Origin of the sequence: Microbulbifer aestuariivivens, assembly GCF_039545115.1 — a bacterium.
GTDB classification, from domain to species: domain Bacteria; phylum Pseudomonadota; class Gammaproteobacteria; order Pseudomonadales; family Cellvibrionaceae; genus Microbulbifer; species Microbulbifer aestuariivivens.
The window spans coordinates 57,672-152,804 of sequence record NZ_BAABRT010000008.1 but is presented as its reverse complement, the minus strand read 5'-3'; the positions used below and the strand labels follow the sequence as shown (position 1 = coordinate 152,804).

At 60.1% G+C, this 95,133-nt stretch carries 76 protein-coding genes (1 of these 76 cut by a window edge); 22 read left to right on the top strand and 54 right to left on the bottom strand.

What is annotated here, in order from left to right:
* Positions 1-393: 393 nt before the first annotated feature.
* Complete coding sequence (locus ABEA58_RS06835) at positions 394-1,752, bottom strand: lipopolysaccharide biosynthesis protein (RefSeq protein WP_345550030.1); 1,359 nt, start codon at positions 1,750-1,752, stop codon at positions 394-396.
* 1,068 nt (positions 1,753-2,820) lie between these two features.
* Between ABEA58_RS06835 and ABEA58_RS06830 the strand changes: the two genes are divergently transcribed.
* The 4 genes from ABEA58_RS06830 to ABEA58_RS06815 all read left to right on the top strand — a co-directional run bounded on the left by ABEA58_RS06830 (position 2,821) and on the right by ABEA58_RS06815 (position 7,434).
* Positions 2,821-3,537, top strand: a complete 717-nt coding sequence (locus tag ABEA58_RS06830; RefSeq protein ID WP_345550029.1) for a transglutaminase-like cysteine peptidase — start codon at positions 2,821-2,823, stop codon at positions 3,535-3,537.
* 111 nt (positions 3,538-3,648) lie between these two features.
* Positions 3,649-4,902: a LapD/MoxY N-terminal periplasmic domain-containing protein gene (locus tag ABEA58_RS06825; protein WP_345550027.1), complete on the top strand. Its 1,254-nt coding sequence runs from the start codon at positions 3,649-3,651 to the stop codon at positions 4,900-4,902.
* Positions 4,903-5,141: 239 nt separating this feature from the next.
* Complete coding sequence (locus ABEA58_RS06820; RefSeq protein WP_345550025.1) at positions 5,142-5,588, top strand: hypothetical protein; 447 nt, start codon at positions 5,142-5,144, stop codon at positions 5,586-5,588.
* Between the two features lie 442 nt (positions 5,589-6,030).
* Entirely contained in the window at positions 6,031-7,434 is a 1,404-nt protein-coding gene (locus ABEA58_RS06815; protein WP_345550023.1) for an O-antigen ligase family protein, read from the top strand.
* Between the two features lie 86 nt (positions 7,435-7,520).
* Here ABEA58_RS06815 and ABEA58_RS06810 read toward each other — a convergent pair whose 3' ends face one another.
* The 6 genes from ABEA58_RS06810 to ABEA58_RS06785 form a co-directional block, all read right to left on the bottom strand.
* A complete protein-coding gene (locus tag ABEA58_RS06810; RefSeq protein WP_345550021.1) occupies positions 7,521-8,939 on the bottom strand; it encodes a mannose-1-phosphate guanylyltransferase/mannose-6-phosphate isomerase in 1,419 nt (472 codons plus the stop codon).
* A 181-nt stretch (positions 8,940-9,120) separates the two neighbouring features.
* Entirely contained in the window at positions 9,121-10,260 is a 1,140-nt protein-coding gene (rfbB, locus tag ABEA58_RS06805) for a dTDP-glucose 4,6-dehydratase (protein WP_345550019.1), read from the bottom strand.
* A gap of 310 nt (positions 10,261-10,570) precedes the next feature.
* The gene (rfbC, locus tag ABEA58_RS06800) at positions 10,571-11,146 is read right to left on the bottom strand and encodes a dTDP-4-dehydrorhamnose 3,5-epimerase (protein WP_345550018.1); all 576 of its coding nucleotides are present in this window, start codon (positions 11,144-11,146) and stop codon (positions 10,571-10,573) included.
* A 743-nt stretch (positions 11,147-11,889) separates the two neighbouring features.
* The gene (locus ABEA58_RS06795; RefSeq protein WP_345550016.1) at positions 11,890-12,108 is read right to left on the bottom strand and encodes a hypothetical protein; all 219 of its coding nucleotides are present in this window, start codon (positions 12,106-12,108) and stop codon (positions 11,890-11,892) included.
* A 90-nt stretch (positions 12,109-12,198) separates the two neighbouring features.
* Entirely contained in the window at positions 12,199-13,398 is a 1,200-nt protein-coding gene (locus ABEA58_RS06790) for a pyridoxal phosphate-dependent aminotransferase (RefSeq protein WP_345550014.1), read from the bottom strand.
* Entirely contained in the window at positions 13,395-14,837 is a 1,443-nt protein-coding gene (locus ABEA58_RS06785; RefSeq protein ID WP_345550013.1) for an amidase, read from the bottom strand. The genes ABEA58_RS06790 and ABEA58_RS06785 overlap by 4 nt, the downstream gene beginning before the upstream one ends.
* A gap of 371 nt (positions 14,838-15,208) precedes the next feature.
* On the opposite strand from ABEA58_RS06785, the gene ABEA58_RS06780 reads away from it, so the two are divergent.
* A complete protein-coding gene (locus ABEA58_RS06780) occupies positions 15,209-15,850 on the top strand; it encodes a DUF2799 domain-containing protein (RefSeq protein ID WP_345550012.1) in 642 nt (213 codons plus the stop codon).
* 522 nt (positions 15,851-16,372) lie between these two features.
* On the opposite strand, the gene ABEA58_RS06775 is transcribed toward ABEA58_RS06780, so the two are convergent.
* Together ABEA58_RS06775 and arfB are read right to left on the bottom strand one after the other, a co-directional pair.
* Complete coding sequence (locus tag ABEA58_RS06775) at positions 16,373-17,437, bottom strand: Ldh family oxidoreductase (protein ID WP_345550010.1); 1,065 nt, start codon at positions 17,435-17,437, stop codon at positions 16,373-16,375.
* 105 nt (positions 17,438-17,542) lie between these two features.
* Entirely contained in the window at positions 17,543-17,959 is a 417-nt protein-coding gene (arfB, locus tag ABEA58_RS06770; RefSeq protein WP_345550008.1) for an alternative ribosome rescue aminoacyl-tRNA hydrolase ArfB, read from the bottom strand.
* A 113-nt stretch (positions 17,960-18,072) separates the two neighbouring features.
* Between arfB and ABEA58_RS06765 the strand changes: the two genes are divergently transcribed.
* Positions 18,073-20,058, top strand: coding sequence for a BCCT family transporter (locus ABEA58_RS06765; protein ID WP_345550006.1), 1,986 nt, complete (start codon positions 18,073-18,075; stop codon positions 20,056-20,058).
* Positions 20,059-20,318: 260 nt separating this feature from the next.
* Here ABEA58_RS06765 and ABEA58_RS06760 read toward each other — a convergent pair whose 3' ends face one another.
* Genes ABEA58_RS06760 through ABEA58_RS06750 form a run of 3 tightly spaced genes read right to left on the bottom strand, consistent with a single transcriptional unit; the run spans position 20,319 to position 23,736 of the window.
* A complete protein-coding gene (locus ABEA58_RS06760; RefSeq protein WP_345550004.1) occupies positions 20,319-22,025 on the bottom strand; it encodes a sodium:solute symporter family protein in 1,707 nt (568 codons plus the stop codon).
* Between the two features lie 9 nt (positions 22,026-22,034).
* On the bottom strand, positions 22,035-22,352 hold the full coding sequence (locus ABEA58_RS06755) for a DUF4212 domain-containing protein (RefSeq protein WP_345550002.1): 318 nt from the start codon (positions 22,350-22,352) through the stop codon (positions 22,035-22,037).
* A 34-nt stretch (positions 22,353-22,386) separates the two neighbouring features.
* Entirely contained in the window at positions 22,387-23,736 is a 1,350-nt protein-coding gene (locus ABEA58_RS06750; protein WP_345550000.1) for a DcaP family trimeric outer membrane transporter, read from the bottom strand.
* A 370-nt stretch (positions 23,737-24,106) separates the two neighbouring features.
* Here ABEA58_RS06750 and acs point away from each other — a divergent pair, with 370 nt between their 5' ends.
* Together acs and ABEA58_RS06740 are read left to right on the top strand one after the other, a co-directional pair.
* Positions 24,107-26,065 (top strand): acetate--CoA ligase, encoded by a 1,959-nt coding sequence (gene acs, locus ABEA58_RS06745; RefSeq protein WP_345549998.1) that lies wholly within the window; start codon positions 24,107-24,109, stop codon positions 26,063-26,065.
* 142 nt (positions 26,066-26,207) lie between these two features.
* On the top strand, positions 26,208-26,903 hold the full coding sequence (locus tag ABEA58_RS06740; RefSeq protein ID WP_345549996.1) for a LuxR C-terminal-related transcriptional regulator: 696 nt from the start codon (positions 26,208-26,210) through the stop codon (positions 26,901-26,903).
* 63 nt (positions 26,904-26,966) lie between these two features.
* On the opposite strand, the gene ABEA58_RS06735 is transcribed toward ABEA58_RS06740, so the two are convergent.
* Complete coding sequence (locus ABEA58_RS06735; RefSeq protein ID WP_345549994.1) at positions 26,967-30,407, bottom strand: hybrid sensor histidine kinase/response regulator; 3,441 nt, start codon at positions 30,405-30,407, stop codon at positions 26,967-26,969.
* Between the two features lie 254 nt (positions 30,408-30,661).
* Between ABEA58_RS06735 and ABEA58_RS06730 the strand changes: the two genes are divergently transcribed.
* Positions 30,662-30,955: a DUF1540 domain-containing protein gene (locus tag ABEA58_RS06730; protein WP_345549993.1), complete on the top strand. Its 294-nt coding sequence runs from the start codon at positions 30,662-30,664 to the stop codon at positions 30,953-30,955.
* 73 nt (positions 30,956-31,028) lie between these two features.
* Here ABEA58_RS06730 and ABEA58_RS06725 read toward each other — a convergent pair whose 3' ends face one another.
* The 8 genes from ABEA58_RS06725 to ABEA58_RS06690 form a co-directional block, all read right to left on the bottom strand.
* On the bottom strand, positions 31,029-31,427 hold the full coding sequence (locus tag ABEA58_RS06725; protein ID WP_345549992.1) for a GFA family protein: 399 nt from the start codon (positions 31,425-31,427) through the stop codon (positions 31,029-31,031).
* Positions 31,428-31,794: 367 nt separating this feature from the next.
* Positions 31,795-33,531, bottom strand: a complete 1,737-nt coding sequence (locus tag ABEA58_RS06720) for an AMP-binding protein (RefSeq protein WP_345549990.1) — start codon at positions 33,529-33,531, stop codon at positions 31,795-31,797.
* A 287-nt stretch (positions 33,532-33,818) separates the two neighbouring features.
* The gene (locus ABEA58_RS06715) at positions 33,819-35,972 is read right to left on the bottom strand and encodes a prolyl oligopeptidase family serine peptidase (RefSeq protein WP_345549988.1); all 2,154 of its coding nucleotides are present in this window, start codon (positions 35,970-35,972) and stop codon (positions 33,819-33,821) included.
* Between the two features lie 783 nt (positions 35,973-36,755).
* Complete coding sequence (locus ABEA58_RS06710) at positions 36,756-37,871, bottom strand: glycoside hydrolase family 16 protein (RefSeq protein ID WP_345549986.1); 1,116 nt, start codon at positions 37,869-37,871, stop codon at positions 36,756-36,758.
* Between the two features lie 29 nt (positions 37,872-37,900).
* Positions 37,901-39,832: a glycoside hydrolase family 3 protein gene (locus ABEA58_RS06705; RefSeq protein WP_345549985.1), complete on the bottom strand. Its 1,932-nt coding sequence runs from the start codon at positions 39,830-39,832 to the stop codon at positions 37,901-37,903.
* 124 nt (positions 39,833-39,956) lie between these two features.
* Positions 39,957-42,554, bottom strand: a complete 2,598-nt coding sequence (locus ABEA58_RS06700) for a glycoside hydrolase family 3 protein (protein WP_345549983.1) — start codon at positions 42,552-42,554, stop codon at positions 39,957-39,959.
* An 11-nt stretch (positions 42,555-42,565) separates the two neighbouring features.
* Positions 42,566-43,576 (bottom strand): glucokinase, encoded by a 1,011-nt coding sequence (gene glk / locus ABEA58_RS06695; protein WP_345549981.1) that lies wholly within the window; start codon positions 43,574-43,576, stop codon positions 42,566-42,568.
* Positions 43,577-43,831: 255 nt separating this feature from the next.
* The gene (locus ABEA58_RS06690; protein WP_345549979.1) at positions 43,832-45,184 is read right to left on the bottom strand and encodes a sugar MFS transporter; all 1,353 of its coding nucleotides are present in this window, start codon (positions 45,182-45,184) and stop codon (positions 43,832-43,834) included.
* Between the two features lie 561 nt (positions 45,185-45,745).
* Between ABEA58_RS06690 and ABEA58_RS06685 the strand changes: the two genes are divergently transcribed.
* Positions 45,746-46,921: a sensor histidine kinase gene (locus tag ABEA58_RS06685; RefSeq protein WP_345549977.1), complete on the top strand. Its 1,176-nt coding sequence runs from the start codon at positions 45,746-45,748 to the stop codon at positions 46,919-46,921.
* Positions 46,918-47,745 (top strand): LytR/AlgR family response regulator transcription factor, encoded by an 828-nt coding sequence (locus ABEA58_RS06680; protein WP_345549976.1) that lies wholly within the window; start codon positions 46,918-46,920, stop codon positions 47,743-47,745. Before ABEA58_RS06685 ends, ABEA58_RS06680 begins: the two co-directional genes overlap by 4 nt.
* 205 nt (positions 47,746-47,950) lie before the next feature.
* Here the strand turns inward: ABEA58_RS06680 and ABEA58_RS06675 are convergent, their stop codons facing one another.
* From ABEA58_RS06675 to ABEA58_RS06585, 19 genes are all read right to left on the bottom strand, one after another.
* Positions 47,951-49,225: a sugar MFS transporter gene (locus ABEA58_RS06675; RefSeq protein ID WP_345549975.1), complete on the bottom strand. Its 1,275-nt coding sequence runs from the start codon at positions 49,223-49,225 to the stop codon at positions 47,951-47,953.
* Between the two features lie 241 nt (positions 49,226-49,466).
* Positions 49,467-50,957 (bottom strand): tryptophan halogenase family protein, encoded by a 1,491-nt coding sequence (locus ABEA58_RS06670; protein ID WP_345549973.1) that lies wholly within the window; start codon positions 50,955-50,957, stop codon positions 49,467-49,469.
* A 59-nt stretch (positions 50,958-51,016) separates the two neighbouring features.
* Complete coding sequence (locus ABEA58_RS06665; RefSeq protein ID WP_345549971.1) at positions 51,017-52,036, bottom strand: cupin-like domain-containing protein; 1,020 nt, start codon at positions 52,034-52,036, stop codon at positions 51,017-51,019.
* Between the two features lie 17 nt (positions 52,037-52,053).
* Positions 52,054-52,782 (bottom strand): SapC family protein, encoded by a 729-nt coding sequence (locus ABEA58_RS06660; protein ID WP_345549969.1) that lies wholly within the window; start codon positions 52,780-52,782, stop codon positions 52,054-52,056.
* A gap of 37 nt (positions 52,783-52,819) precedes the next feature.
* Positions 52,820-54,412 carry a tryptophan halogenase family protein gene (locus ABEA58_RS06655; RefSeq protein WP_345549967.1) on the bottom strand — a complete coding sequence of 531 codons (1,593 nt, stop codon included), beginning with the start codon at positions 54,410-54,412 and terminating at the stop codon, positions 52,820-52,822.
* Between the two features lie 115 nt (positions 54,413-54,527).
* The gene (locus tag ABEA58_RS06650; RefSeq protein WP_345549965.1) at positions 54,528-57,503 is read right to left on the bottom strand and encodes a TonB-dependent receptor; all 2,976 of its coding nucleotides are present in this window, start codon (positions 57,501-57,503) and stop codon (positions 54,528-54,530) included.
* 552 nt (positions 57,504-58,055) lie between these two features.
* Positions 58,056-59,054, bottom strand: coding sequence for a lipoyl synthase (lipA, locus tag ABEA58_RS06645; protein ID WP_345549964.1), 999 nt, complete (start codon positions 59,052-59,054; stop codon positions 58,056-58,058).
* On the bottom strand, positions 59,047-59,751 hold the full coding sequence (gene lipB / locus ABEA58_RS06640; protein ID WP_345549962.1) for a lipoyl(octanoyl) transferase LipB: 705 nt from the start codon (positions 59,749-59,751) through the stop codon (positions 59,047-59,049). The genes lipA and lipB overlap by 8 nt, the downstream gene beginning before the upstream one ends.
* Positions 59,752-60,033, bottom strand: coding sequence for an HP0495 family protein (locus tag ABEA58_RS06635; protein ID WP_345549960.1), 282 nt, complete (start codon positions 60,031-60,033; stop codon positions 59,752-59,754).
* 209 nt (positions 60,034-60,242) lie between these two features.
* Positions 60,243-61,391 carry a D-alanyl-D-alanine carboxypeptidase family protein gene (locus ABEA58_RS06630; RefSeq protein ID WP_345549958.1) on the bottom strand — a complete coding sequence of 383 codons (1,149 nt, stop codon included), beginning with the start codon at positions 61,389-61,391 and terminating at the stop codon, positions 60,243-60,245.
* 85 nt (positions 61,392-61,476) lie between these two features.
* The gene (locus ABEA58_RS06625) at positions 61,477-62,337 is read right to left on the bottom strand and encodes a septal ring lytic transglycosylase RlpA family protein (RefSeq protein WP_345549957.1); all 861 of its coding nucleotides are present in this window, start codon (positions 62,335-62,337) and stop codon (positions 61,477-61,479) included.
* Positions 62,338-62,488: 151 nt separating this feature from the next.
* Complete coding sequence (gene mltB / locus ABEA58_RS06620; RefSeq protein WP_345549956.1) at positions 62,489-63,487, bottom strand: lytic murein transglycosylase B; 999 nt, start codon at positions 63,485-63,487, stop codon at positions 62,489-62,491.
* A 153-nt stretch (positions 63,488-63,640) separates the two neighbouring features.
* A complete protein-coding gene (rodA, locus tag ABEA58_RS06615) occupies positions 63,641-64,786 on the bottom strand; it encodes a rod shape-determining protein RodA (RefSeq protein ID WP_345549955.1) in 1,146 nt (381 codons plus the stop codon).
* Complete coding sequence (gene mrdA, locus ABEA58_RS06610) at positions 64,779-66,677, bottom strand: penicillin-binding protein 2 (RefSeq protein ID WP_345549954.1); 1,899 nt, start codon at positions 66,675-66,677, stop codon at positions 64,779-64,781. Before mrdA ends, rodA begins: the two co-directional genes overlap by 8 nt.
* 242 nt (positions 66,678-66,919) lie before the next feature.
* Positions 66,920-67,396: a 23S rRNA (pseudouridine(1915)-N(3))-methyltransferase RlmH gene (rlmH, locus tag ABEA58_RS06605; RefSeq protein ID WP_345549952.1), complete on the bottom strand. Its 477-nt coding sequence runs from the start codon at positions 67,394-67,396 to the stop codon at positions 66,920-66,922.
* A 47-nt stretch (positions 67,397-67,443) separates the two neighbouring features.
* Entirely contained in the window at positions 67,444-67,788 is a 345-nt protein-coding gene (rsfS, locus tag ABEA58_RS06600) for a ribosome silencing factor (RefSeq protein ID WP_345549951.1), read from the bottom strand.
* Positions 67,789-67,799: 11 nt separating this feature from the next.
* Positions 67,800-68,465 carry a nicotinate-nucleotide adenylyltransferase gene (gene nadD / locus ABEA58_RS06595; RefSeq protein WP_345549949.1) on the bottom strand — a complete coding sequence of 222 codons (666 nt, stop codon included), beginning with the start codon at positions 68,463-68,465 and terminating at the stop codon, positions 67,800-67,802.
* 44 nt (positions 68,466-68,509) lie between these two features.
* Positions 68,510-69,796, bottom strand: a complete 1,287-nt coding sequence (locus ABEA58_RS06590; protein ID WP_345550032.1) for a glutamate-5-semialdehyde dehydrogenase — start codon at positions 69,794-69,796, stop codon at positions 68,510-68,512.
* Positions 69,797-70,125: 329 nt separating this feature from the next.
* On the bottom strand, positions 70,126-70,701 hold the full coding sequence (locus ABEA58_RS06585) for an LON peptidase substrate-binding domain-containing protein (protein ID WP_345549947.1): 576 nt from the start codon (positions 70,699-70,701) through the stop codon (positions 70,126-70,128).
* Between the two features lie 651 nt (positions 70,702-71,352).
* On the opposite strand from ABEA58_RS06585, the gene ABEA58_RS06580 reads away from it, so the two are divergent.
* A complete protein-coding gene (locus ABEA58_RS06580; protein WP_345549946.1) occupies positions 71,353-71,634 on the top strand; it encodes a peptidylprolyl isomerase in 282 nt (93 codons plus the stop codon).
* Positions 71,635-72,011: 377 nt separating this feature from the next.
* On the opposite strand, the gene ABEA58_RS06575 is transcribed toward ABEA58_RS06580, so the two are convergent.
* The 4 genes from ABEA58_RS06575 to mpl all read right to left on the bottom strand — a co-directional run bounded on the left by ABEA58_RS06575 (position 72,012) and on the right by mpl (position 77,164).
* Positions 72,012-74,645 carry an efflux RND transporter permease subunit gene (locus ABEA58_RS06575; protein WP_345549945.1) on the bottom strand — a complete coding sequence of 878 codons (2,634 nt, stop codon included), beginning with the start codon at positions 74,643-74,645 and terminating at the stop codon, positions 72,012-72,014.
* 110 nt (positions 74,646-74,755) lie between these two features.
* Entirely contained in the window at positions 74,756-75,031 is a 276-nt protein-coding gene (locus ABEA58_RS06570; RefSeq protein WP_345549943.1) for an Rdx family protein, read from the bottom strand.
* Positions 75,028-75,675 (bottom strand): flavin prenyltransferase UbiX, encoded by a 648-nt coding sequence (locus ABEA58_RS06565; protein WP_345549941.1) that lies wholly within the window; start codon positions 75,673-75,675, stop codon positions 75,028-75,030. Before ABEA58_RS06565 ends, ABEA58_RS06570 begins: the two co-directional genes overlap by 4 nt.
* Positions 75,676-75,772: 97 nt before the next feature.
* Complete coding sequence (gene mpl, locus ABEA58_RS06560; protein WP_345549939.1) at positions 75,773-77,164, bottom strand: UDP-N-acetylmuramate:L-alanyl-gamma-D-glutamyl-meso-diaminopimelate ligase; 1,392 nt, start codon at positions 77,162-77,164, stop codon at positions 75,773-75,775.
* Positions 77,165-77,440: 276 nt separating this feature from the next.
* Here mpl and ABEA58_RS06555 point away from each other — a divergent pair, with 276 nt between their 5' ends.
* Positions 77,441-78,703, top strand: a complete 1,263-nt coding sequence (locus ABEA58_RS06555; RefSeq protein ID WP_345549938.1) for a 6-phosphofructokinase — start codon at positions 77,441-77,443, stop codon at positions 78,701-78,703.
* A 324-nt stretch (positions 78,704-79,027) separates the two neighbouring features.
* On the opposite strand, the gene ABEA58_RS06550 is transcribed toward ABEA58_RS06555, so the two are convergent.
* From ABEA58_RS06550 to ABEA58_RS06525, 6 genes are all read right to left on the bottom strand, one after another.
* The gene (locus ABEA58_RS06550; protein ID WP_345549936.1) at positions 79,028-80,038 is read right to left on the bottom strand and encodes an LLM class flavin-dependent oxidoreductase; all 1,011 of its coding nucleotides are present in this window, start codon (positions 80,036-80,038) and stop codon (positions 79,028-79,030) included.
* A 293-nt stretch (positions 80,039-80,331) separates the two neighbouring features.
* The gene (locus ABEA58_RS06545; RefSeq protein WP_345549934.1) at positions 80,332-80,673 is read right to left on the bottom strand and encodes a hypothetical protein; all 342 of its coding nucleotides are present in this window, start codon (positions 80,671-80,673) and stop codon (positions 80,332-80,334) included.
* Positions 80,674-80,709: 36 nt separating this feature from the next.
* Complete coding sequence (msrA, locus tag ABEA58_RS06540) at positions 80,710-81,405, bottom strand: peptide-methionine (S)-S-oxide reductase MsrA (protein WP_345549932.1); 696 nt, start codon at positions 81,403-81,405, stop codon at positions 80,710-80,712.
* 50 nt (positions 81,406-81,455) lie between these two features.
* Complete coding sequence (locus ABEA58_RS06535; RefSeq protein WP_345549931.1) at positions 81,456-82,631, bottom strand: iron-containing alcohol dehydrogenase; 1,176 nt, start codon at positions 82,629-82,631, stop codon at positions 81,456-81,458.
* A 13-nt stretch (positions 82,632-82,644) separates the two neighbouring features.
* Positions 82,645-84,033, bottom strand: a complete 1,389-nt coding sequence (locus tag ABEA58_RS06530) for an aldehyde dehydrogenase family protein (protein ID WP_345549929.1) — start codon at positions 84,031-84,033, stop codon at positions 82,645-82,647.
* A gap of 20 nt (positions 84,034-84,053) precedes the next feature.
* Positions 84,054-85,427, bottom strand: coding sequence for a glutamine synthetase family protein (locus ABEA58_RS06525; protein WP_345549928.1), 1,374 nt, complete (start codon positions 85,425-85,427; stop codon positions 84,054-84,056).
* Between the two features lie 245 nt (positions 85,428-85,672).
* Here ABEA58_RS06525 and ppa point away from each other — a divergent pair, with 245 nt between their 5' ends.
* Positions 85,673-86,209 (top strand): inorganic diphosphatase, encoded by a 537-nt coding sequence (gene ppa / locus ABEA58_RS06520; protein ID WP_345549926.1) that lies wholly within the window; start codon positions 85,673-85,675, stop codon positions 86,207-86,209.
* Between the two features lie 79 nt (positions 86,210-86,288).
* On the opposite strand, the gene ABEA58_RS06515 is transcribed toward ppa, so the two are convergent.
* The 3 genes from ABEA58_RS06515 to ABEA58_RS06505 form a co-directional block, all read right to left on the bottom strand.
* Complete coding sequence (locus ABEA58_RS06515; protein WP_345549924.1) at positions 86,289-86,879, bottom strand: hypothetical protein; 591 nt, start codon at positions 86,877-86,879, stop codon at positions 86,289-86,291.
* Positions 86,880-87,066: 187 nt separating this feature from the next.
* On the bottom strand, positions 87,067-87,852 hold the full coding sequence (gene cysE, locus ABEA58_RS06510) for a serine O-acetyltransferase (RefSeq protein ID WP_345549922.1): 786 nt from the start codon (positions 87,850-87,852) through the stop codon (positions 87,067-87,069).
* A 72-nt stretch (positions 87,853-87,924) separates the two neighbouring features.
* Positions 87,925-88,635, bottom strand: a complete 711-nt coding sequence (locus tag ABEA58_RS06505; protein ID WP_345549920.1) for a M15 family metallopeptidase — start codon at positions 88,633-88,635, stop codon at positions 87,925-87,927.
* A 270-nt stretch (positions 88,636-88,905) separates the two neighbouring features.
* Between ABEA58_RS06505 and ABEA58_RS06500 the strand changes: the two genes are divergently transcribed.
* The 4 genes from ABEA58_RS06500 (at position 88,906) to ABEA58_RS06485 (ending at position 91,838) form a co-directional block, all read left to right on the top strand.
* Entirely contained in the window at positions 88,906-89,220 is a 315-nt protein-coding gene (locus tag ABEA58_RS06500) for a TfoX/Sxy family protein (protein WP_345549918.1), read from the top strand.
* A 106-nt stretch (positions 89,221-89,326) separates the two neighbouring features.
* Positions 89,327-90,211, top strand: coding sequence for a protease HtpX (gene htpX, locus ABEA58_RS06495; protein WP_345549916.1), 885 nt, complete (start codon positions 89,327-89,329; stop codon positions 90,209-90,211).
* A gap of 149 nt (positions 90,212-90,360) precedes the next feature.
* Positions 90,361-91,431, top strand: coding sequence for a S1C family serine protease (locus tag ABEA58_RS06490; RefSeq protein WP_425563520.1), 1,071 nt, complete (start codon positions 90,361-90,363; stop codon positions 91,429-91,431).
* A 62-nt stretch (positions 91,432-91,493) separates the two neighbouring features.
* Positions 91,494-91,838 (top strand): Rieske (2Fe-2S) protein, encoded by a 345-nt coding sequence (locus ABEA58_RS06485; protein WP_345549913.1) that lies wholly within the window; start codon positions 91,494-91,496, stop codon positions 91,836-91,838.
* Between the two features lie 17 nt (positions 91,839-91,855).
* On the opposite strand, the gene sfsA is transcribed toward ABEA58_RS06485, so the two are convergent.
* Entirely contained in the window at positions 91,856-92,563 is a 708-nt protein-coding gene (gene sfsA, locus ABEA58_RS06480; RefSeq protein ID WP_345549911.1) for a DNA/RNA nuclease SfsA, read from the bottom strand.
* Positions 92,564-92,852: 289 nt separating this feature from the next.
* On the opposite strand from sfsA, the gene dksA reads away from it, so the two are divergent.
* From dksA to ABEA58_RS06460, 4 genes are all read left to right on the top strand, one after another.
* Complete coding sequence (gene dksA, locus ABEA58_RS06475) at positions 92,853-93,290, top strand: RNA polymerase-binding protein DksA (protein ID WP_345549909.1); 438 nt, start codon at positions 92,853-92,855, stop codon at positions 93,288-93,290.
* 84 nt (positions 93,291-93,374) lie between these two features.
* Complete coding sequence (gene gluQRS / locus ABEA58_RS06470) at positions 93,375-94,262, top strand: tRNA glutamyl-Q(34) synthetase GluQRS (RefSeq protein WP_345549907.1); 888 nt, start codon at positions 93,375-93,377, stop codon at positions 94,260-94,262.
* Positions 94,263-94,384: 122 nt separating this feature from the next.
* Positions 94,385-94,561, top strand: coding sequence for a hypothetical protein (locus ABEA58_RS06465; RefSeq protein ID WP_345549905.1), 177 nt, complete (start codon positions 94,385-94,387; stop codon positions 94,559-94,561).
* Positions 94,551-95,133, top strand: the 5' end (the start) of a protein-coding gene (locus ABEA58_RS06460; RefSeq protein WP_345549904.1) for an ATP-binding protein. It continues 2,381 nt past the right edge of the window; only the first 583 of its 2,964 coding nucleotides appear in the window; the start codon lies at positions 94,551-94,553; its stop codon lies beyond the right edge, outside the window. Before ABEA58_RS06465 ends, ABEA58_RS06460 begins: the two co-directional genes overlap by 11 nt.

Below are 95,133 nucleotides of genomic sequence, written 5' to 3'. Positions count from 1 at the left end.
GAAATTTTTCCCGCCGGGTTTTTCGTTTCTTGCCTGCATATTCAGCTTCAGCGAAGGTCAGCTGGGTCATTTTCTAGGTTCCCGGTTGGAAAACTGTATTTTGCCAGAAATGGGCTATTTTTCAGAGATGCCCTAAAACTATTTTGGCTTTCTTTCAGTACTGACTTGATACGCCTAAAAGCAGTGAAAAATGACCTTGAGCTGGTCTTTTTTTAGCCGCGCCACGGTCTAATCTCCCGCGACTTCGCACAACTTACAATCAAAGCTTCACTAAATATATTACCTTTTAAATCGTTCACTACGAAAACAATTGCTGCTTACGTTACTCTTACACGCTAACTTGGTTAACTCTCACCCTAACAATAAACAACACATAATCACATGGGCCATTATTTATGAAACATTCAACCGATCGCTAACATTCCTCCTCTGCCCAAGAGAGTCCATGACTTGGTTTGACATTTTCCACGATACAACTAACACCATAATCTCACTTAACAGCAATCCAATTCCTGCTGAAATTACACCTATAATGGGCATTAAGGTTGCAGCAATAATTACTGATAGTATAGATGTTAGAATGTAATATATTGCGAACTTTGCGTGATTGTTTGTTGCCATTAATACTATCCAACTAGACTGAGCTGATGCGCTCATTATTGCAACAAAAAGCATCAATCCGTATAGAGCGCCATCTAATTCAAACTCTCCCAGCCACATAGAGAAAATTTCTTCACTGAAGATTGATAAAAACAAGGACGCCAAGCTGCTCGATACCGCCACGAAAAATAAGCTGTTTTTCCATAGTCCTCTTAACAGCTCTTGGTTATTTTGCTGAAATGCTACAGTTATTTCAGGCCACAAAGAATGATTAACAATTGAACCAATTTGCACGAGCACCCTAGTAAGGGTTCTTATCGCGTTAAACTGAGCCACAGCAGCCGCCCCAAGTATCGAACCAACTACTAAAGTCATTCCTTGTATACTTATTGCCAGACCCATAGGGAAAATTATAAATGCGCCGCCGAGTTTCAAAAGTGATAAGGCAGACTGAAAAGCAGAAAGCGAGGGATAAAGATAGTATGTCTGGGTCAGCCAAAACAATCGAATGCTCATAATTGAATAGATCAAAACTCTACCAGAGAAGCCTGCCAGTGCAACCGATACAATGTCGCCGTACAAAATCAGGGCTGCTAAAGACAAAAACACCTCAAATAACCGAGCCGTGTGCACAAATACCATACCTTCAGCATAGCGCCGACACACGGTATACACAGCAGATTTAAGATTTGTAAACATTCCCACTATAACTTGCAACAATAGGAATACTATCGCTATAACGACATCATTCTCATCAAAAGAATCTCCCGCTAAAAACTCTTTTGCTACATCAGTGCTTATGACGACTATCACACTTACCAACAACAAACAGCTAAGTAGGCCGGTGAATATCGCGGCTGCATTATAAACTTTTCTTGACTCACACTCCTCATTATTCGCTGCATGCATAACCATTTTATTTTTAGCAACTGTTCCCACCCCAAAGTCGCTCAACATCAAGTAGGCCGGAATGGTGCTAATTATCAACCACTGCCCATATATCTCCACCCCCCAATTGGACAAGAAAATGGGTACACTTATCAATTGAGTCAATAAGGTCACCAATTGCCCATATGTATTAGCGCCGACACCCGACAAAATCTTGAGAACATATCTATTGGAGGTTAATTGCAGAATTCGATTAGTCGACATACTCAAAAATCAGGAGGCGGTTACCCCCCCTCATTATAATTTGCTTTCAAATTTACATGGACCTGCTTCCTGCAATATACATAATCAAGGCTATGCAAAATCAGGATTTTCCAATACCGAATAGTATATTTACAAACAGTGAGTTAGTATGCACTAGTTGGATTGAAAATTTTTCAGCTCCCTCTAGCCACAATTCGCTTTAGGCGAGTGTGACGATAACTGACTCGACCGCCAGTGACTCGTAGAGGTAGTCACTATTTTATCTAACTTGCGCATACTTTTTTATAGGTCATTGATTTTCATTTTGGAAATATTGAGGATCACAGGTAAGATTTACGAATGGAGGCCCAAGGCAGGCAGAAAAATTCAACCGGGCACTGGAAATGCCATCTCAAAAAAGCTTAGTGTGGCAAACCGAGCCCGTATATACTAGCTGTAATGGTTGGCAGCTAGTATATAAGTGTAAACTCACTGCCTTTGCCTTAGCTCACGAACAATGCATACCGCTTTTATATACTTCCGCTACGACAGCCAGATTGCTCTAATTTCTGAACACAACCACCTACCTATTAACCTACGCGGCGCCTAAAGAGGTCGAGATAGCCTTCATCTTCAAAGCCAGCAGCGTTCTTTAATTTTCAGGTTGCGCGAAAATATTCACATTTTAAAGGCTTCTACTCTAGCAAAAACCGGGCGGGATTCAAGTTAAAATCCGCCTGCCTCATCGGTCAACTCAGGTCACGCTGCCTCAGATGATTGGATGACGATGAGCGCACTTACTGAGTTGCCTTACTCACTCTGCCCTCAAGCAACCTGTATTACCCCCCCCCTCTACTTTTACTGCCCAAATAACGTATTTAGCTAACTTGCGGCCGCCTGCTCTTTGGTCATACTCTTTGACTGCTCCCCACCAGGTTCCACAGATAAAATTGTTTCGCCCTCCATATACCATCTGAAAGGCGCTTGTTTTCACTCACATCGATCCCTCCCCAACCCTTCTATTTTTTCACCTGCCAAACTTAGGTTGTTTGTCATATTGGCCGGGACCTACCGGCCTGGGCGCGATGAATGAGTGGTTCCTATCTTGAGGTTGACTTGCCATTCAGTGGCCAGCGCTTCTTTGCGGGCTGGCGGATTGGGCTTTGGGCACTGGTTGCGCTCGGCCTGCTCTTCGCGTCCAGTGCCCTGCCCCAGCAAATGCAGCTGGTCTCACCCAGGGTGCTTGCACAGATGAATGCACGTTTTGGGCCAGAGGCTGTAGTCCGCTTACGCGACTGGCAGGTTTTTGTCGGTCAGCAAACAAGCGCCGATCTGCCCCAGCAATTACAGGCGGTTAACCGCTTCCTCAACCGTGTGCCATTTGTGGGGGATGCGGCCCACTGGGGCGCGGAGGATTATTGGGCGACACCGGCTGAGTTTATCGCATCTCATGGTGGGGATTGTGAAGATTTCGCCATCGCCAAGCTGGTCACCTTGCAGCTGACGCGGATACCCGGCGCGCAACTGCGCTTGATGTATGTGAATGCCCTGGAGCTGAATCAGGCGCACATGGTGCTGCTTTACACCCCCCAGCCTGGCGCTGTGCCGCTGGTGCTTGACAACCTGACCAATGCTGTAGTGTCAGCCGACCTGCGCAAAGACCTGCAGCCCGTCTATAGTTTCAATTCCGACGGGCTGTGGCTGCAGCCTCTATCTACCAACCCTCGCAAGGTCCGCAACTTCAGTGGTTCGATGCTCTGGGAAGATCTCAGGCGGCGCTTGCGCGCGCAGGGCCTCAATATTTAACCGCCACAGCGCTTCACCAAAAACTCGTGACTCATGCTTCACGGTCCACAACAGGCAGCTTCCCTATATAGCCATATAAAAGGAAGAAGGAATAAACAAAGGAGGGTTGTCATGGAACGACCGATCGCTCCGGCGCGCCTTGCCCGTTTACACCCTCTGGCATTGGCGGTGGTCCTGCTGCTGGCTCTTGGCGGGGGCCTGTGGTTATCGATGGCGACAACCCGCGATTACCTGCAGACAGAATTGCAGGGTACGGCGCGAGACAGCGCCAACACCCTGGCGCTCGCCCTCAGGCCCTACCTGATAGAGGGCGACTCCCTAAGCCTTGATACGGCAGTGACCGCACTGGTGCAGAGCGGCCACTACCGCGCCATCTCCATACAAAATACCCAGGGTGGCATTCTGGTCAAACGGGAAAGCCCCACCCTGCATTTACCGGTACCCGACTGGTTTATCCGCAGGATCAATCTCCATGCCCCTGCCGCCACTGCCAACATCGACTATGACTGGCGGGTGATCGCCGAGGTTACCGCTGAAATCCACCCGGCACCCGCGCAACAGCAACTCTGGCGATTAGCCATCGGTTACTGCGGGCTGTTTATTGCCAGTGCGGCACTGACGTTGCTGTTCACCCTGCGTGTGCAAGCGCGAACCGTACAGTCATCAGCAAGCGAAACCAACCATTTCATGCCGCTGGGTAACCGCCAGGAGTTTGAAGCGCAGCTACGCAGATCACGCCGCACCCGCGATACTCGTGAGGAGTACTGGCTATTGGTGGATACCGGCAGCAACCGTGCCCCCCCACCGAATGAAGCAAACCCTGCTGAAGCGGGTAATACACTGCCAGAGTTGTTGCGCGCCCACCTTGAAAACTGGCCCTCTGCGCTGGCGTTGTATCATCTGGGCGGGCACCAATACGCCATCTACCTGCACGAAGGGCACCAGGCCGCCGCCTGCGGACTGGCAGGCTGGCTGTGTGCGGTGATTGGCGCAAGCCAACCCGCACACTGGCAGACGATGAGCGCTGCCACCACATCTCGTTCAAGCGCAAACCTGAACCCAATACCGAATGCCAGCCGCGGCCTGCGCGTTGTGGTGATGCCGCTCTCTGTTTCCGTCAGCCAGCGTGCTGCGATAGAGCACTTTAAATGGGCTTTAACGCAAGCGCGGCGACTAAGACCCTTCCAGTGGGGTGTTTACCAGCAGCACAGTGCCCAGCAGAAACAGCCAGAGCAGCCAAAAGGCGTGCGGCAGCCGATGAAAACGCAAACCGTTTCTCAGCGAGTAGCAACCGCCGGCAACCAAACCCAGACCGGTGAATCGGCCAGTGCAGCAGACAAATCGGATAATTACCAGAAGGTGTAACCAGCGCCCTCCACTCCAACTCCCTTCCCGTACTTTACAGGTGGCCTCCACCCGCCGCCCTCTGGCGCCAAATGCCATCGCGGCTCGCTTGGTTTTTTTCCGCTGCGCATTATTCGACCGGGCAAGCTCAAACAGGGGTGAGAAACTGTTGGCTGTATTGGCGTGAACTCTTCCCATTTACTGCGGGGTCGGTACAATTGCTGCATCTTTGGGGAAAACAAAACACACAAGGAGCCATCATGAAGAAGGCAATTTTGGGGGTAGCTCTGGGCGCTAGTCTGCTCAGCGGTATAGCCACAGCCGGCATCGCCGAAAATATCGAAGCGGGTTACACCATACAACAGGTCATTGCCAATGCGGTGGCGGAAGGTACTTCCGTTGAGGATGCCGTAGCCCAGGCACTGGCGGCGGCTCCGGCTGAAGCCGACGCCATTATCGCTGTAGCGATTGCTCTTCGCCCGGACAAAGCCCAGGCAATCATTAATGCCGCCGCAGCACAAGGCATGGACCCTCAGGATGCACTGGCGGCAGCCATTGCCGGTGGTGCTGACCCCACTAAGGTTACCGCACCTCCGGCTGCTGGTGGCTTGGGCTTCGCGCCGGGGGCTGGCGGCCCCAACCCCTTCTCCCCGCCCGGGGTTAATGGTGCTGGCGGCTGCGATGGGGTGTGTCCGTCAAAGAACTGACAATACGCCGTAGCAGTGAAAGGCCCGCAAGGGCCTTTCTTCGTTATGGCTTTGTTCTTTTTAAGCTGCTGCGAATTGGTGGCTGAATTTTTGCTGGCTTTCTGGACTTGTGACGGGTCAATGCTCCGCATTCGCTGCCCCGCTACGATCACAATGAATAGCCGGCACGACTGGAAATAGGGTCTGGAATTAACCGCAGCGATTCCACTTGATGACCCGCTTTTTACCTTCTTAACCTCAACTCCCGACAGCGTGATAGCGGGATAGCGCAAAACCCTGTAACCAGTCTCTCTAACTCAGCAACCATATCGCCCAACACACGGCTAAAGACACCGCTAACAAGCCTTTTTAGAATACTGGCTAACGAAAGTTCATAGCGACCACCTGCAGCGACAAACCCCAGCGACAAACCCCAGCGACAAACCCCAGCGATACTACGCCCATGATCGAAGCCAGTCCCCGCATTGCGCGCCTTGAGCGCGGCCTGTTTTATACCTTTCTGGTATTGCTGTTCTGGCTGCCGATTCCGCTGGGTTCACACCGCCCCTGGGCCTGGGCATTACTGGAGGTATGGAGTTTCTGCCTGCTGGGTGGCTGGCTGCTGGTGAACACCTACTCTCCGCGCCTGCACACGCTTAAGCCATTTGCGCCCTTGCTGGCCTTGTTTGCCCTGTTCCAGTTCTGGGTCGGCCTGCAGGTTTTGCCGCTGCCCATTGGCCTGCTGGAAATGCTTTCCCCCGAGCGGGCGGGGCATTTTCTGTCTGCCAACCCGGAGGCTATTTCGGGCACCCTGTCACTGGACCCCAACCAGACCCGCGTCGGCCTGCTGAAGGGGCTCAGCTACTGGTGCCTGCTGTTTCTGGCTGTTGCCCTGGTGAATACACCGCAGCGCCTGAAGCAGGCGGCACTGGTGATAGTGATTACCGGCACCTTTCAGGCTTTTTATGGGGTGCTGCTGGCGCTCTCTGGCTCCGAGACCACCTGGATACTGGGTTTCCCCAATAACACCATTGCCACCGGTGGCTTCCTCTACAAGAACCACTTCGGCAATTTTCTGGTGTTGTGCCTGTGTTTTGGCATCGGCCTGTTGATCGCCAGCCTGTCCCGCAGGCAAGCGGGTTCGGTCAGGGAATTCCTGCGCGGCACTCTGGCCACACTCATGAACGGCAAGGCGGTGGTGCGCCTGTGTCTGGCAATGATGGTGATCGGCCTGGTGATGTCCCATTCGCGCATGGCCAACACCGCCTTCTTTGCCAGCCTCTCCATCACCGGCGTACTCGGACTACTGCTGATCCGCAAAAAAAGCCGCAGCCTGACGGTACTGCTGGCGAGCCTGCTGGTGATCGACCTGTTTATTGTCGGCAGCTGGTTCGGGGTGGAGAAGCTGAAAAACCGGCTGGAAAATACCAGCTTCAGCGGGGAAACCCGCGACGAGGTTGTCCGCGACGGGTTAAGGTTGCTTGAACAGTACCCTCTCGCCGGCACTGGCGGCGGCAGCTTCTACTCTTCGTTCCCCGCTGTAAAAGGGGCGGACATCCAGAGCTTTTACGACCAGGCGCATAATGACTACCTGCAGTTCGCCATCGAGTTCGGCCTACCGGCGACGCTGCTGTTGGGGGTTGCGGTCTTATGGAGCTTGTTTCATGCATTCAACGCGCTGCGCCAGCGCCGCGACAGCCTGATGCAGGGCATGGCCTTTGCGGCCGTGATGGCGATTATTGCCGAGCTGATTATGCTGCTGACGGATTTCCACCTGCAGGCACCGGCCACTGCGGTTTATTTTCTGCTGTGTCTGGCACTGGCCTGGCAGGCGCGGTTTATGCCCGCCGAGAAACGGGCTGGGTAGGCGTGGGCAGATGCCGACCTGCGCCGGCTTCTGGCTTCTGGCTTCTGGCTTCTGAGCAAAATACACAATGATGGAAGTGCGGACGCTTACACGCGCGCGTACTGATCCTCAAAGCGCACGATATCGTCTTCACCGAGATAAGAGCCGGACTGCACCTCGATCAGCTCCAGCGGTATAGAGCCGGGGTTTTCCAGCCGGTGGGTCACGCCAAGGGGGATATAGGTGGACTGGTTCTCGGTCACCAGCAGCTCTTTATCGCCATTGGTGACCAGGGCAGTGCCACTGACCACAATCCAGTGCTCGGCGCGGTGGTGGTGCATCTGCAGGCTGAGCTTGGCGCCGGGGTTGACCACAATATGCTTCACCTGGAAACGATCACCGGCATCGACGGAATCGTAAAAGCCCCAGGGGCGATAGACTTTGCGGTGCACTCGGGCCTCGGAGCGATCCTCGGCTTTCAGCCTGTTCACCACCTCCTTGATGTCCTGTACCCGATCCTTGGCGGCGACGAGAATCGCGTCATCGCTCTCCACTACCACGATGTCTTCCAGACCCACGGTGGCGATCAGCTTGCTGTCGCTCTGCACATAGCAGCCTTTGGAATCCTGCAGGATGACATCGCCGCGGGCGGTGTTGCCCTGTTCGTCCTTTTCTGACACTTCCCACAGGGCAGACCAGGAGCCCACATCGCTCCAGCCACAGTCCATGGGCACCACGACCGCATCCTGGGTCTTTTCCATTACCGCGTAGTCGATAGAGTCGTCCGGACAGGCGAGGAAGCTTTCCCTGGCGGGGCGCACGAAATCGATATCGATGGCGGCGGCGGACATGGCCTGTTCACAGGCGGCGAGGATATCCGGGCGATGCGCTTTCAGTTCTTCCAGGTAACGGCTGGCACGGAACAGGAACATGCCGCTGTTCCAGTAAAAGTCACCACTGCCTACATATTGCTCGGCGGTGGCGCGGTCGGGCTTCTCAACAAACTCCTGCACGGCGAAAGCGCTCGCACCGCTGTCAGCGCAGGCGGCGTTGCGGCGGATATAGCCGTAGCCGGTCTCGGGGCCGGTGGGCACGATACCGAAAGTCACCAGTTTGCCCTGCTCGGCATAGGGGACCGCTGTATTGACGGCGCTCTGGAACGCGGCCACGTCGCGAATCACATGATCAGCCGCCAGCACCAGTAGCAGCGGGTCGCCCTCGCTGCCTGATGTCGCGCGCAGCGCAGCCAGTGCTACCGCCGGCGCGGTATTGCGACCCGCCGGTTCCAGTACGATGCCGCTGTGGCCCTGTTTATTTTCCCGCAGCTGCTCCGCCACGGTGAAGCGGTGGTCGTCTCCGCAAATCAGCAGCGGCGGCTGATGATCCAGGCCGACCAGACGCGCACAGGTCTCCTGCAGCATGGTGCTCTCCCCGGTGAGGGGCAGAAATTGCTTGGGAAAAAGCTGGCGCGACAGGGGCCACAGACGGGAGCCGGAACCACCGGCCATGATTACGGGCAGGATCATGCACTTACCTTTTGTAAATTCTCTAGCGAGCGGATTGCCACGCCCACAGCCAGTGGGTTTATGAGCAAAGGGGCAACCGGCGAATCAGGTGGCCTAGTTTACCCATCATCGCGGGGAATGCACGTACAGGTAAGCGGTTACTTCGGGGCGGCCGATGGGATGACATGGCACCGGTAAGTGCTCACGGCGCCTGCGTCAGCTCAGCCGCGCCGGCCTGAGAATGGCAGCCCTCAGATGCCCCTTGCCGGTAACTGCCATCCAGGATGGCTCGCCACCACTGATCATTGGCCAGATACCAATCGATGGTTTTGCGGATGCCGGACTCGAAACTCTCCTGCGGCCTGTAGCCCAGCTCCCGATTAGATTTCTCCGGGGCAATGGCGTAGCGCCGGTCATGCCCCTTGCGGTCCTCCACATATTGGATCAGCGTTTCCGCCTGACCGGCAATGGCACTGCAGGCTGCCGGATAGCGCTGGCGGAGGGCTGGCTGGCCGGCAAAGCGCTGGTTCATCAGGCTGCAGATCAGCGTGACAATATTGATGTTGGTCCACTCGTTATTGCCGCCGATATTGTAGGACTCACCCAGCCGCCCCCGCTTGATCACCCGCTCGATACCCCGCACGTGATCCTCCACATACAGCCAGTCGCGGATCTGCTGGCCGTCACCGTACACCGGTAGAGGCTTGTCCTGCAGGATGTTGGTGATCACCAGCGGAATCAATTTCTCGGGGAAGTGGTACGGGCCGTAGTTATTGGAACAATTACTGGTGGTGACATTCAGGCCATAGGTATGGTGGTAGGCCCTGACGAGGTGGTCCGATGCCGCCTTGCTGGCGGAATAAGGACTGTTTGGCGCGTAAGCCGTGGCCTCGCTGAACGGCGGATCAGCGGGACCGAGAGAGCCATAGACTTCATCGGTAGACACATGGTGAAAGCGGTGCGTCTGCCGCTGCTGCCCCTCTTCCAGCCAGACCTGTTTGGCGGCTTTAAGCAGGCTGTGCGTACCGATGATATTGGTTTCGATAAAGGCATCCGGGCCGATGATGGAGCGGTCCACGTGGCTCTCGGCGGCAAAGTGCACCAGCGTGTCTATCTCATGCTCTCTAAGCAACCTCTCCACCAGTGCGGTATCGCAAATATTGCCGTGGCAGAACACAAAGTTTGGGTTGCACTCAACAGGGTTAAGGTTTGCCCGATTGCCGGCATAAGTCAGCGCATCCAGTGCAACCACCCTGTCACCGGAATAAGTTTGCAGCCAGTAGTGCACGAAATTTGCGCCGATAAAACCGGCGGCACCGGTCACAAGCAGGTTGCTCATCAATAATCACCATTGGTTATTTGGGGCTGGCGGCTGCCCTTTGGCCAGTCTTACAGAGTGCATCCATTCAGAGTGCATCCATTCAGTGTGCATCCATTGACTAAACCGAGTAAACGATAAGCCGAGAAGCCATACACAGGCATAAGCCCTCTGAGAACAGGATTGCACTGGCCATGCACTTCACCCGGATCAGGGCAACGGGGCCGGGGAATGGCTTGGGCGTAGGCAGCTATTTTCAAATAAAATTAACAGCGAATGATACGAGCTAGGGAAACCCCGCACGGAGCAGCCCAGCGCCCACACCAGATCCCGGTCAGGCCATGTAACCGTCTGCCAATGATCGCTCAAACACTTCCGCCTCTTTAAAGTACTTACCCTCGGCGTCCTTTTTGGAGAGCTTGGGCTTCTCACCCGGCATGATCGGCCAGCGGATATTAAGATCCGGATCATCCCAGCGGATAGAGTGCTCATGTTGTGGAGCATAGTAGTTGGTGCATTTGTAGACGAATTCCGCGGTATCCGAGGTGACATAAAAACCATGGGCGAATCCTTCCGGCACCCACAGCTGGCGCTTATTTTCAGCGGACAGCAACACACCCACCCACTCCCCAAACGTGGCTGAGTCCCTACGCAGATCAACGGCCACATCATAAACCTGCCCCTGGGTTACGCGGACCAGTTTTCCCTGGGGGTTCGCCGTCTGATAGTGCAAACCCCGCAGTATGCCCCTGCCGGATTTGCTGTGGTTGTCCTGCACGAACGAGCGTTCTGCACACAGGCGATTGAATATATCCTGACGAAAGGATTCAAAGAAAAACCCCCGTTCATCGCCAAAAATTCCTGGCTCAATGAGCTTTACGTCAGGGATTTCGGTTTCGATAACCTTCATAGCTTTGCACCACTTAGTTATGAGATCACTCTTCAACCAAGATGATCTATAGCTCGATACAAATTGTCGTTCATGCTGCTTACAGCAAGCTGTTGAAAGTAAAAAAACTCACATAAAAAGCAGCTAGGCTTGTAAAAATTGACTTCCACACCGCTTAAATTCTGCACCGGACCTACTCACGACCTTGAGTTTCCTGCTGGCTTGCCAAATGCCGCGCCCAGCCCCTAGATACTGAGCCGACTTGGCACCGCATGTCGGCATAGACAGTCAAAACTTGTAACGGCGCCATATCCGGATACGTCGATTACAGGTGCGGCGCTACACATTGAGAGTGACAAGTTCTTGAGCGCCACCGACAGGAAAAACAGCTTGAGCGGTCAGCTACCAACCTACTTTAGGCCAAACCTAGGCGAGAGAGGAGAGGGGCGATGAGCAAGAGGAAGATATTGGCGATGAAGGCATCACCTGCGGGGTAACGGATGTCAGCCAGAACACTCGCTCAATCGATTGCACTGACGTTTTCTTCATCAGCCACTGACAAAGAATCAAAACCTCAAGCCCGCCATGGGCAAACCATAATCAAATACTTTGGCGGAATATGACTGCTTCACGAGGATGGGCTACTACAGCCACCGCCACCGCCACCGCCACCGCCACTTAAAATACCAAACTGAGCGGAAATCACTAATGCCACCCGCTACGAATCCACATTAAAGCATTCATTAACCATTACGTGGAAAATTTCAGCGCCTACCAACCCCTAAGAGCTTATTAAATAACTTAAATAAAATAGGAAACACGATGATATATCCACCAATCAACAACCAATGCACAACATCCTGCTTCCCTGTATCAAAAAGTTTTGCGACAACTGGCGAACCTTCCAACCAAAGAACCATAACGATAAACCCAGAAACAAAACCGGATATCGCACATTTTACAAGATCAAGAAGTCGATTCATGTTAACTACTGCTATCTAAAGCACGTCACACAATATTACTCCGACCACAGCTTTGCAGATTCTCCGCTCCTGAGCAGCCCCCCAGAACAGTCAGCCAAAATCCTGCTTTTCCATCCACGGAATGATCCGTTCAAAAGCTTCCTCGATATTCTCGATGGAGGTTGCATAGCTGATGCGCAGGGCATTGCGGCAGGACTCTCCGAAGGTGTCGCCGGCGATGGTGCAGACACCGGTTTCGCGCAACATGCGCAGGGCGACGTTGTTGCCGTTGACGCCCTCGGGGAGTGCGGGGAACAAATAAAAAGCGCCCTCGGGGACATAACCCTCCAGGTAGGGTGTCCGGTTGACCAGTTCAACCAGTCGGTCGCGACGCTTGCGGTAGGTCTCGACGGTGTTGGCCACGTAGGATCGGTCACCGCGCAGTGCCGCCACGCCGGCCCACTGGCAGGGGGTGTTGGCGACGGTGGTGGTGAACATATGGTAGCGGCGCAGTTTGCGGATGGCGCCCTGGCTGGCAATCAACCAGCCGATGCGCATACCGGCCATGCTGAAGGTTTTGGAAAAACTGCTCATGATCATCACATGATCGAGATCGGAGCAGCACGACAGCACACTGGCGTAGTCGAGGTTGTCATAGATCAGGTGATCGTAAACTTCATCACTCAATACATAGATGCCGCGATAGGCGGCTTCCTGCACGATGGCTTCCACGGTTTCTCTTGGGTAGACGGTGCCGGTGGGATTGCTGGGGGAATTGAGAATGATCGCATGAGTATTGCTGTCGATGGCATCAATGACTTCCTGCGGATCCAGCTGGTGATTGTTCTCCGCCCGCGTGGGGATGTATTTCACTTCGCCGCCATTCATGCGGATCAATGGCGCATAGAGCATAAATGACGGATCCGGCACGATGAACTCGCGCCCCGGGGCGGAGACGGCGGTAAGCGCCAGGTAAATCGCCTCGGTGGCGCCGGTGGTGACGAGAATATTTTCCGGGCTGACGGGGCGACCGTAACGCTCGGTATTGTATTCCGCCAGCGCCTCCAGTAACTCCGGCAGCCCGGCATCCATGGTGTAACCGGTCTGCCCCGCCTGCAGTGCGTCGATGGTGGCCTGAATCACATGGGGTGGTGTGGGTGCGTCCGGCTGGCCGATGGACAGGTGAATCACGTCGTCCATGGTGGCCGCGAGGTTGACCATCTTGCGGATACCCGGTACCGGGATCGTCAGCAGAGCCGGGTTCCAGACCGGGTCTTCCGATTCGTAGAAATCAAAATCCAGCCGGTTCACGCCTGCGCCCCCCGTGCGGTTTTTTCATGGAACAGCTGCGGGCGCCTGTCGGTAAGCGGTGCCGCCAGCTGGTAGGCCTGGCCGGCGCGCAGCACGGTGGCATCCTCGAACCGGCGCCCGACAATCTGCAGGCCGATGGGCAGGCCATCAGTGGAAAAACCACAGGGAACCGACAGCGCTGGCTGACCGGTGAGGTTGAAGGGATAAGTAAACGGCGTCCACGAGGGCCAGCGGGTACTGGGCCAGTCTTCCGGCACTTCGCGCCCGGCTTTGAAGGCGGTGATGGGCAGCGTGGGCGTGAGCAGCAGGTCGTACCTGCGATGGAAATTCACCATGCGCTCGCAAAGGGCCATGCGCTCATTGACCGCGCCAAGGTAGTCGAGCATGGAGAGCTGGGCGGCTTTTTCCGATACGGAAACCAATTGCGGGTCCATAAGGGCGCGCTGGCGCTTGCCGATATCGCGCAGGGCGTTGGCGGCACCGCCGTAAAAGAGATGGCCGAAAGCCGCCAGTGGATCGTCGAACCCCGGCGCCACTTCCACCACGTCAGCACCCAGTGCCTGCAACTGCTGCACCGCCGCGCGCACGGTTTGCTCCACTTGCGGCTCCACCTCCACATAGCCCAGGGTGGCACTGAAGGCGATTTTCAGGCCTTTCAGCAGCTGCTGCGGCTCACCATGAATAGCTGCGAGATAATCGATTCCGCGACGGGGGATGGCATTGGTATCGCGCTCATCCATTTCACTGAGCACGTTCATCATCAGTGCGCAGTCGGCCACGGTCCAGGTCATGGGTCCGGCATGGGCCAGGGTGCCAAAGGGGCTGGCGGGCCAGTGGGGCACTTCACCGAAACTCGGCTTGAGGCCAACATGGCCACAGAAACCCGCCGGGATACGGATGGAACCGCCGGCGTCGGTTCCCAGCGCCAGCGGGCCCATGCCCAAGGGCACCGCCGCAGCACTGCCACCGCTGGAGCCGCCGGCGGTCTTCTCCGGGTTCCAGGGGTTGCGGGTGACGCCGTCGATGGGGTTGTCCGTGACGCCTTTCCAGCCGAATTCCGGGGTAGTGGTTTTGCCCAGGGGCACATAGCCATTGCGCTCCAGCGCCGCTACCGCCGGGGCGGACTTGTTTAGTGTTGAAGCGGGATCAATCGTCTTGGAGCCCTTGAGGGTGGGCCACATGGGCGTGAGGAATACATCCTTGATGGCCACCGGCACCCCGTCCAGTTGCCCGCGGACCTCACCGGACTGATAACGCTGCCCGGAGGCGCGGGCAAACTCCAGCGTAGTCTCCGGGTCCACCAGATTGAAGGCATTGACCGCGGGATTGCAGCGCTCGATCTGCTGCAGCTGGGCCTCGGCGACTTCTACCGGAGAAAATGATTTGTCCCGATAGCCTTGCAGTAACTCGAGAGCGGTCATGGCGACGAAATCATTCATCCGCGTGTCCTCCATGCTTATTAGCTGTCTGTCTTGTTTATTCTTTTACCTGCCCCCCTATCCTAGTACTCGCTGGCGCCATTTCGGGCTTTTTGGCGTGTAATCAGGCGCCCCGATTGGCCAACCTAAAGCAACCCGCGCCAGAACTCCCCGTGTGCGCCCTGGATGCGGCCAGTAATACACCTGAAATGGCACTTTTCTAAAACGCTCTAGGTCATCGCGACATATCACGGGACTTCTGAGAAACTGGTCACGCTTATGGGCTTTGCTTCAGCTTGCGGTCAGTTATAGCGCGGTAACTTGCAAGCCCTGTTCTGCACGCTTTACGGGGGAAGGTATCAATGGGCAAGGTATTGATGGGGAAAGTATCGATGGGGACGAGTATCGTGAATACCATCAAAGTCATCGCTGTGCTGGCTGTGGCCGTTTTTTTTCTGAATGGCTGCGCCACCATGAGCGCGGAGGAGTGCGTGACCGCAGACTGGCGCGCCATTGGCTATGAGGACGGCGCCGCCGGCCAGACCGTTGCCATGCTCGGCAAGCGCCGTCAGGCCTGCGCCGATCACGGTGTGCGGCCGGATACCGAGGCCTATCGCGCGGGCCGCGCAGAGGGGCTCACACTCTACTGCACCGAAATGCGCGGGTTTCGTATCGGCCGCGCCGGCGGCACCTACGGAGGCGTGTGCCCGCGGGATCTCGAAGATGACTTCCTGGCCGGCTACGAATCCGGCCGGGAGATTTACCAGGCGCAGCGGGCCGTCAACGACGTGGCCAGCGCCATCCGCAGTGCCCACAATGAGCGTGAGCACCTCCTCGACGACATTACCGAGATGAGCGCCCACCTGGTGAGCGACGAGGCCACCAAGGAAGAGCGCATTGAACTGCTGGCGGATATCGCCCGCCTCAAGACCCGCCACACCGAGCTCGGCTTCGAGATCGAGGACATGGAGTACGAGCTGGCGCTGCGCGAGGCGGCGTTCCATGAGATACAGCTGCGCAGCCCCTACCGGTAATGGCTGCACCCCCGCTCAAACGAAGAGCAGGCAATCAGGAACGTGATTCAGAAGCGCTAGCGGCAAGCAGCAGGCGATAAGCGGTGAGCGGCAAGCGGCAAGCGGCAAGGCACACGAGAGAGACACCAGCACTAGAGAGACGCCAGCGGGACACACACTAGTGAGACACTAGGGAGACACTAGAGAGACCCCAGGGAAAAACGAGGGAAACACAAGCCCAGCGCAACAAGAAAGCGCTGCCCAGCAAAGGCACAACGACAAAAGCACAACGAAAAAGACACAGCGACAAAGACACAACGAAAAAGGCGCGCAGCCACAACTGCGCGCCTTTTTCATGGTTCAGCCCCCGGAACCCCATTCGATTTCTATGCGCACTCTGTGCGAACTCTGTGCGCCCCCTGCGCGTCAGCCTTCGCAGCCGCGCTGTATCCCGAGCCGGCAACAAGAGCTGCATACGGCACTGGCACCGGGGCCAGCATCAGGCAGTCACTGCGCCGGTTTCTCCGTGCAAGGCACGGGCTGTTATCCGTCCAGCGCACGGGGCGCGATCACATCCAGCCTGTCTGCCCAGGGCTCCAGGTCGGCCATGATGGACGGGTACAGCTCCACCCCATCTTTCAGCTGGCGGGCGCGGTCACTCCAGGCGCGCTGGCCCGGCACGCGAACCTGGGCATCGCTGCCCTCGTCCGGGTGACAGGATTGCCACAGGTTGCAAAGTGCGGTGGTCTGACGCAGGAAGTCGTCCGACTTGCCGAAGGCCTGCGGGTCGATAATCTGCACAAAAACCGAATTGGCCTCATCGTCCCGGCTGGACTGTGCATCGCCGCGGCCATAGCCACTGAGTCCCATAGACAGCACCTCGAGCATGGCACTGAGTGCCGCGCCCTTGTAACCGTGATCGGCACCGCCAATCGGCAGGATGCTGCCACCCTCCTCGAGGGCGGCCGGGTCGTTTGAAAGGCGCCCATGGCTGTCCTTCAGGGATTCGCTCGGCAACAGGCGTTTTTCGCGCTTGGCGCGGGATACGTAACCACCTGCGGTCACCGACATGCTGATGTCGAAAAGCAGCGGATACTCCCCCGCCGGCGCGGCAAAGGCGATGGGATTGGCGGAAAACAGCGCATCGCAGCTGCCCTGGGGCGACACGGTGCGCTCCGCCGGCGTGGAGCAGGTGAGAATGCCCACACAGCCCGCTTCGATAATAGGCGGCAGGTAGGCGGCGAGACAGGCGATGTGCTGGCTGCGGCGCAGGGTGGCGGTAACCACACCCCGCTCCTTCACCCGCCGCAGGGCCTCGCCGATGGCCTGCGAGAGTATCCAGGGGCCGGGCAGGAAATCCGCATCCCAGTTGAAGCAGCCGCCCCGGTCGGACAGCACCTGCGGCTCGCCCTCCTTGCGGGTCTCGCCATTAACCAGCCAGTTGAGGTTACTGCAGACCCGGTTGAGTCCATGGGTGGTGAAACCCAGCAGGTCCGCCTGCAGAAAAACATTGGCCATCACCGCGGACCGCTCCTCGGCCAGCCCGGCACGATGAAACAGCTGGGTGACAAACCTGTGCAGGTCTTCGGCTGCGTAACGATTACTCATGGCATCCTCCGGTGGAAAGCTTTTTTTACTGCTGGTGGCGCTCCCGTGTCTGACGGAAGCCGCCGCGACGCGGCACCTGCGGTACAAGACGTTGCGCAGTGCCGATCAGTGATCGCTCACCTTGCCGCGCATGGACTTGATCTGCGCGCGCTGGGTTTTCTGCTTCAGGCGGCGCTCTTTGGCCGCTCGTGAGGGCTTGGTGGCCACGCGCTTTTTGGGTCGCCGCGCGGCGGCGGCAACGATCTCCCGCAATCGCTCCAGCGCATCGGTGCGATTTTTTTCCTGGGTGCGAAAGCGCTGTGCCTTGATCACGATAACACCATCACTGGAAATACGCTGATCCCCCAGCGCCAACAGGCGCGCCTTTATTTCTTCCGGCAGCGACGAGGCGGGAATATCAAAACGCAGGTGGATGGCGCTGGCCACCTTATTCACGTTCTGGCCGCCGGCGCCCTGGGCGCGCACCGCGTGCATTTCGATCTCGTCGAGCGGAATGTCCAGGCTGCTAGAAATTTTTAACATAACTGTTTGGTTTCATATGAGGCTTACTGATAACTGCAGCCATTGTCTATGCTGTTTCCCATAGGCGCAAAACTGCACCTCCCTGCCGAGACATTTTAAATGGTAACCGCGCAATGACCGAAAAGAACTCCCAGAAGCAGGCTCACTTCGATCCCCCGGTTTTCTACAGCGCGACCGGGGTGCTCCTGATGCTGGTGGCCTACGCGGTGTTTTTCCCGGAAAACGCCGACATCCAGTTTCAGGCCCTGCAGAATTGGATTGTCACCAATATGAGCTGGTACTACGTGCTGGTGGTGGCCATTATTCTGCTGAGTGTGATTTTTATTGGTGTGTCGGAACTGGGGCGGGTCAAACTGGGGCCGGAGCATATTCAGCCAGACTACGGGTTCGGCTCCTGGTTCGCAATGCTGTTCTCCGCCGGGATGGGCATAGGCCTGCTGTTTTTTGGCGTGGCTGAACCGGTGATGCACTATCTGGCACCACCGGTTGGAGAAACAGGCACCGTGGAAGCGGCGCGCCAGGCCATGATGCTGACCTTTTTCCACTGGGGATTTCACGCCTGGGCCATTTACGCCATCGTGGCCATGATCCTTGCGTATTTCAGCTATCGCCACAATCTACCCCTGACACTGCGCTCGGCACTCTACCCGATGATCGGTGAGCGGGTACACGGCCCGCTCGGCCACGCCGTGGATGTGTTCGCCATCGTCAGCACCGTCTGCGGTGTGGCAACCACGCTGGGTTATGGCGTGCTGCAAATCAACTCAGGCCTCAATCACCTGTTCGGCCTGCCGGTGGGCAGTGGTGTACAGGTGGGTCTCATTATTATCACCACCATCCTCGCCACCATTTCCGTGGTGATGGGGCTTGATGCCGGCATTAAACGCCTGTCACAACTCAATATGAGTCTCGCCGCCATCCTGCTGCTGATGGTATTGCTGCTGGGCAGCACCGTTTACCTGCTGCAGGCCTTCGTGCAGAACTTCGGCAGCTACCTGTCGGTGCTGATCGGCAAAACCTTCAATCTTTACGCCTACCAACCCACGGACTGGCTCGGTGGCTGGACCATTCTCTACTGGGGATGGTGGATGTCCTGGTCTCCGTTTGTGGGCCTGTTTATCGCGCGTATTTCCCGCGGCCGCACGATTCGCGAGTTTGTGGTCGGCGCCATGCTGGTGCCCGCCGGGGTTACCCTTCTGTGGATGACCTTCTTCGGCAACTCCGCCATTCACATGATCCTGGATGAGGGGCTCACCGAGCTTGGACAGGTAGTGGCCAACGACCAGTCGGTTGCGCTGTTCCAGTTTCTGGAGCAGTTCCCCTTTTCGGGTTTCTTTTCTTTGCTCGCCGTGATTATGGTGATCGTTTTCTTTGTCACCTCCGCAGACTCGGGCGCAATGGTGGTGAATATGCTGTCGTCTCACGGCCGCGATGACACCCCGTTATGGCAGCGCGTGTTCTGGTGCGCGCTGATTGGGGTGGTGGCCATCGCGCTGCTGCTGGCGGGTGGCCTGGGTTCACTGCAAACCGCCGTGATCGCCAGCGCGCTGCCCTTCTCGGTGATTTTGCTGGTGGCCATTTATGGGCTGATATCGGCACTGCGCACCGACACCATGAAAAAAATCGCCCAGAGCACGCCGGTATCGCCCATCAGCGCGCGCAACCCCGTGGTCTGGCAGCGGCGATTAAAAAATGCGCTGCAACTGCCTTCCCTGGCCGAGGTGAAAGATTTTATCCACGAGGTTGGCAAGCCATCCCTTGAGGAGTTCGCCCGGGAAATGGAAAAAAATGGCTATACCGCAAGTGTGACCGCGGGTGAGAACAACTACATTCAGCTGGAGGTCCAGCAGGGCGAGGAAATCAGTTTTATTTATGGCCTGCAGCCCAGGGCAACCCTGAAACCCGAGACAGACAATCCGGACAAGGTGCTCGACGACACCCATGACGATGGTTCCAGCGATGTCTACTTCCGCGCCGAGGTGCATCTGTTTGAAGGCGGTCAGGACTACGATGTGATGGGCTGGACCAAGGACCAGCTGCTCACCGATATGGTGTCCCAGTACGAGCGCCATATGCAGTACCTGCACACACTGCGCTAAAAGCGCACACTGGAACGGCCCATGCGCTGACGGCAATCACCCCCGGCGCACACAAGCTGTACCCAAACCAAAAAACGGTGTGCGGAGGCGAAAGGGAAAGCGCTGCGCGGAGAGCGGAAAGCGGAAAGCGGAAAGCGGAAAGCGGAAAGCGGAAAGCGGAAAGCGGAAAGCGGCCACTGTGACCTAAAAAAAAGGCCCCGCAATGCGGGGCCTGAGCTCTGTTTACTGTTAATGATTACTCTTAATGAGTATCGGCTTGTTTAGTGCCCGCCTGCCTCACCGGCACCTTTCGGGAAGCGGATACTGGCCACCATTTCCTGTACATGCTTGGGCGCATCATCGGTCATGCGCGCCACGGCAATGGCCACCGCAAAGTTGATCAGCATACCCAGGGTACCAATGCCCTCCGGAGAGATACCAAACCACCAGTGGTCAGGCGTATTGGCCGCGGGATTGATGAACTTGAAGTAGATGATGTAGGCCGCGGTAAAGGTAATACCGGTAATCATGCCCGCAATCGCCCCTTCCTTGTTCATGCGCTTGCTGAAGATGCCCATGATAATCGCCGGGAAGAACGACGAGGCCGCGAGCCCGAAGGCGAATGCCACCACCTGCGCCACAAAGCCCGGCGGATTGATACCCAGATAACCGGCGATGCAGATGGCCACCCCCGAGGCTATGCGGGCATAACGCAGCTCCTGCTTGTCGGTGATATTGGGCATCAGGTTGCGTTTCAGCAGGTCGTGTGAAATGGAGGTGGAAATCACCAGCAGCAGACCCGCGGAAGTGGACAGCGCCGCCGCGACACCACCGGCAGCCACCAGAGCGATGACCCAGGCAGGCAGGTTGGCGATTTCCGGGTTGGCCAGCACCATGATGTCGCGGTCGATGTTCATCTCGTTGCGCTCATCGCCGGAGTAGAACATCTTGCCGTCACCGTTCTTGTCTTCCCAGGAGATCAGGCCGGTACCTTCCCAGTTCTTGACCCAGCTCGGCGCTTCTTCATAAGAGGTGCCCTGAGCCTCCGGACCATTGATGGTATCGATCATGTTCACCCGCGCGAAAGTGGCGATGGCCGGCGCGGTGGTGTAGAGCAGAGCGATAAACAGCAGCGCCCATCCGGCTGACTTGCGCGCATCACGCACCTTGGGCACGGTGAAGAAGCGCACGATCACGTGCGGCAGTCCAGCGGTACCCACCATCAGCGCAGCGGTGATAAAGAACACGTCGATGGTGCTCTTGGTCCCCGAGGTGTATTCCGCAAAGCCCAGCTCCGTCGACAGGCCATCGAGCTTGTCCAGCAGGTAGGTGCCAGAACCATCGCTCAATTCACTGCCGAAACCGATCTGCGGAATCACGTGTCCGGTCATCATGATGGAGATAAAGATCGCCGGCACCAGATAGGCACAGATCAGTACGCAGTACTGCGCGACCTGGGTATAGGTGATGCCCTTCATACCGCCGAGCACGGCATAGAAGAACACGATACCCATGCCCACGACCACACCGGTGGTGATGTCCACTTCCAGGAAGCGCGAGAACACCACACCCACACCGCGCATCTGCCCCGCCACATAAGTGAAGCAGACGAATACGGCACAGATCACGGCCACCGTGCGCGCGGTATTCGAGTAGTAGCGATCACCGATAAAGGCCGGCACGGTAAATTTGCCGAACTTGCGCAGGTAGGGTGCCAGGCACAGCGCCAGCAGCACGTAACCGCCGGTCCAGCCCATCAGGTATACGGCGCCATCGTAGCCCATAAAGCTGATCAGGCCCGCCATGGAAATGAAAGACGCTGCCGACATCCAGTCGGCCGCCGTCGCCATGCCGTTGGCAACCGGGTTGACGCCGCCGCCGGCGACGTAAAAGTCGTGAGTGGAGCCGGCCCGCGCCCAGACGGCGATACCGATATACACGGCAAACGTCAGGCCAACGATGATGATTGTTAAAGTTTGAATATCCATGACCCGCTCCTAGTTTGTGAACTCTTCTTCGAGGGCATCTTCGAACTCATCCGGCTCTTCGTGATCCTCGTGCACGTTGTACTTGCGGTCGAGCTTGTTCATCTTGAACACGTACACCACGATCAACGCCAGAAACACATAGATGGACCCCTGTTGCGCAAACCAGAAGCCGAGTTTGAAGCCACCCAAACGAATCGCGTTCAATTCGTCCACAAACAGGATGCCGGCACCAAAGGAAACGGCAAACCAAATACACAGTAAACTCAGCATCATGCGGAGATTTTCTTTCCAGTAATCATCCGCGTGCTTTTCACTTTCAAAGCTCATGGCTTATCTCCCATCACTTTTCAATGCTTTTTGTTCAGAAGGCATATTTGACGGAAAACTGCAGGCGCTGCAAGTCGCCCTCGTCATCGGCCAATGATCCACTGACGTTTTCCACCTGCTTGGTGGCCATAATGTACTCCCCTCCCAGTGTGAGTTTTGGCGTGGGTGAATACAGCAGGTTCAGGTGTGCGCTGCGATACCCTGCCGCGGTGGTGTCGGTCACGGTGTCCGGGTTATCGGCGGAGCTCATGGAAAATACGGCGTTGCTGCGCCAGTGTTCATTCCATGGATGCCTCCAGGCGATAAATCCTCCGGACTGGTCGATCAGCCCGATACCGCCATCCGCTTCGATAATGCCGGCGCGATAACCGTTCAGGCCCATATAGCGGCCCAGGGCATTGCCGTGGCTGTACATAAAGCGGATATCGTCAGCACCCAGCTGGAGTTTTCCGGAAAGGCTGATGGCATAACCGCGCTTCGATGCGCGCAGGTCATCGGTTTCATACGCGAGCTCGCGGCTCATGGAGGCAAGCGAATAACTGAAGGCGCCGGCGCTGTTGTTGTAGCGCAGGATCAGGTCGGGACTGCTGTTGTCGTCGTAGGGATTTTCAGTGCCGTTGTAGAGTGTGGTGGCCGGGTTTTCCGCCGCCAACTGCAGGCTGCCGCTGCCGAATTTCTGGGTATATCGCAGCTGCGGCTGGCGCTCGAAAATCGTGCCCACCGGGCCGACAAAATCCAGCCCATCCGGCAGCGCGCCCACATTAAAAAACGTGGACCAGGTCTGGCCGGCCAGCAGACTGCGGCTGTCATCCATCTGCCAGTCTATATAGGCGTGGCGCAAACGCTGGGCGTAGGAGTTGCTGATGCGCTCGTCACCCTGGCCGCTGGCCATGGCGTCGAGCTCAAGATGTGTATTCACCTGACCCGCGCCCAGAGGCGTGGAAGTTTTTACAAACAGCCGCGTCGACTTGGCGTGAGCGTGGTACTTGGCATCGCCACTTTCGCCCCCCACCGGAATGGTGGAAGGCACCAGGAAATCCTCACCGATGCCCGCGGTGGCGGCGCGGCCATCGGAATAGTCACTGAAAATGGTGTCCAGTTTCACGTAACCGCCGATCTGCAGATTGCTGCCGCCCGCAGAAGCCGACCGCCCGGGTTCCGGGTCCGCCAGTAAATCCATGCGCTGTTCGGCGCGCTTCGCCTGCTCGGCCAGTTGGCCGAGCTGTACCTGCAGTTCCTGAATGCGTGCCTGCAGCTCTTCCGGGCTGGGCTCCCCGCTGGCAGCCTGCTGCGCGCTGAGCGCACTGCTGAAACCGAGGCAGGCCGATGTGATGGCCAGGCCCGCCGATAGACGAGCCAGGAACTTTCTTTTTGTTGTAGTCATACTGCTCTCTCATCGCTGACTGGTGGATTGGTGCAGTAGCGATATAACCGCGTTTAAGCGAGCCGGGGTATTAACCATTGGTCTAATAGGGAGAAAAGTGAGTGCGATGAAAGCTGTGCAGAAAGCGGGTGGATTGACGCGACGGTGAAGCTGCAGAGCTGTTTTGACCAATATCCCTTTTCTGGTAACGCCGCCTGCGAGCCTCGCCGCTGCGCGCATACAGCCAACCGCTGCGGAGAAGGTTTCAGGCAAGGACAAAGGGTTTCGACCTATGTCTAATACGCCCCCACGCGGTACAGAGGCATGATGCTGGTCAATAGCAAAAACACGCCGGATCACCGGTAATGACTGAATCAGCGAGGTCGCCAACGTGAAAGAAACAGCTGTCTATCCCGTCCCAACCCACTATGCCGAACAGTCACTGTTGAACGAAGAGCAATACCTTGAACTCTACCGGCGTTCGGTGGAGGAGCCGGAGGCATTCTGGCGTGAACAGGGCCAGCGCCTGGACTGGATCAAACCCTTCAGCAAGGTCAAAAACACCTCCTTCGACCGCGATGACCTGCATATCCGCTGGTATGAGGACGGCACCTTGAATGTCGCCGCCAACTGTCTCGACCGGCACCTGGCGGAGCATGCCGACAGCACCGCGATTTTATGGGTCGGCGACGAGCCCGGTCAGAGCAGGGAGATCAGTTACCGCGAACTGCACCGCGAAGTGTGCCAGTTTGCCAACGGCCTCAAGTCCCTCGGCGTCAACAAAGGGGATGTGGTGACCATCTACCTGCCGATGATCCCGCAGGCCGCCGTGGCCATGCTGGCCTGTGCCCGCATCGGCGCGATTCACTCGGTGGTCTTCGCCGGCTTTTCCCCGGAGGCGCTGGCCGGACGCATGGACGATGGCCAGTCGCGCATTGTGATTACCGCCAACGCCGGCAAGCGCGGCGGCCGCTCGGTGGTGCTGAAAGAGAACGTCGACCGGGCCATCGAACTCTGCAAGGAGACCACCGTCGAGAAAACCGTGGTGGTGGAATACACCGATGACCAGGTCGATATGGTGCCCGGCCGCGATGTGGACTACGCCTGCCTGCTGGCGGCACAGAGCGACGACTGCCCGGCGCAGGAAATGGGCGCGGAAGACCCGCTGTTTATCCTTTATACCTCCGGCTCCACCGGCAAACCCAAAGGGGTGCTGCATACCGGTGGCGGCTACCTGACCTACGCCAGCCTGACCCACGAGTATGTATTCGACTATCGCCGCGGTGAACGCTTCTGGTGCGCCGCCGATATCGGCTGGGTCACCGGCCACACTTACATCATCTACGGACCGCTGGCCAACGGCGCCACCACGGTGATGTACGAGGGTGTGCCCAACTATCCGGATACAACGCGGGTGGCGCGCATTGTCGACGAACACCAGATCAACGTGCTCTATATTGCGCCCACGGCGATCCGCGCACTGATGGCCGAGGGCGACAAGCCCACGGCGGGTGCCGACCTCTCCTCCCTGCGCCTGCTCGGCACCGTGGGCGAACCCATCAACCCGGAAGCCTGGCGCTGGTACCACGACCACTTTGGCCGCGGCCGCTGCCCGATTGTGGACACCTGGTGGCAGACCGAAACCGGCGCGGCGATGCTGACCCCGCTGCCCGGCGCCACGGCGCTGAAGCCCGGCTCCGCCACCCGACCCTTTTTCGGCATCCGCCCGGCACTGGTGGACAACGAGGGCGAACTGCTCGAAGGCGCCACCGAGGGCAACCTGGTGCTGCTGGACAGCTGGCCCGGGCAGATGCGCACGGTATTCGGCGATCACCAGCGCTTTATCGACACCTACTTCAGCACCTTCCCCGGCAGGTACTTCACCGGCGACGGCGCCCGCCGCGACGAGGATGGCTACTACTGGATCACCGGGCGGGTGGACGATGTGCTGAATGTCTCCGGCCACCGCATGGGCACCGCCGAGCTGGAGAGCGCGCTGGTGGCGCACCCCACCGTCGCCGAGGCCGCCGTGGTGGGTTTCCCCCACGACATCAAGGGCCAGGGCATCTACATCTATGTGACGCTGAACAGCGACCAGGAGTCCGGTGACGACATGCACCGCACCCTGCGCGACTGGCTGCGCAGTGAAATCGGCCCCATCGCCACCCCGGACGTTATCCAGTGGGCGCCGGGCCTGCCGAAGACCCGCTCGGGCAAAATCATGCGCCGAATCCTGCGCAAGATCGCCGCCGGTGAAGTGGATCAGCTGGGGGACATCTCCACCCTGGCCGACCCCGAAGTGGTATCGCGCCTGGTGGCCGACTACCAATCCCTGAGTCAAAACCGCTAGTCAACCTCGGACTCCTCTGAGTCCCACCCCCTTCCGGCCACCGCCTCTGGCGCTGGCCGTTTTTTTTCACTCCGCGCACACCAGGGCGTAAACTACCCAGACCAGCAGTAAACGCCCGCAGAGGCAAGACGATGAGGGAGCCATGACCAATGTGACCGGTCCCGGCACCGGCGGCCGCAAGTTCATCGTGGCCGACGACCACCCGCTGTTTCGCGCAGCCCTTTGCCAGTCGATCCGCGCCACTTTTGCCGATGCCGAGCTGATCGAAGCAAAAGACATGGACAGCCTGCAGCGCTGCGCCACGGAACACGCTGACGCCGACCTGCTGCTGCTCGACCTGCATATGCCCGGTGCCCAGGGCTTCAGCGGCCTGATTTTCCTCAGCGGCCAACACCCCCAACTGCCGGTGATGGTGGTCTCCGCCAATGAAAAACCGGAAGTGATGTGCCGGGCGGTGGATTACGGGGCCTGTGGCTTCCTGCCCAAGTCGGCGCCGGTGGAGACCATCGCGGAGGCATTGCACGCGGTGCTGGCCGGCGATGTGTGGCTGCCGGCGGAAGTGGCCAGCCAGTGCGCGACAGAGAAAAGCGGCCCGAATGAGATTGCCGATGTGGTGGCAACACTGACCCCGCAGCAGTTTCGCGTGGCCACCATGCTGGCGGAGGGGCTGCAGAACAAGCAAATCGCCTATGAACTGAATGTCACCGAGGCGACGGTGAAGGCCCACCTCACCGCCCTGTTCCGCAAGCTGGGGGTCAATTCGCGCACCCAGGCGGTACTGGCGATCAGCAGCCTGGACGTGGAGGCGCCGGGGCAGTTCACACCGCCAGCGAAGTAGCGCCCGCTCAGCGGATACTGACCCGGTGTTTACCCGCCGCCTGCCCCGCCGCCTGCCCTGTTGCTATCTGGCGCTTTTCGCCAGCCGCCGCACCAGGTTGCGCAGTGCCGCCGGCTTGACCGGTTTCGGCAGATAGAAAAGACCGGCGTCCCGCGCACTGTCGCGCACCGCCTCGGAAATATCCGCACTGATCAGGATGCCGGGCACCTCCATACCCCAGGTATCGCTCAGTGCCCGCAATGCCTCAATGCCCGTGGCCCCGCGGTCCAGGTGATAGTCGGCGATCACCAGCTGCGGCGGGGCGCCGTGCCAATGCCGGCGCGCCTCCTCTAAAGAGCGGGCAATCGTCACCTCACAACCCCAGCCCTCAAGCAGGCTCTGCATGCCGCGCACGATGGCCGTCTCGTTGTCGATACACAGCACCCGAACGCCGTTCAACTCGGCACTGGCCACGACCGGCTCGGCGACCGCCGCCGCGCTCGCGGGTTGGGCCGGCACCCCGGCGGGCAGAAGGATGGAAAAACAGGTGCCGCGCCCGGGCACCGAGTGCAGGCTCAGAGGGTGGCCCAGCAGTTCGGCGCTGCGCCGGGCGATGGCGAGCCCCAGCCCCAGCCCCTTTTCACTGGCGCTTTCCGACGACGACAGGCGCACGAACTCCTCAAAAATCTGCGCCTGCGCCTCCTCGGCAATGCCCGGGCCGGTATCCAGCACCTGCACCTCCAGCCCGTCAGCGCGGCGGCGCACACCGATCAGCACCCGCCCCCGGCGCGTGTACTGCAAGGCGTTGCCGAGAAAATTCTGCAGGATACGCCGCAGCAGGTGACGATCGCTGTAGACCCAGGCGCTGCTGCGCGGGTGGTGGAGCTGCAGGCCGCGATCGGTGGCAATGGCCTGAAATTCCGCCACCAGCCCGTCGAGCAGATCGCTCAGGGGGAAGTGCTCCCGCTTCGGCGTCAGCTTGCCGGAATCGAGCCGGCTGATTTCCCGCAGCGCGCCGATCAGGTGTTCGGCGGACTCCAGCGCGCTGTCGATATTGGAGATATCCGCCATGGTTTCCGGCCACTGCTGCCGGGCGGCCCGCTGCTGCGCCGAGGCGATAAACAGCCGCGCCGCGTTGATGGGCTGCAACAGGTCGTGGCTGGTATGGGCGAGGAAGCGGGACTGGGCCGCGTGCAGCGACTGCAACTCCGCGGTGCGCTGTTCAACCCGCTGCTCCAGTGTGCGCTGGTTTTCCTCCAGCGCATCCACCGCCGCGCGGTAGTCGCTGATATCGGTAAAAGTGGTCACGAAGCCGCCGCCGGGCATGGGGGTTCCGCGCACCTCGACAATGACGCCATTGGGCAGGCGCCGCTCGAAACGGTGCGCGCCGCCATGACGCAGCAGCTGCAGCCGTCGCTCCACCTGGGCATCCAGATCCCCGCTGTCGCCGTAAAGCCCGCGCTCTGCGTTGTGGCGGTAGAGCCGCTCCACCGGGCAGCCGATGTACAGCAGCCTCTGCGGATAATCGAACAGCTCGCGGTACTGCTGGTTCCAGGCCACCAGCCGCAACTCCCGGTCGACCACGGAAATCCCCTGGCTGATGGTTTCCACCGTGGTCTGCAAAAGCTCCTGGCTGAAGCGCAACCTCTGCGAGGTGCGGTCCACCAGCCGCGCGATATCCTCCACCTTGAGGGGTTTGTTGCGCCGCAGCAGTTCGACCACCTGCTGGGCGGTGCCGGAGCCGACAATGCCGGCGAGCATCGCTTCCGCCTCCCGCAGCACAAACCGGGGAGCGCGATCATCCGGCAGCAGCCGCTGCCCCACGCGCAGCTCAAACCCCTGCCAGATTTCATCCAGGCGGTCGGCGCCGATAAACGGCTGCATCAGGCTGTGCAGCTGCCCCACCTGCACACTGGTCGGGGCCAGTTCCGCACGGGGGCTCATACTGCGCGCGCCCTCCTCCACAAAGGCGCTGGCCTGGCGCAGGTCGCGGCTGTCATGGCGGCTCCAGACCGACACCAGCACAAACAAGACGACATTCGCCAGCAGGCTCCAGAACACGCCGTGGCTCAGCGGATCGAGGTCGGTGAGCCCAAACAGCGCCTGCGGCCGCAGCCAGGAGATGCCCCCCAGCCCCTCGCTGATCAGCGGCTGTCCGGGAAATACCGCCGGCAGCGCCAGGGTGAAAAACCACAGGGCGTAACCGGCGACAAGGCCGGCCCAGACCCCATAGCGGTGCGCGCCGCGCCAGTAGAGGCCGCCCACCAGCGCCGGCGCCAGCTGCGCTGCGGCGGCAAACGACAGCAAGCCGATCGGCGTCAGGGTCTCCAGCCCGCTGAGGGCGCGGTGCATGCCCCAGCCCATCAGCATCAGCAGCAAAATACTGAGCGCGCGAATCTGGCGCAGGTAGCGCCCGAAGGACACCGCCGACAGCGAGGTGAAACGGCTCAGGAACAGCCAGACCGGCGCCACCAGCTCGTTGGAGATCATCACCGCCAGTGTCACCGCCGCCACAATCACCATCCCGGTGGCCGCGGAAAAGCCGCCCAGATAGGCCAGCGCGGTCAGTTCACTGCTGCCCGCCACCATGGGTATCGACAGCACCAAACTGTCTGGCGAAAGCTGACCGCTGGCGGCAAACGGCTGCCCCGCCATGGCGATGGGCAGTATCAGCATGGCGAACAACAGCAGGTAGAGGGGCAGCAACCAGCGCGCGGTCTGCAGGTCTTTTGGCCCCTGATACTCCACCACCGCCATATGGAACTGCCGTGGCAGGCACAGGATGGCGGCGGCGGCGAGCAGCGTCTGCGTCAGGAAGTTGGCGTCCACAATCAGGGGGTCCCAGCGGCGCGCCGGCAGCTGGCCCGAAGCCAGGGGCTGCATAAACATCAGCCAGCAGGCAAGCCCCGCCACTGCCGCGAATGCCAGCAGCTTGACCAGGCTCTCCAGCGCGATGGCACTCACCATCCCCCGGTTGCGCTCGCGCCCTTCCAGATGGCGGGTGCCGAACAGAATGGCAAAAAGGCCCATCAGCAGCGCGGTCACCAGCGCCGTATCCAGATCCCAGGCCGGTGTGCCGGTATCACCGGAGCCAACGGTATCCCAGGCCATGGTCAAACCGCGCAACTGCAGGGCGATATAGGGCAGCGTGCCGATAATCGCCAGCACCGTGACCGTGGCGGATAACCCGCGGCTCTTGCCGTAGCGGGAGCCGATAAAGTCGGCGATGGAGGTGATTTTCTGCCGCTCCCCCACCGTGACCAGTTTGCCCAGTAGCGACCCACCCAGCAGAAACAGCAGGATGGGGCCGAGGTAGATGGGCAGGTAGCTCCAGGTGCTGGCCACCGCCTGGCCCACCCCGCCGAAAAAGGTCCACGAGCTGCAGTAGACCCCCAGCGCCAGCGCATAGACCCGCGACCGACTGCGCTGGCTCCAGGCGCCGCGGCGCTCCGCCCACCAGGCCACGGCAAACAGCAGGGCCACGTAAACCAGGGCAAAAAAGAGCAGAAAGGGCTTGCCTATCATGGTGCTGTCAGTCCGGCGCTGCTTGCTATTGCTGTTACTGCTGCTGCGAAGATAGCCGATAGCGGCCAGGTGTGGCTATTAGCGAATGGTAGAGCCTGGGCGCATTGAGTGGCGTTCCGACATCAGCCACTCACTCGTTCGCCGTTGACAAGCCGATGGCCTGAACTACTTTCTGCTTATCCCAATCATTGCCCGCTTATCCACTGCTGCGGCCATCGGGCTAGTCAAAAACCCTGTTAAAACGAGCACTTTTTATGATCATCGCCACCGATATGCCCGAGGTTAGCAAATGCGTTATCAGCCAATGTGCCTACAACGCCGATGAGAGCTGCCATGCCCGCGCCATAACCGTGGGGGATGGCGACAATCCCGACTGCGACACCTACTTCCACAACAGCAGCCACACCCACAGTCATCGAACCGCCGGCGTGGGCGCCTGCAAGGTGGCCACCTGCGACCACAATCAGGATTTGGAGTGCTGTGCCGACAGCATCGAGGTGGGTGAGCAGGAAGGGGAAGTGCGGTGCATGACCTGCACCAGCCATTGAGCGCCTGCCGCTGCGCCATGGAGCCGCTGAACGATGATTCCGAAAGCGCGCACAGGCGCTTGGCAAACTGTGACTAGTTGAAAACAGGAATGCTTTCGTCGAGTGTCACCCACCGCGCCTTAAACTCGGTAAAGACCTGAATCTGGGCGGGCATATCGAATTCTGAGGTTATGCCGCCCTTGGCCAGATAAATATGGCCAGGAAATTTATCATCATTGACACAGCTAATCGTCGAGCCACAATTTTTGCAAAAGGACTTGGAGAAGTTTTCTGATGCCTGATAGTGAGCAATGTCGTCCTGCCCGGATCTTATGCTGAATTGAGCCGAAGGGATCACCACCCATGAGCTGTAATCGGCACCGCTTAATGACCGACACATATTGCAGTGACAGTTAAGCGCTATGGTATGCGGCAGCACTGCGGTCCACTCAACAGCGCCACAGTGGCATTTTCCAGATATTGAATTTTTCATTTCACTCTCAGAAAAATTAAACAACAGCAGCAGCCGTTATCGAAAGGCAACAACGGCCTTCCACACCCCTCTGCACATCCCTCTGCACATCTCTTTAAATGCCCATACCTTTTCATTCCCAGGCAGTTAATTTTGCGAAGTTTCATTGCCACTGGCCCGGGATAACCCTGGGCAAGTCATTGGGGGAGAAGGCAGTTTTGGGAGAGATGATTGAGGAAAGATACTTTGGGAAAAATACTTGGGGCAAATTGGGGCAAGGCAATTGGCAGACTAGCGCAGGGGCGGTAAGCCCAGAGTATACAGCACTGGCGCAAAACCTCTGCGCCAGGCTGTTTGGCAGCGCTGCCGTCAACCAATACCTTGCGGTTTATCCGGCATCGGCCTGGGCGGATTCAGGCTTGAACACGCTGCGGTTTTCTGCAGGCGCATTCTTCTTGGAGGGGGATTCCCAGATGATGCCGCCCTGATCCTCCTTGCGCTCGATCCAGGGCCGGTAGCGCTGCTCGAGCACCTTGCGCTTGACCTTCATGGTGGGGGTCAGGAGTTCATTCTGCGGCGTCCACTCATCCACGGTGATGTATATACCGGAGATGCGCTCGTGCTGGGCCAGCTCCTCATTGACCGCCGCCAGGGTTTTCTCCAACTGGCGGCTGACATCCTCTCTGGACATGCTCTGGGCAAGTTCTGACAGGGTTGCCAGCATCACAGGCTGCCGCAAGCCATGGCCCAGTACGCAGACCTGCCCCAGCAGGGCTTCATCGCCGAACAGGCCTTCCAGGCTCGGCGGCTGCACAAACTTGCCTTTGCTGGTTTTGAAGGTGTCGGAAATACGCCCGGTGACATGCAGCAGGCCGCGGTCATCGATAAAGCCGGAATCCCCGGTATGGTAGTAGCCATCGCGCAGTACCTCGGCGGTTTTTTCCGGCTCGAGATAATAGCCTTTCATCAGCGCGCGGCTCTTGAACAGGATTTCGCCCTCGGGGGAGATTTTCACCTCGCAATCCCAGAAGGGTTTACCCACCGTGCCCGGTACCGGGGTGTCCTCCATATGGGTGATACAGCCATAGATGAAGTTCTCGGTCATCCCGTAGCCGTCGGTGACCATCAGGCCCATCTGGTGATACCAGCGCAGCAGGTCCACGGAGATGGGGGAGGCGCCGGTCACCAGCATGCGGGCCTGATCGAGGCCCAGTCCTTTCTGGATTTTGCGCTGCAGCCAGCCGCGCAGGCCGGGCACGCTGAGGAGGAATTTCTGCAGCGCCGGCGGCATCTTCGCGTCGATCCCCTCCTTGAACTTGGTCCACAGGCGCGGGACCGAGAAGAACATGGTTGGGCGCGCCTGGCGGAGGTCGTCGACGAAGGTTTCCAGCGATTCGGGGAAATAGATCGGTGTACCGGAGTACAGGCTGTGAAACTCGATCACGATACGCTCGGCCGCGTGGGCCAGCGGCAGGTAGGAGAAGAAGCGGTCGCTCTCATCGTAGCCAAAACCCCGCACCATATTCGGCACGGCGAAGCTGATGGCAGACCAGGTGTGCATCACGCCCTTCGGGTGCCCGGTGGTGCCGGATGTGTACATGATGGTGAACACATCGTTTTCGTCGAACAGGGGGCTTTCCGCATAGGGGCGGTGGGATTCGAGCAGCTCCTCGAGGGTGCTGTCACAGTCGATTGCACAGCGCTGGATAGCCACGGTGGGCTGCAGGCTTGAAACCTCTGTCAGCGCCTTGTTGTCATCACTGGCGCCACAAAACAGCACCTTGCTTTCTGAGTGCTCCAGCACGTAACGCATGGAGCTGGCAGACTGGCCCGGATAAAGGGGCACGCTGACCATCCCCGCCAGCATGATGCCGATATCGACGATAATCCAGTCGGCACAGTTCTTGGCATGAATGGCGATACGGTCACCGGGCTCGAACCGTTCCACCAGGAAGCTGGCCACCCGCCGTGCACGGTCCATCACATCGCCCCAGGTGTACTCGCGCCACTCGCGGTTCCACATCTGGCGCAGGTAAACCTCTCCTCCCTGCTCGCGCTCTCTCTCGTAGAGTACTTCCAGTGGCTGTTTGCCAGCCACGCTTTTGTACTTTTGCTCTGGGTTCATGGTGCTTGCCTTGCGCTTTCTCTTATTTTTCTGTATCGCATTCCGGGTAACCCGGCAGCGAAACCTAAGCTGATTCCGCCACAGGGTACTCTGTACTTCTCCGGCCAGACCAGATCAACTCGAAGTTTTGGCGAAGTTTTGGCGCAATATTCCCCCAATGAGTCCGAATCCCAGTGACCCAATACACCCATGGAGTCTTGGGCGACAACATCGCGGGGGTTTGCAGGCCCGCGCCCACAAAAAAGCCCGGCGCTGCCGGGCTCAAAATCATGGGGCGGATGCCGGATTTATTCCGGCAGGGAGTCGAAGCCCATGTTGTAGAGGGTAAAGCTGAAGATATCCGCGTACTGCTCGATGCTTTTGGAAACCGGCGTGCCGGCGCCGTGACCGGCTTTGGTTTCGATGCGGATCAGCGTCGGCGCAGGGCCCGCCTGCTTTTCCTGCAGCTGCGCGGCAAACTTGAACGAGTGTGCCGGCACCACGCGATCATCGTGATCGGCGGTGGTCACCAGGGTTGCCGGGTAGCGCACATCGGCTTTGACGTTGTGGACCGGGGAATATCCCATCAGGTACTGGAACATCTCCTCGCTGTCCTCGGCGGTACCGTAGTCATAGGCCCAGCCGGCCCCGGCGGTAAAGGTGTGGTAGCGCAGCATATCCATTACCCCCACGGCGGGGAGCGCCACCTTGAACAGGTCCGGCCGCTGTGTCATGACCGCGCCTACAAGCAGACCGCCATTGGAGCCACCGCGAATGGCCAGGTAATCGCTGGACGTATATTTGTTGTCGATCAGGTATTCGGCTGCGGCAATGAAGTCATCGAATACGTTCTGCTTTTGCAGTTTGGTGCCGGCCTTGTGCCACTCCTTGCCATACTCGCCACCGCCACGGAGGTTCGGCACCGCGTAGATACCGCCGAGCTCCAGCCAGGCGGCGTTGCCGATACTGAACGATGGCGTCAGGCTGATGTTAAAGCCGCCGTAGCCATACAGAATGGTTGGGTTTTTGCCATCCAGCTGCAGGCCTTTTTTGTAGGTGATCATCATCGGCACACGGGTGCCGTCGCGGGAGGTGTAGAACACCTGCTTTGACTCATAGAGATCCGCGTCGAAGTCCGCACCGGACTCGCGGTAGACGGAAGACTCTCCCGCTTTCACGTCGAAAGCGAAAATGGTGGAAGGTGTCTTGTAATTGGTAAAGGAGTAGTAAAGGGTTTCATCCGCTTTTTTGCCGCTGAGGGAGGTCGCGCTGCCCGGTCCCGGCAGGGCAATTTCCCGCACGCGCTTGCCGTCATAGTCGTACTGGTAGACTTTTGACAGCGCATCCACCATGTATTCGGCGAAGAAATAACCACCGCCGATGGAGGCGCTCAGGACGTTGTCCGTTTCCGGGATAAAATCCACCCAGTTTTCCGGCGCCGGGTCGGCTGCGTCAACGGTCACCACTTTCTTGTTGGGCGCCTCGCGGTTGGTGACCAGGTACAGCTTGCTGCCCACGTTGTCGATCACGTAGGTATCCGATTCAAAATCCGTAAGCACCGGAGTCAGCGGCGCGTCCTGCCGGCTGAGATCGCGGATAAACAGATCATTGCCGGAAGTGGAAGTCGCGCCGGAAATCACCAGATAGCGATCGTCCTCGGTCACGTAGCCCTGCACATAACGCCGCTTTTCTTCCGGTGTGCCGCCGAATACCAGCCGGTCTTCCGACTGCGGCTGGCCCAGTTCGTGGTAGTAGAGTTTATGCTGGTCGGTCTTTGCGGACAGCTCGCTGCCCTGGGGTTTGTCGTAACTGGAATAGTAAAAACCTTCGTTGCCTTTCCAGGAGATTCCGGAGAACTTCACATCGACCAGAGGCGCTTCCAGCTCCTTCTTGGTTTCCGCATCGATCACAATGATCTTGCGCCAGTCACTGCCGCCCTCGGAGATGGCGTAGGCGGCAATGGAGCCATCCTTGGAAAAACTCAGTGACGCCAGGGAGGTGGTGCCATCCTCACTGAATTGATTCGGGTCGAGGAAAACTTCCGGCTCGGCGTCGCCTTTCTTGCGCCACACCACCGACTGATCCTGCAGACCATCATTGCGGTAAAAGTAGGTGTACTCGCCCTCGGTGAACGGGCTGCTGACCTTTTCGTAGTTCCACAGGGATTCGAGCCGCTCTTTCAGGGTCTCCCGGTAAGGGATGCCCTCCAGGTAATCAAAAGTGACCTCGTTCTGGGCCTTGACCCAGGCTCCGGTCTCCTCGCTGCGATCATCTTCCAGCCAGCGGTAGGGGTCCGCCACTTCGGTTCCAAAGTAGGTATCCACAACGGCATCCTTGCGGGTTTGCGGGTAGGTAACGCCAGCGGCCGGTATTGCTGCCGCGCCCTGGGTGGCGGTGGGTGGGGTCTCACCCGAGCAGGCGGCCAACAGGCCCACTACAGCGAGGGAAGAAAGTTTTCTCATAAATCGATCCCGTAGGTTTCCTGATCATATCTGCAGGCTGCTGTTTGCGCGCTTCTTATGGCACTGCCTTTTTCGCGCAGCGAGTTCGGCGCAGCACAAATTCAGCGCCTGCCATACGCCTGCAGCAAACCCTGTCTGCGGTCAAAGTTCAAGTGTCGCGCAAACGCCCACAGACGACAGGATTTTCCGCGCCGAAAAAGCCACCCAGCAAAAAATCATCTGGAAAACCGGCCATTAACAGACAAAATACCTGCTCACTTCAGAGGCCAGAATTTAGAGCGGGAGAGAGAGCGGGAGAGAGAGCGGGTGTGAGAGCGGGTGTGAGAGTGAGAGTGAGAGTGAGAGTGAGAGTGAGAGTGAGAGTGAGAGTGAGAGTGAGAGTGAGAGGGACAGAGCGAGAAAGACAAAGGGGCAAAGACACAGAACAGGTGCGAGAAAGCGAATACCACTTTGCATGGCGCCGCATTCCATGCCGAAACCTATGCCGTAACCTAAGCCGCAACCTAAGCCGTAAACAATGCAGCGGGGGCAATGAAGCCCGACCAATAAGCCCCTGAGCAGGTCACAGGGGCTGCCTGTGAAAATGCGGGCAATAAAAACACGGCAAATAAAAAATGCCACCAGCGGTCAATGCCACTGTCTGCAGTGGCGCACTGGCGGCACGCACCCGCGGTGGCCGGATCATCAATCCATTCATGATCGACTCACAACCCGACTCACCGACCGATCCACAAGCCAACCCACAAGCCGAGCCACAAGCCGGCTCACAGGCCCAGTCGGCGGTCAGTTCGGCGGCTGCCTGCCCGGGTTGTGCACAGCAGCCTCGCCGAGGGTGGCACAGCCCCTGCCGGTAGCGGGATCGCGGGTGCACTGGTATACACGCACATAATCCACTTCCATTTGCTGGGGGAAGGCGCTCTCGTCGATACCGGTGGCGTTGACCTTGCCGGCCCAATTGCCGCCCACCGCCAGGTTCAGCAGCAGGTGGAAGCGGCGGTCGAAGGGGGCGTGGGGGCTGTCCGGCGCGGCTCTTGAGTACCAGCCATCGCTGGTCTGGGTGGCGTAATGAGTACCGTCCACATACCAGCGAATCTCGCCCTCTTCCCACTCCAGCGCGTACTCGTGGAAACCGTCGGCGGGGTTGGCAGCGCCCGGCAGGCGGTAGGCCTCGCCACTGTAGACATTCTCCGGCGCCGGGCCACCGTAGTGCAGGGTGCCGTGCACCCGGTCCTCGCCACCCACGTGCAGGTTCACCGCCTCCATGATGTCGATTTCGCCGGAGCTGGCCCACTGGCCGTATTCCCAGTCAGTGGGCAGCATCCACACTGCCGGCCAGGTGCCCTGGCCGCGCGGCAGCTTGGCGCGGATTTCGAAGCGGCCGTATTTCCAGTCGCCCTTGCCCCGGCTGCGCAGGCGCGCGGAGGTATAAGTCCCGCTGCCGCTGCGATCCTGCGCATCGTAGCCGGGGTGATCGTCCATCAGCGCCGGGCCTGTCGCGTCCTTGCGGATCGCCTTCAGGTGCAACCGCCCGTCGGCAACCCAGATATTTTCCCGGTCGTCCACGTAACACTGGGCTTCATCGTTACCGCCGCCCCAGCAATTGCGCTCATAACTCCACTTGCCGATATCCAATGCGGTGCCATTGAAGTCGTCCCGCCACACCAGACAGTAGCCGCTTGCGAGCGGCGCGCCGAGGCAGTTCAGGCCGCCCGCTGACGCCTGTGCCGCTCCGCTCAGGCCGCTAGCGTCACTTTCACCGCTAGCTTCACTTTCACCGCTATCGCGTTCGCCCGGTCCGCTCACCGCACTGCTGCCACTGCAGCCGGCGATGGCAGCCGCGGCCAGGATGACTGCGGTCAGGATCGCGGGTGTCATACGGCGATAAAATCGATTTGCCATTGCCATGGCCACTGCTGCCATTGCCGCCATCACGGTTGGTAGGTGAGGCCAAAGCCATAGGGAAACAGCGGGTCGTACTGGGCGTCACCCACATTGATGGGGATCTGCTGCAGGTTGCGGGGCCAGCTGACCGGCAGCTTGCCGCTCGGCGCGTAATCACCGAAGAGCACATCCGCCACACCATGGCCTTCGCTGCCCGGCAGCCATGCGGCAACGAATGCCTGCCACTGCGGCAGCTGTTCGCTGATCAGCAGCGGGCGCCCGGAAACCAGCACCACCGCAGTGGGCACACCGCTCGCCTGTACTTTCTTCAGCACCGCCAGCTGCTCGTCGCTCAGGGTCAGCGGCTTGCACAGTTCGCACGGCGCCTCGCGGTAGTCCCCCACGCCTTCGGCGTAGGGCTGCTCGCCCAGCACAACGATGGCCACATCGTGGCCTGCAGCGCCTTCGCCATCGGCGCTGTAGGTGACTTCGCCGCTGGCGGCGGCGCGGATGCCTTCGAGAATGGTGGTGCCTTCGGTGATGTCACCGGCCTTGCCCTGCCATTCGATGGTCCAGCCGCCGGACTGCAGGCCGATGTCATCGGCATGGGTGCCGGCAACGAAGACCTTGCTGTTCTTCGCCAGCGGCAGCAGGCCGCCTGTGTTTTTCAGCAGCACCAGAGATTCGCGCACCGCCTGGCGGGCCAGCTCACGGTGTTCCCTGTGGCCCAGCAGCTCGCCGGCTTGCGGGTCGCTGGCCAGTGGCGGCAGCGGGTGCTCGAACAGGCCCGCGGCAAGCTTGACCTTCAGAATGCGGCTTACCGCATCGTCAATGCGCGCCATGGAAACTTCGCCCGCCTCCACCGCGGCGGTGAGGTCGGTGATGAACTGCTGCCATTTTTCCGGCTCCATCACCATATCCACACCGGCGTTCACGGCGCGCACCACACGCTCGCGGTTGGTCTCTGCGGGAATCTCCTTCAGCGCCTCCCAGTCAGAAATGGTGAAGCCGGCAAAGCCCAGCTCGCCTTTCAATACGCCGTTGTTCAGCTCGGCATGCTCGTGCATCTTGGTGCCGTTGACGCTGCTGTAGGAGATCATCACGGTGCCCACGCCGCCATCCAGCGCCGGCTTGTAGGGGGCGATATGCAGCTTGCGCAGCTCCTCGTCAGAGACCTGGGTGTCGCCGCGATCGATGGCATAGTTTTCGTCACCAGTGCCGTAGCTGGTGCCGCCGTCGGCCACCCAGTGCTTGGCGGTGGCGACGATCTTGTCGTTTTTGAGGGTCGCGCCGTCGAGGGGGCCGCCCTGCAGGCCAGCCACCAGCGGCCCGGCAAACTCCGCCACCAGTTCCGGCGATTCGGAGAAGCACTCGTAGGAGCGCCCCCAGCGCTCATCCCGGGTCACACACAAGGTGGGCGCAAAGGTCCAGGACACGCCGGTGGCCGCCACTTCGCGGGCGGTGGCAGCGCCGATCTCCTGCGCCAGCTCGGGGTTACGGGTGGCGCCGAGGCCGATGTTGTGGGGGAAAATAGTGGCTCCCATCACGTTGCTGTGGCCGTGTACCGCGTCGGTGCCATAGATGATGGGAATGCCGAGGCGGGTTGCGCCGGCCGCATCCTGATAGGCGCCGATCATCTGCACCCAGTCCGCACGGGTATTCTTGCCGGGGAAGGAGCCACCGCCGTTCAGGATCGAACCGAGGTGATAGTTCTTCACATCTTCCGGGGTGGCGTGGCGGCGCTCGGCCTGGGTCATCTGGCCGACCTTTTCCGCCAGTGTCATCTGGCTCACCAGTGCCTGCACGCGGCGGTTCAGCTCCGCGCTCTGCGCCCAGTGGGCGTTTTCAGGCGCGGCGCTATCGATCAAGGTGGTGTCGGTCAGGGTGTTGTCGGCCGGCTCGCCGCCGGAGCAGCCCGCCAGGGCCAGCAGCAGCGCCAGGGCGCCGGTGCGCTTGGTGAATGTTGGGTGACTGTGCATATTCTCTCCTCGACGTGCGGGTCAGCGGCACGCGGCCCGCGTTGGTCTCCAGCTTGCAAAAGCACAATGCCCGGGTGGATTCCCGGGCATTGTGGCTGGTCGATACAGGGTTAGCGCGCGGGGCTCAGCCCCCGCAGCGGATCGCGGCCTCGGCGGCGGCGCTGGGCACGTACTTGATATTGGCGACCGCCAGTGACAGCGGCCCGGCGCTGGAAAGCGCCAGCGCGTTGGAAACCCGGCTGAAGTCGGCGCCCTTGTCGGCAAAGCACTGCAGGTCGATGGTCAGCGTCGACCACTGCCCCAGCGGCAGAGCCTGCAGGGCATCCTGCAGCGGCAGCTCCGCCTTGCAGTCGTCGCCACAGGCGATAGCGGCACTGACCGGCTGCCGGGGCTGGCTGTCCACGCGGACATCAAACGACAGCGCGGCGCCCTCTTTCAGGTAGCGGCTCAGGTCCTGGGGCTTCTCCGCCGCCAGCAGCACACTGCCCGCACGCAGGCCCTGCCACTGGATCTGGCGGGCATCCTCCTGGGACTCCATATCGATGGAGGCCACGGTGATATTGCCGTCTTCACCACTGGTGGCGCGGTTGCCGGTCACTGCCACCGGTGCCTGCCCGGCCTCGGCGATCTGCAGCTGCCAGGGCGCGCGCGGGCGCGATACCAGCAGCCAGGCGTCTTCCAGTGCGCCGTCGGTGTAGGTCTCGCCGTCTTCCGTCAGCTGGTTGCCGACCAGCGACTCCTGACCGGCTTTCAGGCCATAGCCGAGCGGGAACAGCGGCGCGTAGTTGTCGTGGTAGGGATTCAGCACCGTCTGGTGCACATATTCCGGCCAGCTGAATGGCAGGGTGCCGGTGAAGTCGTGGCGCACATTGCCGTCGGCATCGGTGAACAGCACATCGGCCACACCGGCACCCTCGGAGCCCGGCAGCCAGGCGGCGACGAAGGCGTCGGACGCATTCAGCTCCTTGTTGACCCACAGCGGGCGGCCGGAGAGGAATACGCTGACCACCGGCACACCCTCGGCGCGCAGCTTTTGCAGCAGCGCCAGATCCGCCTTGGTGCTCTGCTGGTATTCGAGACTGGAGAGGTCGCCGTGCCACTCCGCATAGGGCTCCTCGCCAAATACCACGATGGCGACATCGGGCTTGTTGCCGTTGCTGAAGCTGTCTTCGCTGAAGTCGCCCTGCTCGCTCAGCAGGGCTTCACCGCCGGCGGCATTCACCACCTCGGCGATGCCCTCATAGATAGAAGTCGCGCCGGGGAAGTCGGCGCGGGTGTTGCCGGTACCCTGCCAGGAAATGGTCCAGCCACCGGTCTGCTTCGACAGGTTGTCGGCGCCATCGCCGGCGACGAGGACATTCTGGGCGGGCTGCAGGGGCAGCAGGTTGCCGCTGTTTTTCAGCAGCACCAGCGACTTGCGCACCGCTTCGCGGGCCAGTGCGCGGTGTTCGTCATTGCCGAGAATGCCGTCCTTGCCCGCCAGCGGACGCTCGTGCTCGAACAGCCCCGCACGGATTTTTACCCGCAGAATGCGCCGCACCGCGTCGTCGACACGGGCCATGGGAATTTCACCGCTGCGCGCCTGGGCAAGGGTATTTTTATACAGTTCTTTCCAGTCCGACGGCACCATGAACATATCCAGACCGGCGTTGATCGCCGCGGCACAGCTGTTCACGGTGCAGCCGGGCACGAACTGGTGACCGTTCCAGTCGCCAACCACAAAGCCATCGAAGCCCAGGCGCTGTTTCAGCACATCGGTCAGCAGGTACTTGTGGCCGTGCAGGCGGTCGCCGTTCCAGCTGTTGAAGGAAGCCATCACCGTCTGCACACCGGCGGGCAGCGCGCCGAAATAACCGGCGGCGTGCACTTGCGCCAGTTCCGCCTCCGGCACCAGGTTGTCGCCGCGGTCGATGCCCCTTGTGGTGCCGCCATCGCCGACAAAATGCTTGGCGGTGGCGACGAGGTTTTCACCGCGCAGGAAGTCGTCGTCGGACTTCTCCCCCTGCAGGCCCTTCACCATGGCTTCGGCATAGGCCTGCACCACGGCGGGGTCTTCCGAGTAGCTCTCATAGGTGCGGCCCCAGCGGTCGTCGCGCACCACCGCCACGGTGGGCGCGAAAGTCCAGTCGACCCCGGTCACCGCCACTTCGCGGGCGGTGGCCTCGCCAATGCGGCGAATCAGATCCGCATCGCGCGCGGCGCCCAGGCCGATATTGTGCGGATAGAGGGTGGCCCCAACGATGTTGTTGTGGCCATGCACTGCATCGCTGCCCCAGATAATCGGAATCGCCACACCGCCATCGGAGGTGTCCATGGAGGCGGCGAAAAACGCTTCAGACAGCGCCAGCCAGTCCTGCGGGGTGGCCAGCTTGTTGTTGTCCGGGTAGCTGCCACCGCCGTTCAGTACCGAGCCGAGGTGATAGGTTTTGACATCTTCCGGGGTGACATACTTGATCTCGGCCTGAATCATCTGGCCGATCTTTTCCTCCAGCGACATCTCGGCCATCAGCGCACTGATGCGGGTCTCCAGCCCGGCGTCTGGCGCCAGTGCCGGCTTCAGCTGCGGCCATACGGAGAGATCCCCGCTGGCGGAAGTCACGCCGCTCCGCTCGCCAGCGCTTTGCTTCGACGCGCCCTCAGGCGCCTGCGGCTCACCCTCGCAGCCGGCGATCAATGCACCGCAGAGCAACGCCGCGATCGTGTATTTTTTGCTAAGTGGCATGGGGGTTCTCCTTATCGTTGTCCATCGAGGCGCAGAAACGCCGCGGCACCGCTCAGGGCGGGGAAGGGGTGGCTGACGAGAAATACCGGCAGGTCTGCCAGATAAGCGGACATGACGCCCTTTGAGCGCAAGCGCTGCTCAAAATCACTCTCGCGCAGCAGGGGTTCAATGCGGGGCAGAATACCGCCGCCGAGGTAGACGCCACCGCGGGCTCCGAGGGTTAGAACCACATCGCCGCAAAAGCCGCCGAGCAGGCTGCAGAACATCAACACTGCATCCCGCGCCAGCACGCACTCGCCGCTCAGCGCGGCGGCGCTGATGTCGGCCGGGTTCTGCGCCGTCGCGTCCACACCGCGAAGGCCGGCAAGCCCCTGGTAAATATTCTGCATCCCCCGGCCACTGAGCAGGTCCTCCGCCGACAGGTGCGTGCGGCTGCGCCGCAACCGCTGACACAGGGCGAACTCCTCATCGGTCACCGGCGCGATGGCCCCGTGGCCACCCTCGCCGGGCAGTGCGCGCCAGTTGTTGGCGGCGCGCAGCAGACCACAGACACCGAGGCCGGTACCGGGGCCGATCACGGCGCGCGGCGCGCTCTGGTCCCAGGCGTCCTCGGCGGCACCAAAGCTGTCTACACGGGTGAGATACTGCGGGGCCAGCTGGGCACAGCTGAGGGCGAGCGCGGCAAAATCGTTGATCACTTCAAAACGGCGATAACCGAGCTGCTCGCCGACTCCCGCCTTGGAGAAAGTCCAGGCCAGGTTGGTCACCGAGACCCGGTCACTTTCGGTGGGCCCGGCGATGGCCACACAGGCCTCGCGCACCGAGTTGCGGCGCTCCCCGGGCACCGTGTCCAGATAAGCGCTCAGGGCCGCTTCTATATTGGGGTAGCTGGCGCACTCCAGCGTGCGGATTTCTTCCACCTCGATACGCGCGCCCGCCCCTGCAGACGCCAGACCAAAGCGGGCATTGGTGCCTCCAATATCGGCCACCAGCTGCCACTCTCCCTTTTGCGGGCGCATCATTACCTGCTCCTGCATGCTTTACTCGATTTCACTGAAAAAGACGTTTTCCCGCAGCGCTCTGGCTGCCGGGCAACAGGGTGGGACGGCGCAGTGGCCGACGGGAGTGTATGGAGACACCATTATTCTTGTTGCACCTCACGCAAAACAGAGGGCCATATAAGGTGCACGGATTGACAGGGAGCGACAAGATGAAGTCGCCGGGATGGACTTTATTCTGGTTGAAGCGGCACCAATAGAGGGCGCCGACAGCTGGCCTCAGACTTTACTGCGCAGTAATGGTGAAAAAGCGCCGTAGTAGACGATATAGCAGTAGCACAGCAGCGGAATCAGGAAGGACAACTGGATGCCGGCATAGTCCGCCAGCAAGCCCTGCAGCAGCGGTACCACCGCCCCGCCCACAATCGCCATGCAGAGCACACCGGAGCCCTGGCTGGTATCGCGCCCCAGGCCGCCCAGCGCCAGACTGAAAATCGTCGGGAACATGATGGAATTGCACAGGCCCACGGCGAGAATCGCCCACACCGCCTGCATACCGGAACTGGCCATGGCCACCGCGATAAAAATCGTGGCAAAAAATCCGCACACGGCGAGCATCGCGCCCGCGCGCACATATCTCAGCAGCAGCGCCCCGGCGAAGCGCCCGACCATCGCGCCAGCCCAGTAGTAGGAAACATATCGAGCGGCAACCGCCGCCTCCATACCCGCCACCGATTCCTCGCCAAAAAAGTTCACCAGGAAACTGCCGATCGCCACCTCGGCGCCGACGTAGACGAAGATACCCACGGCACCGAGCGTCAGCCGCGGGTAACGCAGCAGCGAAAATGCGCCGCCGCTGTTATGCGCGCTCTCACCGGCAAGCGGCTGATCGTGAATGGCCGGCAGGCGAATCCAGGAAAAGAAAGCCACCATCAGCAACAGCACGACCGCCAGCCAGAAATACGGCGCCTCCACCAGGGCCGCCTCCTGTGCCCGGAAAGCCGCCAGGCCCGACTCGGTGGAAAGGTCCAGACCGGCAGTGGCGGCGGAAAAGATAATCAGCCCCCCAAAGGCCGGAGCCAGGGTCGTGCCCAGGGAGTTAAACGCCTGGGTCATATTCAAACGGCTGGGTCCGCTCTCACTGCCGCCAAGGGCGATGACGAAGGGGTTGGCGGACACCTGCAGAATCGTGATGCCGGCCGCGAGTACAAACAGGCCGAGCAGGAAAATCTCGTAGATCTGCATGCGGGCGGCGGGGATAAACACCAGACAGCCGGCGCAGGCGATCAACAGCCCCATCACCAGTCCCAGCTGATAGCCCACGCGCTTCAGCAGCGCACCGGCGGGCACCGAGACAATCAGGTAGGCGGCAAAGAAACTGAACTGGACCAGAATCGCCTTGGTATAACTCAGCTCAAAGACGTTCTTGAGGTGGGGAACCAGAATATCGTTGAGGCTGGTAATAAAGCCCCAGATAAAAAACAGGGAAGACAGCAGGATAAGACTGGTGCGCGGGCTGACGACGGGATTGACGGCCGAGGCTTTCGGCTCTCCCGGCTCTCCCGTCATTATGGCCGCATGCGCCGATTCACCAGTAAAGGGCCGGCCCGCCTCGGATACAAACTCTTTCATCAAATATCCGCTGATCCATCTGCGCGCTTCCCGCCCGCGGAGCCAGCCCCCACCCTTTATCAGACAGCGATCAGATATCTCTATCAGATACCTATCGGACATCAGGGCCAAACATTGGCCCTGAACGAAAAATTTTTATTAGTTGGAAGGGAAGCAGCCCGGGCCTAACCCGATCATCGGGTTAGGCCCGGGCCCTTAGAGACGCCCTGTGAGACGTTTTGTTTCACCCTGACCATACCGGAAAACTTTATTCCCGTGAAGCCAATCTATCATGCCGCACTGCGGTCCCGGGAAGCCCCCGATGCACACCGCCGCGACGACAGGGACTGGCGACAGGATGGAACGGATACCCCTATATTTTCAGACCAGTCAGTCACAAGCATTGCTTCAGGCCGCCACAGCAGGCGGCAGGTTAAGGCGGACTAAAACCGCGATAGAGCGGACGCCCGGTCGGCCCCCAAGCTGGAAGGCACTACCCCCAGCGGTTAGTATTTGCGCAGCGCCACGCGGTACAACCGGGGTGGTTGCAGCGATGATGCACCCCTACAAAAACGGCTCCCCATGGCACCCTTTCCCCAGCCACAAACAGGCCAGGTTGCGGCTCTGCATTCGCAGCGCTGGTTCTGGAAGTTACAGCTTGTCAGTTGGCTGGGCATCATCGTGACCACCTTCCTGTCCCTGACATTCTGGCATTCATCGGTTGAATGGCCGCACTTCGAACCCGGCAATACCCTCTTTCAGTGCGCGATCGGCTTTCTGCTCTCTTTACTGCTGAAGCCGATTTTCGATGTCGCCTGGGAAACGCCAATCGCCCTGCGCTCTTTTATCTACCTGCTGGCCATTGGCGTCATCTCCGGAATCTGGACCCTGGTGCGCATGGAAGCCTACATTTACCTGACCGGAGAGCACTCCCTGTGGGCGGAGTTCGGCGGCTGGTATTACGCCTCCCTTTTTGTATTTTTGTTCTGGAGTGCCCTGTACTGCGGCGTAAAATATTCTCTCTTGCTGCAAAAAGAACACGATAAAGTTCTGCAAGTTGCCGCCTTCCACGAGCGCGAACAGATCCGCCGGCTGCATGCGGAAGCCGTGGCCAAGGAGGCGCAGCTCAAGATGCTGCGCTACCAGCTCAACCCGCATTTCCTTTTTAATACCCTCAACTCCATCAACGCGCTTATCCGTTTCGAACAGGCTGCGGAAGCCCGGGATATGGTGGTGCGCCTCAGCCAGTTCCTGCGCCACTCACTCACCGAAGACCCGGTCAACAAAGTGAGCCTGGATCAGGAGATTGGCGCTGTGCTGCTGTATCTGGATATCGAGAAAACCCGCTTTGCCGACCGGCTGAAGGTAAAACTGGACGTCGAGGAGCAGACCCGCAGGGCGCTGGTGCCGAGCATGCTGCTGCAACCGCTGGCGGAAAACGCGGTGAAATACGCAATCGCCCTCAGCGAATCCGGCGGCACCATCAGAATTCGCACACGGCGCAGCGGTGAACAACTGCTGCTGCAGATCTGCGACTCCGGCAGCCCCGAGGACCGCGCCGAGCCGGAAGCCGAGGAGCCAGTGTCCACCGGCGTTGGCCTTTCCAATGTCCGCGACCGCCTCAGCACTTTATACGGCCAAGCGTACAGCATTACCCAGTCGCGCAAGCAGAGCGGCGGGATGCAGATACAAATCCGCCTGCCGTTCGAATCCCGCGAGAGCAATAAAGATAACAATACGATAGAGGTAACCGCATGAGCCATTTGAGAGCCGTTTTGGTGGATGATGAACCGCTGGCACTGCGACTGCTTCAGTCGCTGCTGGAAGAAGTCCCCGGCATCGAGGTCGTAGCGACCTGCCGCAACGGACGCGAGGCGCTCAGTGCGGTGGCCAGACACACGCCGGACATCCTGTTTCTGGACATACAAATGCCCGGGATGAACGGCTTCGAGGTCGTGCGCCGGCTGCAGGGGGACACCATCCCGCTGGTCATCTTCGCCACCGCCTATGACCACTACGCCATCGAAGCCTTTGAGGTCCATGCGGTGGACTATGTGCTCAAGCCGCTGGAAGCAGAGCGCCTGCAAGTGGCGATACAGCGCGCGCGTGAACGGCTGCACCAGCGCAGTGCCGCGAGTGGTACAAGCAGCGAAGAGCACAGCGCGGAAAAAGGCCGGCTGATGGCCTCGCTGGATTCACTGACCCGACCGGCGGAACGACCCAGCAACGAAGGTCCGGGCAAGCTGGCGATCAAGGATCGCGGCCGCATTATCATGCTGAACCAGGCCGATGTGGAATGGATCGACGCGGCGGGGGACTATATGTGCGTGCACGCCGGCGGCAACACCCACATCATGCGCAGCACTATGAAGGAGCTGCAACAACAGCTCTGCGCCACCACCTTCAAGCGGGTACACCGCTCCACCCTGGTCAATCTGGATTATATTGACCAGATCAAGGTACTGACCAAAGGCGAGTACCTGCTGACCCTGGCCAGTGGTGCCGAAGTCAAAGTCAGCCGCAACTACCGCCAACCCATCAAAGACTATCTGGATGCGAGCAAGGGGCCTTCTACACCTTAAAGGCCCCCGCCTTCTATCTCGGGGCAGCAGGCACTATTTCTCCTAGCCAGTTTGCCCGCTCGCCTCTTCTCTGTTCTCTCTGTTCCCCCACTTCCCTGTTCTCCCCCCCGCCCCTTTTTCATTTCGCGGACACAAAAAAACCCGGCAGTATCCTGCCGGGTCAAAACAAGGGAGAAAATCTGAGTCAGCGGCTATCCGCTCTGCATTAGCTCTCTTTTACCCGGTGACCTTTAACACCGTAAAAGAGGATGTAGAGGTAACACAGGATCGGCAGAGCAAACGCCAGCTGAATACCAATCTGGTCCGCCAGCACACCCTGCAGCACCGGTACCAGCGCACCGCCTACAATCGCCAGACACAGCACGCCTGAACCCTGGCTGGTCAAACCGCCCAGACGGGCCAGCGCCAGACTGAAAATAGTCGGGAACATCACCGAGTTGCACAGGCCCACAGACAGCACCGCCCACATGGCCACACTTCCGGAAGTCATCACCGTCACGCCCAGCAGCACACAGGCACCCAGTGAACAGGCCGCCAGCACCCTGCCGGCCGGCACATACTGCATCACCACCGCGCCGATAAAGCGCCCAACCATGGCTCCACCCCAGTAGAGCGACACATAGAAAGCCGCCTGCTTTTCGGTAATGCCGGCGATGCTGTCTTCAGAAAGGAAGTTCACCAGGAAACTGCCGATGGAAACCTCGGCACCCACATAGACGAAAATCGCAATCGCACCCAGCAGCAGATGGGAATGCTGCAGGGCATGACCCTTTGCGCCGCCCGCGGCATCAGCAGAAGCGTCGAGGTGGCTGTCGATGGTCGGCAGCTTCAGCTTGGCAAACACAACCGCCAGCACCGCCAGTGTCGCCGCCAGAATCAGGTAGGGCAGCTCAACCGCAGACGCGTGCTCCGCAGCACTCATCTGCTCACCGGCGACATTCGCCACCGACAGAATCAGGAAGGCACCGAAGAAAGGCGCGACCGTGGTACCCAGCGAGTTAAACGCCTGGGTCATGGTGAGGCGGCTAGCCGCAGTACTCTCGGAACCCAGCGCGGTCACGTAAGGGTTGGCCGATACCTGCAGCACGGTAATACCCGCGGCAAGCACGAACAGCGCGAACAGGAATACACCGTAGACCTGCATGCGGGCCGCCGGAATAAACAGCAGGCAGCCAACCACGGCCACCGACAAGCCAACCACGATGCCACGCTGGTAGCCAATCTTCCCCACCAGCTTGCCCGCCGGCAGAGACACCAGAAAGTAGGCGCCAAAAAAGCAGAACTGCACCAGCATGGCCTGGGCATAGTTCAGGTCAAAAACCCCTTTCAGGTGTGGAATAAGGATGTCATTCAGGCAGGTAATAAAACCCCACATGAAAAACAGAGAGGTCAATGCAACCAGAGCAAAGCGCTGGCCGGCCTCATTGCCGGGGGCGCCATTGGTCGCTGCCGCCCGGGTATTGGTTCCCATCGTCGCCATTTTTCCGTCCTAACACATCGTCTTTATTATCAGGGCCCCTGCCGGCTGAATTACTCACCGCAAACCATCAAAGCCGCAAGGTCTCAGCCTGCCTTTTTAACATAGACCAAGCACCACATCGGGGCATTTTCGATGAGGAGGATCAAAATGGGGGCGGCAGGGAAGTATGGCCAGCTAGATTTTAGGACTCTAATCTGAACGCTGCGGGGAGCACCTCTCCCCGCGATGAGCCATCTCCCACTCAGGCAGAAGGGGATTTACAGTAATGATCAATAAACTGGCGATGATCCGGCATATTCTCCACCTGATGCCGAACATTCCGGCGGATATTGCCCAGAAATTCAGCCAACTCCTTGCCACCCATCAGGTCCACAATCGGATGGTAACGTCGCGGCATCAATCCCTGCCCGAGCATCACCTGTATCCATGAGCTATCACCGAAAAGTTCCTGAGCCTGCTTGAAGATTAAACCACTCTCTTTAAACATTTCGATCCGATGAGCAAGAGAGTCTGGAATCTGCATTGATCGGCAATAGCGCCAAAACTTACTGTCCGCACGATCCGTAACGTGGTAATGCAGGATAATGAAGTCGCGGATATGTTCCATTTCCGCCATCGCCTGATTGTTGAATTCATCGATATTGGCCTGGACAATTCCACCAGAAGGGAACAGTTGCATTAGTCGCACGATATTGCGCTGAATAAGGTGGATACTGGTGGACTCCATCGGCTCAATAAAGCCACTGGACAAGCCCACGGCAATGCAATTCTTATTCCAGTGTTTACGGCGAGTGCCAGTCCGGAACGGAATAATCCTGGGCTCATTCAATAGGCGCCCTTCGATATTCGCCAACAAGAAGGCCTTCGCGCCCTCATCGTCCAGATAACGACTGCAGTACACAAGGCCATTACCGACACGGGTTTGCAGTGGAATTCGCCACTGCCAGCCCGATTCATGGGCGATAGCCCGGGTAAAAGGTATTGCCGGACCGGTGGACTCAGTCTGCACAGCCATCGCGCGATCACAGGGTAACCAGTGCGTCCAGTCATCGTAGCCTGTATGCAACGCCCCCTCGATCAGGAGACTGCTGAACCCGGTGCAATCAACAAACAGGTCACCTTCAATGGTCACGCCATCACTAAGCTTTAACGCTTCGATAAACCCATGCTCAGCGTTTAAGCGCACATCCTCGATTTTACCCTCAACACGCTTGACCCCATAAGATTCGGAAAATTTTCGGAGAAATTTAGCATACAGCGTGGCATCCAGATGGTAAGCATGATTGCGTTCCTGGTCCGGCAGAACCGCGAAACGCTGCTCTCTGGCAGCAAGGTGCTCTCGGCAATAATCGCCAATAGGGTGATCAATATTCTGCTTCAAACCTTTTAGCCAGAAGTGCTGAAAGCCACAGGCCCAGCAGTCTTTACCGAGAAAGCCAAAGGAGTGGAGATAGTCCTCACCTGGCACACGCCAGTTTTCAAAATTAATCCCCAATTTGAAAGTAGCGTTTGTAGCCGCCATCACCTCAGACTCTTTCAAGCCCAAAAGCTGATGAAAAACATGTAGTGTGGGGATAGTCGCCTCACCAACCCCCACCGTCCCGATCGCATCTGACTCAACGAGAGTGATGTCCAGATTTTTACCTATCAGCTTTCCCAATGCTGCGGCAGTCATCCAGCCCGCAGTGCCCCCTCCCGCAATTACCACTCGACGAATTTGTTCGCTCTTCACATAACACCTCTATTTTTCTTTTTGGCCAACCCACTCCTTCCAGAAAGAGATTGCGACCATCAGTTTTTCAAGCGTCGCAGAAGGTCCGCGCGCAACATTTGCGCCGCATCGGCGTCCAGAGGCTCCTGATACAAGCCGCGGGCACTGGCAGGGATATGTGTTGGCCGCCCCTCAACGGGATCAAACACATAGTGATTGAATACTGACTTCCAAGCGGCACGAAGTTCTGGTGACAGTCCACGCAGACTCAACATCGCATGTAAAAGAGCAGTATTCGGCGCACCTAAATAGTCCGGCGAATCATTCCACCAGTGGCTGTACAGTATATTGATAGCATCCAGCCCCTCTACGTGATGCCACCACATTCCAGGCAGAAACAGGGCATCACCAGGATTCAGTTCAGCGACCTGAGCGTTTTCCAAAGCCTGGCGGAAGTTGGGAAACTGCTCAAAGTCGGGCTGGCGGAAATCCACCATGCTTATTTCCTGCCCTCCAGGTGCGAAACCCAGCGGCCCGGGATAAAGGTTGGCAATTTGCTGTGGAGGAAACAACGTAAAGCGCCGTCTTCCTGCAATATTGCAAGCCAGGTTATGGGGGTAATCGTAGTGGGCTGCTACACGCGTTCGGTTGCCGACCCAGAGAAATCCAATCGGAGCGAGATTTTCAAGCCCTGCAGAGTTTTCCTTTGCAAACCCGGGAAACCAGCGAGTGACATCTGTCGAAGCCATATACAGTGTTGGCGGATCTTCAATATCTGAACAATCAAGCATCTGTTGCAATAGACAGCGGAGATCTATCCGCTCATTGCGGAAATTAAAACCGTTAACAGCCTCGTTATAAAAAACTCTGCCTTCAATCTCAGGGGGGCCATAGGAGGCATTTACCGGTAGACCACTATAAAACGCATTTAAGTATGCCGCGGCATCCCTCGAAGACGACGCACAAGCCTGAACAGCAGGAAAATCTCTACAAAAGCCTCGGAGAACAACCGGCTCGTTTGACTGAAGCAGATTCTCTGGGAATACCCCAGGTCGACAATCACTGCGCTCAGTCGCAGGCGGCAGGTCCCAGGTGGCCAAGCAGACTTCCCGTTCCACTACTGAGCCACTCGGCGATTCTTGGCTGTCAGCAGGTGACGCACATTTGACTGAGAAGCGATCGCCATGTAGATGTGTTCCAGGTAGCCGGCCCGGTGTAGTTTATCCAGCTTTACGGAATCCAGCGCCCGGAGTTTCTCCTCATTAATGGTGTAAAACCCGATCAACTGGTGCTTATCACCACTATCAAGCTGCACCTCAAGGGTAAACGCCTCAAGGAGATCACTTTCAACCACCGCGTCAATAAAGCCATCCGCAGCGGTCAAACCCTGATGAATTGCCTCCAGCATATCACCCGCTCTTTCAACGTAAGGGCTAGCGCCACCAAACTCCATAAACAACCGCTCGCCTCGCTCAGTATTGATGCGTGGGTTATCCATATCTATGTGTATAGTGCGCTGCTCCCTCTCAATACCATCTTCAACCACCACCTGCCTTCCAATCAGAAATGGCTGTCGACGAATCGATAGGGGAATGTATGGAGCCTGCCATTTCCCGTCTTCAAGAAATAAATTTTCCCCCTCGCGAAATCCCAGCAGGGCCAGAGCAAAAAAGCGGCCGGTCTCAGGATGTTTCTGGAAAAATACCGGGTAGCAGGACTGCAGTGAGCGAAACTCATTCGGAAAAGTCAGGGCATACCAGACATTATCGCCATATTCTTCAGACCGCTCAGTAATAATCCGCAGATCCTTATGGTCGACACTGTTTAGCGGTATCGCTCTTGTCATTATTCGACTCCTCGCATAAAGCATTTTTTACTATTCTTTATTTTCCGGCAGCGATATATATCTGCCGTAATAATTCTCGGTTACTCGGCAGCATCCTCTGTAGAGCTTCTCGGGCCTGAAAGGTGTCATTGAACTGCTTACGGGCAACCTGCTCCTTTTCAGGGCGCATATTCCACGGCAATGAATGGGTTACAAAGCCCATTCCATACAGAACGTATTGGTAACTTGCTGCAGGAAAAAACTCATCAGCTATTTCACCCTCCTCCAGCCACGGTGACCGAGAACGCCAGAGGAGAAGAGAGTCCAGAAGACGACCAGGAATTCCATCAGTTTCACGATGATCCTTCCAATAAGGACTGTCATTACGCTCTGATAGCACATAGTGAAGCTTGAGAAACTCAATAATTCGCTGCCAGTGATGGGAAAATTTACGATTAAATCTTGTCGAAACTGTCTGCATAATCTCGCGATCGGGCGGCAACTGCTCTGCCAACATTTTTGCTGACTGCTCCACAAGCACTAAGGCTGAAGCTTCCAGAGGCTCAATAAAGCCCGCCGCCATTCCTATTGCCACACAGTTCTTGTGCCAAAATTTCTCCCGATAGCCTGGCGTAAAACTGATCTTGCGGAACTCTGTAACTTCTCCGCCACTCGCCTCTCTATTTACTCCTTGATCAGCTCCGCCATAGCTCCTGTCGAGATATTTACGCAGCACATCTTCAGCCTCATCGTCGGTTGAGTGCGCACTCGAGTAGGTATAACCAACCCCTCTGCGAGTTGGCAGACCGATATCCCATATCCATCCGCTGTTGCGAGCAGATGAGAGTGTGCATGACTCAATCGGCGCATCCACCTCAGCATAAGGAACCTGTATCGCCAATGCCGAATCGTTAAACAACACATCGCGCTGATCAGAGAGACCAATGCCATAGTGTTCGCCAAGCAAAATACTGCGGGCACCACTACAATCTACAAACAGGTCACCTTCAACTACGCCAGCTTTCTCAAGGTGTAACTTCGTTATGTAACCATCGTTATCACTGTCGACCTCAGTCACCCTAGCAGAGAGGTGCTCAACAGAAAGTCGGGTCGTACAATGCTCGCGCAACAAGTCGGCGAATTTCCCGGCATCCAGGTGGTAGCCGTAATTGAGAATGAAGGCGTATTCAGGGGTCGCGAGTTGTTTCGGGGCCAGATGTTTACGACCGATGTAACTTTGAGGGCAGACGGCATCAGCAAACTGGATTTCTTCTCTTAGGCGCTGCCAATATGGTTCTGGATTCTGCTGATAAAATCCGACCGGAGCCGTGAAAGGGTGGCAATACTCGTCGCCGTCAGCGACGCCACCATCACGGCGCCACCCAATAAAACGGGTGCCCTGTTTAAAACTGGCATCGCAGCGAAGTAAAAACTCCTGCTCAGATATACCAATGCGCTTTAATGTTGCACGCATCGATGGCCACGTTCCCTCGCCAACACCGATGGTCGGTACATCTGGTGATTCCACCAAGGTAATCTGCAGCTGAGTGTCACTACCAACCGAATATTCAGCCGCAAGTACTCCAGCTGTCAGCCAACCTGCTGTTCCCCCTCCGACGATCACCACTTTCTTAACTAATGCGTCTGCCATAAGGAGCCCTGGGCGCTAAAAACACACAATAAAAACAAGATATCAGGAACAGAAAAGCCGCTGTCTCCAGCGGCTTCCCTGCTACTCAAACTAGCTAGACATTCGGTCTACGCAATTAGAAAGCGTAGCGCGCGCCCATCTGCCAGCGAGCCCCACCTTGGTACAGGCCCAGAGTTTGCAGCTTTGAGCGACCATATGTGCGGTTATACTCCTCAGTGATATTCAAACCCTCGAGGAAGACCTCTAGACCTTCGATCTGAGGAACTTCGTAACCGATATTCAGATCAATCTGCTCATAGGCCTCAGTGTAAACAGGGTTCGCACCGGTCTCATTGCCACGAGCGTTTAGGAAGTCATCCCGCCAATTGTAAGCAACACGCGCCTGAAAGCCGTTTTTCTCGTAGAAACCAACCAGGTTCGCAGAGTCACTCAGACCAATCATTGCTTCCTGGTCCTGTAGCAGGTAGGGGTCATACTCCACTCCGGCCTCCACGATGGTGTAGTTCGCGATCATACCGAAGCCGCTTTCACCAAACATGTGCTGTATTGAGAACTCCCAGCCATCGATGGTTTCCTTGCGATCTCCATTTTCTGGGATGCTCAGCAGGAAGGTCATTTCCGGATCGGTCTCAGGATTGCCGGTGATTATGATGTTGCCACCGGAGCCTATTTCCACAAACGGACTGTCGGAAAAGTTATCGGCAATATACTGACGAATCTCATTGATATCTGTCAGGCCTGTGTCGCGGGCCGCTTGCACTAACGCACCTTGAGCCGGGTTCGCGATTCCGAACATAGGGGTCTCAACGATTCCGTTAGAAATAAAGTTGGAGATCCTCTTTTTGAAATAGCCGGCCGAGGCATAACTCGATTCGCCGTAGTACCATTCAACGGAAAGATCGAAGTTAGTGGACTCAAGCGGTAACAGTGTCGGGTTACCCGTGGAACCACTACCACCTTCAACGCGTGCCAATGAACCTATTTGCGTTCCACCCTTGATCGCATCATAACTTGGGCGACCGATGGTCTCGCTGGCAGCAGCGCGAACGACGATATCTTCCGCCACGTCCATCTTAAAGTTAACGCTGGGCAGCCAGTACTCGTAGTCAGCTGTTTGGCTCAGGAAACTGGTACCGGAACTCACAAGAACCACTTCGTTAGCAGCAATCCACATGGCACCGTCATAAGTCGGGGATGCCGCCTCAGAATCTACTTCAGTAGTTTCATAGCGCAGCCCCAAGCTCAGATCATATGGCATATCAAGGCCAGCGGCCTGGATTGAAGACTGGAAATTGTACTGAGCAAATGCAGCTGTTGTGGTCTCTGTGGTTGTACGGTCTGTACCCTGATCATAGGCTGTAGACGGGCAGAACTGGGTGCCGCAATCGCCGATGAGACCCGGCCAGATAACATCACCATAAAGCGCTTCTGCAGCGGCACGGACCGCCTCGAAGTCCCAGTCGAAGTAGACGTCCAGCACATCGGAACCACCGATTTCTGAGAAGTCACCAGTAGCTACATCGAACTTGTCCTGGATAGAGTCAGACTCGAACAATGAATCATCCAGATCGCTGGCTGGACCAGCACCGCTCCAAGCATCACGCTGCACAACCGCCACCTGGGAGTGATTGCTCACCTCTTGCATGCTCAGTCCGAAATCGATACTGCTCGATTCATTCAACTCAAAATTACCGCTGAAGCGGAAAGCATCGACATCGGAACGGTCGCGGGAGTTCGTGAAAACGCTGCCGGTAATCAACATGTCAGATGGCTGTACGTCATTACCACCGCCAACTGATAAAGCCGGCAGGTCCTCGGTGAAGTCAGTGGTGGCACTGGTACGAACAAAAGCCGCGGTAGACAACAGGGCATTGGAGCCCCAAGGGCTGTCTGGACGGCGCTCCGCATCCGATGAATGGGCATCAAAAGTCAAGGACAGCTTATCACTTACAGTCCACTCGAGGTTCACACCCAGTGCCTGTCCACGGTAGGCTTCCGCACTAACGCCGGCTCCCATAGAAAGGTCGGCCGGCTCTCCATAGTTCTCTGAGTAGATAATCGGGGTAGCGATGGGCCCATCAGTCCAAATATTTTCAGAGGCACCGAAGTTATACCACGCAGAAATATCATTAAACTGCTTGGAGATATCGTTTGCGTAGTACATGTAGTCCATTGTCGCTGTGATATCGTCGGTAGGCGCCCACTGCAGAACCAATTGGCCATTGGTTCGCTTACGCTGCAGCTCCTCAAACTTATAGCCCGTCGTCTGCGGTACCGAATAAATATCACCTTCGCCCGGTCGGTTTACCTGGTTTTCCTGCGGCACGCCGCCCCATTCTGCCGTTCCGGCGCCCCAGTTCTGATCAACGGTGCCGGCGAAACTGCGCCAGCCGGTACTCACCAGTCCCTGCTGACTTCCACTCTCGCGCTCCTGCACACTGGCTGCGATTACCACGCCAAATTTCCCATCAGCGAAAGTATCGGAATAAAAACCAGAGTACTCGGGAGTAATGTTCGCCTCTTCAGAGGACTCATCCATTACAGCTTTACTGGAGAACTGTAACCGGCGTTCACCAATCTCAAGCGGGCGCGCAAAGAGCATATTGATGGTGGAACCGATGCCACCACTTGGCACCAGAGCATTACTACTCTTGGCAACCTGAACACCCTGAACCATCTCGGATGCGATATTCGCGAAATCGAAAGAGCGACCACCGGTAGTACGAGCAATCTGACGACCGTTTAAGGTCACCAGGTTATAGTCTGGGTTGATACCTCGTACGGTTACACGGCTGCCCTCGCCGTTCTGGCGATCGATAGACACACCGGAAATGCGCTGCATTGACTCGGCAAGGTTGGTATCGGGAAACTTACCGATATCTTCAGCGGAAATGGCATCAACAATACCATCGGCATCGCGTTTGACGTCCATGGATCTGTTTAAACTGGCTCGAATACCAGTAACCTGAACTTCTTCCATGGCCGCGCTGCTTTCCTGCGCCTGCAGAGCAGCTGTGGGCAGCAAGGCAGAACTCATCGCCAGCGAAATCGTCAGCGCCAGCCGATCCTTACGGAATGTTTTCATCTTCATCAACACTTCCCCGAGTCTTTAAGATTATTGTGTCGTCTCTATAGTTCTCTCTTAGCTGCGAAGCTCGGTTGCTGGATCAGGGAAAAACCTCTCCGCCCGCTCACACCCCGGCGTGCTTACCCCTGCCGGGCCAACCATTTCTGCACCATTGCGGTGCAATACGAATACCTTCGCACTGTTATGGCATATTGCCGGCTTGGTGGGTGACTGCAATTGGGCCCCGGGGCAAACAGGATATGGCGGATTAAAAGTGCGGTGACATGGATTCCGTGCGCGCGCACTAACACAGGGCGCGGGGATTGAGTGTGTTAAGGGAAAGCGCAGATAAGAGAGGCCGTGATGGAAACCCGCCGGCAGGAGCCACAAAACGATCTCCATGGCCCATTGTCAATATTGAGCGCACCTCACACACCGCCACAACGAGTGCTCCCTAAAACCAAAAAGGCCTGCATCAATGCAGGCCTTTGCGGGGAAGCTCATTAAGCTTCTGACTTCCTAAATTTCTGACTCTCAGGTTTTCACTGAACTGAGAAACCGCCTCTATCAATAACGCTAACCGACCTTTTCCCCATGCGCTTGCTTGTCGGCGTGGTAGGAGGAGCGCACCAGCGGGCCACAGGCGGCATGCTTGAAGCCGATCTGTTCGGCGTAGCGGCGATACTCCTCGAACTCGTCCGGGTGCACATAACGCTGCACCGGCAGGTGCTCTTTGCTGGGCTGCAGGTACTGGCCGATGGTCAGCATGTCGATATCGTGCGCGCGCATGTCATCCATTACGGCAAAGATCTCTTCTTTTTCTTCGCCGAGCCCCACCATCAGGCCGGACTTGGTCAGCACATCCGGGCGGCGCTTCTTATATTCCTGCAGCAGCTTCAGGGACCACTTGTAGTTGGCGCCGGGGCGGGACTCGCGGTAGAGACGCGGCACCGTTTCCAGGTTGTGGTTGAATACATCCGGGGCCTCGGCCTCGAGGATATCCAGCGCCACTTCCATACGGCCGCGGAAGTCCGGGGTAAGGATTTCCACCTGCAGGTTGGGCGAGTGCTGGCGGGACATGCGGATACAGTCGGCGAAGTGCTGGGCACCGCCGTCGCGCAGGTCATCCCGGTCCACGGAGGTGATCACCACATAGCGCAGCCCCATGGCCGCGATCGCTTCGGCGAGGTGTTGCGGCTCCTGCGGGTCCAGCGGGTTCGGCTTGCCGTGGCCCACATCGCAGAAGGGGCAGCGGCGGGTGCAGATTTCCCCCATGATCATAAAGGTGGCGGTGCCGCCACTGAAGCATTCACCCAGATTGGGGCAACTGGCCTCTTCACAGACGGTGGCAAGTTTCTGCGAGCGCAGAATGCTCTTGATGCGATCGACTTCCTTGGAGGCCGGCACCTTGACGCGGATCCAGTCCGGTTTGCGCAGCACCTGATCGCTGGCGATCACCTTGACCGGGATGCGCTCCACCTTGTCACCATCGCGGAGCTTTTCCCCCTGCTTGAGGCGGCGGGTGCGTTTTACCGGGACGAGGTCGGGCTGGTCCGGCGTGGAATTTTCAGCCATTGCTTGCTTCCTGTTGCTGCTCGGCGCGCGCACGCGCAAAAATTGATTCATCGACGGGGTGCCACTCGGCGCTGTCCAGTGGCAGGGCCTTTAACAGTTCGCCGATATAGACCTCGGCGACCTCGCTCCAGGACGGCACCGGCGCGACCAGCTCCGCCATCTGCACCATCTGCATCCCGGCGTAACCACAGGGGTTGATACGCAGGAATGGCGCCAGGTCCATGTCGATATTGATGGCGATGCCGTGAAAACTGCAGCCGCGGCGCACCCGCAGGCCGATGGAGGCGATCTTGCTGCCGGCGCGGGCCCCATCGGTCAGGTAGACCCCGGGCGCGTCGGCGCGGGGCGCGGCGGCAATGTCGTAACCGGCCAGCATGGCGACAGTGGCCCGCTCCAGGGCGGTCACCAGATCGCGCACCCCCACCTTGGCGCGCTTCAGGTCGAGCAGCGGATAAACCACCAGCTGCCCCGGCCCGTGATAAGTCACCTGACCACCGCGATCCACCTGCACCACCGGGATATCGCCGGTGTCCAGCAGGTGCTCGGCCTTGCCCGCCTGACCCTGGGTAAACACCGGGGCGTGCTCGACGCACCAGATTTCATCGGCGCTGTCGTGGTCGCGACTGTCGGTGTAGTGGGACATGGCCTGCCACACGGTCTGGTAATCGCGCCGGCCGAGATCGCGGATGATGGCCACTCAAAGCACCATATGAATGGATGGATGGGCCTTCAGCTCCTCGAACAGGGCTTTCAGCTGCTCCTCGCCGGTGGCGACAATAAAGAAGGTCACCGAGGTGAAATTGCCGTTGCGGCTGTCCCGCACGGTGATGCGCTCTTCGTCCAGGTCGGGGGCGTGGCGCCGCATCACTTCCAGCACGAACTCATGGGTGGCGTCATCGGCATCGCGAACCACCTTGACCATGTAGTCTTCACAGGGAAATTCGATCTTTGGGGGTTCTTGCTTGGGATCTTGGCTCATACCGCTCTCCAGGACCGCGCAGGTGAGAGTGAACCGGAAACAGTAGACCGGAGGAGAAGGCGCGGCCGCCAGGAATTATACAGTGGTGAGCGAATAGTGGACAGTGACCGCCGGGGGCAATCATTGGCAAATTCGCGCGGGCGGGTGAGCTGGCCCGCCCGGCAGGCCAAGCCTTAGCGGGCGGGCGCTTCCCGAGAGCGGTGGGGGGGTTAGCTGAAGAAGCCCATCACGAAACGCTTGATGCTGTCCCAGAGGCGCTTGAAGAAGCCGGCTTCCTCGACCGCTTCGGTGGTCACCGCGTTCACTTCGGCGACCGTCTCGCCATCGAGGGTGACGACCACTTTGCCCACCGGCTGGCCTTTCTGCAACGGTGCTTCCAGCTCGCCATCGATGATCAGGTCCGCCTTGATATTGTCCTCGCCGCCGCGGGGGATGGTGACGAAGACGTCCTGCTGCACGGCGATCCCCACATCAGGTTCCTTGCCGCCCCAGACACGCTCGGTCTGCAGTACATCGCCGGGGCCGTAGACCTTGTGGGTCTGGAAATAGCGGAAACCATAAGCCAGCAGTTTCTGGCTTTCGGCAGCGCGCTTTTCATCGCTGCCGGTGCCGAGCACCACGGCGATCAGGCGCATACCGCGTTTCTGCGCGGAAGACACCAGGCAGTAACCCGCCTCTTCCGTGTGGCCGGTCTTGATGCCGTCCACTGCCGGGTCCCGCCACAGCAGGCGGTTGCGGTTGGGCTGGTTAATACCGGAGAAGCTGAAGTATTTCTCGGAATAGAGGTCGTAATGCTCCGGGTGATCCATGATCACCGCGCGCGCCAGAGTGCCCAGGTCCCGAGCTGTGGTCAGGTGGCCCTCGGCGGGCCAGCCGGTGGCGTTCTTGAAGGTGGTGTCGTGCATGCCGAGCAGCTCGGCCTGCTGGTTCATCACCTCGGCGAATACCTCTTCGCTGCCGGAGACATATTCCGCCAGCGCAATGCTGGCGTCGTTGCCGGACTGAATGATGACCCCGCGCAGCAGGTCAATCACCGGCACTTTATCGCCCACTTTGACAAACATCTTCGAGCCGTCTTTGCGCCAGGCCTTCTCGGAGATCAGAACTTCGTCGTCCTCCTTAATGGTGCCCTTGCCGATCTCCTCGGAGACGATGTAGGCGGTCATCATTTTGGTGAGGCTCGCGGGCGGAACCTGCTTGTCCGCATCTTCCTCCACCAGAATCTGGCCGGTATGGGCGTCCATCAACAGATAGGCGGTGGCCGCCAGTTGCGGCGGCGCCGGGATCAGGGGTTGCTCGGCTTGGGCGGTGACGGCGCTGGACAGCAGTAGCAGGCTGGCAAGAAAGCGTTTGATCATGGGTTGTTGTCTCTTATTCCTCGTGTTCGTCGATTCCTGAGCGCAAATTTTCACAAACCGGCTTTGCCGACCGGCGGGCCGCCCCTCAGTCGTAAACCACCAGCGGCGTGCCGTGACGGCTCCGCTCCACCGACTCCCGCGCTGCCACCAGGGCCCGCTGCTGGGCCAGTGGCCCTATCCTCACACGGTACAGGGTGCGGGCACCATTGAACACCGGACTGACGGATACAGGATAGTCGACGATTGCGGCAACCTCGCCGCGCACGCGATTGGCCAGGCCCGGGTCGCTGAAGGCCCCCACCTGCAGGAAGGTGTTGGCAGGCAGCTTGAAGCTGGCATCCTGCGCCAGTGTCTGCCGCGCGGCATTGCCTTTACCCGCCGCCAGTAACGTGTCCGTCGCCGGTGGCAGAGTATCCGGGTCGAGGGCGACCACTTCCACCCGGGCGATGCCTTTATCGATATAGCCCAGCTTCTGCGCCGCGGTGTAACTCAGGTCGATGATCCGCCCCTGCACGAAGGGGCCGCGGTCATTGACCCGCACAATGATGCTGCGGCCATTGTCCAGATTGGTGACTTTGGCATAGCTGGGCAGCGGCAGGGTTTTGTGGGCGGCGGACATGGCGTACATGTTGTACACCTCGCCATTGGCGGTGCGCCGTCCGTGGAATTTGGTGCCGTACCAGGATGCGTAGCCGGTATCTTTGTAGCCCTTCACTTGGTCCATGACGCGGTACTTCACGCCATTGACGACATAGGGGGAAGTGTTACCGGCCTTGCCAATGGGTTCGCGCACAGGGGTGGGGTCAGGGGTTGCCTGCATGTCCACCGGTGCCGCCGGCCCGCTGTCTTGCACCGCATCCCAGGCGGGCTTGTCTGGCTGGCTGCCACAGGCGGCCAGCAACAGGCCGGCCGTGACGGCGGCCAGCCGCTTGCAATTTTTCAACATGAAATCCCCCCGCGGGTGGCGTCAACAGGTCGCACACCCAAAGCGTTTTTATCTGGCTTTTTCCGTTAAATTCGGATTTTTGATGGAAGGCGCGCCGGTTGGTTCCCGGGAGCGCGAAATCTACATCTTGTTTTTACCCCGGGCGAATCCATCAGGAGCGGCCGCCGCGGGCTTTGACGATTTCCTGAGCCAGGTCATACACCGCCATCGCATAAAGCCGGCTGCGATTGTAACTGGTAATCACGGAAAAATTCTTGAGGCCGATCCAGTACTCCTTGCCCTGCGCTGTCTGCAGGGAAAACACATTGGCCGGCATATCCGCACTCACCTGAGCGGTGGTTTCGAAACCCTTTTCTTTCAACTGGCCCACCGTCCACTGGGGCTTGAGACTGTCGTTGACGATGGTCATATCCGCATTGGGCCGGGGGGAGGCCAGTACAACCACGGGCTCGCCGCGCTGCCAGCCGTGCTCGGCCAGATAATTGGCCACACTGCCGATGGCGTCCTCGGTGTCCTGCCAGATATCCACCTTGCCGTCATTATTGAAGTCCACCGCGTAGGCGCGGTAACTGGAGGGCATAAACTGGCCGAAGCCCATGGCGCCGGCATAGGAACCTTTGAGCTCGGTAGGCGCAAGCCCCTGGTCCCGGGTCAGCAGCAGGAAGTTTTCCAGCTCTTTGGTAAAGAACTCTGAGCGGCGGGGATAATTGAAAGCCAGGGTGGCGAGGGCATCCAGCACCCGATAGCCACCCATATTGCCGCCGTAGCGGGTTTCAACCCCGATAATGGCGACGATCAATTCCGCCGGTACGCCGTACTTGTTCTCGGCATCTTCCAGGGCTTTGCGATTCTTGTCCCAGAAGTCGACACCGCCGGCGATACTCTGCGGGGTGATAAACAGGGTGCGGTATTCATACCAGGGCTTGGCTTTCTCTGCGGGGCGCTGGATGGCCTTGAGAATGGCGTCTTTGCGCTTGGCCTCGCGCATCAGGTCCAGCATCTGCTGGCGGTTGAAGGCGTGCTTCTCGACCATATGGTTGACGAATGCCTGGGCATCCGGGTTGTCAGCGTGGCCGCTTTCCTGTGCGCAGGCGGATAAAACCATCCCCAAGCCCGCCAGAAGTCCCATGGTCCATTGCAAAACTGCCACTCCTGTTCTCATAGTGCTTCTCTACACCCAAACTCACACCAACATCACATCCAGGGTCCAGCCAGATCACCGGGGCCATTACTGCCAGGCGAAGGCCCGCGGCGCGCTGTATGACACCCGGGCAGCGGCGCTAGAAACTGACCCGGCGCGGCCCTAGAAACTGACCCGGCGCGGCTCTGTGCCAATGGCCATGAGGATACCGAATCCGGCCATCAGGGTCATGGCGGAAGTCCCACCGTGACTGACAAGCGGCAGGGGCACCCCCACCACCGGCAATAACCCGGTAACCATGCCGATATTCACAAACACATAGACAAAGAATGTCAGCGTAATGCTGCCAGCCAGCAGCCGCCCGAACACGTGCTGGGCCATGAAACTAATATAGATGCCCCGGGCGATGATCAGCACATAGAGCAATAGCAGCAATAGCGCGCCGCGCATGCCCCACTCCTCGGAGAGCACGGCGATAATAAAGTCAGTGTGACTCTCGGGCAGAAAGTCCAGTTGCGACTGGGTGCCCTGCATATAGCCCTTGCCGTAAATTCCCCCGGAACCGATGGCCGCCTTGGACTGAAAAATATTCCAACCGGCGCCGAGGCGGTCGGCATCGGGATTGAACAGGGTCATGATGCGCTGCTTCTGGTATTCCCGCAGCCCCCACTCCCAGATAGGCCAGGCGGCGGCCACAAGCGCCACCGCCGCGCCGCCGATCAACTTCCAGCTGAGCCCGGCCAGATAGAGGGCGAAAAGCCCGGAGGCGGCAATCAGAATCGAGGTGCCGAGATCCGGCTGGCGCACAATCAGTGCGGCGGGCACAACAACGATCGCCAGCGCGCCAATGACGGTGGTGAACGACGGCGGCAGCGGGCGCCAGTGCAGGAAGGCGGCCACTGACATGGGCACAGCCAGTTTCAGCGCCTCGGAAGGCTGGAAGCGAAAGCCACCGATTTCCAGCCAGCGCTGGGCACCCTTGGCGCCAACGCCGACAAACAGCACCGCCACCAGCAGTCCGCAGCCACCCACATACAGCCAGGGCGACCAGCGCCGGTACATATCCACGGGCACATTGGCGGCGACGAGCATGCCGACAAAGGCCATACCGAGGAAAACTGCCTGGCGGCGCACATAATGGGTCTCGCTGCCAGCGGCGCTGTAGAGAACGGTCAACCCCACCGAGCAGAGCAGGATCAACAGCACCAGAAGCGGCACGTCGATATGCCAGCGGCGGGAAAAGCTCAGGGGTCGACTGAGGCTGCGATGGGAGTCCGGCAGCCTGTGCATGTAATCCCGACTAGCCACGGGCACCTCCCTTTTCTAGCCGAACCGGCCCCGGCAGGATAGCCGCGGTTTCCTCAAGCGGACGCGACAGCCATTCATGGAACACCTCGCGGGCCACCGGCGCGGCCATGGCGCCGCCACTCTCGCCATTTTCCACCAACACCGCCACGGCGATCTGCGGGTCTTCCAGCGGGGCGAAGGCAACGAACAGGGCGTGGTCGCGATGGCGCTCCTTGAGGGCCTCGGAGTCGTACTCCTCGCCCTGGGCGATGCCCACCACCTGGGCGGTGCCGGTCTTGCCGGCGACGCGGAAGCCCAGCTCTGCGCCGGCCTTCTTGCCGGTGCCGCGCACGCCGTAAACCACAGCCTCCATGCCCTCGAAAATCAGCTCCCAGTGTTCCGGCTTGGCTTCGATGTGATGCAGAACTTCCGGCGGCTGCTCCACTCCGTCGACGGCCATCACCACCTGCGGGCGATAATGGGTGCCGCGATTGGCGATGGTGGCGGTCATCACCGCCAGCTGCAGCGGAGTCGCCAACACGAAGCCCTGACCGAGCACCGCATTGAGGTTGTCACCGGGGAACCAGGGCATGCCGCGGGCGCCGCGCTTCCAGTCACGGGAGGGAAACAGGCCCGGCCGCTCTACCGGCAGGTCGATGCCGGTCTTGGCGCCAAGGCCAAAACGGGTGGCGACTTCATGCATGCCGTCAATGCTCCAGCGGTGCGCCAGGTCGTAGAAGTAGACATCGCAGCTCTCCGCCAGCGCCTGGGTCAGGTCCACCCTAGTGCCATGCCCCCAGCGCTTCCAGTCCCGGTACAGGCGTGTGTCGTTGGGCAACCGGTACCAGCCCGGGTCCTTGACCTTGGTCTGCCGATCAATCAGCCCCGCGGCGAGGCCACCGAGGCCCATCAGCGGTTTCAGGGTCGACCCCGGCGGGTACTGCCCCTGCACGGAGCGGTTGAACAGGGGCACGTCGATGGAATCGCGCAGCGCGCTGTAATCCTTGTAGCTGATGCCGGTCACAAACAGGTTGGGGTCGAACGAGGGCTTGCTGACAAAGGCCAGCACGCCGCCGGTCTTCACATCGATCGCCACCACGGAGCCGCGGTGCGCGCCCAGCGCCTCGGTCGCCACCTGCTGCAGGCGGGCGTCCATATGCAGGGTCAGCTCCGAGCCCGGCTGCGGGTCGTGCCGCTCCAGCACCCGCAAAACCCGCCCGCGGGCGTTGGTCTCCACATTCTCGTAGCCCACCTCACCCAGCAGCAGATCCTCGTAGGACTTCTCCAGCCCCACCTTGCCGATGCTCTGGGTGCCGCGGTAACGCCGCACATCCTCCTCGGTGAAGGCGGTCAGTTCGCGCTCACTGATGCGGCCCACATAGCCGACGCTGTGGGCAAACAGTTGGGTCAGCGGGTAATAGCGCACCAGCTCTGCCTCTACCGAGACGCCGGGCAGGCGGAACTCGTTGACACTGACGCGGGCGATTTCCTCTTCGCTGAGGCGGTAGCGCAGGGGCACCGGCTCAAACGGGCGGCGGCGCTGCAGGCGCTGGTGGAACTTATCCACATCGGCGTCATCGAGCTGCACCAGATCGCCGATCAGCTCGAGGGTGCCATCCATATCGCGCACCCGTTCGCGCACGATGGCGAGGGTATAGCTGGGGCGGTTGTCGGCGAGCAGGGTGCCGTTGCGGTCGTAGATCAGACCACGGGTGGCGGGCACCGGGCGCACCTGAATGCGGTTCTTATCAGACTGGGTGCGGTAGTCGTCGTAATTGACCACCTGCAGGTTGTAGAAACGCGCCACCAGCACACCGAGCAGCACCACCACGAATACGATCGCGACCAGCATGCGGTTGCGAAACAGCCGCTGTTCGAGGTGGGGGTCTTTCAGGTGCAGGTCGAGGGCCATTGATCACTTGGCTCTGGCGCGTAAATTGACCAGGAATTGTACACTTCGGCGGCCGTTTGATGAATGCAAACCGCACAATTTAATGGATATTGCCGAAATACCGCGCTTTCGCGCAGTACCTGGGGGATTCTCCACATGGGCCGGGACCGGCCCGTCAGCAGGGTATTCCAAGCACCGGAGCTTCAGCCGTGGCCACCTACGGCTGGTATTGGCCGGTGTTTGGCAGTCAACAGAAGCGGGGGTCACTTGTGGTAGGGATGCCCCGCCAGCAGCGTCCAGGCGCGGTACAGCTGTTCCGCCAGCACCACCCGCACCAGCGGGTGCGGCAGGGTCAGTGGCGACAGGGACCAGCGCTGGCGGGCGCGGGCCAGGCAGTCCGGCGCCAGCCCGTCCGGCCCGCCGATCAGCAGGACCACATTGTCGCCCTGCATCTGCCAGCCCTCCAATTGCTGTGACAGCTGGTGGGTGCTCCACGGCTTGCCCTGCACATCCAGCGCGACCACATGGTCTCGCGGATGCAGCGCCGCCAGCATTGCCTCGCCCTCTTTCTGGCGCGCTTTTTCCACCAGCGCGGCAGCGTTCTTCTGGCCCCGCTGGCCGAGGGGAATCTCCACCATTTCCAGGCTGATCTCCCGCGGCAGGCGCTTGGCATACTCGCTGTAGCCCTCCTGAACCCAGGCGGGCATGCGCCCACCGGCGGCAAGGATACGAATCTTCATCGGCTGTGACGCTTTGCCGGGGCTCACTCTTGCCCCGGCAAAGGGCGCTACTCCTCCCGCCCCTCGCGACTGGCCGGGCTCATCGACCAGAGCTTTTCCAGGTCGTAGAAGCTGCGCACGTCCGCGAGCATGACGTGCACGACAACGTCGCCGTAGTCCACCAGCACCCACTCGCCCTGCTCCAGCCCCTCGACGCCGATCGGGCGCACGCCGGCCTTCTTGCCATCCTCGACCACGTTGTTGGCCAGGGACTTCACCTGCCGGCTGGAAGTACCGGTACAGATAATGAGCGTATCCATCACATCACTGAGTTCCGACACGTCCATCGAGACGATGTCCTTGCCTTTAAGATCTTCCAGCGCCTCAATGGCAATTTTCTTGATATCAGTCATAACACCTTGCTTTAGCGGTCGCTTGCGGCGGCCGTCCGATAGAGTCCGTTGTCTTCAATATATTCCAATACCGCGTCCGGCAGCAGGAAGCGGGGGGACTGCCCCCGCGCAATCAGCTGGCGGACAGCCGTTGCCGAGATGGGCAGCGGCGTCTGCTCCCGCAGTAGGATCCGCCCCGCCGGCAGGCGTCGCAGGTCACTCGGCGGAGCGCTCCGGGAGCTGATTAGCTCCGCCACTTCACCCTGTGAGGGCAATTGCCAGCCCGGACGGGCCACCACCACCAGATGGGCGAGGTCGAGGAGCCGCTGCCAGCGGTGCCACCGGGGCAGCGTCAGCAGGGAATCGAGCCCCATACAGAAACTGATGGATAGCGACTCTCCCAGCTCGGCGCGCAGTTCCTCCAGCGTGTCCACCGTATAGGTATCGCCACCGCGCCGCAGCTCGCGGTCGTCCAGCGTCAGCTCGGCACAGTCACCAATCGCCAGCGCCAGCATCTGCCGGCGGTGCGCGGAAGAAACGCCGGGGGACTGCCGATGGCGGGGCTGGTGGCTCGGCAGCAGCCGCATCTCGTCAAAGTGCAGCGCCTCGCGCAGCTCCAGGGCCATGCGCAGGTGGCCGAAATGCACCGGATCGAAAGTGCCGCCAAACAGGGCGATGGCTCTTAGCGGTTCAGTCATTCAGCACCGGTTTCGTCTCATTCACGGCGGCCTGCGGCTGCAAATTACTGCCGGATATGCCCATCCCCCAGCACAATCCACTTCTGCGAGGTCAGCCCTTCCAGGCCCACCGGCCCGCGGGCGTGGATCTTGTCGGTGCTGATGCCGATTTCCGCACCGAGGCCGTACTCAAAGCCATCGGCGAAGCGGGTCGATGCGTTCACCATCACGGAGCTGGAGTCCACTTCGGCGAGAAAGCGCCGCGCGCGGGTGTAATCCTCGGTCACGATCGCCTCCGTATGGCCGGAGCTGTAGCGGGCGATGTGGTCCATGGCGGCGTCCATATTCGCCACCACCCGGATCGCCAGTATCGGCGCCAGGTATTCTTCGCTCCAGTCCGCCTCTGTGGCCGCTTCGCAGTTAGAGAGGATGCGCAGTGTACGCTCACAGCCGCGAAGCTCAACCTCTCTTTCACGGTAAGCCGCCGCCAGCCGCGGCAGAATCTCATCGGCGATCTGTTCCGCCACCAGCAGAGTCTCCATGGCGTTACAGACACCGTAGCGGTGGGTCTTGGCGTTCAGGGCGATATTGAAGGCCTTTTCCCGGTCGGCGCGGTCGTCGAGGTAAACGTGACAGACCCCATTCAAGTGCTTGATCACCGGCACCCGCGCATCGCGGCTGATGCGCTCAATCAGGCCGGTGCCACCCCGCGGCACAATCACGTCCACATAGTCCGGCATGGCGATCAGCGCGCCCACTGCCGCGCGGTCGGTGGTATCGACAACCTGCACCGCGGATTGCGGCAAGCCAGCCTCTTCAAGCCCGGCGGCGATACAGGCGGCGATGGCGCCATTGGAGTGCAGGGCCTCACTGCCACCGCGCAGAATGGTGGCGTTGCCGGATTTCAGACACAGGCTGGCGGCATCGATGGTGACATTGGGGCGCGACTCGTAAATGATCCCCACCACCCCCAGGGGCACACGCATTTTGCCCACCTGGATGCCACTGGGGCGAAACTTGAGGTCGTCGATCTCACCCACCGGGTCCGGCAGCTCCGCCACCTGATTAAGCCCGCTGATCATGGCGTCGATACGCTCGTCATTCAGCTCCAGCCGATCCAACAGCGCGGCGTCCAGACCGCTCTCCCGGCCTGCGGCCATATCGCGAGCATTCGCCGCCAGCACCTCGGCGCGGCGACGGTCCAGCTCCAGGCCGATTGCCCGCAGGGCGCGATTCTTGGTGCCCGTATCCGCACGGGCGATTATCCGCGCCGCCTCGCGGGCGCGGCGACCCATGGCTTCAATTTTCTGCTGGGTGGACTGCGGAGAAGTGGTGTCCGCGGTGCTGCTGATGGTCACTGATGCACTCCGTGCTGGGCAAATGGCTGCGCAGTATAACGCAGAGCCCCGGCGCGGTTGGAAGACGCGGGATAATCCGACAAGTTATTGGTCAATGGCCAATACCTGGGCATTGCCTGAACATTACCCAAACCGTGCCCAAGGCGATCCAACTGCTGCCGGGCACGCCCCAAAAGCCGTTTATTCTCCAGAACCGCGAACCATGAAGAGACCGAGACTAGAGACTCGCCGCCTCCCCAAAGTCCACGCCGCGCTTCCGCTCACAGCCCAGCCAGGGCTCGGCCTGGACTGGTTAAGGGCGGAGTGACGCAGAAGGTAAGCAGTTACTCCCTCGCCCACTGGTCGAGACTGGCGGCGATGGTCGCCAGACGCTGCAACGGGTCCTCGGTTGCCAGAAGGTCAATGCGCACCTTGTCGTCCAGCGGCAACAGTTGCGCCAACTGCCACGAGAGCGCATCGGCGGTTTCCACCGGCTCAAAGCGCAGCGACAGCATGGCCGCATGCTCCTTGAGTTCGTCCAGCACCGCGAGTAACCCGTCGCATTCCGCCGGCACCGGCGCTTGAGACGGCTCCGGCAACCATTCGACCTCCGCCATCATTAGACCACCTGCACTGCGGCTGGTGCCCGCAATACGAAAGCGACGCTGCCCCTGCACCATCACATGCAAAAGCCCCTCTTCGCCCTGGCTCCAGTCAACCACTTCGACAAAAACCCCCACAGGCCAGACATCCGAATGCCCGACTTCACCGCCGGCGCGGATCAGCACCACGCCAAAACCGTCATCGGCCCTGAGACTGTCAGAGATCAGGCGCAGATAGCGCTGCTCAAAGATCCGCAGCGGCAAAGCCACGCCGGGAAACAAGGCAACTCGCAGGGGGAATAGAGGAATCTGGGGCACGGGGTTTCTCGAATTCTGGCAATACTGCAACGATAACACCGATGGGCGCAGCACCACCGCAGAAACCGCTGCACAGTTTTTATGCCGACCGGGCCATGCCCGGTGAAAAGGGTTTTAGCAATGAGCGGCGGGGCGACTCTTCGGCTCCATACAAGCCAGTACAAACCAGTACAAACCAGTACAAGCCTTAAACGGGAGAATCAGCCGTTGATCATTGCGAGCCCCGACTGCGGGCCTCTCTCAGCGTCACAACCTCGCAAATGCCCCGCGCACAGCTCGCGAGCAACACCTCAGAGCGCAGCTCGCCCTGCACCTCGCCCTGCACCTCTCCTCGCACCTCTCCTCGCACCTCAACCCCACACTCGATCCCGCACTCGGCCCCGCGCTTCTGCCGGCGCGGCGGCGCCACAAAGATGGCGCGCAGCCGTAAATGGCAACCGTTAAAGCCCGGCCGTCAAAGTCAGGGGTTAAAGCCCTGTCATTAAAGCCCCCCTCTTTTTCTTTGTGCGCTCACCCTGCGCAGCCTGTCTTTACCACCCTCGCTTTTACGCCTTGCCCCGCTACTGAACCAGCTCGTAGCAAGACCCGCACAAAACCTCTAAGCTGAAGCGGAAACTTTAAAACACACCCATATCATTGAGAGAGAGCCTTATGCCAAAAGCGAGCGCACGCCACATCCTGGTTGAAAGCGAAGAAAAGAGTCAGGAGCTGAAGAAGAAAATCGAGGAAGGCGCAGATTTTGGCGCCGTCGCTCAGGAGCATTCCCAGTGCCCCTCTGGACGCAATGGTGGCGATCTGGGCGAGTTCAGCCAGGGCCAGATGGTGCCGGAGTTCGATAAAGTGGTATTTTCCGGCGAGCTCAACAAGGTTCACGGCCCCATCAAAACCCAGTTCGGCTACCACCTGCTGGAGATCACCAGCCGCAGCGACTGAGTTCCCCCTGAGTCCTCCCCCGGTTGCGATCGCCCAGACGGAACCGGGGTAATTTCCCCTGCAAATACCCCCTGAGCACTGCGAACAGTGTCGCGTCATTGGCATTCGCCGCAATACGAGAAAAAAGCAAGACACTCGACCGAATTCAGGCCGCCAGGGCGCAATTGTAAAAAACCAAGAGAGGGTGATCGAGGCTAAGTATTGCAGCGCGCTGGCGAGGAACTGCTGCACCTCGCTACCTGAGAGAACTTGTTTAATGTCCCTTCAGCAGGCAAAGCGTCTCTTGATCCACCCACCAGCCTGCCACTGTTACGGCAGGGACACTCCTTCTGTTTCGACTGCCCCCTGTTCACGACAAAGAATCGCACACAGCAGAATCAGGCCCCGGCGAGACCCTCTCCGGCCACTTCAGGCTTTCCCGGCGCCTCCCGGGACTCGAGCGGACCCTTGAGAGGCTTGAAGATCAGCAGCAGCAGCGGCAGCAAGGTCAGCGAGCCCAACAGGGCGGCGGACATGGCCAAGGCCGTGAGCAGGCCGAAATAGATCGACGGCACGAACTTGGACAGGGCCAGGATCGAGAAGCCGGCAATAATCGTAATGGCGGTATAGAACATGGCGCGGCCGATGGTGGCGTGACTGCGGTGCATGGTGGCCAGGTAATCGCCATCTTTGGCAAATTCGCTGCGGAAGCGGTAGAGGTAGTGGATCGCATGATCCACACCAATGCCGACGGTGATGGCGGCGATGGTGATGGTCATCATATCCAGGGGAATACCGGCCAGCCCCATTCCGCCCAGCACCACCGCGGCTGCCAGCATGTTTGGTATCAGGGCGATGATGGCGATCGACAGCGAGCGGAACAGCACCAGGAACATCAGCAGGATACCGATAAACACCGCTCCCAAGGTCAGGATCTGCGATTTGAACAGGCTCTGCAGCATATTGTTGTAAAGCACCAGCAGGCCGGTCTGGCGAATATTTTCCGGGGCCAGAGCCATCTCGTCGTGGGCGTACTCGTAGATGCGCTGGATCAGCTCATCACGGCGCAGGTTGGGATCCGTTTCCATGACGCGCAGGGTGATGCGAGCCTGATTGTTGGGAATCGAGAGGTAGGGGTCCACCAGCACATCGCTGATTTCCGCCGGCAGGCCGCTGCGGGCCACGGCCAGTTCGAAGTCGTTCAGCGGCCCGCCGTTTAAGTCCCGCGCCACCTTGTACAGGGTCGCGAGTGACTGCACCTTGCCGATTTCCGGCTGACGCTCGAGGTAGTCGTGCAGCTGCTCAATGGTGGACAGACCGGCCACGGTGAACCAGTAACTGGGCTCGACGGTTTCAGACTCAGCGGCGAAGGGGTCATCGGAGGCGAAAGGATCTTCCGCGGCGAAGGCATCTGCCGAGGTGAAGGCATAGTCACCCGCGCCATCGCTATCGGCACCGCTGTCGCCGACGCCCAGCGCAAACGGGTCTTCCTCCCCATCAAAGGCGGGCTCTTCGATCTGCGGCTTGTCGAGAATAATATCCAGCGTCACCGTGCCGCCAAGGCGGCGGTCGATCACCAGCATTCCCCGGTAGATCTCGGTGGAGCTGTCGAAGTAATCGATGAAACGGTTTTCCACTCTCAGCTGGGTCGCCCCCACCGCGCCAATCACAGCGGCGGCGACGGCGACAGTCAGCACCAGCCTGCGGCGGTTTTCGGCAAAACGGGAGAACAGCAGAGTAAACGCGTGGGAATTGTCTTCACCGATACCGTCTGCGCGCTTGGGTAACAGCATCAGCACCGCCGGAATGATCAGGAAAGACAGCACCAGCGCCAGCGCCACGCCCATGGTCATCATCCAGCCGAAGTCGATCACCGGCCGGATACCACTCACCACCAGCGAGGCGAAGGCGACAATGGTGGTAAGCGCCGTGTACAGGCACGGCTTGGCCATAAAGCGCACTGACTCAAGGGCCAGCTGGCGGCGATCCCACTGGGGGTTCTGGGCGGCGAATTCGCGATAGCGCACCGAGAGGTGAATAGTGATCGCCAGCGTAATGATCAGCAGCAGCGCGACAAAGTTGGCGGAGATGACCGTCAGGCGCCAGTCCATCCAGCTCAGCAGCCCCAGCATAATCACCGCGGTCAGAATACAGGTGCTGAGAGGCAACAGAACCCAGCGCACCTGGCGGAAGATGATCAGCAGGGTCACGATGATAAACAGCAGAATGCCGGCGCCGAACACCACCAGATCACTCTTGATGAAAGCGATCATGTCGGCGGTGATCATGGAGACACCGCCGAGGAACAGCTCCGCTTCGCTCTTATAGCCCTCGAGAATGCCGCGCACCACGTCCACCCGCTGCCGCGACACCAGGTCCTGCTCGGTGCGGTGCTGCAGGTAGATGGCGCTGACCTCTTCGAGGCGCGCGGACTCGGCTTCCGTCAGCCCCTCGCTGTCCCGCTTGCGGCGCAGGGCATCGCGCTCCCGCACCAGCTCCAGGCCGCGGCGGTCCAGCTCCAGGTTCACCAGCAGCGCGGTGGTCTGGCCGTCCGGGCTCAGAATCAGTTCGCGGTAAATGGGGCTGGAGAGGAACTCCTGTCGGGCCAGATCCCGGTCCGTGTCCGGGTCCGATAAGGTGCGGATACCATCCGCCAGCTCGGAAATCTCCGGCTTGGGGCTGTAAAGCAGCGGCACGTCGAGAATCGTCTGCACGCTCTCGACACCGGGCACCTGCGCCAGCTCACCGCTCAGCTGGCGCAGGGTATCGAGGGCGGGATCAGTGAAAAGGTCGCCCTGGCGATAGCGATAGGTCACCACCAGAAAGTCGCCACTGGCGTAGCGCTCGGAAATCTCGCGGTAGTAGTCCAGCGCCTCGTCGGCCTCCAGGGTCAGGGAGTCGGCGGAGGCATCAATTTTGAACCGCGGCAACCCCAGCGCGGCGACGACGGTCAGCAGCGCAACAAACACCAGCACGCCCCCCGGGTGCCGGGTTATCAGGTTCTCATAGGCGGTCTTGAAGACAGAAAGCATAGAGGTTCGCTTAGGTATAGATATAGGTAGAGTGCGTAGTGCCGCCCCATGCGGCATGCCAGTCGGTTCAAATGCGGCGACGATGCCGCCGCTATCGAGTCAATTGAGGATCAGGGCCTGTCCAGGTGGCCCAGTTCCCGCTCCGGGAAGGCCAGGTCCCGCAGGCGGCTTTTTAATACCTTTGCGGATGGAAATCCACCATCCTTTTTGCGCTCCCACAGCACCTTGTCCGCGACCAGAATTTCAAAGATGCCGCCACTCGTCGGCTCCAGGGTCACCCCCTGCAGGTCCTCGGCAAAAGTGTGCAGCAGCTCCTGCGCCATCCAGGTGGCGCGCAGCATCCAGTTGCACTGGGTGCAGTAGCGAATGGTGATATGCGGCTTCACTGCGGCTCCCCCCAGCGGGGCAGAAGGCCCTGCTCAACCCCCAGCTGGTCGAGCAGCCGCGCCACCACGAAATCCACCAGGTCCTCCAGCGTCCTCGGCTGCTGGTAAAACCCCGGGCTCGCCGGCAGGATCACGGCGCCCATGCGCGTCAGCTTGAGCATATTCTCCAGGTGAATCTCGGAGTACGGCGCCTCGCGGGGCACCAGAATCAGTTGGCGGCGCTCCTTCAGCGCCACATCCGCGGCCCGCTCGATCAGATTATTCGAGGCCCCGCAGGCAATAGCGGACAGAGTGCCGCCGCTGGCCGGGCACACCACCATGCTGGCGGGGCTGCCGGTGCCAGACGCCACGGGCGAGAACCAGTCGCGCTTGCCGAACAGTTTTAACTGCCCCTCTCTGGCGCCAAAGCGCCGGGCCAGAAAGGTCTCCACCGCCGTGTCGTCCTCGTGGCGGGGCAGCTGAACATCGGTTTCCGTATCGATCACCACCCGCGCCGCGTCGGACAGCAGCAGCCATACCCGCACATCCGCCGCCAGCAGGCACTGCAGCAGGCGCAGGCCATACTGGGCCCCGGAGGCACCGGTCATGGCGAGGGTGACGGTTTTGCTAAACACGGCTTGTTTGGGAAAAGCAGCTTCGGCCAATTCAGTCTCTACCCGGGGCATAAGCGCGCCCCTTTCATTGTTTACCGGCAATGCAGGGCCCGGCATCGTGCTCCACGGACGAACAAGAGGCGCAACCTCAGCCCCCGGGCTGGCTCTGTTTGCGCTCCAGCGCCGCCAGCAGCTGCTGGTGGATACCGCCAAAGCCGCCATTGCTCATAACGACGATATGGGTACCGGGCTCGGCCAGATTGACCGCGGATTCTACCCCAGCGTCGATGGTGTCGAAAATCTTTGCCGGCACACTGGAGTGGTGAACCACATCACCCAGGGACCAGTTCATCCCCTGCGGCTGATACCAAAGCACCAGGTCTGCGCCGGAACAGACCCGGGACAGCTGGCTCTGGTGAATACCCATACGCATGGTGTTGGAGCGCGGTTCAATGAGGGCAATAATCCTGTCGCGGCCCACTTTGGCCCGCAGACCGCTGAGGGTGGTTTCGATGGCGGTGGGATGGTGGGCAAAGTCGTCATAGACACAGACGCCGCCAACCTCGCCGAGGCACTCCATGCGCCGCTTCACCCCTTCGAAGCTGGCCAGAGCCTCCGCCGCCGTGGCCGGGTCTACCCCCACGTGCCGCGCCGCGGCCATGGCGGCCAGTCCATTGCGCACATTGTGCAGCCCGGTGTGCTGCCACCGCACCCGCGCCATCTCCTTGCCGCGGAACTGCACCGCGAAAGCGCCGCCATCCGCCGCCACATCCACCGCACACCAGTCGCCGAGGCGCACGTCGTCCTCGGTCTCGCAGGAGAAACGCTGCACTTCGCTCCAGCAGCCCTGCGCCAGCACCTGCTCGACATTGTCCTCGGCCGCGGCAACGATCAGTCCGTTGCCCGGTACGGTGCGCACCAGGTGGTGGAACTGCCGCTGGATAGCCGCCAGGTCGGGGAAGATATCCGCGTGATCAAACTCCAGATTGTTGATGATCAGGGTGCGCGGGCGGTAGTGAACGAACTTGGAGCGCTTGTCGAAGAAGGCGGTATCGTACTCATCCGCCTCGACCACGAAGAAAGGGGTCTCCCCCAGGCGCGCGGAAACATCGAAATTGCGCGGCACACCGCCGATCAGGAATCCGGGCTTCATGCCGGCGTACTCGAGAATCCATGCCAGCATGCTGGCGGTGGTGGTCTTGCCGTGGGTGCCGGAAACCGCCAGCACCCAGCGCTCTCCCAGGAAGTGGTCGCACAGCCACTGGGCTCCGGATGTGTAGGGCAGCCCGCGTTCCAGCACCGCCTCCACCGCCGGATTACCCCGGGACAGGGCGTTGCCGATGATCACCAGGTCCGGGGCCGGTTCCAGCTGGGCCGGGTCATAGCCCTCGGTCAGGGCAATCCCCGCCTGCTGCAGCTGGGTGCTCATGGGCGGGTAGACGTTGGCATCGCTGCCGGTGACCCTGTGCCCCTCGGCAACCGCCAGTTGCGCGAGACTGCCCATAAAGGTGCCGCAGATGCCTAAGATATGAATATGCATAAAGGGGTCGAACGCTCCTGCAACGCTGCGATCAAAGGGCGCAAGCTTACCATGGGCCAGTGGACCTTAGCCCGGCTCTTAACCCGGAGTAGCCCGGTTCATAGCCCGACGCCAAACCCCGGTTGATACCCCGGCTCAAGCCCCGCCCACAGCCCGGGGGGCGCGCAAAGGCCGGGAGCCAAGCCGCACCAAACTTGCGCGACCGGTGCATTTGCGCCCCGATTCCATTAGACTTCGCCCCCGAATTCGCCGCCTTTACCCTCCTGCAGGATGCTCATGTCGAAGAAAAATGCCTTTTACGCCCAATCCGGTGGCGTTACCGCCGTTATCAACGCCTCCGCCTGTGGCGTGATCGAAGCCGCTCGCGAGCACAGCGACAAGATCGGCCACGTCTACGCCGGGCAGAACGGCATTCTCGGCGCCCTGCGCGAGGAGCTGATCGACGTAAACCAGGAAGACGCCGACACCATCGCCGCCCTGCGCCACACCCCCTCCGGCGCTTTCGGCTCCTGTCGCTACAAGCTGAAGAGCCTGGAAGAGAACCGGGCGGAATATGAACGCCTGATCGAGGTGTTCAAGGCCCACGACATCGGTTACTTCTTTTATAACGGCGGCGGCGATTCCGCCGACACCTGCCTGAAGGTCTCGCAACTTTCCGAGACCATGGGCTACCCGATTCAGGCCATCCACGTGCCCAAGACCGTGGACAACGACCTGCCCTTCACCGATAACTGCCCGGGCTTTGGCTCGGTGGCCAAGTATGTGGCCGTGTCCACCATGGAGGCGGCTCTCGATGTGGCCTCCATGTGCGCCACCTCCACCAAGGTGTTTATTCTCGAAGTGATGGGTCGCCACGCCGGCTGGATCGCCGCCGCCGGCGCCCTGGCCCAGCAGCAGGAGGGCGACGCGCCGCATATCATCCTGTTCCCGGAAGTGGCCTTCGACAAAGAGCAATTCCTGAAGAAGGTGCAGGACACCGTGGACCAGAAAGGCTACTGCGTGATCGTGGCCTCCGAGGGTGCCCAGTACGCCGACGGCACCTTCCTCGCCGACGCCGGCACCACCGATGCCTTCGGCCACAAACAGCTGGGCGGTGTGGCACCGACGCTGGCCAACATGATCAAGAGCGAGCTGGGGCTCAAATACCACTGGGCGCTGGCGGACTACCTGCAGCGCGCCGCGCGCCATATCGCCTCCGCCACCGACGTGGCCCAGGCCTATGCCGTAGGCCGCGCCGCGGTGGAAATGGCCCTGGAAGGCAAAAACGCCATCATGCCCTGCATCGTTCGCGATCAAGGGCCGCAATACGGCTGGTCCGTGGGCGAAGCGCCGCTGTCTGAAGTGGCCAACGTGGAAAAGATGATGCCGAAGGAATACATCAGCGAGGATGGCTTTGGCATCACCCAGGCGGGCCGCGATTACCTGCTGCCGCTGATCCAGGGCGAAGACTACCCGCCGTTCAAAAACGGTGTCCCCCAGTATGCGAAATTGAAGAAAGTGCTGGTGGCAAAGAAGTTGAAGGGCGAATTCAAGCCTTAAACGCCCAGCTCTCCTGCATAAAAGCGGCGTAGGCATAGCCCCCATACATTGCGCGCCTGACACACATTGCGCGCCAGTTAGACGGCGCCGCTACCGGGTGCCGCTTTGGAGGCACGCCGTACCCCCTTCCTGGGTATCCTGCACCGCCATCCATGGCGGTACAGGTCCATAAAGCGGTAGCCGGCCTGCCCCCGGCGTCTAACGCCTTAGTGAAAACGCTAGCGAAAAACCCTAAAAAAATCCTTAGTGAAAAAACCTAGCGAAAAACCCTGGCGAAAAGCTTGGCTTTGGCTAACCGCGTCTGCCTCTCACACGGTTCTGTTTTCAGCTCCCGCGCTTCTCGCTCACACGTTCCGCCAGAATCTCGCCTGCGATTGCAAACGACTTTAACCGTGCCGCGTGATCGTACATGGCCCCGGTCACAATCAGTTCGTCGACCTGAGTGCGCGCCAGAAAGCGATCAATCCAGGCCGCCACCTCATCACGGCCTCCCACCGCAGTCTCCGCCAGGGCCTGGGCTATCTGCATGCGTTCCGCTGGCGGCGCGATAACAGCCGGATCATCTACGGGTGGCTTGAGCGGCCCGGGAGTGCCGCGGCGCAGGGCGGCAAACTGCTGCTCGATGGAGGTCATCAACCTGCGCGCTTCGCCGCTGGTATCGGCGGCAAACACATTGATCGCCGCCGCCGCGTAGGGCTTCTGCAGGTATTGCGACGGCTCGAAACGCTGGCGGTAGAAATGCAGGGCCCGGTCCAGCATCGCCGGCGCAAAATGTGAGGCAAAAGCGAATGGCAAGCCCAGGGCCGCCGCCAGCTGCGCGCTGTAAAGGCTGGACCCCAGCAGCCATACCGGCACATCCAGACCGGCACCGGGCACCGCCCGCAGCGTCTGCCCCGGCTGCTCCGGCGCAAAAAGCTGCAGCAACTCCTGTACATCCTCGGGGAAGTGATCCGCAGCGGTGGTGGGGTCGCGCCGCAGCGCCATCATGGTGGCGCCATCGGTCCCGGGCGCCCGCCCGAGCCCCAGATCAATGCGACCGGGATAGACCGCCGCCAGGGTGCCGAACTGCTCCGCAATGACCAGCGGGGAATGATTGGGCAGCATCACACCGCCAGCCGCCACGCGAATCTTTCTGGTGCCGGCGGCGATATACCCCAACGCCACCGCCGTAGCCGCGCTGGCGACACCGGGCATATTGTGGTGCTCCGCCATCCAGAATCGCCGGTAGCCCAGTTCCTCGGCGTGCCGCGCCAGATCGAGCGAATTGCCGAGGGCACTGCCGGCATCTCCGCCTTCGATAATTGGGGACAGATCGAGAAGGGAATAGGTTTGCACAGATACTCCGGGACTTTGGATACGACTTAAAGCGGGTTGAATATAAAGCCGGCAGAACAAGCTGCAAGGTCGGAAGACAGCATTGCAAAACAGCCGCCACATTCTACAGCGGCATTAGATGGCGGGCATAAGCCTCATTGGTAAAGGAGCCACACAAACACAGATTCTCACTAACGCCTACCCCCGATAGCTGGCGATGCATGATCAATTACGGCCGCTACTGGGATGCCCTATGTTCTATCGCCCATGCCCTACTTCCTGTGCCCCGTGCCCCATGCCCCGTGTCCTCCGGTCTAGGCCCTGGACGCACGATACCAATACAAGAAAAGGGTAACCGCCAGAATCAAACCCGTTGCCGACAAGCAAAAAAACACATTGTCAGACTTAAATGCCAGCAGTCCTACCGCAGGAGAGGAAAACCAGGCAAAAGCGGCAAAAAAGATACTCAGGATACCCAAGCGGAGGCTTTTCAGCAGCACAGCCAACATTGCCGAGGGAACGGCCATAAAAACCAGAAATACCGCGGGTATAAATAGTTTCACCCCAACAGAAAACGCCAACAGTGAGGTGACTAATGCAAGTAGTCCCGGGATAAAGCCCAAACTTCTTTTACGCCGACTCATTGAGGTTTTCATGGACCTGATTGCACTTTCTGCCTGGAACTCGAAGCGCTATATCCCCCAGAGTTCATCCAAGCGCTGATCCCGCCCACAGCGATAGCGGTAATAGTTGTAGCGCAGCGGATTGCGCTGGTAGTAATCCTGGTGATAGTTCTCGGCTGGATAGAACGCGGCTTCGGCTACCACTTCGGTGGCGACGGGTTTACCCAGCTGTTGGGCGATCCGCTGCTTTGCCGCCTCTGCCAGCCGCTTCTCCTCGGCACTGCCGTAGAAGATCGCGCTGCGATACTGGTCGCCCCGGTCACAGAACTGTCCACCGCCATCTAGCGGGTCCACATTCCTCCAGAACACATCCAGCAGCTCCTGATAGCTGATTTTGTCGGCGTCATAGGTCACCTGCACCACTTCCGTATGGCCGGTGCCGCCGCCGGAGACCTGTTCATAGGTGGGATTGGGAACTTTGCCGCCGCTGTAGCCGGAGGTGGTTTTGAGTACGCCATCGAGTTTGTCGTAAGGCGGCTCCATGCACCAGAAACAGCCGCCGGCGAAAATCGCGGTGTGAATATTTTCCCCGGCCTTCGCTTCGGCTTCTGCGGCTTGCTGCGCGGTGGTTTCTACCCTTTCCGCGTTTTCCACGCGCTCCAGGTTTTCCACGCTTTCCCGGGCGTCAGGCCCGGTCTCACCGGCCCATGCGCTATTGGCGAGCGCGGCCGCGGCAATCAGCCATGCGGCGATCAAACTGCGCATGCTCGACTCCTGTTCGGTTTTTCCTCTCGTGAGTTATACGCAGGAAAACCTTACAGGTTCAATGCTCCGCTGAACGCACGGCAGAATATCTCCCGGTAGGCCGCCGCATTCAGGGCTATGGGGTTGCTGCCGGCGGAGGGATCGGCAGCGGCCAACTCCCCCAACAGGTCGGCGCGGGCGCTGTCGATGCCGATTTCCTCCAGGGTGTTGGGAATGCCGATCATCTCCCGCAGCTCCAGCACCCACTGCATAACCGCCGCAAAACCTTCGCCGGGCAGATCCAGATAGCGGGCCAGACGCGCCATGGGTTCGCCAATCGCTGCGCGGTTGGCCTGCAACACATAGGGCATCAGCACCGCGTTGATGGTGCCGTGGTGCTTGTCGTAAAGGGCACCGATGGGGTGCGCCAGCGCATGCATGGCGCCCAGACCGCGCTGGAAGGCGGTGGCCCCCATGCTCGAGGCCACCAGCATCTGCTGCCGCGCCTCCAGGTCGCGGCCATCGGCCACTGCCCTCGGCAGGTATTCTTTCACCAGCCGAATGCCCTCCAGCGCAATGCCCTCCGCCATTGGATGAAACGCCGGTGCGCAGAAGGCCTCGAGATTGTGTGACAGCGCGTCCATGCCGGTGGCCGCGGTGATGCCGGCGGGTAAATCCAGGGTCAGTTGCGGGTCCAGGATCACCGCCGCCGGCAGCATCCTGGGGTGAAAGATGATGCGCTTCAGCTGGGCCGCCTCATCGGTAATCACGGCGGAGCGCCCCACTTCCGAGCCGGTGCCCGCGGTGGTGGGCAGCGCGACCACCGGCACCATGGCGGATGCATTGACGCGCTTGAAGTTGTCGGCCACGTCTTCGAAGTCCCAGATTGGGCGGCTCTGGCCCGCCATCAAGGCGATGGCCTTGCCCGCGTCCAGCGCCGAGCCGCCCCCCATGGCAATCACGCCATCGTGCCCGCCCGCCCGCAGCGCCGCCACACCATCGGCAACATTTTTGCCATTGGGGTTGCCCTTGATACTGCTGAACAGCCCGGCCTGCAAGCCCCCTTGCGCGCACAGCGCAAGGGCCCGCGCGACCATTGGCAAATCTGCCAGACCCGGGTCTGTCACCAGCAGTGGGGCGCGCATGCCAAGCGCCGCACAGGTCTCGGCCAGCTCGCCGATCCTGCCCGGCCCGACGCGGATCGCCGTCGGGTAGTTCCAGTTGTTGTGAAAGCGCTGCGTGTCCATGGTCTGCCGTGGCTCAGGGCTTTTTCTTCAGGTGGAAGGATTTGGGCCGGGTCAGGTGTTCGTAGCCCACCGACGACAGCGTGCAGCCGCGGCCGGAATTCTTGACACCGGTCCAGGCCAGCGCCGGGTCCAGGTAATCGCAGCGGTTCAGGAACACGGTGCCGGTCTGCAGGCGGTCGCCAATGGTGCTGGCGGCCTCGATATCGTCGCTGTATATGGCTGCGGTGAGGCCGAAGGCACTGTCGTTCATGAGGGCAATCGCCTCCTCATCATCGCGCACCGGCTGCACCCCCAGCACCGGGCCGAAGGATTCCTCCCGCATGACCCGCATCTCATGGTTGACCTCGGTCAGCAGTTGCGGCGCCAGGTAAGGGGTGCCGGGTCGGTCTGCGGGAAAGGCGAGCGGGTCGATATGGGCGCGGGCGCCGGCGGAGAGCGCCTCGTCCACCTGACCGCGCACAAAGTCCGCTGCGGCCGTGCGCACCAGTGGGCCCAGTGTGGTCTCCGGGTCGTCGGGGCGACCGAGACGGTATTCATTGATCAGGGGCACCGCCAGGCGCAGAAAATCATCGAAGCGGCTCTCATGCACATACAGCCGCTCGATCGCACAACAGGACTGCCCGGAATTAAAAAAGGCCCCATCGATCACGCTGGCCACGGAAGCCTCAAGGTCCGCATCTTCGCGAATATAGGCCGGGTCCTTGCCGCCCAGTTCGAGGCCGATATGTTTAAACTGCCCCACGGCCGCCCGCTCCACCATGGCGCCGCCGGGCACAGAGCCGGTAAAGGCAACATGGTCGACTTCCGGGGCGCTGATCAGCCGCTCGGTATTGCCGTGACTCAAATGCAGATACTGGAGTACCCCTCTGGGCAGTCCCGCCTCGGTAAACGCCTCTGCGATGCGTTCGGCACACAGCGGGGTCTGGGCCGAGGGCTTGAGCAGCACCGCGTTGCCGGCCAGCAATGCGGGCACCACCGCATTCACTGCGGTGAGGTAGGGGTAATTCCACGGCGCGATCACCAGAGAAATACCCAGCGGTTCACGGCGAATAAAACGCTCGAAGCCTTCCTTCTCTGCCACGTGGATATCCGCCAATGCCGCTTCGGCGATCTCCGCCATAAAATGAGCGCGCTCGGCAAAGCCTTGGATCTCGCCACCGACGAAGCGCACCGGCCGCCCCATCATCCAGGTGAGTTCGGGTCCGAGCTCATCCCGGTGACTGGTAAAGATTGCCACGGCCTTGCGCACCAGCGACACCCGCTCGTCCAGCGGCGTATTTTTCCACAACGACTGGGCGCGCAGGGCGCTATCCAGCGCCTTGCGGATTTCCGTCTGCGAGGCCAGGGGCCGCTCCACATACAGTGAACCGTCCACCGGCGACAGGCATTGCAATGTGCTCATACAAGAAGTCCCGAAGTTGATCAGATAATCTCGAAATAGCGATCCAGTTCCCAGTCGCTTACATGGCGGCGGTACTCCCGCTCCTCCCATTCGCGGCTGGCGGCGAAGTGATCGACAAAGGCGCCCCCGAACAGCTCCCGCGCCGCATCGGACCCGCGCAGCCGCTGGGCGGAATCCCACAGGGTGCGAGGCAGCGCGGCCTCCCCGGGCTGTTCCAGCGCGTAGGCGTTGCCGGCAACCGGCTCCGAAGGTTCCCACTGCTGCAACACGCCGTAGAGTCCGGAACCGAGTGCCGCCGCCAGGGCCAGATACGGGTTGGCATCCGCCGCACCGAGGCGATACTCCACGCGCTGGGACTTGTCGCTGCCGGGAATCACCCGCAGCGCCGCGGTGCGGTTTTCAATGCCCCAGGTGGCGTCCGTGGGCGCCCAGAATCCGGGCACCAGGCGGCGATAGCTGTTGACCGTGGGCGCCATCATGGCGAGAAATTCCGGCATCAGGCGCTGCTGCCCGGCGACAAAGTTGCGCTGTACCGGGCTCATATTCTGCGGATGCCGGCGGTCGAAAAAGGCGGAATGACCGCTATCCCGCTCGCGCAATGACAGGTGGATATGCCCGCTCTGGCCGGGGTAATCCCCGCACCACTTGGCCATAAATGTCGCCATCAGGTCGTTGCGCTGCGCCAGTACCTTGATAAAGGTTTTAAACAGCGCCGCCTTATCGGCGGCGGCCGCCGCGCCATCCACCGCAATCGCCGCCTCCAGCACTCCCGGGCCGGTTTCGGTATGCAGTCCCTCGATGGGGAAATCCATGCGCTCGCCCAGATCGAGGATCTGCCGGTAAAGTTCGGCGTGGACGGAGTTGCGGATCATCGAGTAGCCGAACCAGTCCGGCGTGAAGGGCTTGAGGTTGCGAAAACATTTTTCCCGCGCGCTCTCGGGGGTCTCGTCGAACAGGAAGAATTCATATTCCAGCGCGCCGAAGGGTTCATAACCGGCGCTCTGGCAGCGCTCTATCACCCGGCGCAGGGTCGCCCGCGGGCAGACCGACTCTGTCTGCAGGTCAAACTCCGCCAGAAACAGCAGCATATTCCCTTCAAAAGGAATCTCGCGGCAGGTCTCCGGCAAAATGCGCACCGGCGCATCGGGATAACCGGTGTGCCAGCCGGTGTACTGGGCATTGTCGTAGAGCTGGTCTTTCACATCCCAGCCCAGCACCACATCGCAGAAGGAGAAACCGGGCTCCAGGGAGGAGAAAAACTTCTCGCGGCTCATGTACTTGCCGCGCATGACCCCGTCGTTGTCAAACAGACCCACCTTGACGTGGGTCAGATTGCGCTCATCGACAATGGCGCGGGCCTCACTGGCGGTGCGAATGGTTCGCGGGTCGAGCATGACCGTCGCAGCCTCTTGTGTTGTTATCGACCCGTTACAGCATAGACGCGACTCCCCGCTGCCATGAGCGCAGAGGCATCCCAAACCGGCAAAAGGCGACAAAAGACAACAAATGGCAACAAAGCCCCGCCAAAACTGCGCTTTGAGGGAGGGAACCACTGCAGTGGCGTGACTTTGCGCGGGGCTGCGCAGGGTTTATAATCCGCGCTCCAAAATTTCGACCACCCTTCATTCCAGGACCAGCCATGAGCTTCGACAAGATCCCTGCAGGAAAGGACCTGCCCAACGACATCAACGTGATTATCGAAATCCCGGCCAACCACGACCCGATCAAGTACGAAGTGGACAAGGATTCCGACGCGGTATTCGTGGACCGTTTCGTCGCCACCCCCATGTTCTATCCGGCCAACTACGGTTACGTGCCGCAGACCCTGTCTGAAGACGGTGACCCCCTGGACGTGCTGGTAGTGGCGCCCTACCCGGTCATGGTTGGTTCCGTGATCCGCTCCCGCGTTGTCGGCGTGCTGAACATGACCGACGAATCCGGCGTGGATGCCAAGCTGCTGGCGGTACCGCACACCAAGCTGACCAAGCTGTACGACCACGTGCAGGAAATCAGCGACCTGCCGGAGCTGCTGATCAAGCAGATCGAGCATTACTTCGAGAACTACAAAGCCCTGGAAGCGGGCAAGTGGGTCAAGGTAGATGGCTGGGCCGACGCCGAAGCCGCGCGCAAGGAAGTCATGGCTTCCCGCGAGCGCTACCTGAAGGAAGAAGGCTGATCGAGCACATCAGCCGAGCATAAAAAAACCGGCCAGTGGCCGGTTTTTTTATGGGTCGCATGGCTTGCCGTCTCGGCATTCAATCAAACTGCCAGTCCGGCACTTTCACCTGGGCGACCGGTTCACGCTGCCGCTCGGAGTCATCCAGAAGGTTACCCTGCTGGGGCTTCACACTCAGGTGATCCACCGCCACCTGCACCGCCTCTTTGTGCTCCCGTTCATGCTCCTTGATCAGATTGCCCTCCATCGGCGCGATAGACCAGTGCGGGCCACCCGCTTCGGCCACACCTTGCGCCGGCTGTATCGGCTGGGACTGGGCCGGTGCGGGTGGTGCGGGTGGCGCGGGTGGCGCGGGACGGGGTTCTGGCTGCGACACGGACTCCGGCTCAGACCGCGGCGCGGGTGCCGCCGGTTTCGGCGCCGCCGGGGGCTGCTCGCCCTCGGCTTTCAGGGAAGACTGGGCGCCCAGCTTGGCCAGTGTCGCCTGCAGCTGGCGGGCCTGCGCTTCCGGCAGGTTTTTCTTGATCGCCAGCGGGCGGCCACTGAACAGCTTGTCGATCGTCTCCGGCCCCGCCTTGAACAGGCGGCCCAGGTTGGCCCGCACATCGTCAGCGGCATAACCGGGTTCCAGATCACCGCGAAAAATCACACTGTAGCGAAGCTCCGACATGGTGTTTCTCTCCTCTGCCTCCACTGGGCATCTTATTGTTTTCGCGCTTATCGCTCCTTTATTGCGGAGCGCGCGTATCTTGTTTTGTCCCGCCTGACGCGGTTTATCAGAAGGCTTACCCCAAAGCCTCATCAAAAAGGCCTACCCCAAAGGCTGGCCTGTTTTCCCGCAGAGCCTGCCCCGGGAGTCAAGGGTTGCGATCGCTGCCCCCGTCCGCCTCGGATGCATCCAGAGTCTGGTCCATGGTGTAGGCGGGCGCGGCGGCGGTAAGCCCCCCCACCTGGCGGGCCGGCACCCCGGCCACGGTAGTGTGCTCCGGGACATCCGACAGCACCAGACTGCCCGCGGCCACTTTGACTCCCTCACCGACACGCACCGGCCCCAGAATTTTGGCGCCGGCACCAATCATGACGCCGCGGCCAATTTTCGGATGGCGATCACCTCCGCCACTGCCACTGCCGCCCAACGTCACCGAGTGCAGGATGGAGACATCGTCTTCCACCACACAGGTTTCGCCCACCACCAGGCCGGTGGCGTGGTCGATCATGATACCGCAGCCGAAACGGGACGCCGGATGAATGTCCACGGCGAACTGCTCCGACACCCGGCTCTGGAAGTACAGCGCCAGGGTGCGCCGGCCCTGCCGCCAGAGCCAGTGGGCGATACGGTGCGACTGCAGCGCATGGAACCCCTTGAAGTAGAGAAACGGCGTAATGTACTGGTCGCAGGCCGGGTCGCGGTCGAACCAGGCACAGATATCCGCCTGCATGCAGCGCCCGATTGCGCCGTCTTCTGACAGCCCTTCCGCAATCACCTCCTGCAAAGACGTCGCCGTCAGGGCGTTGTGTTCGAGCACCGAGGCCAGGTGATAGGCGAGCGCATCGTTCAAGGTCTTGTGACGCAGGATGGTGTTGTGGAAATAGCTGGCCAGCACCGGCTCACCGGCGGCCGCGGCACTGGCCTCGGCGCGCATGGCATTCCAGATATCCCGCCGTTCAATCTCGCTGTTGATAAGCGATCCTCGCTTTATGCTTTCTGTGGTGGACTAAGACTGTGGCGGATAAAACGCTTCCGGCACCTCGACAAAGCGCTCGAAGACCGCCCCCATATGCTCGATGACCGTCTCCCCCAGCGCCAGCTCGCTGCAGCGGACCCGCTCCGCCAGCCGATCCGCACTGAGCAGCCCCTGCAGTTCGCGCGCGGCCGGCGCATAGCTCAGGTGCCAGCGTTCCGGCGCGATGCCGCCGCGATCCTCGGCATAGGGGCGAAACAGCCCGTAGCTTTCTGCGGCGGCGATGCGCTGATCCAGCCACTCGTGGAAGGCCGAGAAGATACCGCCCTGGCACACCTCCTGCGGCGTCAGCTGCACCTGGTAATTATCCGGCATGGCGGCGGCATCCACCACATCGAAATCCGTGCCCCAGTGGTGCCGGGAAGCGCCCGGCAGCGCCGACCAGCGCAGGATGGCAAAAACCAGCTGCGGCGGTGTGAGCCGGGCAATATCCAAAGGCGCGCCGGCGCTGTCGAGCACAGGGCGTTCACCGCGCGCCTTGCGATTCCAGATAACCCGCTGGCGATCGAAACCGCGAAACCCCGACACCACCAGCGGATCGAAACCGGCATCGCGCGCATCGGCGCAGAGCTGCTGAAAAGCCACCAGCGCCTCCGGGTGCAGCAGCTGACCTGAACGCGGCTCCAGAATCACGTGGTCATCGCCGAGTCCGAACAGCATGCGCTCGATGGGTGCGGTCAACATCAGCGGTCTCCGGGCTTGCCAGCACTGCGGCAGAATCTATTCTCAAAATACACAGACTTAACACGGCCTACTGTAACAAATCACCTGCCGTGGCGCCCCGGAAGCGGACCGCAAGCAAACCCACACTGTCAGCAGGGTTATACATTACTTGCGAAAACGGCCAAGTTTTAGCCCCGCTATCATGTATGCTATGTTGAGTTCCCGCGCGCAGGATGTGGCCGGGAAACCGTGTAACCGGTTGCCAGTGGAATCAGGATAGGGATATCACGTATGCACCCGAGTCAGTCAGAGCTGCTGCAACTCAAGAACCTTGGTCTCGCCTCCGTCAATATTCTCCACTCGGTAGGCATCCGCTCCCGCGATGACCTGTACCGGGTTGGCCCTGTCGACGCCTTCATCAGTATCCGCAGCCGCGGTATCAATGCCTCCCGTGTCCTTCTGTACGCCCTCCAGGGCGCCCTGCTGGATGTGCACTGGAACGATCTGGACCCGGACCTCAAGGCGCGCCTGGTCGACGAGGCCGATCGCCACCTGTCCGCCATGGAAAAGCCCAGCATGGAACGCCCGGCCATGGAGCGGCGCTAGCCGGAAAACCCCTCCAGCCTTTCGCGCAGACTTGCCCTGGGGACTTGAAACCTGTCCCGGCGGACCTATCTACACTGTCTGATAAGACACCTAACGGAGAGTGCAGATGCTGCGCATTGGCCTGTTTCTATTAACCAACCTGGCGGTCTTGGTCCTGGTTGGTATTGTGTTCAACCTGCTGGGGATTCCCGGCATCCTTGCGGAAAACGGCGTCGACCTGAACCTGCCCGCGCTGCTGCTGATGTGCGCCATCTTTGGCTTCGGCGGCTCGCTGATTTCCCTGCTGATGTCCAAGACCATCGCCCGCATGAGCACCCGCACGCAGGTGATTACCCAGCCCCAGAACGCGGACGAAAAGTGGCTGGTGGACACCGTGCGCGAGCTGTCGGAAAAAGCCGGCATCGGCATGCCCGATGTGGGTATTTTCCCCATGCCGCAGGCCAACGCCTTCGCCACCGGCTGGAACCGCAACAGCGCCCTGGTTTCCGTCAGTGCCGGCCTGCTGCAACGCTTCCCCCGGGAAGAGGCGCGGGCGGTGATCGGCCACGAGATCGGCCACGTGGCCAACGGTGACATGGTCACTCTGGCGCTGATTCAGGGCGTGCTCAACACCTTCGTCATGTTCTTTGCGCGCCTGGTGGGCTTCTTCGTCGACCGGGTGCTGCTGAAAAACGAGCAGGGGCTCGGCATTGGCTACTTCATTACTTCCATCGTCATGGACATGATCTTTGGCGTGCTGGCGATGATGGTGGTGGCCTGGTTCAGCCGCCGGCGGGAGTTCCGCGCCGACGCCGCTGGCGCGCATCTCGCCAGCCGTGAAGGCATGGCCGCAGCGCTGGCGCGGATCAAAGCGGAATCCGAGGTGGGTCGCGAAGAGCCGCTGCCCAGCAACATGAAGGCCTTTGGCATCTATGGCAACATGGGCGCACTGCTGGCCAGCCATCCGCCGCTGGAAGACCGCATCCTCGCGCTGCAGAATCTTCGCGGCTGACCTTCGCGGCTTATCCCCGCGGCTACCCCAGTCGCAGCCCACCGGCTGCGACCCGGACACCGGTGCGGGCCCCGCCCGCCCGGGCGTCACAGGCCGGCAGCGGGCGCCTGCGCCCGCGCAATCAGTCCCGCAAGCTGACCGGTTCCATGATGAATCAATACAAGATCCCGCTACCCCATTACCCCGCCGCCATCCTGATACTGCTGCTGGCGCTTGCGGCCAGAGCTCACGCCACCGCATTGCCGGACTTCTCCACCGACGATGAGCGCAACACCATTCAGGTATTCAACTTCGCCAGCCCCTCGGTGGTGTATGTCACCAATGAAACCCTGGTGCGCGATCGCTGGAGCCTGCGGGTGCAAAGTGTGCCTCGCGGCGCCGGCAGCGGCTTCATCTGGGACGACAAGGGGCATGTGGTCACAAACTTTCATGTGATCGAAGGGGCGCGCAAGGTCACGATCACCCTGCAGGATCGCAGCGAGTGGCCGGCTCTGCTGGTGGGTACCGCGCCGGAAAAGGACCTCGCGGTTCTGCGTATCGACGCGCCGCGGGAACTGCTCAAGCCACTGGTCACAGGCTCTTCCCGCAATCTGGCGGTGGGGCGCAAGGTACTCGCCATTGGCAACCCCTTTGGCCTCGACACCACCCTCACCACCGGAGTGGTCAGCGCGCTGGGGCGCGAGATCGAGGCCGCCAATAACCGCACCATCCGCAACGTCATCCAGACCGACGCCGCCATCAATCCGGGCAACTCCGGCGGCCCACTGCTGGACAGCCGCGGGCGGCTGATCGGCGTCAACACCGCCATCTACAGCCCCAGTGGCGCCAGTGTCGGTATCGGCTTCGCCATTCCGGTGGATACGGTGAAGAAGATCGTGCCGGAACTGATCGCCCATGGCCGCCTGGTGCGGCCGGTGCTCGGCATCGAGTCGGCGCCGGATCAGTGGGCCAGCCATTACGGCTTCGAGGGTGTCGCGGTGCTGCGCACCGCGCCGGGCATGCCGGCGGAACAGGCCGGGCTGCGGGGCATTCACCGCGCGCCCAATGGCGGCTGGCAGCTGGGGGATGTGATTGTCGGCATCGACCGCCAGGCCGTGCGCAACCATGACGACCTGCTCAACGCGCTGGAAAACCATCGCGCGGGGGACGAGGTCAGCCTCAGCTTTGTGCGCGACGGGCAAACCCGGGAGACTTCCATTACACTCGCCGCCCCAAAATAAAAGCGCGCCGCGAATAGGCAAATGCGGCGCCCCGTGACAACGATTGCCGAGCAAATACCGCCATGCAAAAGTATTTTCTTTGCCGATATGACGAACTGGCCGAGGGGCAGTCCAGGGGCTTCTGCCTCGGCGACACCGCGGCGGGCAGCGACAATGTATTCGCGGTGATGAAAGACGGCGAGGTCTACGCCTACAAGAACTCCTGCCCGCACCGCGGGATCAACCTGGACTGGCAGGAGAATCAATTCCTCGACCCGGATGGCGCCCTGATCCAGTGCGCCTCCCACGGCGCGCTGTTCCTGATCGAATCCGGTGAGTGCATTGCCGGACCCTGCGCCGGCGATGCACTGACTCCGGTGCCCATCGAACACAGCCCTGAGGGCCTGTACGTGCTGCTGGCCGAATAACGACCGCAGCGGCGGATTCAGGAACCGCTGCGAAACGGCAGCGCCCGCTGCAGACGGATTTCGCCCGCGCTGATGGCGGCACGGTACGCCAGCACCTCAACCCCCGCCGCCAGCGCGCTGTCCAGCGCCATGGCATAGGCCGGATCGATTTCGCGGGCCGCCTCCACGGTCTCGATTGCCGAGTGCTGCACGCAATAAAACAGCACGGCGCGCACGCCGCTCTCGGCCAGCTTCTGCAGCTCCCGCAAGTGCTTGGCGCCCCGGGTGCTGACTGCATCCGGGAACAGTCCCCGCCCGCCCTCTGCAAGCGTGACGTTTTTGACTTCCACGTAGCAGTCGCCGGGCGCGCCACTTAACAGCAGGTCGATACGGCTGTTCTCCTCGCCATAGCGCACTTCCCGCCGCACGGTTTCATAGCCCTGCAGCTCGGTAACGATGCCGCCGGCGATGGCCTCCTCTACCAGGGCATTGGCGCGGCCGGTATTCACGCCGGCCAGGGCAGATTCAGGGGTGGTGGTCACCTCCAGGGTATGGCGGTATTTTCTTTTCGGGTTCCCCGAGTCCGAGTACCAGCAGGGTGTGGATTCCGCCCAGCAATTCTTCATGGAACCGGTATTGGGGCAGTGAATGGTGATTAACTGGCCGTCCGCAGTTTCAATATCGGCAAGAAACCTTTTGTACCGGCGCAGCAGGATGCCCTGCTGCAGTGGAGGATTAAACTTCACGGAGCCACCTTTGCGGATAATTGGAGCGCCAGAACATACCAGACAACATTTTGTGGCGCGAACTGCAGAGATTTGGTAGGTTCCTTGCTCCCGACTGCCAGGGGGTTTTGCGTCGGGAAAGGAATTGCCTGCCGCGCCGACCGGGCCAGCGCCGGTCATAAAGTGCGTCGCACCGGAGAAATCCGGTCTAGGCTAGTGTGCTGAACAACATGGTTTGCACGGCACACGTTGATTTTGGTGGTAGCGGCCCCATATTGCGGGGCCCAATAAGTAAAGAGAGGCAACGACTATGCCGAAAACTGCTGCGAGCACCGAATCTCTGCACGGCTTGGAGCCCTACAAGGAGACGAAGGGCGAAGAGTACATGAATGAGAAGCAGCAGGAGCACTTCCGCAAGCTGCTGCTGGCCTGGAAAGGCGAGCTGATGGCGGAAGTGGACCGCACCGTTTCCCATATGAAGGACGAGGCAGCCAACTTCCCCGATCCGGCGGACCGCGCCAGCCAGGAAGAGGAGTTCAGCCTGGAACTGCGTACCCGCGACCGCGAGCGCAAGCTGATCAAGAAGATCGACGCCACTCTCGAACTGATCGACCAAGACGATTACGGCTACTGCGAAGCTTGTGGTGTCGAAATCGGTATTCGCCGCCTGGAAGCGCGCCCCACCGCCACTTTGTGCGTGGACTGCAAGACCCTGGCGGAAATCAAGGAAAAGCAGATCTCCGGCTAATCCCGCAGGGAGTCGAAGGCAGCGGGCGATGGTAATGAGAAAGTCGCCCGCTGCGACTCCCCGGTGCGATCCCCCGTATCGCCCATGACCCCGCACAACCCCACTACCTACATCGGCAGATTCGCCCCCTCCCCAACCGGACCACTGCACTTCGGCTCACTCGTGTGCGCGCTCGGCAGCTATCTCGATGCCGTCGCCCATGGCGGACACTGGCTGGTGCGCATGGAAGACCTGGACCCGCCGCGAGAAGAGCCCGGCGCGGCCGCTCGCATTGTCAAAACCCTCGAACTGCACGGCCTGCACCCCCACAGCCCGGTGGTCTGGCAAAGCCGCCGACACGACCTGTATGAAAAGACCCTGAGCGCACTCGCGGCACGGGAGCTGCTGTTCCCCTGCCAGTGCTCGCGGGCGCAGATTCGCCAGCAGGGTGGCCACGACAGCGCCACCTGTGCCGGCGCCACAGGGAAAAAACTCGATAGGCACAAAGCCAGCGCACTGCGCCTGCGCTGTGCCGGCGGGGAAGAGACCTTCGACGATATCTGGCAGGGCAGGCAGCGACAACAGATCCGCGAAGACACCATCCTCAAGCGCCGCGACGGCCTCTACGCTTACCAGCTGGCGGTGGTGGTGGACGATATCGACCAGGGTATCACCCATGTGGTTCGCGGTGCCGACCTGCTCTCGACCACCGGCGCCCAGCAGCGCCTGTTCCGCCTGCTCGGCGCAGAGCCACCGATCTTCGGGCACCTGCCGCTGGTGATGGGCCCCGCCGGGCAGAAACTCAGCAAGCAGAACCACGCTCCGGCCATCGACGACCGGCGGCCGGCGGAGAACCTGTGCCGCGCGCTGGGTTTTCTCGGCTACCACCCGCCAGCGGCGCTTGCCGGCGAGTCCCCCGCCGCCATCCTGCACTGGGCCGTCGCCCGCTGGCAGCGCCGGCAGGTGGATCGGCGTGACCGGCAATTGCAGTGATCCGGCCCGGCCGTTAACATCTCGGCGCCGGAGACCACCGTCGACTGGCGCGACCTTCACCTCGATCTGTTTCGCCAGCGCCCTTCTGCGCGGCGCATTCCGACCGGGCCGCGAGTGACCCTATGAGCAACCGCACCCTTCTGATTCTGCTGGTACTGGTGGGCTATGTGTTCTCCCCCACGGTTTTCACCTGGATGATCAATCCGGCCGGGGCCTGGTATCGGCCTTTTATCCTCTGGCTGGTGCTGATCCTGTTGGCGGTCGTTGTGCAGATGCGGCGGAAGAACGATGAGCTTTGAGATCGCCCATATCGCCCTGATCGGCGTCGCCTATATCGCCGCCCTGTTCTTCGTCGCCTTTGCCACTTCCAAGGGCTGGCTGCCGTCCCGCTGGGTGCGACACCCGCTGGTGTTCGTGCTGTCGCTGGGGGTTTCCCTGTCCGCCTGGACTTTTTACGGCATCGTCGACCTGGCCTGGCAGTATGGTTATGGCGTACTGGCCTATTACCTGGGCACCGGGGCCATGTTCCTGTTCGCCCCGGTGGCACTGGAGCCGCTGGCGCGACTGGCGCAGCGCTACCAGCTGAAATCACCCGCGGACCTGCTGGTGTTCCGCTATCACAGCCGTCAGGCCGGCGCCCTCGCCACCCTGTTTATGCTGCTCGGCTTGCTGCCGCTGATCGCCCTGCAGATACAGGCCGTAGCGGAAACCCTGGCGCTGCTGTCCCGCGACAGCGTCGCCGCGCTCGGCCTGCCCGAGGCCGGCATCAACAGCAAAAACCTGATCGCCTTCTTTTACTGCGTGCTGCTGGCGGTATTCACCAGCATGTACGGCGCGACCCGCAAGCGCCAGGCGGGACTGGCCAGCGCCA

Excerpts from the sequence above, each read along its gene's own strand:
- ABEA58_RS06835 (WP_345550030.1), bottom strand. The coding sequence starts at position 1,752 with ATGTCGACTAATCGAATTCTGCAATTAACCTCCAATAGATATGTTCTC.
- ABEA58_RS06830 (WP_345550029.1), top strand. The coding sequence starts at position 2,821 with ATGAGTGGTTCCTATCTTGAGGTTGACTTGCCATTCAGTGGCCAGCGC.
- ABEA58_RS06825 (WP_345550027.1), top strand. The coding sequence starts at position 3,649 with ATGGAACGACCGATCGCTCCGGCGCGCCTTGCCCGTTTACACCCTCTG.
- ABEA58_RS06820 (WP_345550025.1), top strand. The coding sequence starts at position 5,142 with ATGAAGAAGGCAATTTTGGGGGTAGCTCTGGGCGCTAGTCTGCTCAGC.
- ABEA58_RS06815 (WP_345550023.1), top strand. The coding sequence starts at position 6,031 with ATGATCGAAGCCAGTCCCCGCATTGCGCGCCTTGAGCGCGGCCTGTTT.
- ABEA58_RS06810 (WP_345550021.1), bottom strand. The coding sequence starts at position 8,939 with ATGATCCTGCCCGTAATCATGGCCGGTGGTTCCGGCTCCCGTCTGTGG.
- rfbC (WP_345550018.1), bottom strand. The coding sequence starts at position 11,146 with ATGAAGGTTATCGAAACCGAAATCCCTGACGTAAAGCTCATTGAGCCA.
- ABEA58_RS06795 (WP_345550016.1), bottom strand. The coding sequence starts at position 12,108 with ATGAATCGACTTCTTGATCTTGTAAAATGTGCGATATCCGGTTTTGTT.
- ABEA58_RS06785 (WP_345550013.1), bottom strand. The coding sequence starts at position 14,837 with ATGAATGATTTCGTCGCCATGACCGCTCTCGAGTTACTGCAAGGCTAT.
- ABEA58_RS06780 (WP_345550012.1), top strand. The coding sequence starts at position 15,209 with ATGGGGACGAGTATCGTGAATACCATCAAAGTCATCGCTGTGCTGGCT.
- ABEA58_RS06775 (WP_345550010.1), bottom strand. The coding sequence starts at position 17,437 with ATGAGTAATCGTTACGCAGCCGAAGACCTGCACAGGTTTGTCACCCAG.
- arfB (WP_345550008.1), bottom strand. The coding sequence starts at position 17,959 with ATGTTAAAAATTTCTAGCAGCCTGGACATTCCGCTCGACGAGATCGAA.
- ABEA58_RS06765 (WP_345550006.1), top strand. The coding sequence starts at position 18,073 with ATGACCGAAAAGAACTCCCAGAAGCAGGCTCACTTCGATCCCCCGGTT.
- ABEA58_RS06760 (WP_345550004.1), bottom strand. The coding sequence starts at position 22,025 with ATGGATATTCAAACTTTAACAATCATCATCGTTGGCCTGACGTTTGCC.
- ABEA58_RS06755 (WP_345550002.1), bottom strand. The coding sequence starts at position 22,352 with ATGAGCTTTGAAAGTGAAAAGCACGCGGATGATTACTGGAAAGAAAAT.
- ABEA58_RS06750 (WP_345550000.1), bottom strand. The coding sequence starts at position 23,736 with ATGACTACAACAAAAAGAAAGTTCCTGGCTCGTCTATCGGCGGGCCTG.
- ABEA58_RS06740 (WP_345549996.1), top strand. The coding sequence starts at position 26,208 with ATGACCAATGTGACCGGTCCCGGCACCGGCGGCCGCAAGTTCATCGTG.
- ABEA58_RS06735 (WP_345549994.1), bottom strand. The coding sequence starts at position 30,407 with ATGATAGGCAAGCCCTTTCTGCTCTTTTTTGCCCTGGTTTACGTGGCC.
- ABEA58_RS06730 (WP_345549993.1), top strand. The coding sequence starts at position 30,662 with ATGATCATCGCCACCGATATGCCCGAGGTTAGCAAATGCGTTATCAGC.
- ABEA58_RS06725 (WP_345549992.1), bottom strand. The coding sequence starts at position 31,427 with ATGAAAAATTCAATATCTGGAAAATGCCACTGTGGCGCTGTTGAGTGG.
- ABEA58_RS06720 (WP_345549990.1), bottom strand. The coding sequence starts at position 33,531 with ATGAACCCAGAGCAAAAGTACAAAAGCGTGGCTGGCAAACAGCCACTG.
- ABEA58_RS06715 (WP_345549988.1), bottom strand. The coding sequence starts at position 35,972 with ATGAGAAAACTTTCTTCCCTCGCTGTAGTGGGCCTGTTGGCCGCCTGC.
- ABEA58_RS06710 (WP_345549986.1), bottom strand. The coding sequence starts at position 37,871 with ATGGCAAATCGATTTTATCGCCGTATGACACCCGCGATCCTGACCGCA.
- ABEA58_RS06705 (WP_345549985.1), bottom strand. The coding sequence starts at position 39,832 with ATGCACAGTCACCCAACATTCACCAAGCGCACCGGCGCCCTGGCGCTG.
- ABEA58_RS06700 (WP_345549983.1), bottom strand. The coding sequence starts at position 42,554 with ATGCCACTTAGCAAAAAATACACGATCGCGGCGTTGCTCTGCGGTGCA.
- glk (WP_345549981.1), bottom strand. The coding sequence starts at position 43,576 with ATGATGCGCCCGCAAAAGGGAGAGTGGCAGCTGGTGGCCGATATTGGA.
- ABEA58_RS06690 (WP_345549979.1), bottom strand. The coding sequence starts at position 45,184 with ATGAAAGAGTTTGTATCCGAGGCGGGCCGGCCCTTTACTGGTGAATCG.
- ABEA58_RS06685 (WP_345549977.1), top strand. The coding sequence starts at position 45,746 with ATGGCACCCTTTCCCCAGCCACAAACAGGCCAGGTTGCGGCTCTGCAT.
- ABEA58_RS06680 (WP_345549976.1), top strand. The coding sequence starts at position 46,918 with ATGAGCCATTTGAGAGCCGTTTTGGTGGATGATGAACCGCTGGCACTG.
- ABEA58_RS06675 (WP_345549975.1), bottom strand. The coding sequence starts at position 49,225 with ATGGCGACGATGGGAACCAATACCCGGGCGGCAGCGACCAATGGCGCC.
- ABEA58_RS06660 (WP_345549969.1), bottom strand. The coding sequence starts at position 52,782 with ATGACAAGAGCGATACCGCTAAACAGTGTCGACCATAAGGATCTGCGG.
- ABEA58_RS06655 (WP_345549967.1), bottom strand. The coding sequence starts at position 54,412 with ATGGCAGACGCATTAGTTAAGAAAGTGGTGATCGTCGGAGGGGGAACA.
- ABEA58_RS06650 (WP_345549965.1), bottom strand. The coding sequence starts at position 57,503 with ATGAAGATGAAAACATTCCGTAAGGATCGGCTGGCGCTGACGATTTCG.
- lipA (WP_345549964.1), bottom strand. The coding sequence starts at position 59,054 with ATGGCTGAAAATTCCACGCCGGACCAGCCCGACCTCGTCCCGGTAAAA.
- ABEA58_RS06635 (WP_345549960.1), bottom strand. The coding sequence starts at position 60,033 with ATGAGCCAAGATCCCAAGCAAGAACCCCCAAAGATCGAATTTCCCTGT.
- ABEA58_RS06630 (WP_345549958.1), bottom strand. The coding sequence starts at position 61,391 with ATGATCAAACGCTTTCTTGCCAGCCTGCTACTGCTGTCCAGCGCCGTC.
- ABEA58_RS06625 (WP_345549957.1), bottom strand. The coding sequence starts at position 62,337 with ATGTTGAAAAATTGCAAGCGGCTGGCCGCCGTCACGGCCGGCCTGTTG.
- mrdA (WP_345549954.1), bottom strand. The coding sequence starts at position 66,677 with ATGGCCCTCGACCTGCACCTGAAAGACCCCCACCTCGAACAGCGGCTG.
- rlmH (WP_345549952.1), bottom strand. The coding sequence starts at position 67,396 with ATGAAGATTCGTATCCTTGCCGCCGGTGGGCGCATGCCCGCCTGGGTT.
- rsfS (WP_345549951.1), bottom strand. The coding sequence starts at position 67,788 with ATGACTGATATCAAGAAAATTGCCATTGAGGCGCTGGAAGATCTTAAA.
- nadD (WP_345549949.1), bottom strand. The coding sequence starts at position 68,465 with ATGACTGAACCGCTAAGAGCCATCGCCCTGTTTGGCGGCACTTTCGAT.
- ABEA58_RS06580 (WP_345549946.1), top strand. The coding sequence starts at position 71,353 with ATGCCAAAAGCGAGCGCACGCCACATCCTGGTTGAAAGCGAAGAAAAG.
- ABEA58_RS06575 (WP_345549945.1), bottom strand. The coding sequence starts at position 74,645 with ATGCTTTCTGTCTTCAAGACCGCCTATGAGAACCTGATAACCCGGCAC.
- mpl (WP_345549939.1), bottom strand. The coding sequence starts at position 77,164 with ATGCATATTCATATCTTAGGCATCTGCGGCACCTTTATGGGCAGTCTC.
- ABEA58_RS06555 (WP_345549938.1), top strand. The coding sequence starts at position 77,441 with ATGTCGAAGAAAAATGCCTTTTACGCCCAATCCGGTGGCGTTACCGCC.
- ABEA58_RS06545 (WP_345549934.1), bottom strand. The coding sequence starts at position 80,673 with ATGAAAACCTCAATGAGTCGGCGTAAAAGAAGTTTGGGCTTTATCCCG.
- msrA (WP_345549932.1), bottom strand. The coding sequence starts at position 81,405 with ATGCGCAGTTTGATCGCCGCATGGCTGATTGCCGCGGCCGCGCTCGCC.
- ABEA58_RS06535 (WP_345549931.1), bottom strand. The coding sequence starts at position 82,631 with ATGGACACGCAGCGCTTTCACAACAACTGGAACTACCCGACGGCGATC.
- ABEA58_RS06530 (WP_345549929.1), bottom strand. The coding sequence starts at position 84,033 with ATGAGCACATTGCAATGCCTGTCGCCGGTGGACGGTTCACTGTATGTG.
- ABEA58_RS06525 (WP_345549928.1), bottom strand. The coding sequence starts at position 85,427 with ATGCTCGACCCGCGAACCATTCGCACCGCCAGTGAGGCCCGCGCCATT.
- ppa (WP_345549926.1), top strand. The coding sequence starts at position 85,673 with ATGAGCTTCGACAAGATCCCTGCAGGAAAGGACCTGCCCAACGACATC.
- ABEA58_RS06515 (WP_345549924.1), bottom strand. The coding sequence starts at position 86,879 with ATGTCGGAGCTTCGCTACAGTGTGATTTTTCGCGGTGATCTGGAACCC.
- cysE (WP_345549922.1), bottom strand. The coding sequence starts at position 87,852 with ATGCGCGCCGAGGCCAGTGCCGCGGCCGCCGGTGAGCCGGTGCTGGCC.
- ABEA58_RS06505 (WP_345549920.1), bottom strand. The coding sequence starts at position 88,635 with ATGTTGACCGCACCCATCGAGCGCATGCTGTTCGGACTCGGCGATGAC.
- ABEA58_RS06500 (WP_345549918.1), top strand. The coding sequence starts at position 88,906 with ATGCACCCGAGTCAGTCAGAGCTGCTGCAACTCAAGAACCTTGGTCTC.
- htpX (WP_345549916.1), top strand. The coding sequence starts at position 89,327 with ATGCTGCGCATTGGCCTGTTTCTATTAACCAACCTGGCGGTCTTGGTC.
- ABEA58_RS06490 (WP_425563520.1), top strand. The coding sequence starts at position 90,361 with ATGAATCAATACAAGATCCCGCTACCCCATTACCCCGCCGCCATCCTG.
- ABEA58_RS06485 (WP_345549913.1), top strand. The coding sequence starts at position 91,494 with ATGCAAAAGTATTTTCTTTGCCGATATGACGAACTGGCCGAGGGGCAG.
- dksA (WP_345549909.1), top strand. The coding sequence starts at position 92,853 with ATGCCGAAAACTGCTGCGAGCACCGAATCTCTGCACGGCTTGGAGCCC.
- gluQRS (WP_345549907.1), top strand. The coding sequence starts at position 93,375 with ATGACCCCGCACAACCCCACTACCTACATCGGCAGATTCGCCCCCTCC.
- ABEA58_RS06465 (WP_345549905.1), top strand. The coding sequence starts at position 94,385 with ATGAGCAACCGCACCCTTCTGATTCTGCTGGTACTGGTGGGCTATGTG.